The organism is Kutzneria sp. CA-103260, assembly GCF_018263855.1.
In the GTDB taxonomy this organism is placed as follows: Bacteria; Actinomycetota; Actinomycetes; order Mycobacteriales; family Pseudonocardiaceae; genus Kutzneria.
In genome coordinates this window covers 4,645,183-4,760,525 of record NZ_CP073318.1, presented here as the reverse complement: position 1 = coordinate 4,760,525, position 115,343 = coordinate 4,645,183, and the positions used below count along the sequence as shown (strand labels likewise).

At 70.6% G+C, this 115,343-nt stretch carries 89 protein-coding genes, 2 pseudogenes and 2 riboswitches (1 of these 93 running past the window's edge); of the genes and pseudogenes, 53 read left to right on the top strand and 38 right to left on the bottom strand.

Going from position 1 to position 115,343, the window contains the following annotated elements; translation table 11 throughout:
• Nucleotides 1–834 carry the 3' portion of a LuxR C-terminal-related transcriptional regulator gene (locus tag JJ691_RS20460; RefSeq protein WP_211770334.1) on the top strand. The gene continues 141 nt to the left of window position 1, outside the view, so 834 of the gene's 975 nt are visible here — the last part of the coding sequence; the start codon falls outside the window, past its left edge; the stop codon is at nt 832–834.
• An 85-nt stretch (nt 835–919) separates the two neighbouring features.
• Here the strand turns inward: JJ691_RS20460 and JJ691_RS20455 are convergent, their stop codons facing one another.
• Nucleotides 920–1,576: a class I SAM-dependent methyltransferase gene (locus tag JJ691_RS20455; RefSeq protein ID WP_249228068.1), complete on the bottom strand. Its 657-nt coding sequence runs from the start codon at nt 1,574–1,576 to the stop codon at nt 920–922.
• A 132-nt stretch (nt 1,577–1,708) separates the two neighbouring features.
• Between JJ691_RS20455 and JJ691_RS20450 the strand changes: the two genes are divergently transcribed.
• The 3 genes from JJ691_RS20450 (at nt 1,709) to JJ691_RS20440 (ending at nt 3,844) form a co-directional block, all read left to right on the top strand.
• Nucleotides 1,709–2,926: an ROK family transcriptional regulator gene (locus JJ691_RS20450; RefSeq protein WP_249228067.1), complete on the top strand. Its 1,218-nt coding sequence runs from the start codon at nt 1,709–1,711 to the stop codon at nt 2,924–2,926.
• Between the two features lie 16 nt (nt 2,927–2,942).
• Complete coding sequence (locus JJ691_RS20445) at nt 2,943–3,137, top strand: hypothetical protein (RefSeq protein ID WP_211770333.1); 195 nt, start codon at nt 2,943–2,945, stop codon at nt 3,135–3,137.
• Nucleotides 3,138–3,205: 68 nt separating this feature from the next.
• Nucleotides 3,206–3,844: a winged helix-turn-helix transcriptional regulator gene (locus JJ691_RS20440; protein ID WP_211770332.1), complete on the top strand. Its 639-nt coding sequence runs from the start codon at nt 3,206–3,208 to the stop codon at nt 3,842–3,844.
• Nucleotides 3,845–3,946: 102 nt separating this feature from the next.
• Here JJ691_RS20440 and JJ691_RS20435 read toward each other — a convergent pair whose 3' ends face one another.
• Complete coding sequence (locus tag JJ691_RS20435; protein WP_211770331.1) at nt 3,947–4,582, bottom strand: DUF4360 domain-containing protein; 636 nt, start codon at nt 4,580–4,582, stop codon at nt 3,947–3,949.
• 162 nt (nt 4,583–4,744) lie between these two features.
• Nucleotides 4,745–5,479 (bottom strand): SDR family oxidoreductase, encoded by a 735-nt coding sequence (locus JJ691_RS20430; RefSeq protein ID WP_211770330.1) that lies wholly within the window; start codon nt 5,477–5,479, stop codon nt 4,745–4,747.
• A 204-nt stretch (nt 5,480–5,683) separates the two neighbouring features.
• On the opposite strand from JJ691_RS20430, the gene JJ691_RS20425 reads away from it, so the two are divergent.
• A complete protein-coding gene (locus tag JJ691_RS20425; protein WP_249228066.1) occupies nt 5,684–7,207 on the top strand; it encodes a serine/threonine-protein kinase in 1,524 nt (507 codons plus the stop codon).
• A gap of 22 nt (nt 7,208–7,229) precedes the next feature.
• Here JJ691_RS20425 and JJ691_RS20420 read toward each other — a convergent pair whose 3' ends face one another.
• Nucleotides 7,230–8,801 (bottom strand): cellulose binding domain-containing protein, encoded by a 1,572-nt coding sequence (locus JJ691_RS20420; protein ID WP_211770329.1) that lies wholly within the window; start codon nt 8,799–8,801, stop codon nt 7,230–7,232.
• Between the two features lie 90 nt (nt 8,802–8,891).
• Between JJ691_RS20420 and JJ691_RS20415 the strand changes: the two genes are divergently transcribed.
• From JJ691_RS20415 to JJ691_RS20400, 4 genes are all read left to right on the top strand, one after another.
• Entirely contained in the window at nt 8,892–10,829 is a 1,938-nt protein-coding gene (locus tag JJ691_RS20415) for an ABC1 kinase family protein (RefSeq protein WP_249228065.1), read from the top strand.
• A 10-nt stretch (nt 10,830–10,839) separates the two neighbouring features.
• The gene (locus JJ691_RS20410) at nt 10,840–11,484 is read left to right on the top strand and encodes a 4'-phosphopantetheinyl transferase family protein (protein WP_211770328.1); all 645 of its coding nucleotides are present in this window, start codon (nt 10,840–10,842) and stop codon (nt 11,482–11,484) included.
• Nucleotides 11,485–11,529: 45 nt separating this feature from the next.
• On the top strand, nt 11,530–12,369 hold the full coding sequence (locus tag JJ691_RS20405) for an LLM class F420-dependent oxidoreductase (RefSeq protein ID WP_211770327.1): 840 nt from the start codon (nt 11,530–11,532) through the stop codon (nt 12,367–12,369).
• A 123-nt stretch (nt 12,370–12,492) separates the two neighbouring features.
• Nucleotides 12,493–13,284: a maleylpyruvate isomerase N-terminal domain-containing protein gene (locus tag JJ691_RS20400; protein ID WP_211770326.1), complete on the top strand. Its 792-nt coding sequence runs from the start codon at nt 12,493–12,495 to the stop codon at nt 13,282–13,284.
• A gap of 12 nt (nt 13,285–13,296) precedes the next feature.
• On the opposite strand, the gene JJ691_RS20395 is transcribed toward JJ691_RS20400, so the two are convergent.
• Nucleotides 13,297–13,884 (bottom strand): DUF1345 domain-containing protein, encoded by a 588-nt coding sequence (locus JJ691_RS20395; RefSeq protein ID WP_211771601.1) that lies wholly within the window; start codon nt 13,882–13,884, stop codon nt 13,297–13,299.
• Nucleotides 13,884–14,708, bottom strand: a complete 825-nt coding sequence (locus JJ691_RS20390; protein WP_211770325.1) for a LysR family transcriptional regulator — start codon at nt 14,706–14,708, stop codon at nt 13,884–13,886. Before JJ691_RS20390 ends, JJ691_RS20395 begins: the two co-directional genes overlap by 1 nt.
• Before the next feature lie 71 nt (nt 14,709–14,779).
• On the opposite strand from JJ691_RS20390, the gene JJ691_RS20385 reads away from it, so the two are divergent.
• Nucleotides 14,780–15,928 carry a pyridoxal phosphate-dependent aminotransferase gene (locus JJ691_RS20385; protein ID WP_211770324.1) on the top strand — a complete coding sequence of 383 codons (1,149 nt, stop codon included), beginning with the start codon at nt 14,780–14,782 and terminating at the stop codon, nt 15,926–15,928.
• A gap of 46 nt (nt 15,929–15,974) precedes the next feature.
• Here JJ691_RS20385 and JJ691_RS20380 read toward each other — a convergent pair whose 3' ends face one another.
• Nucleotides 15,975–16,481 (bottom strand): hypothetical protein, encoded by a 507-nt coding sequence (locus JJ691_RS20380; protein ID WP_211770323.1) that lies wholly within the window; start codon nt 16,479–16,481, stop codon nt 15,975–15,977.
• 173 nt (nt 16,482–16,654) lie between these two features.
• Here JJ691_RS20380 and JJ691_RS20375 point away from each other — a divergent pair, with 173 nt between their 5' ends.
• On the top strand, nt 16,655–17,974 hold the full coding sequence (locus tag JJ691_RS20375) for a lysine N(6)-hydroxylase/L-ornithine N(5)-oxygenase family protein (protein ID WP_211770322.1): 1,320 nt from the start codon (nt 16,655–16,657) through the stop codon (nt 17,972–17,974).
• Between the two features lie 99 nt (nt 17,975–18,073).
• On the opposite strand, the gene JJ691_RS20370 is transcribed toward JJ691_RS20375, so the two are convergent.
• Genes JJ691_RS20370 through JJ691_RS20360 form a run of 3 tightly spaced genes read right to left on the bottom strand, consistent with a single transcriptional unit; the run spans nt 18,074 to nt 21,006 of the window.
• The gene (locus JJ691_RS20370) at nt 18,074–18,901 is read right to left on the bottom strand and encodes an ABC transporter ATP-binding protein (RefSeq protein WP_211770321.1); all 828 of its coding nucleotides are present in this window, start codon (nt 18,899–18,901) and stop codon (nt 18,074–18,076) included.
• 3 nt (nt 18,902–18,904) lie between these two features.
• A complete protein-coding gene (locus JJ691_RS20365) occupies nt 18,905–19,963 on the bottom strand; it encodes a FecCD family ABC transporter permease (protein ID WP_211770320.1) in 1,059 nt (352 codons plus the stop codon).
• A 2-nt stretch (nt 19,964–19,965) separates the two neighbouring features.
• The gene (locus JJ691_RS20360) at nt 19,966–21,006 is read right to left on the bottom strand and encodes a FecCD family ABC transporter permease (RefSeq protein ID WP_211771600.1); all 1,041 of its coding nucleotides are present in this window, start codon (nt 21,004–21,006) and stop codon (nt 19,966–19,968) included.
• A gap of 136 nt (nt 21,007–21,142) precedes the next feature.
• Between JJ691_RS20360 and JJ691_RS20355 the strand changes: the two genes are divergently transcribed.
• The 4 genes from JJ691_RS20355 to JJ691_RS20340 are packed head-to-tail and all read left to right on the top strand — an operon-like array spanning nt 21,143 to nt 40,928.
• Entirely contained in the window at nt 21,143–39,214 is an 18,072-nt protein-coding gene (locus tag JJ691_RS20355; RefSeq protein ID WP_211770319.1) for a non-ribosomal peptide synthetase, read from the top strand.
• A gap of 6 nt (nt 39,215–39,220) precedes the next feature.
• Nucleotides 39,221–39,631 carry an aspartate 1-decarboxylase gene (gene panD / locus JJ691_RS20350; RefSeq protein WP_211770318.1) on the top strand — a complete coding sequence of 137 codons (411 nt, stop codon included), beginning with the start codon at nt 39,221–39,223 and terminating at the stop codon, nt 39,629–39,631.
• 50 nt (nt 39,632–39,681) lie between these two features.
• Nucleotides 39,682–40,707, top strand: a complete 1,026-nt coding sequence (locus tag JJ691_RS20345) for an ABC transporter substrate-binding protein (RefSeq protein ID WP_211770317.1) — start codon at nt 39,682–39,684, stop codon at nt 40,705–40,707.
• Between the two features lie 11 nt (nt 40,708–40,718).
• A complete protein-coding gene (locus JJ691_RS20340; RefSeq protein WP_211770316.1) occupies nt 40,719–40,928 on the top strand; it encodes an MbtH family protein in 210 nt (69 codons plus the stop codon).
• Nucleotides 40,929–41,286: 358 nt separating this feature from the next.
• Here JJ691_RS20340 and JJ691_RS20335 read toward each other — a convergent pair whose 3' ends face one another.
• The 3 genes from JJ691_RS20335 to JJ691_RS20325 form a co-directional block, all read right to left on the bottom strand.
• Nucleotides 41,287–43,038, bottom strand: coding sequence for an ABC transporter ATP-binding protein (locus JJ691_RS20335; protein WP_211770315.1), 1,752 nt, complete (start codon nt 43,036–43,038; stop codon nt 41,287–41,289).
• On the bottom strand, nt 43,035–44,705 hold the full coding sequence (locus JJ691_RS20330; RefSeq protein WP_211770314.1) for an ABC transporter ATP-binding protein: 1,671 nt from the start codon (nt 44,703–44,705) through the stop codon (nt 43,035–43,037). Before JJ691_RS20330 ends, JJ691_RS20335 begins: the two co-directional genes overlap by 4 nt.
• A 328-nt stretch (nt 44,706–45,033) precedes the next feature.
• Nucleotides 45,034–45,369 carry a histone-like nucleoid-structuring protein Lsr2 gene (locus JJ691_RS20325; protein WP_211770313.1) on the bottom strand — a complete coding sequence of 112 codons (336 nt, stop codon included), beginning with the start codon at nt 45,367–45,369 and terminating at the stop codon, nt 45,034–45,036.
• Between the two features lie 207 nt (nt 45,370–45,576).
• Between JJ691_RS20325 and JJ691_RS20320 the strand changes: the two genes are divergently transcribed.
• Nucleotides 45,577–46,491, top strand: coding sequence for a dihydrodipicolinate synthase family protein (locus tag JJ691_RS20320; protein ID WP_211770312.1), 915 nt, complete (start codon nt 45,577–45,579; stop codon nt 46,489–46,491).
• On the opposite strand, the gene JJ691_RS20315 is transcribed toward JJ691_RS20320, so the two are convergent.
• The 7 genes from JJ691_RS20315 to JJ691_RS20285 form a co-directional block, all read right to left on the bottom strand.
• Nucleotides 46,475–46,837 carry a hypothetical protein gene (locus tag JJ691_RS20315; RefSeq protein ID WP_211770311.1) on the bottom strand — a complete coding sequence of 121 codons (363 nt, stop codon included), beginning with the start codon at nt 46,835–46,837 and terminating at the stop codon, nt 46,475–46,477. The two genes, JJ691_RS20320 and JJ691_RS20315, sit on opposite strands and share 17 nt — an antisense overlap.
• A gap of 59 nt (nt 46,838–46,896) precedes the next feature.
• Entirely contained in the window at nt 46,897–47,631 is a 735-nt protein-coding gene (locus JJ691_RS20310) for a GntR family transcriptional regulator (protein ID WP_211770310.1), read from the bottom strand.
• A gap of 16 nt (nt 47,632–47,647) precedes the next feature.
• Nucleotides 47,648–48,397: a type 1 glutamine amidotransferase gene (locus JJ691_RS20305; RefSeq protein ID WP_211770309.1), complete on the bottom strand. Its 750-nt coding sequence runs from the start codon at nt 48,395–48,397 to the stop codon at nt 47,648–47,650.
• Entirely contained in the window at nt 48,387–49,664 is a 1,278-nt protein-coding gene (locus JJ691_RS20300; protein ID WP_211770308.1) for a DUF1727 domain-containing protein, read from the bottom strand. Before JJ691_RS20300 ends, JJ691_RS20305 begins: the two co-directional genes overlap by 11 nt.
• A 170-nt stretch (nt 49,665–49,834) precedes the next feature.
• Nucleotides 49,835–50,431 (bottom strand): GTP-binding protein, encoded by a 597-nt coding sequence (locus tag JJ691_RS20295; protein WP_184857611.1) that lies wholly within the window; start codon nt 50,429–50,431, stop codon nt 49,835–49,837.
• Between the two features lie 32 nt (nt 50,432–50,463).
• Complete coding sequence (locus tag JJ691_RS20290) at nt 50,464–50,892, bottom strand: roadblock/LC7 domain-containing protein (protein ID WP_211770307.1); 429 nt, start codon at nt 50,890–50,892, stop codon at nt 50,464–50,466.
• Nucleotides 50,889–53,777, bottom strand: coding sequence for a sensor histidine kinase (locus tag JJ691_RS20285; RefSeq protein ID WP_211770306.1), 2,889 nt, complete (start codon nt 53,775–53,777; stop codon nt 50,889–50,891). Before JJ691_RS20285 ends, JJ691_RS20290 begins: the two co-directional genes overlap by 4 nt.
• Before the next feature lie 416 nt (nt 53,778–54,193).
• Here JJ691_RS20285 and JJ691_RS20280 point away from each other — a divergent pair, with 416 nt between their 5' ends.
• The 4 genes from JJ691_RS20280 to JJ691_RS20265 are packed head-to-tail and all read left to right on the top strand — an operon-like array spanning nt 54,194 to nt 57,425.
• Nucleotides 54,194–55,174 carry an ABC transporter substrate-binding protein gene (locus JJ691_RS20280; RefSeq protein WP_211770305.1) on the top strand — a complete coding sequence of 327 codons (981 nt, stop codon included), beginning with the start codon at nt 54,194–54,196 and terminating at the stop codon, nt 55,172–55,174.
• A 6-nt stretch (nt 55,175–55,180) separates the two neighbouring features.
• Nucleotides 55,181–55,945, top strand: a complete 765-nt coding sequence (locus JJ691_RS20275) for an ABC transporter permease (protein ID WP_211770304.1) — start codon at nt 55,181–55,183, stop codon at nt 55,943–55,945.
• The gene (locus JJ691_RS20270; protein ID WP_249228063.1) at nt 55,942–56,679 is read left to right on the top strand and encodes an ABC transporter permease; all 738 of its coding nucleotides are present in this window, start codon (nt 55,942–55,944) and stop codon (nt 56,677–56,679) included. Before JJ691_RS20275 ends, JJ691_RS20270 begins: the two co-directional genes overlap by 4 nt.
• Nucleotides 56,680–56,681: 2 nt before the next feature.
• Nucleotides 56,682–57,425: an ABC transporter ATP-binding protein gene (locus JJ691_RS20265; RefSeq protein WP_211771599.1), complete on the top strand. Its 744-nt coding sequence runs from the start codon at nt 56,682–56,684 to the stop codon at nt 57,423–57,425.
• Between the two features lie 12 nt (nt 57,426–57,437).
• Here JJ691_RS20265 and JJ691_RS53070 read toward each other — a convergent pair whose 3' ends face one another.
• Together JJ691_RS53070 and JJ691_RS53405 are read right to left on the bottom strand one after the other, a co-directional pair.
• Complete coding sequence (locus JJ691_RS53070; protein ID WP_305875001.1) at nt 57,438–59,762, bottom strand: LuxR C-terminal-related transcriptional regulator; 2,325 nt, start codon at nt 59,760–59,762, stop codon at nt 57,438–57,440.
• A gap of 75 nt (nt 59,763–59,837) precedes the next feature.
• Nucleotides 59,838–60,287: pseudogene (locus JJ691_RS53405) on the bottom strand (ATP-binding protein); the annotation flags it as partial.
• A 265-nt stretch (nt 60,288–60,552) separates the two neighbouring features.
• On the opposite strand from JJ691_RS53405, the gene JJ691_RS20255 reads away from it, so the two are divergent.
• The 4 genes from JJ691_RS20255 (at nt 60,553) to JJ691_RS20240 (ending at nt 66,043) form a co-directional block, all read left to right on the top strand.
• Entirely contained in the window at nt 60,553–60,747 is a 195-nt protein-coding gene (locus JJ691_RS20255) for a hypothetical protein (RefSeq protein ID WP_211770301.1), read from the top strand.
• A 601-nt stretch (nt 60,748–61,348) separates the two neighbouring features.
• Entirely contained in the window at nt 61,349–62,116 is a 768-nt protein-coding gene (locus JJ691_RS20250) for a GntR family transcriptional regulator (RefSeq protein WP_249228251.1), read from the top strand.
• A 538-nt stretch (nt 62,117–62,654) separates the two neighbouring features.
• Nucleotides 62,655–65,516, top strand: a complete 2,862-nt coding sequence (locus tag JJ691_RS20245; RefSeq protein WP_211770300.1) for an L-tyrosine/L-tryptophan isonitrile synthase family protein — start codon at nt 62,655–62,657, stop codon at nt 65,514–65,516.
• Nucleotides 65,513–66,043, top strand: a complete 531-nt coding sequence (locus JJ691_RS20240) for a hypothetical protein (RefSeq protein ID WP_211770299.1) — start codon at nt 65,513–65,515, stop codon at nt 66,041–66,043. Before JJ691_RS20245 ends, JJ691_RS20240 begins: the two co-directional genes overlap by 4 nt.
• On the opposite strand, the gene JJ691_RS20235 is transcribed toward JJ691_RS20240, so the two are convergent.
• Nucleotides 66,040–67,404 carry a BTAD domain-containing putative transcriptional regulator gene (locus JJ691_RS20235; protein WP_211770298.1) on the bottom strand — a complete coding sequence of 455 codons (1,365 nt, stop codon included), beginning with the start codon at nt 67,402–67,404 and terminating at the stop codon, nt 66,040–66,042. The two genes, JJ691_RS20240 and JJ691_RS20235, sit on opposite strands and share 4 nt — an antisense overlap.
• Nucleotides 67,405–67,558: 154 nt before the next feature.
• On the opposite strand from JJ691_RS20235, the gene JJ691_RS20230 reads away from it, so the two are divergent.
• Nucleotides 67,559–68,044 (top strand): DUF4352 domain-containing protein, encoded by a 486-nt coding sequence (locus tag JJ691_RS20230; protein WP_249228250.1) that lies wholly within the window; start codon nt 67,559–67,561, stop codon nt 68,042–68,044.
• A 268-nt stretch (nt 68,045–68,312) separates the two neighbouring features.
• Here the strand turns inward: JJ691_RS20230 and JJ691_RS20225 are convergent, their stop codons facing one another.
• The gene (locus tag JJ691_RS20225) at nt 68,313–69,458 is read right to left on the bottom strand and encodes a DUF222 domain-containing protein (RefSeq protein WP_211770296.1); all 1,146 of its coding nucleotides are present in this window, start codon (nt 69,456–69,458) and stop codon (nt 68,313–68,315) included.
• A 384-nt stretch (nt 69,459–69,842) separates the two neighbouring features.
• On the opposite strand from JJ691_RS20225, the gene JJ691_RS20220 reads away from it, so the two are divergent.
• The gene (locus tag JJ691_RS20220) at nt 69,843–71,117 is read left to right on the top strand and encodes an ISL3 family transposase (RefSeq protein ID WP_211765917.1); all 1,275 of its coding nucleotides are present in this window, start codon (nt 69,843–69,845) and stop codon (nt 71,115–71,117) included.
• 65 nt (nt 71,118–71,182) lie between these two features.
• Here the strand turns inward: JJ691_RS20220 and JJ691_RS20215 are convergent, their stop codons facing one another.
• The 3 genes from JJ691_RS20215 to JJ691_RS20205 form a co-directional block, all read right to left on the bottom strand.
• Nucleotides 71,183–72,199, bottom strand: coding sequence for a hypothetical protein (locus JJ691_RS20215; protein WP_211770295.1), 1,017 nt, complete (start codon nt 72,197–72,199; stop codon nt 71,183–71,185).
• 70 nt (nt 72,200–72,269) lie between these two features.
• Entirely contained in the window at nt 72,270–73,133 is an 864-nt protein-coding gene (locus JJ691_RS20210; RefSeq protein ID WP_211770294.1) for a 3-hydroxybutyryl-CoA dehydrogenase, read from the bottom strand.
• Between the two features lie 75 nt (nt 73,134–73,208).
• On the bottom strand, nt 73,209–73,955 hold the full coding sequence (locus tag JJ691_RS20205; RefSeq protein WP_211770293.1) for an SDR family oxidoreductase: 747 nt from the start codon (nt 73,953–73,955) through the stop codon (nt 73,209–73,211).
• Nucleotides 73,956–74,002: 47 nt separating this feature from the next.
• On the opposite strand from JJ691_RS20205, the gene JJ691_RS20200 reads away from it, so the two are divergent.
• The 11 genes from JJ691_RS20200 to JJ691_RS20150 all read left to right on the top strand — a co-directional run bounded on the left by JJ691_RS20200 (nt 74,003) and on the right by JJ691_RS20150 (nt 85,514).
• Nucleotides 74,003–76,858, top strand: coding sequence for an AfsR/SARP family transcriptional regulator (locus JJ691_RS20200; RefSeq protein WP_211770292.1), 2,856 nt, complete (start codon nt 74,003–74,005; stop codon nt 76,856–76,858).
• A 280-nt stretch (nt 76,859–77,138) separates the two neighbouring features.
• Complete coding sequence (locus JJ691_RS20195) at nt 77,139–77,357, top strand: hypothetical protein (protein WP_211770291.1); 219 nt, start codon at nt 77,139–77,141, stop codon at nt 77,355–77,357.
• Between the two features lie 222 nt (nt 77,358–77,579).
• Entirely contained in the window at nt 77,580–78,170 is a 591-nt protein-coding gene (locus tag JJ691_RS20190; protein WP_211770290.1) for a CDP-alcohol phosphatidyltransferase family protein, read from the top strand.
• A gap of 16 nt (nt 78,171–78,186) precedes the next feature.
• Entirely contained in the window at nt 78,187–78,675 is a 489-nt protein-coding gene (locus JJ691_RS20185) for a GNAT family N-acetyltransferase (RefSeq protein WP_249228061.1), read from the top strand.
• Between the two features lie 53 nt (nt 78,676–78,728).
• On the top strand, nt 78,729–79,238 hold the full coding sequence (locus tag JJ691_RS20180) for a DUF4863 family protein (RefSeq protein ID WP_211770289.1): 510 nt from the start codon (nt 78,729–78,731) through the stop codon (nt 79,236–79,238).
• Nucleotides 79,239–79,245: 7 nt separating this feature from the next.
• Nucleotides 79,246–79,941: a nitroreductase gene (locus JJ691_RS20175; RefSeq protein ID WP_211770288.1), complete on the top strand. Its 696-nt coding sequence runs from the start codon at nt 79,246–79,248 to the stop codon at nt 79,939–79,941.
• A complete protein-coding gene (locus JJ691_RS20170) occupies nt 79,938–80,786 on the top strand; it encodes a helix-turn-helix domain-containing protein (protein WP_211770287.1) in 849 nt (282 codons plus the stop codon). Before JJ691_RS20175 ends, JJ691_RS20170 begins: the two co-directional genes overlap by 4 nt.
• 63 nt (nt 80,787–80,849) lie before the next feature.
• Complete coding sequence (locus JJ691_RS20165) at nt 80,850–81,338, top strand: (2Fe-2S)-binding protein (RefSeq protein WP_249228060.1); 489 nt, start codon at nt 80,850–80,852, stop codon at nt 81,336–81,338.
• Between the two features lie 3 nt (nt 81,339–81,341).
• On the top strand, nt 81,342–82,340 hold the full coding sequence (locus JJ691_RS20160; protein WP_211770285.1) for an FAD binding domain-containing protein: 999 nt from the start codon (nt 81,342–81,344) through the stop codon (nt 82,338–82,340).
• Nucleotides 82,337–84,490 (top strand): xanthine dehydrogenase family protein molybdopterin-binding subunit, encoded by a 2,154-nt coding sequence (locus JJ691_RS20155; RefSeq protein ID WP_211770284.1) that lies wholly within the window; start codon nt 82,337–82,339, stop codon nt 84,488–84,490. Before JJ691_RS20160 ends, JJ691_RS20155 begins: the two co-directional genes overlap by 4 nt.
• Entirely contained in the window at nt 84,474–85,514 is a 1,041-nt protein-coding gene (locus JJ691_RS20150; RefSeq protein ID WP_211770283.1) for a hypothetical protein, read from the top strand. Before JJ691_RS20155 ends, JJ691_RS20150 begins: the two co-directional genes overlap by 17 nt.
• Here JJ691_RS20150 and JJ691_RS20145 read toward each other — a convergent pair.
• Nucleotides 85,511–86,167, bottom strand: a complete 657-nt coding sequence (locus JJ691_RS20145; RefSeq protein WP_211770282.1) for a nitroreductase family protein — start codon at nt 86,165–86,167, stop codon at nt 85,511–85,513. The two genes, JJ691_RS20150 and JJ691_RS20145, sit on opposite strands and share 4 nt — an antisense overlap.
• Nucleotides 86,168–86,169: 2 nt before the next feature.
• Nucleotides 86,170–86,772, bottom strand: a complete 603-nt coding sequence (locus JJ691_RS20140) for a TetR/AcrR family transcriptional regulator (RefSeq protein ID WP_211770281.1) — start codon at nt 86,770–86,772, stop codon at nt 86,170–86,172.
• A 101-nt stretch (nt 86,773–86,873) separates the two neighbouring features.
• Here JJ691_RS20140 and JJ691_RS20135 point away from each other — a divergent pair, with 101 nt between their 5' ends.
• Nucleotides 86,874–87,389 (top strand): cupin domain-containing protein, encoded by a 516-nt coding sequence (locus JJ691_RS20135; RefSeq protein WP_211770280.1) that lies wholly within the window; start codon nt 86,874–86,876, stop codon nt 87,387–87,389.
• 3 nt (nt 87,390–87,392) lie between these two features.
• On the opposite strand, the gene JJ691_RS52415 is transcribed toward JJ691_RS20135, so the two are convergent.
• Nucleotides 87,393–89,549, bottom strand: coding sequence for a discoidin domain-containing protein (locus JJ691_RS52415; RefSeq protein ID WP_249228059.1), 2,157 nt, complete (start codon nt 89,547–89,549; stop codon nt 87,393–87,395).
• A 637-nt stretch (nt 89,550–90,186) separates the two neighbouring features.
• Between JJ691_RS52415 and gcvH the strand changes: the two genes are divergently transcribed.
• The 8 genes from gcvH to JJ691_RS20085 all read left to right on the top strand — a co-directional run bounded on the left by gcvH (nt 90,187) and on the right by JJ691_RS20085 (nt 98,020).
• The gene (gcvH, locus tag JJ691_RS20120) at nt 90,187–90,570 is read left to right on the top strand and encodes a glycine cleavage system protein GcvH (protein WP_211770279.1); all 384 of its coding nucleotides are present in this window, start codon (nt 90,187–90,189) and stop codon (nt 90,568–90,570) included.
• Between the two features lie 113 nt (nt 90,571–90,683).
• Nucleotides 90,684–91,148, top strand: coding sequence for a glycogen accumulation regulator GarA (garA, locus tag JJ691_RS20115; protein WP_211770278.1), 465 nt, complete (start codon nt 90,684–90,686; stop codon nt 91,146–91,148).
• Nucleotides 91,145–91,852, top strand: coding sequence for a transcriptional regulator FtsR (ftsR, locus tag JJ691_RS20110; protein WP_211770277.1), 708 nt, complete (start codon nt 91,145–91,147; stop codon nt 91,850–91,852). The genes garA and ftsR overlap by 4 nt, the downstream gene beginning before the upstream one ends.
• Before the next feature lie 123 nt (nt 91,853–91,975).
• On the top strand, nt 91,976–92,449 hold the full coding sequence (locus JJ691_RS20105) for a bifunctional nuclease family protein (protein WP_043715722.1): 474 nt from the start codon (nt 91,976–91,978) through the stop codon (nt 92,447–92,449).
• 213 nt (nt 92,450–92,662) lie between these two features.
• Complete coding sequence (locus JJ691_RS20100; RefSeq protein ID WP_211770276.1) at nt 92,663–93,370, top strand: peptidylprolyl isomerase; 708 nt, start codon at nt 92,663–92,665, stop codon at nt 93,368–93,370.
• Nucleotides 93,371–93,617: 247 nt separating this feature from the next.
• A complete protein-coding gene (locus tag JJ691_RS20095; protein ID WP_211770275.1) occupies nt 93,618–94,184 on the top strand; it encodes a MerR family transcriptional regulator in 567 nt (188 codons plus the stop codon).
• A gap of 118 nt (nt 94,185–94,302) precedes the next feature.
• Nucleotides 94,303–94,403, top strand: a riboswitch (glycine riboswitch).
• Nucleotides 94,404–94,517, top strand: a riboswitch (glycine riboswitch). It begins immediately after the preceding riboswitch.
• A gap of 45 nt (nt 94,518–94,562) precedes the next feature.
• The gene (gene gcvP, locus JJ691_RS20090; RefSeq protein ID WP_211770274.1) at nt 94,563–97,454 is read left to right on the top strand and encodes an aminomethyl-transferring glycine dehydrogenase; all 2,892 of its coding nucleotides are present in this window, start codon (nt 94,563–94,565) and stop codon (nt 97,452–97,454) included.
• Between the two features lie 83 nt (nt 97,455–97,537).
• Nucleotides 97,538–98,020 carry a cupin domain-containing protein gene (locus JJ691_RS20085; RefSeq protein ID WP_211770273.1) on the top strand — a complete coding sequence of 161 codons (483 nt, stop codon included), beginning with the start codon at nt 97,538–97,540 and terminating at the stop codon, nt 98,018–98,020.
• A gap of 42 nt (nt 98,021–98,062) precedes the next feature.
• Here the strand turns inward: JJ691_RS20085 and JJ691_RS20080 are convergent, their stop codons facing one another.
• The 6 genes from JJ691_RS20080 to JJ691_RS20055 form a co-directional block, all read right to left on the bottom strand.
• Complete coding sequence (locus tag JJ691_RS20080; protein WP_211770272.1) at nt 98,063–99,271, bottom strand: globin domain-containing protein; 1,209 nt, start codon at nt 99,269–99,271, stop codon at nt 98,063–98,065.
• Between the two features lie 10 nt (nt 99,272–99,281).
• Nucleotides 99,282–99,701 (bottom strand): RrF2 family transcriptional regulator, encoded by a 420-nt coding sequence (locus tag JJ691_RS20075; RefSeq protein WP_211770271.1) that lies wholly within the window; start codon nt 99,699–99,701, stop codon nt 99,282–99,284.
• Between the two features lie 9 nt (nt 99,702–99,710).
• Nucleotides 99,711–100,235, bottom strand: a complete 525-nt coding sequence (locus tag JJ691_RS20070) for a nitroreductase family deazaflavin-dependent oxidoreductase (RefSeq protein WP_249228058.1) — start codon at nt 100,233–100,235, stop codon at nt 99,711–99,713.
• Between the two features lie 118 nt (nt 100,236–100,353).
• Nucleotides 100,354–100,629, bottom strand: a complete 276-nt coding sequence (locus JJ691_RS20065; protein ID WP_211770270.1) for a DUF6295 family protein — start codon at nt 100,627–100,629, stop codon at nt 100,354–100,356.
• Between the two features lie 12 nt (nt 100,630–100,641).
• Nucleotides 100,642–101,388, bottom strand: coding sequence for a dienelactone hydrolase family protein (locus JJ691_RS20060; RefSeq protein ID WP_211770269.1), 747 nt, complete (start codon nt 101,386–101,388; stop codon nt 100,642–100,644).
• Nucleotides 101,389–101,448: 60 nt separating this feature from the next.
• Nucleotides 101,449–102,183 (bottom strand): 4'-phosphopantetheinyl transferase family protein, encoded by a 735-nt coding sequence (locus tag JJ691_RS20055; protein ID WP_211770268.1) that lies wholly within the window; start codon nt 102,181–102,183, stop codon nt 101,449–101,451.
• 120 nt (nt 102,184–102,303) lie between these two features.
• Here JJ691_RS20055 and JJ691_RS20050 point away from each other — a divergent pair, with 120 nt between their 5' ends.
• The 5 genes and pseudogenes from JJ691_RS20050 to JJ691_RS52410 all read left to right on the top strand — a co-directional run.
• Nucleotides 102,304–104,304 (top strand): ABC transporter ATP-binding protein, encoded by a 2,001-nt coding sequence (locus JJ691_RS20050; RefSeq protein WP_442912739.1) that lies wholly within the window; start codon nt 102,304–102,306, stop codon nt 104,302–104,304.
• Entirely contained in the window at nt 104,304–104,825 is a 522-nt protein-coding gene (locus JJ691_RS20045; RefSeq protein WP_211770266.1) for a PadR family transcriptional regulator, read from the top strand. The genes JJ691_RS20050 and JJ691_RS20045 overlap by 1 nt, the downstream gene beginning before the upstream one ends.
• A 163-nt stretch (nt 104,826–104,988) precedes the next feature.
• Nucleotides 104,989–105,411, top strand: coding sequence for a hypothetical protein (locus tag JJ691_RS20040; protein WP_211770265.1), 423 nt, complete (start codon nt 104,989–104,991; stop codon nt 105,409–105,411).
• Between the two features lie 168 nt (nt 105,412–105,579).
• A complete protein-coding gene (locus tag JJ691_RS20035; RefSeq protein WP_211770264.1) occupies nt 105,580–107,913 on the top strand; it encodes an ATP-binding protein in 2,334 nt (777 codons plus the stop codon).
• A 33-nt stretch (nt 107,914–107,946) separates the two neighbouring features.
• A pseudogene (locus JJ691_RS52410) lies at nt 107,947–108,927 on the top strand (acyltransferase); the annotation flags it as partial.
• Nucleotides 108,928–108,953: 26 nt separating this feature from the next.
• On the opposite strand, the gene JJ691_RS53185 reads toward JJ691_RS52410, so the two are convergent.
• Nucleotides 108,954–110,243, bottom strand: coding sequence for a glycosyltransferase 87 family protein (locus JJ691_RS53185; protein ID WP_211770263.1), 1,290 nt, complete (start codon nt 110,241–110,243; stop codon nt 108,954–108,956).
• 295 nt (nt 110,244–110,538) lie between these two features.
• Here JJ691_RS53185 and JJ691_RS20025 point away from each other — a divergent pair, with 295 nt between their 5' ends.
• Both JJ691_RS20025 and JJ691_RS20020 read left to right on the top strand, forming a co-directional pair.
• Nucleotides 110,539–111,630 carry an acyltransferase family protein gene (locus JJ691_RS20025; RefSeq protein WP_249228055.1) on the top strand — a complete coding sequence of 364 codons (1,092 nt, stop codon included), beginning with the start codon at nt 110,539–110,541 and terminating at the stop codon, nt 111,628–111,630.
• A 67-nt stretch (nt 111,631–111,697) separates the two neighbouring features.
• Complete coding sequence (locus JJ691_RS20020) at nt 111,698–114,949, top strand: GH92 family glycosyl hydrolase (RefSeq protein WP_211770262.1); 3,252 nt, start codon at nt 111,698–111,700, stop codon at nt 114,947–114,949.
• Nucleotides 114,950–115,041: 92 nt separating this feature from the next.
• Here the strand turns inward: JJ691_RS20020 and JJ691_RS20015 are convergent, their stop codons facing one another.
• Entirely contained in the window at nt 115,042–115,284 is a 243-nt protein-coding gene (locus tag JJ691_RS20015) for a DUF397 domain-containing protein (protein WP_211770261.1), read from the bottom strand.
• Nucleotides 115,285–115,343: the final 59 nt, after the last annotated feature.

Here is a 115,343-nt window from a genome sequence, read left to right as displayed (position 1 = left end):
CGTTGCAGCGTAGAGGAACTGCTCCAGGTGGGGCTGGCCGGGCGGTCCGGCTCCGACCTGGTCGCCATGCCGCCCGGCCCCGCGCTGGACCTGCTGGCCCGGCGCAGAGAGGCCGAGCTGGCGGCGGCGAGAGTGGCCGCCGCCGACACGTTTCGCCTGCTGCGCCAACGGGTCTCGGTCGGCGTGGACACTCTCCTGGAGATCATCGACGAGGCGGCCGTGCAGGACCGGATCCGGCAGCTGGAGCAGTCGGTCCGGGCCGAGGTGCGCGGCCTGGACTCGCCGCCGTACTACACCGGGGCCGACGTCAATCAGACCGAACTGGACAATCTCGGCACCGGCATCCGCTATCGCGCGGTGTACGCCAAGACGGCGCTGGATCGCTCGGAGTACTTGGCGGACAACGTGGTTCCCTGCGTGAAGGCCGGCGAGGAGGCCCGCACGCTGCCGGACGTGCCGGTGAAACTGTTGATATTCGACACGGACTGCGCGGTGGTGTCGCTGTCCAGCGCCGAGGCCGACAACGTGGGCGGCTCGGCGCTGCTGATCCGCCCGTCCAGCCTGCTGTCCGCGCTGATCGGGCTGTTTGAGATGTGCTGGCGGGCCGCGCTGCCGCTGGCTCTGGGCGACTCGGCCGGCGGCCCGTTCCTGCAGCCGAGTGAACGTCGCCTGCTGGGGCTGCTCGCCGCCGGCCTCGGCGACGAGCAGGTGGCCCGCACCCTGGGCATCAGCCGGCGGACCCTGTTCCGGCACCTGGAGAGCCTGATGTCGCGCACCGGCGCGGCCAACCGGTTCCAGCTGGCCCTGCACGCCAAGCGCAACGGCTGGATCTGACACCCCCGCGAGTCCCGCTCTCGGGCAACTGAATGTCGAGTTCCGGAACTCGACACACGGTTGTCTGAGAGCGGGACTCGCGGGGTCAGTGGCGGATGGCTACCAGGGACTTGGTGAGGCCGGCGGCCTTCTCGTGCCAGATGTCGGAGTCCGGGAACAGCAGGCGCATCTCGGTGAGCGACAACAGCTCCGTGGCCAGCACGGCGTCGGCCGAGGCGGCCCAGCCCTCGGCCTTGGCGTGTCCGAGCGGCCACACCCGGATCGCCGCGGCCCGCGCCGACACCGGCAGGAACTGCAGGCCCGGGAACGCCCAGTGCGGCTCGATCGGGAAGTACCGGTACGGGGTCTGCACCCAGTGCCGCTTGGCGTAGCTGTGGATTACGTCGGCCAGCTGCCGCCGCCGGGCGTAACCGCCGACATGCTCCAGCAGGCTGTTGGACACCACGAGGTCGAACTCCGTGCCGGCCAGGCCCGCCGGTTCACAGGCGTCGCCGACGATGTGGTTGAGCCACGGCTCGTCGGCGTCGGCCGAGGACAGGTTGACGGTGGTGACGTGGGCGGGCCGGACGGCCGACTTGCGCCAGAAGTCGGGCAGGCCGCCGAGGTCGAGCACCCGCATCTCGGCCAGCGACGGGAACCGCCGCATCAGCTCGTCCCAGCGCTTGGCCCGAGCCCGCGCGGACAGCGACCGCGGGTTGTTCGGGTTGGTCAGCTGCTGCTGAATCCGACGCGCCACGCTCATCCCAGGCTCCTAGTCCCTCGCCGCATACGGGACCCATCGCTTCGACCGCCGGGGGGATTACGGGCGGCCGCCAGATCCGGGCGATCGGGCCAGCGCCCTTCGGCCACCCGACCGACTACGTAGACTCGTCCGGTGAGCGAAACGGCCGGTGTCCCAGTCCGCCAACAGGGGATGCGCGACCACAACCTGGGCGTGGTGCTGCGCTGCGTCGCCGACGGCGAGGGTGTGTCCCGCGCCGAGGTGGCGGCCGCCACCGGGCTGACCAAGGCGACGGTGTCCAGCCTGGTGGACGAGTTGGCCCGGCATGAGCTGATCGTGGAGGCCGGCCTGGCCGGCAACAGCGTCGGCCGGCCCGGGCAGGCCCTGCGGCTCAACCCGGACGGCCCGGTCGGCGTCGGCGTCGAGATCAACGTGGACTACCTGGCCTGCTGCGTGCTGGACCTGTCCGGCCGGCCCCGGCACCAGGCGGTGTCCCTGGTGGACAATCGGGACCGCCCGGTGGCCGAGGTGCTGGCCGAGGCGGCGGGGCTGGTCGAGGCGGCGCTGGACGCCACCAGGGCGGCCGGTCTGCCGGCGGCCGGCGTCGTGGCGGCGGTGCCTGGACTGGTCCGCACGTCGCAAGGGTGGCTCGCGTCGGCTCCGAACCTGGGCTGGAACCGGGTGCCGGTGGCGGCCGAGCTGTCCCGGGACGGGTGGCCGCCGGTGAGCGTGGAGAACGAGGCGAACCTGGCCGCGCTGGGCGAGCTCTGGTTCGGCGAGCCGCCCAGGACCGACTTCATCCACGTCTCCGGGGAGATCGGCATCGGCGCCGGCGTGATCGTCGGCGGCGAGCTGTTCCGTGGCCGCAACGGCTTCGCCGGCGAGCTCGGCCATGTGACGGTCCGGCCGGAGGGGCCGGTCTGCGGCTGCGGCGCGCGGGGTTGTCTGGAGGCGATCGCCGGGCAGGAGGCGATCCTGCGCGCGGCCGGCCTGCCGCCGCGCACCGGCACGACCCTGGCCACGCCGGCCGGTCCGCTGGCGCGGCTGGTGGAACGGGCCGAGTCCGGCGACGAGCGGGCGGTCGACGCGGTTGAGGTGGCTGGCGAGGCCCTCGGTATGGCGTTGGCCAGCATGGTGAATCTGCTCGACTTGGACGCCGTGCTGCTGGGCGGCATGTTCGCGCTGCTGGCCCCGTGGCTGCGGGAACCGGTGCAGGCCGAGTTGTCGGCCCGCGTGCTCGGCGCTGAGTGGACGGAGCCGCAGGTGGTGGTGTCACGGCTGGGCTGGGAAGCAGCCGTGCGCGGCGCGGCCGGCTCGGTGATCAACCGGATCGTGCAGAATCCCGCTGATCACGTGCGCCGCACCGCCTGACGTCAGGGTCGTCGGCATGAGGCTGACGACCCTCGGCGGCGGATTCCGGGACCCGTTGGCGCACAAGGCCCTGTTGGCCGACAACACCGTCACTTCCCTGGTGCCGCACGACGTCGACGAGCGGATCGCCGTCGCGGAAGGCGTGGCCCTGCGCCTCTTCGACCGATACGTGGAAGAACACCTGGAGCTGGCTCACCTGCGCCGACCGTGACCGTTCCCGGCGATAAGGTTGTGCCCTCAAACTTTCGGCTACAGTGACATCCGGGGGAGGTGAGGATCTTGAACATCAAGCGTGCCTATCACCAGTACTGCGGCTTGGCGTCGGCGCTGGACGTGCTGGGGGAGCGGTGGACGCTGCTGATCGTCCGCGAGCTGTTGCTGGGGCCGCGCCGCTACAGCGACCTGCTGGCCGACCTGCCCGGACTGGGCACCAACCTGCTGGCCGACCGGCTGAAGTTCCTGGTCGACAAGGGGGTCATCCGGCAGTGCCTGAGCCGACCGGCCTACGAGCTGACCGAGGCCGGCGCCCTGCTGCGGCCGGTGGTGCTCGACCTCACCCGCTGGGGCTTCGGCTTCACCCCGGACAAGTCCACTGTGGACGCCGTCCGCCCGCGCTGGGGCTTCCTCGCCGCCGAGACCCGGCTGCGGGCCGAGTGGGCCGGGGATGTCGACGAGGACTACGAGTTCCACGTCGACGACGAGGTCTTCCGCTTCGAGGTCCGCGCCGGCCAGGTGCAGGCCGCTGCCGGCCGGGCCCCCGGCCAGGCCACCGTCGTGGCCACCGCTGACGCCGTGACCCTGGTGCGCCTGGGCTCCGGCCAGATGACCGCCGCCGACGCCCTGGCGGCGGGGGAGCTGACCATCAGCGGGCCGACCGACGCGGTGCAGCGCTGCCGCCGCCTGCTCGACCTCGCGTGACAATCGCGCCGCCGTTGTCAGCACGCACGTGAGTGGCTCACCTGGCCGGCGCGGCCAAGTGAGCCACTCATGTGAACGTGTGAACCGCGGGGATTACGACGGTTAGGGGCAGGTCTTCCACGCGAAGTGGTAAGTGGTGGTGATGCTGCCGTCCGTCGAGTCCATCGACAAGAAGCTGGTTGTCGTCTTCGTGTTAGACGTTCCGGCGGCAACCCGCAGTTCAGTGTTAATGTTGAAGTTGCGTTCCTGGCCGCAGGGCTCCCAGATCAGCGACGCGATGTCGGTCGTGTCGGTGAACTGCCAGTCGTCGTCGAAAGCGCCGTTCAGGTTGTGGGCAATGTACGCGGTCGGGGCGTTCCCCTGGAAGTAGTAGTTCGCCCGCTCCGTTCCGGAGGCACCCGCTTCCAGATGGCCGAAGCCGCGGTAATCGGCCTCGGCGATCGCGTAGGTGAATCCTGACGGCACGTGAACCCGCAGGTTCAGCTGGCAGTTCTTGCGCAGGTCGGTCGGCTGCGCGCCCACCCCGACCTGTGCGATGTAGTTGCTGTAGGTCACGGTGAACGCCGTGTTGTCCGGGGCGACGGCGACCGCGGCCGTGCCGGCCGGGCACCCGGAGCCGTTGACCGTCGCGACGTCGATGACAATCTTGTCGGGCGGCGGCGGGTTGGTCCACGCAAACGGTTGGGGAGTTTGCAACAGTGAGAAAAGCACACCGGTTGCGGCCAGCGCTTTCAGCATGGGTGTCCTTCCCAATACTCCACGACTGGGGGGCGGGTGCGACCCACGGTAGCCGCAAATGCGAAAAATGGGGCCCACTGAACGGAGTAACAAGTTGAGTCGTATTCAGCTTCGTCCGGACAGGGCACGATGGGATCGTCCCATGAGTGGTCGGCGATTGTGTCAGCCGCGTCCGATGAATGGCATCGACGTCGCCATCACCGTCATGAACTGCACATTGGCGCTCAAGGGTAGTCCGGCCATGTAGAGCACCGCGTCGGTCACCGCGGAGACGTCCATACGCGGTTCCGCGCGAATGGAGCCGTCGGCCTGCGGCACACCGTCGGCCATTCGGGCGGTCATCGCCGTCTCGGCGTTGCCGATGTCGATCTGGCCGCAGGCGATGTCGTACTGGCGGCCCTCCAGCGACAGCACCCGGGTCAGTCCGGTGATGGCGTGCTTGCTGGCGGTGTAGGCGGCCGAGTTGGGCCGCGGCACGTGCGCGGACAGCGAGCCGTTGTTGATGATCCGGCCGCCCTGCGGCCGCTGCCGCTTCATCACCCGGAAGGCGGCACGGGCGCACAGAAAGGAGCCGGTCAGATTGACGTCGATCACCTTCCGCCACATGTCGACCGGCATGTCCTCGATCGGCGCCGCCCGACCGTTCGTGCCGGCATTGTTGAACAGGAGGTCGAGCCGGCCCCAGGCGTCGTCGACGATGTCGTAGAGGTGGTCCACCTGCTCCTCGACGGCCACGTCGGTGGGCACGACCAGGGCGTTTGGCCGATCGCCGGCCGTCTCCCGCAGTGCCTGCTCGCGCCGTCCGACCAGGGCCACGTGGTAGCCGGCGTCCAGCAGGGCCACCGCCGCCGCGGCCCCGATGCCGGCGCCCGCGCCGGTCACGATTGCAGTCCTCATGCTGGTCAACGTACCGTCGGACGTCCATAGTGGACCGGCTACGGGTGTGGCCAACACCTACTGCCCGTAGTAATGCATGGTCGCTATTGTGTGACCCATCGAGGGTGTGCGGGTTCGGGTGTTCACGAGGAGTAATCGGTCATCGACACGGGGCAGCTGATCGCCGGGCACTACCGGCTGGTCGAACGGGTGGGCAGCGGCGCCATGGGCGTCGTCTGGCAGGCCAGGGACGAGCGGCTCGAGCGCATGGTCGCGATCAAGCAGCTCGTGCTCCAGCCGGGCCTGTCCGAGCAGGAGTGGGACGAGGCGCGCCGGCGCGCCATGCGCGAGGCCCGGATCGCCGCGCGGCTGCAGCACCCCAACGCGATCACCGTGTTCGACGTCGCCGAGAACGACGGCGAGCCGTGCCTGGTGATGGAGTTCCTGCCGTCCCGCAGCCTGTCCTCGGTGCTGGCCGAGCGGGGCACGCTCACGCCCGAGGAGGCGGCCCGGATCTGCGCCCAGGTGGCCTCAGCGCTGTCGGCCGCGCACGCCGCCGGCATCGTGCACCGGGACGTGAAGCCGGCCAACATCCTGCTCACCGAGAACGGCACCGCCAAGATCACCGACTTCGGCATCTCCCGCGCCGTCGGGGACGTCACCGTCACGCAGACCGGCATCTCCGCCGGCACGCCCGCGTACCTCGCGCCCGAGGTGGCCCGCGGGCACGACCCGAGCCCGGCCGCCGACGTCTTCTCGCTCGGGGCGACGCTGTACAACGCCGTCGAGGGCCGGCCGCCGTTCGGCACCAGCCAGAACCCCCTAGCACTGCTGCACGCCGTGGCCACTGGTGTGGTGCCACCGCCGAAGCAGGCCGGGCCGGCAACCACGCTGCTGATGGGCATGCTGGACGCCGAGCCGACGGCGCGGCCGACCATGCGCGAGGCCGCCGACGCGTTGACTGAGATCGGCGCCGGCCGGCCCGCCGGCTGGACGCCCACCGTCAAGACCACGGCGCTGGCGGCCGAGGGCGCCGATCCCGAGCCGCCGTCGCTGTTCCTGGCCACCGCAGTGATGTCCAGCGACCAGCCCACCGCTCAGGACGTGCAGCTGCCGCCGGAGGACAAGCCGGCCAACCGTCGCGCCGTCATCATCGGCGCGGTCGTCGTGGTGCTCGTGATCGCCGCGGGCCTGATCATCATCGCGCGGCTCAACAGCCACGACAACACGCCGCCGCCGGTGAACACGACCAACCCGCCGGCGACCAGCGCCGGCCAGGCCCCGCCGCCGGCGGGCACCACGTCGTCCTCGCACGCGCCGTCCACGTCGTCGAGCACGGCCAGCAGCACCACGACGACAACGACGACGACCACCACCACGACAACCACGCCGGGCAGCGTCACCAACGACCCCAGCGGCGGACCCATCGACTTCGGCCAGGCCGGCCAGCTGGTGATCAACTTCTTCGACCAGGGCAACGGCCCGACCGGCAACTGGGGCATGCTCTCGCCCAACGTGCAGGCCCTGTTCGGCAGCCAGGACGCCTTCAACCAGTACTGGGCGCAGTACAGCAACGTGGTCGGCAACAACGCCATGGGCGTCACCGCCAACCCGGACGGCTCGGACAACGTGCCGGTAGACGTGACTTACACCAAGAACGGGCAGCCGGGGGTCACCCAGCACAAGAACATCAAGGTGATTCGCTACAACGGCCAGATCCTGATCGACGGCGACCCCCGCCAGAGCTGAGCGGGGGCCGCCGCCGCGGGCGTCAGCCGGTGAAGCCCTCGAAGCGCTTGCTGAAGTCCCACGGCTGCTGCGTGACGTTGGTGCAGTCGGTCAGGCTGCCCTGGCACGCGTTGCGGTCCCGGGTGACCTCCCAGAACGCCAGCTCACCGAGGTGCTGGCCGTTGGCGTAGCTGACCAGCGACGAGGCGTCGGCCAGCGAGAACGTCGACGAGTCGTCGTTCACGCCGAGCATCGGCGTCACCCCGACCAGGCCCCACAGCTGGGAGTCGGTCTTCGCCGGGTAGATCGCCTTGAGCTGGTCGTGGGTGGCCTGCGCCGCCTGCTGCGCCTTGAGCCCCATGTCCACGCCGTCGTGCTGGCCGTAGTCCATGGCCATCACGTTGACCAGGCTGAGGTTTACACCGTGGTTCACCGCCGACTGCACGATGTAGGTGCCGTCGGAGGTCAGGCCGTAGGGCATCACCGGCAGCGTGTACGAGACCTGCAGCCCGGGGTTGGCCGCCTGGAGCTTGGCCAGCACGGCGTTGCGCCGGTCCACCGACGTGTGGTCGACGACCGCCGCGCCCTCGATGTCGAAGTCGATGCGGCTGGCCGAGTAGGCCGTCACGATCGCCTGGTACTGCTGCTGGATCGCGGCCTGGTCGGTGCAGGATCCGGCCAGCTCGGTGCCGGCCTCGCCGCCGAAGGAGATCGTCACGTCGCCGCCCTGGGCCCGCAGCGCGTCGATGTCGTCCCGGTCCCAGCCGGTGGTCGGGTCGTAGGCGTTGAACCAGGTCGCCTTACAGCCGTTGCCGGTGACGAAGGCCAGGGTGAAGTTCTGCAGCCCGGAGGCGTTGGCGGTGTCGGTCAGCACCGGCGTCGGCCAGGAGCCCATGTCCACGTACGGGGCGACCTTCAGCGGCCAGGTGCTGCCGCTGCCGGAGCCGGCCTGGGTGGTGACGGTGATGGCGTTAGATGCCGCCGACTGGTTGCCGGCGAGGTCGTGCGCCCTGACCGTGAACGTGTAGGAGGTGGACGGCGCCAGCCCGGTGACGGTCGCCGAGGTGCCGGCGATGGTCAGCGCCCTGGTCGAACCCTGGTAGACGTCGTAGCCGGTGACGCCGATGTTGTCGGTGGACGCGGACCATGACAGAGCGACGCCGGTGGTGGTGATGGTGCCGGCCTTCAGACCGCTGGGGGCCGACGGCGGGGTCGTGTCCACGACGCCGGCGCAGGTGGCGCCGTTGAGCAGACAGTTGCCCGGCAGCGCGGAACCGCTGGCCACGAAGCCGAAGGCGGCGGTGGCGCCGGCGGCGACGGTGCCGTTGTAGCTCTTGTTGGTGAACGTGTAGTGGTTGCCGCTGACCGTCTCGGTGGCGTCCCAGGACGAGGACACGGTGGTCCCGGCGGGCAGGTCGAACTCGACCTGCCAGCTGGTGATCCCGTGGTTGCTCTGGTTGGTGACGGTGTACTGGCCCTGGTATCCGCCGCCCCAGGTGGAGGTCTGGGTGAAGTCGGCGCTGACCGCGCCAGGTGTGGCGGCGGAGACGGGGACCGCGGCGATCGCCGCGATCGCCAGGGCGGCCGCCGCCGGCAGGGTGAGGCGTCTGAACATGTGGCTGCTCCATTGTGGTGGTGGCAGCCGTGCACATGGTGCGGGACCCTCCGGCCGCCGCGCTAGGGCCGTTCGCCGTAGCCTCCCCCCATGCAACCGGTGTTGACCTCCATCGCGTTCGTGGTGTTCACGGTGGCGACCTCACTGCTGTTCGCGGCCATGATGTCGCGGCTGCTGGGGATGGGCTTCGGGCTGGTGCGGCGGCTGATCGCCGGCGTGATCGCCATCGCGCTGTTCGACCCGGTGCTCAACGGGATGGGGTCGACCATCACCAACGCCGACGTGGCCACGAAGTTGTTCCTCGGCCTGCTCGGCTTCTGCGTCTGCGTGCTGGGCGCGATGATCTTCCTGGTGCTGGCCGAGGTGCTGGTGCCGACCGGCTCACTGCCGTACCCGGTGGACCTGGTCCGCGGGCTGCGCGGCCGGCTGGCCCGGGCCCGGCGGTACTCGAAGATCACCCGGATCGCCGTCCGGCACGGCCTCGGCCCCTACCTGTCCGGCCGCCGCCGAACCGACTTCGAGCTGCCCAGCGGCCGGTCCCGGATGGCCGCCGCGCTGGCCGTCGCCCTGGACGAGGCCGGCGTGACCTTCGTGAAGCTGGGCCAGATCCTGTCCACCCGCCGGGATCTGCTGCCGCCGGAGTTCGTGGCCGAGCTGAGCCGGCTGCGGGACCGGGTCACGCCGGCGCCGTGGGACCAGGTCGAGGCGGTGCTGGCCGAGGAGTTGGGCCGCCCGGTGGCGGAGGTGTTCGCCGAGTTCGACCGCGAGCCGCTGGCCGCCGCCTCCATCGCCCAGGTGCACGCCGCGACGCTGCGGTCGGGGGAGCGGGTGGTGGTCAAGGTGCAGCGGCCGGGCATCGGCTCGGTGGTGGAGCGTGACCTGGACATCGTGGCCCGGCTGGCGGCGACCCTGCACGCCCGGACCCGCTGGGGGCGCACGCTCGGCGTGCGGGAGCTGGCGACCGGCTTCGCCGACGCCATGCGGGAGGAGCTGGACTTCCGGGTGGAGACGGCGAACATGGTGGCCGTGGCCGCCGGGAGCCATACCGGGGTTCGGTATCCCGAGCCGCACGAGTCGTTGAGCGGCAAGCGGATCCTGGTCATGGAGCGGCTGGATGGCGTGTCGCTGAGCCAGGCCGGGCCGGACACGCCGGACCGCGAGGGCCTGGCCCGCACGCTGCTGGACACCATGCTCCGCCAGGTCATGATGGACGGCGTCTTCCACGCGGATCCCCATCCCGGCAACGTGTTGCTGCTCGCCGACGGCGGTCTCGGCATGATCGACTTCGGTTCGGTCGGCCGCTTGGACGGCGCGCTGCGGGAGGCGTTGCAACGGCTGCTGCTGGCCATGGACAAGGCCGACACGCTGGGCGTGACCGACGCGCTGCTGGAGGTGGTGCGCCGGCCCGACGAGATCGACCAGGTCGGCCTGGAGCGGGCGGTCGGCCAGTTCGTGGCCCGGCATCTCGGCGCCGGGTCGGCGGCCGGGGTGCGCATGTTCACCGACCTGTTCCGGATCGTGGCCGACTTCGGGCTGTCGGTGCCGCCCGAGGTGGCGGCGGTGTTCCGCGCGCTGGCCACCCTGGAGGGCGGGCTGACCCAGCTGTCGCCGGGCTTCGACATGGTAGCCGAGGCCCGTGGCGTGGCCACCGGCTACGTGAACCAGAGCATGGACGCGGACTCCCTGCGTCGGGCCGCGGTGGACGAGTTGGTGACCCTGGTGCCGATGCTGCGGCGGCTGCCGCGCCGGATCGAGCGGATCGCCGGCGCGCTGGAGAACGGGCGGCTGAGCCTGAACATCCGGCTGTTCGCCGACCAGCGCGACCGCGAGCACGTGACCGGGCTGCTGCACCAGGTGCTGCTGACCGCGCTGGGCGCGACCGCCGGCGTGATGGCCGTGATCCTGCTCACCGCCGACACCGGGACCTCGCAGCTCACGCTGCCGCGGCTGTGCGGCTACAGCTTGCTGATCATTAGCGCTGTGCTCGTCCTCCGAGTGCTGGCGCTCATCTTCCGGCAGGAACGGTAACGTCACGACCGTGATCGAGGACTTGCTGCCCGCCGAGGTGGTCTCCGCGGACGTGCTCGGCGACGACCCCGACGCCCGGCTGCTGCCCGAGGAGGAGCCCGAGGTCGCCAAGGCCGTCGAGAAGCGGGTGCGCGAGTACACCATCGCCCGCAGCTGCGCCCGCCGGGCGCTGGGCAAGCTCGGTCTGCCCGAGGTGGCGATCCTGCGCGGGGCCAAGCGGCAGCCGCTGTGGCCGGAGGGCATCGTCGGCAGCATCACGCACACCCGGGGCTACTACGCGGCGGCGGTGGCGCGGGCCGACGAGATGCTGACCGTCGGCATCGACGCCGAGACCCACGAGGTGCTGCCGGACGGCGTGCTGGGCATCGTCACGCTGCCCGAGGAGCGGGAGATGCTGGCCGGGCTGCCGGCCGGCACGCACTGGGACCGGATCCTGTTCAGCGCCAAGGAGAGCGTGTACAAGGCGTGGTTCCCGCTGACCCACAAGTGGCTGGGCTTCGACGACGCGCGGCTGACCTTCCATCTGGACGAGAACAAGTTCTCGGTCGAGCTGCTGGTTGAGCCACCGCTGGTGCGTGGCACGCCGCTGACCGGTTTTGACGGCCGGTACTTGATTCGCGACGGCTATGTGGTGACGGCGATCGCCGTCCGCTGATACCGTGGACTAGAACGCGTTCTAGTTTCTAGTCTGCGAGGTGCCATGAGGTTCGGGGTGGTGCTGTTCAGCAGCGACCGGGGCGTCCGGCCGGCCGTGTGCGCGAAGGCGGCCGAGGAGGCCGGCTTCCACTCCTTCTACGTGCCCGAGCACACGCATATCCCGGTGCGGCGGGACGCGGCCCATCCCCGCACCGGCGGCGCGGACCTGCCCGACGACCGCTACCTGCGGACCCTGGACCCGTGGGTCTGCCTCGGCGCCGCCGCCGCGGTCACCTCCACCATCCGGCTGGCCACGGCCGTCGCGCTGCCGGTGGAGTCCGACCCGATCACCCTGGCCAAGACCATCGCCACCCTGGACTTCCTGTCCGGCGGCCGGGTCACGCTCGGGGCCGGCTTCGGCTGGAACACCGACGAGCTGGCCGACCACGGCGTGCCCGGCAAGTTCCGCTACACCGCCCTGCGCGAGTACATGGAGGCGATGCGGGCGTTGTGGACCGAGGACATCGCGTCCTACCTTGGGAAGTTCGTGTCCTTCGGGGACAGCTGGGCCTACCCGAAGCCGGTCCAGGCCCACCTGCCGCTGCTGATCGGCGCGGGCGGCACCGAGCGGACCTTCGACTGGATCGCCGCCAACGCCGACGGCTGGATCACCACCCCGCAGGAGGGCGACGTCGACGGCAGCGTGCGGCTGCTGACCGAGCGCTGGGCCAAGGCCGGCCGTACCGGCAAGCCCTACATCGTCGCCCTGGACCGGGCCACCCCCGACCGCATCGAGCATCTCGCGGCCCTGGGCGTGGACGAGATCGTCATCGGTGTGCCCGACGCCGACGAGGCCACCGCCCTGGGCTTCCTGACCAAGATGGGCAACCGCCTGCACGCCTAGCAGCCGCGAGTCCCGCTCTCAGGCAACCACGTGTCGAGTTCCGGAACTCGACATTCGCTTGCCCCAGAGCGGGACTCGCGGGGGGTTGGGGCTAGCGTTGTCGCCGACTCATGGAGGTGGGAGATGACCAGTCGGGCCGCCCAGATCATCGCCGCGCTGCGCGGTGGGCACGACAGCCTCGCCGGCCGGTTGGCCGCGCTCGGAACGGACGACATCGTGCGCCCGTCGGGCTCGAAGGAGTGGACCGTGGCCCAGGTGGTCAGCCACCTCGGCAGCGGAGCCGTGATCAGCAGGACGACCCTGGGCGGCGCGCTCGCCGGCACCGGCCCCGGCGGCATGGAGGCCAACAAGGCGGTGTGGGCCCGCTGGGACGGCATGGCGCCGGCCGAGCAGGTGGCCGAGTTCCCGGGCGTGGACGAGGAACTGGTCGCGGCCCTGGAGGCGCTGGACGAGAAGGCGTTGCGGGAGCTGCGGATCGACGTCGGCTTCATGCCGCAGCCGCTGGACGTGGCCGGGTTCGCCAGCCTGCGCCTCACCGAGCTGGCGCTGCACTCCTGGGATGTGGCCGTGGCGTTCGACCCGGCCGCGACCATCGACGCGGACGCGGCGGCGCTGCTGGTGGACGCCATCGCCCCGCTGCTGCGCTTCGCCGGCAAGGCCGACCAGATCGACGGCTCGGTCACCATCGCCGTGCAGGCCCTCGACCCGAGCCGCTCGTTCGGGCTGACCATCGCCGACACGGTGAGCCTGACCGACGACGTGCCGGCCGGCGCCGACGCGGAGATCACCGCGCCGACCGAGTACCTGATCCGCCTGTTCGCCGGCCGGCACGACGCCGCCAACACGCCGGAATCCTTGCAGGTCAAGGGATCCGTCACGCTGGACGACCTGCGCCGGGTGTTCCCCGGCTTCTGAGCCGGGGGAACGCTAGTTGGCGGCGATCACGCCGATCGCGATGCTCACGGTGGCGGTGTTGTAGAGGAAGCTCAGCACGCTGTGCGACAGGACCCGGAACCGGGCGACGGGAGTGCGGGTCTCCACATCGGACACCGCGAACGTCGTGCCCACGGTGAAGGCGAAGTAGGCGAAGTCGGCGAAACTCGGCTTGTCGGTCTCCGGGAACTGGAACTGCTTGGTCGGCAGGGCCGCGTAGTACGCGGTGGCGTAGCGCTCGGCGTAGCCGAAGTGCAGGATGGCCCACGCCAGCAGCACGGCCGGCACGCCGATGAACTTGTCCTCCAGCGTGCCGTTGACGACGATGGCGATGGCCGCGCCGACGCCGACCAGGCTGGTGAAGATGGTGAACAGCAGCCCGAGCCGGGCGAACACCCCGCCGCTGACCGGCACGAGCTCGGTGCCACCGGCCGAGCGGGCCACCCGCCACGCGGACAGCACCACGTAGGCGATCGCGAGCAACACCCAGGTTGCCAGATAGGTCAGGTTCTCCGAGAAGAACACGAGCACACCGAACACGAACAGGGCCAGCTCGAACAGGCGCAGGGTCATCCGAGACATCACGGCGACGACCGTATACCAGCCAGCGCGGCCAGCACCGCGCCGATCGCGGGTCTGGTTCGGGACCCTGCCCGCACGACCGCGTCTATGCTGCGCGAGCGGTCGGTCGGAGTGGTCGGCACGTCCACGTGCTGGAGGGCGAGCCGCGGCAGCACGGCGGCGCCGACGCCCGCGGCCACCAGCCCGGCGATCGTGGACAGGCCCATGAACTCCCAGCGGGAGTCGGGTTCGACGCCGAGCTCGGCCATCACCTCCTCGGCGACCCGGCGGGACGGCTGGTCGTCCGGCGCGACCAGCCAGGTGGTGTGGTCGACGGGGCCGGCGATGACCACCGGGTCGACCAGCAGCCGGGTGCGGACCAGGTCGGGCTGCGGGGGAACGTCCCGCCAGCTGTCGATGATGGCGATGTCGACCTCGCGGGCCCGCAGCCGGTCCAGGGCCTGTGCGTCGTCGGTGTGCTGGCGGAGCACGACCCGAGGACCGCTCAGGTCGAGCAGACCGGGGGCGATGGACAGGGCCACGGTGGGAATGGTGCTGATGACGATCCGGCCGCTGGTGTCGTTGGCCGCGTGGGCCAGGTCGGACTCCGCGGCCTCCACGGCGTCGAGCACCGTGCCGGCGTGCACAGCCAGGCGGTGGCCGGCCTCGGTGAGGGTGGCGCTGCGGGCGGTGCGTTCCAGCAGGGCCACGCCGGCTTCCCGTTCCAGCACGGCGAGCTGCTGCGACACCGCTGAGGCCGAGTAGCCCGTGGCGGTGGCGACGGCGGCGATGCTGCCGAGGGCGGCGAACCGGTGCAGCAGGGAGAGACGGTGCAGATCGAGCATCGGTAGAGCTTATGCTCGGCGTCGACGATTCGCGCTGTACGTGATGCTCGTCCGGCGGCACGGTGGGGGCCATGGCCGTCTCCGCAACGCTCGCCGCCAACGACGTGATCGCCCGCCGCCGCACCGAGGGCCTGCCGGTAGTGCCGCTCGGCTTCGGCGAAGCCGGGTTGCCGGTGCACCCGATGCTCACCGCCGCGCTGGGCGAGGCCGCCGGCAGCGCCGGATACGGGCCGGTCGCCGGCATTCCCGAGCTTCGCGAGGCGGCCGCCGGCTACTGGAGCCGGCGCGGGCTGCCGACCTCGCCGGCCCAGGTCGTCGCCGCGCCGGGCAGCAAGCCGCTGCTGTGGGCGATCCTCGGCGCTCGGCGTGGCGGCGTCGCGCTGCCCAGGCCAAGCTGGGTCAGCTACGCGGCGCAGGCCGCCATGCACGGCCTCGACACCGTGCGGATCCGCAGCCTCGGCGGCGTGCCCGATCCGGCTGAACTTGACGCTGTGGCAGCGGCTCTGCGGCTGTCCACGGTGATCGTCACCCTGCCGGACAACCCGACCGGCCGGCTGGCTTCGCCGGCGGTGATCCGGGAGCTGTGCGAGGTCGCCGAGCGCCGTGACCTGCTCATCATCTCCGACGAGATCTACCGCGACCTCACCGACGCGGAATTCCTCAGTCCGGCCGAGCTCGTGCCGCATCGCACCGTCGTCACCTCCGGCCTCAGCAAGAGTCTGGCGCTGGGCGGCTGGCGTCTCGGCGTCGCCCGCTTCACCGACGACCACCTCCGCGACACGGTCGTCGACACCGCCAGCGAGGTCTGGTCCGCCCCGTCCCGCCCGGTTCAGCACGCCGCGGCGCTCGCCTTCACCGAACCGCCCGCGCTCGTGGAACGCGTTGCCCAGAGCCGAAAACTCCACCTGGCCGTGGCCGCCGCCGTCGCCCAGCTCTTCGACACCCCAACCCCCGACGGCGCCTTCTACCTCTACCCGCACGTCCCCGGCTTCCGCACCGACCGCGAGCTCGCCGACCACCTGTTGGCCCGCAACGGAATCGTCGTGCTGCCCGGCGCCGAGTTCGGCGACGACCCGTCGGCCGGCATGATCCGGGTCGCCACCAGCCAGCTCTACGGGGACACCGACGCCCAGAAGGAACAGGCCCTGCGCAGCGACAACCCCACCGCCCTGCCCTGGATCGCCGCCCACCTCGACCGCATCCGCGACGCCCTGCGCTGACCCCCGCGAGTCACGCTCTCCGGCACACCGAACTGACGAAACCGATTCACGTCCACTCCCAGCGGATGCCGTGCACCCCGGGCCGGGCGTCGAGGGTGACCGTGTGCGCTGAGAGGTCCCCGGTCAGCGCGATGGGCGTCTCCACCATCCGGGTGCCGATTCCCTGATACCCCAGGCATCGCGCGGGCGGGGCGGCCGGGTGGAAGCGGACCTGGATGACCAGGTCCCAGGCCGGCGTGGTGAGGACCTGCTCCCAGTGGTCGGCCGGCAGCCGGTTCTGCTCGTACTCGACGATGCACGTCTCGCCGGTCAGCAGCGGGTTGTCCAGCAGGAGAACGGATCCGGCGGCCCGGCAGTTGCGGGTGTCGATCACCCGCGCGCCCGGCTCGATGCCCGGCAGGAACCGGTCCACGCCGTCACGGCGGGCTCGCAGCACGGCCCGGGTGCGGGCGGTCTGGCGGGGCGCGTGGACGACGGTGTGCAGCGAGACGATGAAGGTGTCGGCGGCATCCGGTGGGTCGCAGGTGGTTCTGGGGGCGGGAATCGTCGGCACGGTACTCCCTGACGCGGCGGTCGTCCGCCGTTGATTCTCCGCCGCCGGACGCTGCGCCGGATGCCTTAACTCTTCACTGCCGGCGGGATGAACATCACCACGAGTGTTCTAGGATAGGCTCACCTAAGTTAGGTTAGGGTTCCCTGAACCGTGGGGACAGTCTAGGGAGCGACATGACTGCTGAGGCCGGCGAACAGGTCCCGATCTACGACGTTGTAGGGGTGGGGTTCGGGCCGTCGAACCTGGCGCTCGCGATCGCGCTCGCCGAGCACAACGCGAGCACGGCCGAGCCGGTGACGGCGCACTTCCTGGAACGCCAACCGCGGTTCGGGTGGCATCGCGGCATGCTGATCGACACCGCCACCATGCAGGTCTCCTTCCTCAAGGACCTGGTCACCATGCGCAACCCGACCAGCGAGTTCAGCTTCGTCAACTACCTGCACTCGGTGGGCCGGCTGGTCGACTTCATCAACCACAAGAACCTGTTCCCGCTGCGGGTCGAGTTCCACGACTACTTCGAGTGGGCCGCGGCCAAGGTCGACGACGTCGTCTCCTACGGCGTCGAGGTGGTGTCGGTGAAACCCGTGCGGGACGGCCGGGAAATCGCTTTCTTCGACGTGACCACGTCGGACGGCGGCACGCTGCGGGCCCGCAACCTGGTGATGGGCACCGGTCTTCGGCCGCAGCTGCCCGCCGGTGTCGAGGTCGGGCCGCGGATCTGGCACAACAGCGAGCTGCTGCACCGCGTGGAACGCCTGCGCGGCGCCGATCCCCGGCGTTTCGTCGTGGTGGGGGCCGGGCAGAGCGCGGCCGAGGTGGCCGCCCTGCTGCACGACGAGTTCCCGCGAGCCGAGGTGTGCGCGGTGTTCGCCCGCTACGGCTACAGCCCGGCCGACGACAGCTCGTTCGCGAACCGGATCTTCGACCCGGAGGCGGTGGACCACTTCTACCGGGCCGGTGAGCCGGTCAAGGACCGCCTGATGCGCTACCACGGCTCCACCAACTACTCCGCCGTGGACGTGGACCTGATCGACGAGCTCTACCGCCGGATGTACCGGGAGCGGGTGCTCGGCGTGCAGCGGCTGCGGCTGCTCAACGTGTCCCGGCCGGTCGAGGTCGTCGACACCGGCTCGACCGTCACCGCCGCCGTCGAGTCGCTGACCACCGGCGAGCGGACCGTGCTCGACGCCGACGCCGTCATCTACGCCACCGGCTACCGTCCGGCCGATCCCACGCCGCTGCTCGGCGAGCTCGGCCCGCAGTGCGTTCGCGACGCCGAGGGCCGGCTGTGCGTGGAGCGGGACTACCGCATCACCACCGAGCCCGAGGTGCGCGGCGGCATCTACCTCCAGGGCGGCACTGAGCACACCCACGGCATCACGTCGTCGCTGCTGTCCAACACCGCCGTCCGCGTCGGCGAGATCCTGGCATCCATTGTGGACCGCCGCACCGTCCAGACCCCATCAGCGGAGTACGCCATCAGCGCCCACTAGTCCCATCCCGCCCACCTGTCAACCCTTTGTTGTTTGGAAAGGACCATTCCTCTCGTTGGATGAGAGGAATGGTCCTTTCACGACGTTGGGGGAGGGGCGTCAGGCTGGGGTGCGGTGGTGGCGGCTGATGGGGATCACCATGGGGGTGCCGCTGACCGGGTCCGGGGTGATCTGGCAGCGGACGCCGAAGACCGCGTCCACCAGCTCCTCGGTGATGACCTCCGACGGTCGGCCGGCGGCGGCGATCCGCCCGTCCTTCATGGCGATCACATGGTCGGCGTAGCGGCAGGCCTGCGGCAGGTCGTGCAGCACCATCACCACCGTCCGGCCCTCGTCCCGGTTGAGGTCCACGACCAGGTCCAGCACGTCGATCTGATGCGCCAGGTCCAGATACGTCGTCGGCTCATCCAGCAGGAGCACGGGAGTGCCCTGCGCGACGGCCATGGCGATCCAGGCCCGCTGCCGTTGCCCGCCGGACAGCTCGTCGACCCGGCGGTCAGCCAGATTGGTCATCTCCGTTGCCGCCAAGGCGGCCTTCACGGCCCCCTCGTCCGAAGTGGACCATTGCCGCCACCAGTTCTGGTGCGGGGCCCGGCCGCGGCTGACGAGATCGGAGACGGTCATGCCCTCGGGCGCGATGGGGGACTGCGGCAGGATGCCGAGCCGCTGCGCGACCTGGCGGGTGGGCAGCGAGTGGATCGACTTGCCGTCCAGGTAGACCCCGCCGGCACGCGGCGTGAGCAGGCGGGCCAGGGTGCGCAGCAGCGTGGACTTGCCGCACGCGTTCGCGCCGACGATGACGGTGATCTGCCCAGGCGGGATCTCCAGGTCCAGCCCGTCGATGACAACCCGGTCGTCGTAGGCGACCCGCAGCCCCTGCACCCGCAGCGATGGCGTGTCCGCCGGGGATGTGTTGGGAGATGTCATGTGTCAGCCTCCGGAGCCGGATCGGTTGGCCCTGACCAGAAGCCAGAGCAGGACCGGTGCGCCGAGCACCCCGGTCACGATGCCGACCGGCACCCCGGACGGCGTGATCACGCGGGCGATGACGTCGCTGCCCAGCACCAGGACCGCGCCGCCCAGGGCGGAGGCGGTGACCGGCGGCGCGGGCAGCCGGGCCAGCCGCTGGGCGATCTGCGGCGCGGTCAGCGCGACGAAGGCGATGGGACCGGCCGACGCCGTGGCGAAGGCGACCAGTCCGGCGCCGGCCAGCATCAGGCCCAGCCGCACCGGCTGCACCGGCGTGCCCAGGCCGGCGGCGACCTCGTCGCCGAGCTGGAGCGTGCCCATCAGGCGGGACAGGCCCAGCGCTAACGGGAACAGCACCGCGAACGCGACCAGCAGCGGCACCACGTTCTCCCAGCCGCGATTGGCCAGGTTGCCCACCAGCCAGCCGACCGACGCCTGCGCGTCGGTGATGTTGGCCCGGCTGAGCAGGTAGTCGGTCAGGCTGGTGGCCATGGCGTAGACACCGATGCCCACCAACAGGATGCGGTATCCGGTGGTGCCGCGCCGCCAGGCCAGCACGTACACCAGCAGTCCGGTGAGCAGGCCGCCGGCCAGGCCGAGCGTGGTGGTGCCGAGGCCGTCGCCGAAGCCGAACCCGATGCCGGCCACCACCGCGGTCGCCGCGCCGGCGTTGATGCCGATCATGTCCGGGCTGGCCAGCGGATTGCGGGTGATGGTCTGGAACACCGCGCCGGACGCGCCGAAGGCCAGTCCGGCCAGCAGTCCGGTCAGGGCCCGGGGCATCCGCAGGTCCTGCACGATGTACGTGGTGCCGGCGTCACCGGCCCCGAACACCGCGGACAGCACGTCGGACAGGCCCAGCGGCACGTCGCCGATGGTCATTCCCAGGCAGCCCAACAGGAACACCAGCACGGCCAGGATCAGGCAGACGAGCACCAGGCGCGGCCGGATCCGGGCGGACACCGGCGGCTTGGCCAGGCGGACGGTGACGCGGTCGCGCCGCAGCAGGGGCAGGCTCATGGTCAGGACTCCAGCTGCTTGCGCCGGCGGACCAGGTAGATGAAGAACGGCGCGCCGAGGAACGCGACGATCACGCCGGCCCGGATCTCACTGGGGCGGGCCAGGATCCGGCCCAGGATGTCGGCGGCCAGCAGCAGGCACGGCGCGAGCACCGCGGAGTACGGCAGCAGCCAGCGGTGGTCGGGGCCGATCGCGAACCGCACCGCGTGCGGGATCAGCAGGCCCAGGAACACGATCGGCCCGGCGACGGCGACCGCGGCCCCGGTCAGCAGGGTGATCGCCAGCGCCCCGCGCAGCCGCAGCGGGCCGAGCCGCCGGCCGAGCGCGACCGCGACGTCGTCGCCGAGGGCGAGGCTGTTGAGCGCCGGGCCGCTGGCGATCGCCAGCACCATGCCGATCAGCATGAACGGCAGCACCTGGAGCAGCGCCCCGGCGTCCACACCGGTCAGCGAGCCGGCCGACCAGAACCGGAAGCGGTTGAGCGCCACCGGATCGGTCAGCACCATCGCGCTGGTGAACGAGCCCAGCAGCGCGGTCACGGCGGCGCCGGCCAGGGTCAGCTTGACCGGGCTGGACCCGGCCTGGCCGCGGGTACCGAGGAAGTAGACGACGGCGGTGGCGGCCAGCGCGCCGGCGAAGGCGAACCAGATGTAGCCGTACAGCGAGCTCACGCCGAGCGCGGTGATCGAGAACACGATGGCGAACGCGGCCCCGGCGCTGACGCCCAACAGGCCGGGATCGGCCAGCGGGTTGCGGGTGATCGCCTGCATGACCGTGCCGGCCAGGCCCAGGGCCGCGCCGACGAGCACCGCGAGCGCGGTCCGCGGCATCCGGACACTGTGGATGATCACGGCGTCGGCCGAGCCGTCGTCGTGCAGCAGCACCCGCCAGACCTCGCCGAACGAGATCTCCTTGCTGCCCAGCCAGATGCTCAGCAGGCACAGGAAGATCAGCACGCCGACGGCGGCCACCAGGCCGACCGCCCGGGCCGCCTGCTGTGGCGGACGTCGCGCCAGCTCGACGCCTTCGGGGTCTGGCCGCACCACGCCTCCGATTGGTACGAAATTTAGGTAAGGCTAACCGATGGTACAGGAGTGCATCCTTACCTTCCTTTTGTTAGGGTCGCCTAAGTTTGTGCCCGGTCGCGGGCACCGCGAGCAGCGAGAGGCTGGTCTACCGGTGAGCAACGGTGACGCTGTGCAACAGGTCGCGGACCTTGGGTTCTGGCTTGACCGCCTTGCCACCGCGCCGAAGGAGCTGCTGCTCCCGGTGGACCGGCCGCACCCGGCGGCGCCGACCCCGCCGCGGGCTCGGCGCACCTGGGAGCTGGCGTCGGCCGACCATCCGCAGGCGACGTTGATGACCGCCTTCGCGGTGTTGCTGCACCGCTACACCGGCACCGCAGACATCGTCTTCGGCACCGGCTCGCTGGTGCCGGTCCGGGTGGATCTCGGCGGCTCGCCGGGCTTCGCCGACGTCGTGGCACGGGTGCGAGCCGCCCATTCGGAGGCGGTCCAGCACCAGGTTCCGTTCGACGACCTGGTCGGCGAGCTCCAGCCCGAGCGTGGTCGGGGCGGCTCGGTGCTGGTGAACGTCGGCTTCGCCGCCGAGACCGACCTGCCGCTGGATCTCGTGCTGTCGGTGGACGGCGCGGTGCTGACCGCCCGATACCGCGAGGACGTGCTGGACGCGTCCACTGTGGACCAGATGCTGCGGCATTTCGAGCAGTTGCTCACGGATGCCCTCGACCGCCCCCAGTGTCCGATCGGGCAGCTGAACCTGTTGTCGGAGCCGGAACTCCGGCAGCTGCTGGTCGAGTGGAACGACACCGACCTGAGCACGCCGCTGGCGACGCTGCCGGAGCTGTTCGCGGCCCGGGTCGCCGAGGCGCCGGACGCGGTGGCGCTGGTGTTCGGGGACCGGCAGCTGACCTACGGCGAGCTGGACGCCTGGGCCAATCGCTTGGCTCACGTGCTGATCGGCCACGGGGCCGGCCCGGAGCGCGTCGTCGCCCTGGCGGTGCCGCGGTCGATGGAGATGATCGTCGCCGAACTGGCCGTGTTGAAGGCCGGGGCCGCGTATCTGCCGCTGGACCAGGACTATCCGGCCGAGCGGATCGCGTTCATGGTGTCCGACGCCGGCCCGGTGTGCGTGGTGACCACGCGTGAGCTGGCCGACCGCTTCGACGGCGACGTCGTGCTGCTGGACGAGGTCGACCTGGCCGCCGCCCCGGCCAGCGACCCCGCGCCGGCGATCGTGCCGGCTAACGCCGCGTACGTTATCTACACCTCCGGCTCCACCGGCCGCCCCAAGGGTGTTGTGGTGTCCCACGCCGGCGTGGCCAAGCTGGTGGCGACGCAGGTGGAGCGGTTCGGGGTTGGCCCGCGGAGCCGGGTGTTGCAGTTCGCGTCGCCGAGTTTCGACGTGGCGTTCTGGGACTTGTGCCTGGGTTTGCTGTCCGGTGGGCGGCTTGTCGTTGTGCCGTCGGAACTTCGGTTCCCCGGGGCCGGGCTCGTGGAGTACGCCTACGCCCACGAGGTGAACTTCATGATCCTGCCGCCGGCCTTGCTGGCGGAGATCCCCGAGGACCTGGATCTGCCCCGGGACAGCGTGTTGCTGGCCGGCACCGAACGGGTGTCCCCGGAACTGGTGCGCCGTTGGGCGCCCGGCCGGCGGATGTTCAACGCTTACGGTCCGACCGAGGCGACGACGAACTCCACGCTGGGCTTGTGTGATCCGGCCAGTTCGATCGTGCCCATCGGCATTCCCGATCCGGGTACGCGGGCTTACGTGCTGGACGCTTCGTTGCGCCCGGTTCCGCCCGGTGTGGTGGGCGAGCTCTACCTGTCCGGTTCCGGTCTGGCGCGGGGATACCTGGGCCGGGCCGCGCTGACGTCCGAGCGGTTCGTGGCTTCTCCCTTCGGTTCCGGTGAGCGCTTGTACCGCACTGGTGACCTGGTCCGGTGGCTGGCCGACGGTCGGCTGGTGTTCCTGGGGCGGGCCGATGACCAGGTGAAGATCCGGGGCTATCGGATCGAGCTGGGCGAGATCGAGTCGGTGGTGGTGGAGCACCCGCAGGTGGCCCAGTCGGTGGTGATCGCCCAGGACGGCCGGCTGATCGCCTACGCCGTGCCGGTCACCGGTCGCGACGAGGAAGCCGAGCGGTTACACCTCGATGAGTGGCGCGTCGTACACGAGGAGATGCACGGCCTCGCCGACGACAGCTTCATCGGCTGGAACTCCAGCTACGACGGCACCGCGATTCCGTTGGCGCACATGCGGGAATGGCACGTGGCGACGGTCGAGCGGATCGCCGCGCTGCGGCCGCGGCGGGTGCTGGAGATCGGTGTCGGCACCGGGCTGGTGCTGTCCCGGATCGCACCCGAGACCGAACTCTATTGGGGCGTCGACGTTTCCGAGCGGGCGATCGCCAAGCTGCGCCGGGATCAGCCCGAGCACGTGCACCTGGCGGTGCGGCCGGCCCACGACCTCGGCGAGCTGCCCGACGAGCTCGACACCGTGATCATCAACTCGGTCGCCCAGTACTTCCCGAGCGCCGACTATCTGGCCCAGGTGGTGCGGACCGTCGCCGACCGGCTCACCCCGGGCGGCGTGATCTTCCTCGGCGACATCCGCAACCTCCGCTCCCTCAAGGCTTTCCGCACCGCGACCGAGCTGCGGCACGGCCGTCGCACACTCGCGGCGGTGGAGCAGGCGATCGCCCGCGAGGGCGAGCTCGTGCTTGACCCCGACTTCTTCACCGGCTTCGACGGGCTCGACGACGTCGAGATCCTGGTCAAGCGCGGCGAGGCGCACAACGAGCTGACCCGGCACCGCTACGACGTGGTGCTGCGCAAGGCCGCAACGCCGGCCATCGACGAGCGGATCATCGCCTGTACCGACCTGGCGGCGGTGGAACAGGCCCTGTCCGACCCGACCCGTCTGCGGGTGACCGGGATTTCCGACGCGCGGCTGTCCGGCGAGCTCGCCGCCGTCCGCGCGCTGGGCGACGACGATCTGGCGACGGCGCTGACCGCGCTCGACAGCCGGGATGGGATCGACCCGGAAGACCTCCACAAGCTGGGGGAGCGTCACGGCTTCGGGGTTGCCGTGACGCTGGGGGCGCAGGCCGGTGAGCTGGAGGCCGTCTTCACGAAGGGGGAAGGCGGCCTCGCTTACCGGCCGGCGAATGCCACTGCGCTGGCCAACAACCCGGCGGCGCGCCGGCGTACCGGTGGCCTGGTGTCGGCGCTGCGGGCGCATGTGCGGGACCGGTTGCCGCAGTACATGGTTCCGTCGGCGTTTGTGGTGCTGGACCACGTGCCGGTGCTGGCGTCGGGCAAGCTGGACCGCAACGCCCTGCCCAAGCCGGAGCGGGCCGCCGCTGGCCCCGGGCGGGCCGCGCGCAACCCCGTCGAGCAGTTGCTGTGCGAGCTGTTCGCGGACGTGCTCGACGTGCCGAGGGTCGGTCCGGATGACGATTTCTTCGACCTGGGCGGACATTCGCTCACCGCGACCCGGCTGATCCAGCGCATCCGCTCGGCCGTCGGGGCCGAAGTGCCGGTGCGCGTGGTCTTCGACGCGCCGACCGCCGCCGCGCTGGCCGACCGGTTGGCCGGGGCCGTGTCCGACACCGCCCGGCAGTCGCTGGCCTGCGTCGCCGAGCGGCCGGCCCAGTGCCCATTGTCCTTTGCCCAGCAGCGGTTGTGGTTCCTGCACGGGCTCGAAGGCGGATCCGCCACCTACAACATCCCGTTCGTCCTGCGCCTGTCGGGCGAGCTGAACGTCGACGCGCTGCGGGCGGCGCTGGCCGACGTGCTCGACCGGCACGAGGCGCTGCGTACGGTCTTCCCCACTGCGGATGGCGTTCCGTACCAACACGTTCTGGCTGAGGCCTCGGTCGAGTTGACCATCCGCCCGGTGACGGAGTCCGAAGTGGACGTCACGGTCGACGAGCTGGTGCGCACCGTGTTCGACCTGGCGGCCGGCCCAGTGGTCCGGGCCGAGCTGCTGCGGATCGACCAGCATCGGCACGTGTTCGTGCTGGTGGTGCACCACATCGCCGCCGACGGCTGGTCGATCGCCCCGCTGTGGCGTGACATCGCCAAGGCCTACACCGCCCGCCGGACCGGCAACGATCCACAGTGGACTCCGCTACCAGTTCAGTATGCGGACTACACACTCTGGCAGCGGGACATCCTGGCCGCCGAGGAAGCTGACCAGCTCGCATACTGGCGCAAGGCCCTCGCCGGCCTGCCCGAGCGCATCGCGTTGCCGGTGGATCGGCCGCACCCGTCCGTGTCCTCTTTCCGTGGCGAGCACTTCACCTTCGTCTGGGACCACGGTCTCCAAACCGCCCTGGCCGATCTGGCCCGTGCCTGCGGGGCCAGCGTGTTCATGGTCGTGCACGCCGGTCTGACGGCCCTGCTGTCGAGGTTGGGCGGCGGCACCGACATTCCCATCGGCACGCCGATCGCCGGCCGGACCGACCAGGCGCTGGATGATCTGGTCGGGTTCTTCGTGAACACGTTGGTGCTGCGGGTGAACACCGAGGGCGACCCGTCGTTCCGGGATCTCGTGGCCCGGGTCCGCGAGCGCAGCCTGGACGCCTACGCGCACCAGGACGTGCCGTTCGAGCGACTGGTCGAGGCGCTGAACCCGACCCGATCGCTGGCCTACCACCCGTTGTTCCAGACCATGCTGGCCTGGCAGAACACCCCGGCCTCGGACGTCGACCTGCCCGGCCTGAGCGTCACCGAGCAACCGATCGGCACCGGCACGGCCAAGTTCGACCTGTGGATCTCGCTCACCGAGCGGGCCGACGGCATCCACGGCCAGACCGAGTTCAACGCCGAGGTGTTCGACCGGGCCACGGTGAACGCCGTCCTGGCCCGGCTGGTGGTGTTGCTGCGCCAGGTTGTCGCCGACCCCGACCGCAAGCTCAGCGGCCTGGACGTGCTCACCGCGACCGAGCGAGACCAGCTGGAAACTGTGTGGTCCGGCGATGTCGAGGACGTCCCGGCGGTCACGGTGCCGGAGCTGTTCGCCGCGCAGGTCAATCGGACTCCGGACCACCCAGCCCTGTACTTCGAGGGGGAACAGCTCAGCTACGCCGAGCTCGACGCCGCCTCCGACCGGCTGGCCCACGCCCTCATCGCGCGCGGCGCCGGCCCGGAACGAGTGGTCGCCCTGGCGCTGCCGCGCTCGGTGCACCTCGTCGTGTCGATCCTCGCCGTGCTCAAGTCAGGGGCCGCGTACCTGCCGCTCGACCCGGGTTATCCGGCTGACCGCATCGAATTCATGCTCGGCGACGCCAATCCCACACTGGTGCTGGCGGTTGAGGCGACCAGTGTGCCCGGTGCGCTCCTGCTCGACGACCCGGCGACCATCGACGAACTCGCCGGCCTGCCGGCGACCCCGCCGGAGAACGCTGTGGTGCGCCTGGAGAACCCGGCGTACGTGATCTACACCTCCGGCTCCACCGGCCGGCCCAAGGGCGTGGTCGTGCCGCACGCCGGCATCGTCAACCGTCTACTGTGGATGCAGAACGAATACGGCCTCGGCCCCGATGACAAGGTTCTGCAGAAGACGCCGTCCAGCTTCGACGTCTCGGTCTGGGAATTTCTCTGGCCGCTGCTGACCGGGGCCACCGAGGTGGTCGCCCGGCCGGACGGCCACAAGGATCCGGCCTACCTGGCCCGGCTGATCCGCGACCAGCGGGTCACGACCGTCCACTTCGTCCCGTCGATGCTCCAGGTCTTCCTCCAGGAGCCGGCCGCGGCCGAGTGCACCAGCCTGCGCCGGGTCGTGTGCAGCGGCGAGGCGCTACCGCCCGAGGCGGTCGCCCTGTTCCACCGGACGCTGAAGGCCGAGCTGCACAACCTCTACGGCCCCACCGAAGCCTCGGTCGACGTCACGGCTTGGCGCACATCCACTGTGGACGTCAGTGTGCCGATCGGCCGGCCGGTGTGGAACACCCGCACCTATGTGCTCGACGCCGCCCTGTGCCCGGTTCCGCCGGGTACCCCGGGCGAGCTGTACCTGGCCGGCGTCCAGTTGGCCCGGGGCTACCTCGGCCGGTCCGCGCTGACCTCGGAGCGGTTCGTCGCCGACCCGTACGGTGAACGGGGTTCTCGGATGTACCGCACCGGCGACCTGGCCCGGTTCCGTCGGGACGGCGTGCTGGAGTTCCTGGGCCGCGGCGACGAGCAGGTCAAGATCCGCGGCTTCCGCATCGAACCGGGGGAGATCGCCGCCACCCTCGCCGCCCACGACAGCGTCGCCCACGCAGTGGTGGTACCCCGCGAGGAGCGGCCCGGCGATGTCCGGCTCGTCGGCTATGTCGTGCCCGCCGCCGAGGACGCCGAGCCGGCGGAGCAGACCGAGCAGATCGGCGAGTGGCGCGAGCTGTACGACTCCATGTACGCCGCGCCCGGACAGGAAGGCGACGACTTCACCGGCTGGAACTCCAGCTACACCGGTGAACCCATTCCCCTGGCCGAGATGCGCGAGTGGCGGGACGCGGTGGTGGACCGCATCCGCGAGCTGCGGCCCCGCCGGGTGCTGGAGCTCGGCGTCGGCACCGGCCTGCTGCTGACCGAACTCGCGCCCGAGTGTGAAAGTTACTGGGGCACGGACTTCTCGGCCGAGGTCATCGCCTCCCTTGGCCGCAGGGTCGCCGTCGAGCCGAAGCTGGCTGGGCGGGTCGAGTTGCGGACCGCAGACGCCGCAGACCTTTCCGAGCTGCCGACCGGGTTCTTCGACGTCGTCGTGCTGAACTCCGTCGTCCAGTACTTCCCGAGCGGCACCTACTTGCTCGATGTGCTGCGTGGCGCGTTGAACCTCGTCGCCCCTGGCGGCGCAGTGGTCATCGGCGACGTCCGCGACCTGCGCCAGGTCCGGGCTTTCCACACCGCCGTCGCCCGGGCCCGCGGCGAGGAGGACCGCGTCGAGCAGCGTCTGCTGCGGGAAAAGGAACTTCTGGTGGCGCCGGAGTTCTTCGCCGGCATCGACGGGATCGCCGGGGCCGACGTCCGGGTCAAGCGCGGGCGGGCGGTCAACGAGCTCACCCAGTACCGCTACGACGTCGTCCTGCACACCGACCCGGCCCGCGTATGCGCGGTACCGGCAGCCGCCCTGGCCTGGGGTGTCGACTTGTCCACAGTGGACGAGATGGCGGCGCTGCTCCAGGACGGCACCGAACTTCGGATCAACGGCGTGCCCAACGGCCGCACCGACGAGAGCGGCGTCGACCCGGAGACCTGGTACCAGCTCGGCGCGGTCGTGACCTGGTCCGTCGCTGGTGACGGCTCTGTCGATGTCGTGTTCGCTGCGGACGACCGGTTCCCGGTCGGAGCGTTCCGGCCCGGTGTCGAACAGCTGCTGTCCTACACCGGAAACCCGGGCCGGTTCCGCCGGATCACCGCGTTGTCCACGGAGCTGCGGGCGCTGGCCCAGGACCGGCTGCCGGAACACATGGTGCCGTCGGCGATCGTCGTGCTGGACGCGCTGCCGGTGACGGCCAACGGCAAGCTCGACCGCCGGGCGCTGCCGTCGCCGGACCCGGTGACCCCGACCTCGGACCGTGAGCCGGCGACGCCGGCCGAGCGGCAGCTGTGCGAGCTGTTCGCCGAGGTCCTGGGCCTGCCCAGGGTCGGCCCCGACGACAGTTTCTTCGAGCTGGGCGGGCATTCGCTGCTGGCCACCCGGCTCATCGCCCGAATCAGGAGCGCCTTCGACGTCCAGTTGGAAGTGCGGTCGGTGTTCGAGACACCGACCGCCGCCGGTTTGGCCGGTCTGCTCGGCGGGGCCGGCTCAGCTGCGCGGCCGGCGCTGACCCGGCAGGAACGCCGTCCGGCGCTGGTGCCGCTGTCCGGCGCTCAGCGGCGACTGTGGTTCCTGCACAACTTGGAAGGCCCGTCCGCGACCTACAACGTGCCGCTGATCATGCGGCTCGAAGGTGACGTGGACGTCGATGCGCTGGACGCCGCACTGTCCGATGTGGTCGTTCGGCACGAAGCGCTGCGGACTCGGTTCCCGCAGCAGGACGGTGTGCCGTACCAGGACATTCTGGACGACGCTGGAGTGGGCCTGCACGTCCGAGAGGTCGCGCCGAGCGATTTCGACGAGGTCCTTACCGGGCTGGTGCGCGGGCCGTTCGACCTGGAGCGGCACGTGCCGATGCGGGCCGAGCTGCTGCGGCTGGGTGCACGGGAACACGTGCTGGCCCTGGTGTTCCACCACATCGCCTCCGACGGCTGGTCGATGGCCCCGCTGTGGCGGGACATCGCCACCGCCTACACCGCCCGCCGCACCGGTGAGCCTCCACGGTGGACGCCGCTGCCGGTGCAGTACGCGGACTACACGCTGTGGCAGGAAGAACTGCTCGGCGGCGAGGATGATCCGGACAGCACGCTGTCCGCGCAGCTGGACTACTGGCGGGGCATACTGGAGGGTCTGCCCGACCGGATCGAGTTGCCGCTGGATCGGCCGCACCCGGCGACCGCGACGTTCAAGGGTGAGCTGCACGCCTTCGACTGGGGTGCCGACCTGCACGCTGGTCTGTCCACATTGGCCCGTGAGTGCGGGGCCAGTGTGTTCATGGTCGTGCACGCCGCGCTGGCCGCGTTGCTGACGCGTCTGGGCGCCGGCACCGACGTGCCGATCGGCTCGCCCATCGCCGGCCGCACCGACGAGGCGCTGGACGATCTGGTCGGGTTCTTCGTGAACACGTTGGTGCTGCGTGTGGACACCTCCGGCGCACCGTCGTTCCGCGAGCTGGTGGGGCGGGTCCGCGAGCGCAACCTGGACGCCTACGCCCACCAGGACGTGCCGTTCGAGCGGCTGGTCGAAGTGCTCAACCCCGCTCGCTCGCTGTCGTACCACCCGCTGTTCCAGGTGATGATCGCCGGGCAGAACAACGCCCGGGCCGAGGTGGTGCTGCCCGGCCTGACCGTCACCGAGGTCCCGGTGACCACCGGCACGTCCAAGTTCGACCTGTCGATCTCACTGACCGAGCGGGACGCGGGCATCGCCGGCGTGCTGGAGTTCAACAACGACGTGTTCGACCACGCCGGGGCCGACGCGATCCTGCGCCGCCTGGAGGTGTTGCTGCGGGCAGCGTTGGCCGCGCCGGACCGCCCGGTCGGGGCGTTGGACCTGCTGGCCGGTGACGAGCGCGAGCGGGTGCTGACCCAGTGGGCCGGTAGCCTGGAGCCGGCCGGCACGGAGACCTTCCCGGGCCTGTTCGCCGCCCAGGTCCTGGCCCGGCCGGACGAGGTGGCGCTGGTGTTCGAGGACCGGCAGCTCACTTACGCCGAGCTCAACGCCGAGGCGAACCGGTTGGCGCACTTGCTGATCGCCCAGGGTGCGGGCCCGGAGCGGGTGGTCGGGCTGGCGGTGCCGCGATCGTTGGAGATGATCGTCGCCGAGCTGGCCGTGCTGAAGGCGGGGGCAGCCTATCTGCCGCTGGACGCCGACTACCCGGCCGACCGCATCGCCTTCATGGTCGAGGACTCGGCCCCGGTGTGCATCGTCACCACACCTGAGGTGGCAGCCAAGCTCCCGGCCGACGTGTCGACGGTGTTCACCGACGATCCGATGCTGCCGGACATGTCCACTGTGGATCCCAATGTCGCGGTGCGGCCGGAGCACGCCGCCTACGTGATCTACACTTCGGGATCGTCGGGCCGGCCCAAGGGGGTTGTGCTCCAACACTCCGGCGTGGCCAAGCTGGTGGCGACGCAGGTGGAACGATTCGGGGTTGGCCCGCGGAGCCGGGTGTTGCAGTTCGCGTCGCCGAGTTTCGACGTGGCGTTCTGGGACCTGTGCCTGGGACTGCTGTCCGGTGGCCGGCTCGTGGTCGTGCCGTCGGAGCTGCGGTTCCCGGGTGCGCCGCTGGTCGACTACGCGTTCGCCAACGACGTCAACTTCATGATCCTCCCGCCGGCTCTGTTGGCCGAGATGCCCGAGGACCTGGATCTGCCCCGGGACAGCGTGTTGCTGGCCGGCACCGAGCGGGTGTCCCCGGAGCTGGTGCGCCGCTGGGCCCAGGGCCGGCGGATGTTCAACGCTTACGGTCCGACCGAGGCGACGACGAACTCCACACTGGGCTTGTGTGATCCGGCCAGTTCGATTGTGCCGATCGGCATTCCGGACCCGGGCACGAAGGCGTACGTGCTGGACGCCGGTCTGCGCCCGGTGCCGCCGGGCGTGGTGGGGGAGTTGTACCTGGCCGGATCCGGGTTGGCCCGGGGCTATCTCGGTCGCGCCGCCCTGACCGCGGAACGTTTTGTCGCGGACCCGTTCGGCAGCGGTGGTCGGCTGTATCGGACCGGTGACCTGGTCCGGTGGCTACCCGACGGTCGGCTGGTGTTCCTGGGGCGGGCCGACGACCAGGTGAAGATCCGGGGCTACCGGATCGAGCTGGGCGAGATCGAGTCGGTGATCGTCGAGCACGAGCGGATCGGGCAGTCGGTGGTGATCGCCCAGGACGGCCGGCTGATCGCCTACGCGGTGCCGGCGGCCGGCCGGGACGAGGAGTCCGAGCGGGACCACGTCGGCGAATGGCACGAGCTGCACGAGAACGTGTTCGCCGACGCCGCGGCCGGCGGCATGGAGGAGAACTTCGCCGGCTGGAACTCCAGCTACGACGGCACCGCGATTCCCCTCGACGAGATGCGGGAATGGCACGCGGCGACCATCGACCGGATCTCCTCGCTGCACCCCAGGCGGGTGCTGGAGATCGGCGTGGGCAGCGGCCTGATCCTGTCCCGGATCGCGCCGGCGGCCGACGAGTACTGGGGTGTCGACCTGTCCGAGAAGGCGATCGCCAACCTGCGCCGGGAGATGCCGCCGGAGCTGGCCGCCAAGGTGCACCTGGCCGCGCGGCCGGCGCACGACCTCGGCGAGCTGCCGGACGAGCCGTTCGACACGGTGATCATCAACTCCGTCGCGCAGTACTTCCCGAGCGTCGACTACCTGGCCGAAGTGATTCGCACGGCGGCCGCGCGGGTGCGCCCGGGCGGCGTGATCTTCATGGGCGACATCCGGAACCTCCGCTCGCTGCGGGCCTTCCGCACCGCCACCGAGTTGCGGCACGGTCGTCGCACGGTGGCCGCGGTCGACCAGGCGATCGCCCGTGAGGGCGAGCTCGTGCTCGATCCCGACTTCTTCGCCGGCTTCGAGGGCTTCGACGATGTCGACGTCTGGGTGAAGCGTGGCCACGCGCACAACGAGCTCACCCGACACCGGTTCGACGTTGTTCTGCGGAAGGCTCCCCGGCCGGCCCCGGTTGAGGAACAGGTCGTCGCGTTCGAGTCGATCGAGGACGCCAAACGTTTGCTGCTGGCCAAGCCGGCCCGGCTGCGGCTGACCGGCGTACCCAACGCCCGGCTCTCCGTCGAGCTCGACGCCATCGCCGTGCTGGCCACCGGCGACGGTGACGGTGCACTGTCTGCTTTGGACGGACAGTCGTCCGGAGTGGATCCGGAGACCCTGCAAGCGCTTGCGGCCGAACAGGGCTACCGGATGTACGCGACGGTGACGGCCGACGTCGGCACCCTGGAGGTCGTGTTCACCACCGGCGAGCCGACCAGGATCTACCGTTCCCGTGCGGCTCGGACCGCGCTGGGCAACAACCCGGCGGGGCAGCGGGACACCAGCGCGCTGGCGTCGTCGCTGCGGGCCTATGTTCGGGACCGGCTGCCGCAGTACATGGTTCCGTCGGCTTTTGTGGTGCTGGACCGGCTGCCGCTGCTGGCCTCCGGCAAGCTCGACCGGCGTGCCCTGCCGAGCCCGGACCAGCAGGTCGTCACCGCCGGCCGCGCGCCGCGCACCCCAGTGGAAGAAGTGCTCTGCGGCCTGTTCGCGGAGGTCCTGGACGCCGTGTCGATCGGCATCGACGACGACTTCTTCGCCCTGGGCGGACATTCGCTGATGGCGACCCGCCTGGTCGCTCGGCTGCGGTCGGTGTTCGGCGTCGAGTTGCAGGTGCGGTCGGTGTTCGAGACACCGACGGTCGCCAGCCTGGCCGTGCTACTGTCCACTGCGGACTCATCGACGACCCGCCCGGCGCTGGCGCGGATCGAGCCTCGGCCCGAGGTGTTGCCGCTGTCGTTCGCACAGCAGCGGCTGTGGTTCCTGCACCGGCTCGAAGGGCCGTCGCCGACGTACAACATGCCGACCGCGGTCCGGCTCACCGGCGTTCTCGACGTCGAGGCGCTGCACTTCGCGCTGACCGACGTGATCACCCGGCACGAGTCGCTGCGCACCGTGTTCCCGGAGATCGACGGCGAGGCCCGGCAACTCGTTCTCGACGACGTGACCGTTCCGTTGCAGGTCAACCGGGTCACTGAGGCGACGCTGGCCGCTGCCGTGGCCGAGGCGGCGAACACGGTGTTCCAGTTGGAGTCGGAGATCCCGCTCCGCGCCACGCTGTTCAGCCTGGGGGAGCGTGAGCACGTCCTGGTGCTGGTGTTCCACCACATCGCCTCCGACGGCTGGTCCACTGCCCCGCTGTGGCGGGACCTGGCCACCGCCTACACCGCCCGCCGCTCCGGCGAGCCTCCACAGTGGACGCCGATGCCGGTGCAGTACGCGGACTACACGCTGTGGCAGCGGGAAGCCCTGGGCGAGCCGGTGATCGAGCCGCAGCTGGCCTACTGGCGGCAGGCCCTCGCGGATCTGCCGGAGCGGATCGAGCTGCCGACGACCCGGCCACACCCGGCCGAGGCGTCCTATCGGGGCGAGCAGTTCGGCTTCGCCTGGGACGCCGAGCTCCACAGTGGCATCGTCGACCTGGCCCGTGCCTGCGGTGCCAGCGTGTTCATGGTCGTGCACGCCGGTCTGACGGCCCTGCTGTCGAGGTTGGGCGGCGGCACCGACATCCCGATCGGCACCTCCATCGCCGGCCGGACCGACCAGGCGCTGGACGATCTGGTCGGGTTCTTCGTGAACACGTTGGTGCTGCGGGTGAACACCGGCGGCGACCCGTCGTTCCGGGACCTGGTCGCCCGGGTCCGCGACCGCAGCCTGGACGCCTACGCCCACCAGGACGTGCCGTTCGAGCGGCTGGTGGAAGCGGTGAACCCGGCGCGGTCGCTGGCCTACCACCCGCTGTTCCAGACCATGCTGGCCTGGCAGAACAACGCCGTCGCCGACATCACGCTGCCCGGCCTGACCGTCGCCGAGGAACCGGTCGGCACCGGCACCTCCCGGGCCGACCTGGTGTTCTTCGTCGGCGATCAGGGCGGCATCCGCGGCACCGCCGAGTACAACAGCGACGTCTTCGACCGGGCCGACGTGGAGACGATCCTGGCCCGGCTGCGCGACTTGCTGCGTGCCGCCGTCGCCGACCCGGACGTCCGGATCGGCGAGATCGATCTGCTCACCGAGGCCGAGCGGGCCCTGCTCGTCGACGACACCGTGACGGCGCTGCCGGCGGAATCGGCGGCCGAGCTGTTCGCGGCCCAGGTTGCGCGGACCCCGGACGCCGCTGCGCTGGTGATCGGCACCGTGCGGTTGACCTACGCCGAACTCGACGCCAAGGCCACGGCTTTGGCCCAGGGGCTGCTGGCGCGGGGCGCCGGTCCGGAGCGGGTGGTGGCGATCGCGCTGCCGCGCTCGGTCGAGCTGGTCACGGCGATCCTGGCCGTGCTCAAGACCGGCGCGGCCTACCTGCCGCTGGACTTGAACCACCCGGCCGAGCGGATCGAGCTCATGCTCACCGATGCCGCCCCGCACCTGGTCATCGCCGCCGACGGCTTCGGCGATCGGCTCGTCCGCCCGGACGCGACCGGGCCGGAACCCGCTCAGTGGCCGGTGATCCACCCAGACAGCCCGTCCTACGTGATCTTCACGTCCGGTTCGACCGGCCGGCCGAAGGCAGTCGCCGGCACGCAGCGGGCTTTGGCGAATCGCCTGCACTGGGGCCGCGATCGGCTCGCCGGCGTGCGGATCGCCAAGAGCGCCTTGACGTTCATCGACGGGTCCACCGAACTGCTCGGCGGACTCGTGGCCGGCGACCCGGTGATCCTGGCCGACGACACCACCGCCACCGATCCGCTGGGTCTGGCCGACCTGGTCCGCCGCAGCGGGGCCCAGGTGCTCACCGTGGTGCCCAGCCTGCTGGCCAGCTTCGTCGAGGACGCGCCCGCTGGGGCGTTCGAGTCCGTGACGACGTGGATCACCAGTGGTGAGGCGCTGTCCTCGACCCTGGCCGAGCGGGTGACCGCGCGGTGGCCCCAGGCCCGACTGGTCAACCTGTACGGCTGCTCCGAGGCGGCCGGCGACAGCCTCATGCACGTGTGTGCCGACGAGGACGGACTGGTGCCGATCGGCCGGCCCATCGCCAACACCCGGGCCTATGTCCTCGACGATCGGCTCAATCCGGTGCCGCCGGGCGTTCGGGGCGAGCTCTACCTGGCCGGCGCTGGTCTCGCTCGCGGCTACCTCGGCCGCCCGGCCCTGACCGCCGAGCGGTTCCTGGCCGATCCCTTCGGCGTTGCGGGTTCTCGCATGTACCGCACCGGTGATCTCGTACGCCGCCGGGCCGACGGCTCGCTCGACTTCCTCGGCCGTGCCGACCAGCAGATCAAGATCCGCGGCTTCCGCGTCGAACCCGGTGAAGTGGAAGCGGTCCTGTTGACGGACCCGTCGGTGGCCAAGGCCGTGGTGATCGCCCGCGAGGACCGGCCGGGCGATGTGCGCCTGGTCGCCTACGTGGAACCCGCCGGCGACCCGGCCGCGCTGCGCAAGCTGCTCGCCGACCGACTGCCCGAGCATCTGGTGCCCACGGCCGTCGTCGTCCTGCCGCAGTTCCTCCTCAACGCCAACGGGAAACTCGACCGACGAGCCCTGCCTGCGCCGGAGGTGCAGGCCTCCGAGCGCGCTGCCCGAACCCCGGTCGAGCAGGCGCTGTGCGAGCTGTTCGCCGACGTGCTGGGCGTGTCGACGGTCGGCCTGGATGACGGGTTCTTCGCGCTGGGTGGGCATTCGCTGCTGGCGACCCGACTGGTCAGCCGGATCCGGGCCATGCTGGGCGTGGAGGCGCCGATCCGGGCGGTGTTCGACGCACCGACACCGGCCCGGCTGGCCGAGCTGCTGGACCCGGGTCGAGGCCGCCGGCCGGCGCTGACGCGGGCGGTGCGGCCCGAGGTTCTGCCGCTTTCCTATGCGCAGCAACGACTGTGGTTCCTCGACCGGCTGGACGGCCGCACGCCGACGTACAACATCCCGTGGGCGTGGGAGTTGACCGGCCGGGTCGACGTCGGCGCGCTGGCCCTGGCGCTGGCCGATGTCGTGGCCCGGCACGAGATCCTGCGCACGGTGATCGTCGAGACGGACGGCACACCGAGCCAGGTCGTGCTGCCGGAAGCCCGGCCGGTGCTGGAGACCGTGACGGTCACCGAAACCGAGCTCGCCGACCGGGTCGCCGAGGCGGCCGGGCACTGCTTCGCGCTGGACGCGGAGATCCCAGTGCGGGCCACGCTGGTGTCGACCGGGCCTGAGCAGCACGTGTTCGTGCTGCTGGTGCACCACATCGCCGGCGACGGTTGGTCGCTGCCGGCGCTCAAGCGGGATCTCGACACCGCGTACACCGCCCGTCGTCGCGGCGATGCTCCACAGTGGACTCCGTTGCCGGTGCAGTACGTCGACTACACGTTGTGGCAGCGGGAGGTCTTCGGTCGCGCCGACGACCCGGACAGCCTGCTCGGTCAGCAGGCGGAGTTCTGGCGGGACACCCTCGCCGGCATCCCGGACGAGCTGACCCTGCCGGTCGACCGGCAGCGGCCGCCGCGAGCGACCAACCGTGGCGGCGCAGTGCCGTTCACTGTGCCGGCCGCCGTGCACCGTGGGCTGCGTGATCTCGCGAACGGCAGCGACACCAGCACGTTCATGGTGTTGCAGGCGGCGCTGGCCGCGCTGCTGACCCGGCTCGGCGCGGGCGTCGACATCCCGCTCGGCACGCCGGTGGCCGGCCGCTCCGACCACGCGCTGGAAGACCTCGCCGGATTCTTCGTCAACACTCTGGTGTTGCGCACCGACACCGCCGGCGATCCCACGTTCCGTCAGCTGCTGGCCCGGGTCCGTGAGGCCGACCTGGCCGCCTACGCCCACCAGGACCTGCCGTTCGAGCACCTGGTCGAACTGCTCAACCCGCCCCGCTCGCTGGCCCGGCATCCGCTGTTCCAGGTGATGCTCGCGGTCTACCATTCGACCGCCGGCCAGGAGAAACTGCTCGGGCTGCCATCGTCCTATCGGGACACCGGGCTCCGGCAGGCCAAGTTCGACCTGTCCTTCGACCTGGTCGAGACGGCCGGCGCGGACGGCATCGACGGCGAGCTGGAGTTCAGTCTCGACCTGTTCGATGAGACCACCGCCCGCACCCTCACCGAGCGGCTGGTGCGGCTGGTGACCGCTGTCGTCGCTGACCCGGACCGGCCGCTGAGCCGGATCGACGTCCTGGAACCGGTTGAGCGGGAATGGATCCTGCACGAGTGGGGCGACGGGCAACCGCTCACCATGACCGCGCCCACAGTCGTGGACCGGCTGGCCGCACAGGCGGCGGCGACGCCCAACGCGACCGCGCTGAGCGACGCCCACGGCAGCGTCACCTTCGCCGAGTTCGCCGCTCGCACCGACCGGCTGGCCCGCTGGCTGGCCTCGCACGGCGCCGCCCCGGAATCCGTGGTGGCACTGGTGTTGCCGCGATCGGCGGCAGTCGTCGAAGCGATCTTCGGTGTGTTCAAGTCGGGCGCGGCCTACCTGCCCGTCGACCCGGACCAGCCGGCCGAACGTGTCGCGGCCGTGATCGAGGACTCCGGCGCGGCCCTGGTGTTGACGACCAAGGCCCAGGCGCTGTCCGGCGAGCGGGTGCTGTTCATCGAGGACATTGTGGACAGTGATGCGGCGATCACCCCGCCGGCTCCGGCGAATCCGGCGTACGTGCTGTACACGTCCGGCTCGACCGGCAAGCCCAAGGGTGTGGTCATCCCGCACTCCGGCCTGATCAACCTGTTCCACAGTCACCGGGAAGCGCTCTACCGGCCGGCGGTCGCCGCTGCTGGCGGGCGGCAGCTGCGGGTCGGCCACGCGTGGGCGTTCGCCTTCGACGCCTCGTGGCAGCCGCAGCTGTGGATGCTGGATGGGCACGAGGTGCACGTCGTCGACGACGACACCCGCCGCGACCCGAATCGCCTTGCTGCCGTGGTGATTGAGCGGGGCATCGACTTCATCGAGCTCACGCCGTCGCACTTCGCCCAGCTGGCCGCGGCCGGCGTGATCAAGGACGGCAAGTGCTCGCTCGGCGTGGTCGGTGTCGGCGGCGAGGCCATTCCCCAGCCGCTGTGGGAAACCCTCCGCGAACTTCCCGGCACCGAGGCCTACAACCTCTACGGCCCAACGGAAGCCACCGTCGACGCCCTCGTCGGCCGGGTCCGGGACGCCGACCGTCCGGTGGTCGGCCGGCCGGTCGCCAATGCCCGGGCGTACGTCCTCGATGACTATCTCAACCCGGTGCCGGCCGGCGTCCGCGGCGAGCTCTACATCGCCGGCGCAGGCCTGGCTCGCGGCTACCTCGGCCGGCCGGAGCTGACGGCGGAACGGTTCGTGGCCGATCCGTTCGGGCCGGCGGGGGAGCGGATGTACCGCACCGGCGACCTGGCCCGCTGGCGATCCGACGGACAGCTGGAATACCTCGGCCGTGGCGACGACCAGGTCAAGATCCGGGGTTTCCGGATCGAGCCCGGCGAGATCGAGACCGTCCTTTCACGACACTCCGATGTGGACCAGGCGCTGGTGGTTGTGCGCGAGGACCGGCCAGGCGACAAGCGGCTCGTCGCGTACACGACGCCGGAAACCGCCGACCCGCGGCAGCTCCGGGACCACGTCGCCCGTTCGCTGCCGGAGTACATGGTGCCGGCGGCCGTCGTGCCGCTCGCCACGTTCCCGGTGACTCGCAACGGAAAGCTCGACAAGGCCGCGCTGCCCGTGCCCGATCTCGGGGCCCGCGGCCGGGCGCCCGAGACGCCGTTGGAGAAGTCCCTCTGCGAGGTGTTCGCCGAGGTGCTGGGCGTCGACTCCGTCGGCGCCGACGACGATCTGTTCAGCCTCGGCGGTCACTCCATGCTGCTGGTGGTCCTGCGCAACCGGATCACCGCGCGGCTGGGGACCGAGATCCCGATCGCCGAGTTCTTCCGCACGCCCACCGCCGCCGGCCTCGCCGCGCTGCTGACCCGAGACCCGAGGTAGTAGTCGATGCACCGCACCCTGATGAACGGCAAGATCCACCGGGCCACCGTGACCCAGGCCGATCTGCACTACGTCGGTTCGCTCACCATCGACGCCGACCTGATGGCCGCCGCCGACATCGTGGAGGGCGAGCGGGTCCAGATCGTCGACATCACCAACGGCGCCCGGCTGGAGACCTACGCCATCACCGGTGAGGCCGGCTCCGGCGTGATCGGTGTCAACGGCGCGGCCGCGCACCTCGTGCACCCCGGCGACCTGGTGATCATCATCACCTACGCCCAGGTCGACGAGGCGGAGCGGGCCGACCACCGGCCGAACGTGGTGCACGTGGACGCCGACAACCGGCAGGTCCACTTCGGTCACGACCCGGCCGAACCGGTGCCGGGGGCGCGGGCCCAGATTTCCGGCCGGCGTTGACCGATCGTGAGTTAAGGTATGCCTACCCTAAGAACTGGCGAGAGGTAACCATGTCCGTGTTTCAAGGTGCCGCCGGGCTGAGCAGGCGCGGATTCCTGGTCGGGGCGGGCGGCGTCGCGGCCGCAATGGCTCTCGCCGCGTGCGGCACTGGCGACAAGTCCACCACCGCCGCGTCCAGCGGCCCGTGGACGTTCACCGACGACCGGGGCCAGAAGGTCTCCCGCGACCAGCGGCCGACCCGGGTCGTGGCCTACGCGAGCTCCGCCGCCGCGCTGTGGGACTACGGCGTGCACCCGGTGGGCGTGTTCGGGCCGCAGAAGACCGCCGACGGCAAGAAGGAGGTTCAGGTCGGCAACGTCGACCTGAACGCCGAGACGTCCATCGGCAACGCCTGGGACGACTTCAGCATGGAGAAGTTCGCCGCGCTCAAGGCCGATCTCGTGGTCACCGGCCTCACCGGCGCCAAGCCCACCGACCTGTGGGTGCTCAAGGACGACCTCGGCGCCAAGGTGCAGGCGATCGCCCCGATCGTCGCGCTGTCCGAGTACAAGGTCACCTGGCCCAAGGTCATGCAGCGGTACGAGGATCTGGCCGTTGCCCTCGGCGGCGACGCCAACTCGGCGGCGATCACCAAGGCCAAGGCCGACTTCCAGCAGGCGTCGGACGATCTGAAGGCCGCCATCAAGGCCAAGCCCGGCCTCAAGGTCCTGGTCGTGTCCAGCGACAAGGACAACCTGTACGTCTGCAAGCCCGAGTTCTTCGCCGACCTGTCGTACTACCGCGATCTGGGCATGGACCTCGTCAACGGCGGCGGCAGCGACGACTACTTCGAGACGCTGAGCTGGGAGCAGGCCGGCAAGTACCCCGCCGACCTGATCCTCACCGACAGCCGCACCTTCGCGTTGTCACGTCAACAGCTCGCGGCCATCCCCACCTGGGCCCAGCTGCCGGCCGTCAAGGCCAACCAGCTCGCGGACTGGTCCACCGAGCCCCGCTTCAACCCGGTGCTCGCCGCACCGGTCATCCAGAAGATGGTCGAGGTCGTCAAGAACGCCCGCACCGACATCGTCGCCTGAGGAGGCCCGCCGTGACCAACCCGTTCGAGGACCAGGACGGCACCTACCTGGTGCTGGTCAACAGCGAGAACCAGCACAGCCTCTGGCCCGTCGCCGTCGACGTGCCCGCCGGCTGGACCACCGTCTTCGGCCCGGACGCCCGCCAGGCCTGCCTGGACTATGTCGAGGCCAACTGGACCGACATGCGGCCCAAGTCCCTCGCCGACGTCATGGATTCCTGACTGTGTTTTTGGCGCCGCCTTCGGCGTCGCGGCTCGGCCCCTCGTGACCGGTGCCTTCCTTAGCCGGATTTCGCCCGCCGCATCGGCTTGGGTGGTGGGTTGCGTCGGGTGGCGGCGGCCGAAATCCGGCGACAGTCCAGGCACCGGCGGGGCCTCGCACTCTCCGGACTAGCACCGCATGACAACGGCCCGCCGAGGGTTCTTCTCGGCGGGCCGTCGCGTTCCGGAGCCGTCCCTCAAGATCATGGGACCCATCCTGGCGTTCAACGTCATGAAGGACCCCTTCATGACGCCGCCGCGAAGATCGAGGGACGAATCCTCTCGTTGAACGTCAGGATGGGGCCCTTCATGACATGAATTAGGGCCGCTGGCCGGACCAAGCGGCCCAGAGTGTGGCGTACCGGCCGTTGGCGGCGACCAATTCCTCGTGGGTGCCGGTCTCTACGACAGAACCGGCGTCCAGGACCACGATGCGGTCGGAGGCGGAGGCCTGGGTCAACCGGTGGGCGACAACCAACGCGGTGCGGCCCTCCAGCGCTGCTGCGGCGGAGGATTCCAGCACTCGGGCGCCGGCGCTGCCGGCGTCGGCGGTGGCCTCGTCGAGGATGGCGATGGGGGGATCGGCCAACACGAGGCGGACCAGGGCCAGCTGCTGGGCCTGGGTGACGGTGAGCTGGTGGCCGCCCTCGCCCACGACGGTGGCCAGGCCGTCGGGCAGACTGTCCACCCAGGACAGTGCGCCGACCTTCTCCAGCGCGGCAAGGAGTTCCGCGTCGGTGGCGGCAGGGTGGGCCAGGCGCAGGTCGTCGGCCAGCGGACCGGCGAAGACGTGCACCTCCTGGCTGATCAACGCCACCATCTGACGAACACCGGTGGGACCGAGCTCGTCCAGGCCGACACCGCCGAGGGTGATGGAGCCGGCGGACGGCCGGTGGATGCCGGCGATCAGCTTGGCCAGGGTGGTCTTGCCGGCCCCGGAAGCGCCGACCAGGGCCACCCGCTCGCCGGGGGCGACGGCCAGGTCGACGTCCCGCAGCACAGGATGTCCGTCCACATAGGAGAAACCGGTGCCGGCGGTCTTCACCGAGGCGTCGACCGGTCGGGCCGGCTGCGAGGGCTCGGCGACCGGGGGCAGATCGGCGACGCCGATGAGCCGGGCCAGGCTGGCGGTGGCGGCCTGGGCGTCGTCGACGAGGGCCAAGGCGGTGGTGATCGGACCGAACAGGCTGTGGAAGTACAGCGCCGCGGCGGTGGCGACGCCGACAGTGACGGCGTTCGCGCCGACGAGCAGGAAACCCATGGCCAGAATGGCCGACAGCCCGACGAACTCGGCGAGGTTGAGCCGGGCGTAGAACCGGGTCACCAGGCGAACCCCTTGCAGGGCAAGGTCGACGGCGCTGCTGGAGCGCTGCCGCACCCGGTCCAGATGGGTGTCGGTGAGCCGGAAGGCCCGCACGGTGGCCGCGCCGCCGATGGTGTCCAGCAGCTGTTGTTGTTGCGTGCCAACGGCTTCACGCTGGCTGGCGTACAGTGGCTTGGCCCGCGGCACATACCAGCGCACGGTCCAGACCTGGATCGGCACAGCCACCAGCGCGGCCAGCAGGAACCGCCAGTCCAGCAGGGCCAGCGCGCCGAGCGTGAGCACGACGGTCAGCACCGACTGTCCCAGCTCGGGCAGCGCCTCGCGGACGGCGTCGGCGACCACCGAGACGTCGTTGGTGACGCGGCTGGTGAGGTCACCGGAGCCGGCCCGTTCGAGCTGGTCGAGCGGCAGACCCAGGGCCCGTTCGACGAAGCGTTCGCGCAGCGTGGCCAGGATGGTCTCGCCCAGTCGGGCGACCAGCGACACGCCGATGGCGGTGGCGATGGCCTGGCCCACGGCGACGAGCACCAGCTCCACCACGGGAGTCACCAGCTCGACAGCCGGCCGGTGCTCGGTGACCAGGTCGACGACCCGGCCCAGCAGGGGAGCGGTGAACCGCCCGATGGCGGTGGCGATCACCAGCATGGCGAACGCCGCCGCGGTCTGGCCCTTGGCCTGGCCCAGCAGTTCGCCGACGACCGCGCGGACGCGGCGCCCGTCGGCGACGGGCAGGAGTTCGCGGGTCATGCCAGCACCGCCGCCTGGTAGTCGGCCCGCACGGCCAGTTCGGCGTGGCTGCCCTGCTCAACGATCCGGCCGCCGTCGAGCAACACGACCCGATCGGTGGCGGACAGCAGGGCTGGACTGGTGGTGACGAGAATTGTTGTGCGCCCACGCCGTAATTGGGCCAGCCCGGCGGCGATTCTGGCCTCGGTGACGGTGTCGACGGCGGTGGTCGGATCGTGCAGCACGAGCACCGGCGCGTCCACGGCGAGGGCTCGGGCCAGCGCGACTCGCTGGCGCTGTCCGCCGGACAGCGACCGTCCCCGCTCGGTGACGGAAGTGCTTACGCCGTCGGGAAGTGCGCTGGCCACCTCGTCCACGGCGGCAGCGGTCAGCGCCTCGTCGGCGAACGGCCCGTTGCCGACGTTCTCGACGATCGTGCCGGCGAACAGGTCGGCGTCGTGCGCGGCCACCAGGACCACCTCCCGGACCCGGCTCGGATCCACAGTGGACAGGTCGACCGAGTCGACAAAAACCTTGCCGTCAGCGGGATCGGCGGCGCGGCCCAGGCAGTCCAGCAGGTCGGTCGCGGCGGCGGCGTCGGTGGCGACCACGCCCAGCAGCTCACCGGGCCGGGCCTCGAACTCGACGTCCCGCAGCGCGCCCCGGCTCAGCCTGTCGACCCGGACGTGACCGGAGGCGGGCACCGGCAGTTCGGCCTCGCCGGCCCCGACCGAGGACGGCGCGTTGAGCACGTCGGCGATGCGCCCGGCCGACGCCCGGCCCTGGGCGAGCTCGCCGTTGACCCACGAGAAGATGGAGAACGGCGTGATCAGGTACTGGGCGAGGCCGACCGCGGCCACCAGGTCGCCGACGCTGATCTGCCCGGCCGCGGCCAGATTGCCGCCGACCAGCGCCACCACCGCGATGAAGATCCCGGTCAGCGCCAGCAGCGCCCCGTTGTGCCAGGCCTGGGCCCGCGCCGCCCGCAGGGTCGCGCGCAGCGAGTCCTGGCTGGTCCGCCGGTAGCGGTCGATCGCCGCCCGCTCGGCCCCGATGCCCTTGAGCACCCGCAGCCCGGCGACCAGATCGGTGGCTACGCCGGAGGCGAAGGCCGACCGTTCCTGTTCGGCCTCGCTACGCCGCTCCAGCGGCTTGCCGATCAGGTGGGCCAGATAGAGCATCGGCGGCGTGCCGAGCAGGACCAGCAGGCCGAGCGGCAGCGACCGGGTGAGCAGGGCGATCGCCGTGACCAGCAGGCCGGCCAGCGCGGCCGCGCCGAACGGCAGCACCTGGTTGACCTGGCCGACCCGCTTGGCGTCCGAGGTGCCGATGCTGACCAGTTCGCCCGCGAGGTTGCCGGCCTCCGCGCCGCCACCGGGGTGCAGCACCCGGCGGGCGATGTCCAGGCGCAGTTCGTGCCCGGCCCTTTCACCCGCCCGCTCGGCGAACCGCGCGCCGTGCCGGTAGCTGGTCGACAGCGCGGCGAACAGCACCCCCAGCACCGCCAGCCACAGCACCAGTGTCAGCACCGAGGCGCCGGCGACGGCCTGGTCGATGATCACGCCGATCACCACCGGCACCAGTGCCTCGCCGCCCTGGTGGCCCGCTGTCAGCAGCGATGCCAACGTCACCGATCGTCGTTGCCCGGCGATCGAACGGCGGAGGACTTCCCGTCCGGTCGTGCTCACCCGCGCCTCCCTGTCCCTGTCGTGGGTAAGGTAAGGCTAGACTAAGTGAGCAGCCCGCGAACATGGCCAGCTGGCGACTCTGGGTGAGCGTGCCGCATTCGCCGCGCCGTGTTGGGGGGTGCAGGGGGGCGAAGCCCGCCCTGCCTGGGGGTGTGGGGCGCGAGCCCCACAAAACACGGCAAGCGAGGTGGCGGGCGCGTCAGCGTTCCCGCACACCTCGCCCACTCGCTTGTGGGGCGCGAGCCCCACAAAATACAGCGAGCGAGGTGGCGGGCGCGTCAGCGTTCCCGCACACCTCGCCCACTTGCCAGGGCACACCTCACCCCATTCAGCCGTTAGCTGCTTGGAAACGGGTCACCAGTTCGGCGGGGATGCGGCCGCGGTCGGAGATCTTCTCGCCCTGGCTGCGCGCCCATTCCCGGATGGCCTGGTTCTGCGCCTTGTCGCCGGTTCGGCCGGTGGGCCGACCGATCGCGCGCTGCTTGCGGCCACCCACCCTGCGTGCGCTGTCCACATAGGTCGACAGCGTTTCTCGCAGTCGTTTCGCGTTCTCCGTGGACAGATCGATGCTGTACTCGATGCCGTCGAGGCCGAATGCGACGCTCTCGGAGGCAACACCGCCGTCCAGATCGTCGACGAGTTCGACGATCGTCTTCTGTGCCATCGTTGCTCCACCTGACGTATGCCAATATTCCAAGCTCGATTCCCACGGTATCGCACGGCCGGCGGTTTCGGGGCGGACTCGCCGACTGAATACCACGGATAGGTGCATGCGTTGGTCTGACAGCAATGCGCCATTCGACGTCCATATTGCCGCCGCCGGGCAGGTCGTCTATGTTGGTATACCAGATACCAACGAGAAGGGGCGGTCATGCTGGAGGACGTCAAGAGGGCGCTGCGCGCCGTGGTGATGATCACCGTCACCCCGTTCGACGGCGCCGGGCAGATCGACGGCCCCGGCTACCGGTCGGTGCTGCGGCGGACCCTGGACGCGGGGATCGACGTGGTCACCCCGAACGGCAACACCAGCGAGTTCTACTCGCTCACCGCCGTCGAGCGGGACCAGGCGCTGGCGTTGACCGTCCAGGAGGCCACGGGCCGGGCACTGGTGGTCGCCGGCGTCGGCTACGACGTGCGGACCGCCGTGGACTCGGCGGTCTCCGCGCGCGCCGCCGGCGCCGGCGCGGTGATGGTGCACCAGCCGGTGCACCCGTATCTGTCGGCCGCCGGCTGGGTCGACTACCACCGGGCCGTCGCCGAGGCGGTGCCGGAGCTCGGTCTCGTCTGCTATCTGCGCAGCCCGCACATCCCGGCCGGCGCGCTGGCCGAGCTGGCCCGGGTCGCCCCCAACTTCGTCGGCGTCAAGTACGCCGTGCCCGACCCGGTCGCCTTCGGCCAGGCCGTCACGGTGGTCGAGGACGCCGCCGGCGCCGACCGGCTGGCCTGGATCTGCGGCCTGGCCGAGACCTGGGCCCCGTTCTTCTGGCCGGTCGGCGCCGAGGGATTCACCTCCGGCCTGGCCAACGTGACCCCGGAGTTGTCGCTGCGGCTGCTCGCAGCGCTGCGCACCGACCACAACGCCGCCCGCGACCTGTGGCGGTTGCTCAAGCCGTTCGAGGACCTGCGCGCGGCCAACGGCAGCGCCGACAACGTCACCGTGGTCAAGGAGGCGCTGGCCCAGCTCGACCTGTGCGGCCGGACCGTGCGCCCGCCGATCAGCGAGCTGCCGGCCGCCGGTCAGGCCGAGGTGGCCGCCTGGCTCAAGGCGGTCAGCTCGGGAAGTTGATGTGGCCGACGATGGAGTCGGCCTGGACGAGGTGCCCGGTGATATCGCCGATGACGACGTTGCCGCCACGGTTCGCCCGGGGCCCGAACAACACCTCGGGCCACAGCGTGTCGAGCAGGATCGCGAATGCGCCGCCCTGGTCGTAAACGGCCTTCAGGCCGTCGGCCAGGGCCTCGGCCAGCGGAATCCGGTCGTCGTCGCCGGCGGCGCGGGCCGCGTCCAGGGCGTCGCCGAGATTGGGCGCGGAACGGGCCGCCTTCTCCAGCGCGGCCAGGGCCGGCGAATCGGCGTCTTGGACGTGCTCGATGAGCGCCGCCGCGACGGACAGCATCCACATGTCGGCCATCGGTGTCCCCCCGAAAAGCGCCGCTCGGACGGGGAAGATTAACACGGAAGAATTGCCGGTCAACGCCCTGAGTCGAACGGACCAGCGAGCTGGGCCGTCGAGGCCGCGACTTCCACCGCGCGCTGTCCGGACAGTTCTATGTGCCGGCGGGTCAGCCGCTGCGCGGATTCGGCGTCGCCGGCCGCCACGGCCTCCAGGATCCGTTCGTGTTCGACGTGTTCCTCACGCCAGGTCGGCCAGTGCGGCCACAACAGGCTCACCGCCGCCAACGCGGCCAGATCCCTTACGCCGTCCAGACTGCCCACCACGAATTCGTTGCCGCAACCGGCGTAGAGGGCCCGGTGGAAGTCCCGGTTGGCCACGCTGAGCTCGCCGTGGTCCACGGTGTCCAGGCTGCCCGCCGACCGGGCCAGCGCCGCCCGCGCCTGAACCACCGCGTCGTCGTTGCCCAGCCGGGTCGTCGCGGCCACGGCCCAGGGCTCCAGCAGCAGCCGGACCTCCTGGATCTTGCGCAGGTCGTCGGCGTCCAGCAGCCGCACCGAGGTGCCGCGGGTCGGGGTCAGCACAACCAGGCCGCTGGCCGCCAGCATGATCAGCGCTTCCCGCACCGGCGTCTTGGACACGCCCAGCTCGGCCGCCAGCCGGCGCTCGACCAGCGTGTCCCCGGGCCGGATCCGGCCGGCCAGGATGGCCGACCGGATGGCCTCGGCCACCAGATCGGCCCGGCTGGACACCGGGCTGAGCGGGCTCAACCCCAGTGACGGCAGCGCCGGCCGGACCCCCTCCAACGACATCAGGACTCCAGCGAGATCAGAACTTGAGCAGCCGCTTGCGCCGGGCGGCCATCGCCTGCACGGCCCGCCGTCGCTCGTCGCGCAGCTTCTCGATCACCGGGATGTCCAGCGGGGCCAGCGGCTCGCCGACCGCCCAGCTCAGCAGCAGATCCGCGAACGCCGGGTTGCGGGCCAGCACCGGGCCGTGCATGTAGGTGCCGACCACGTGCCCGGCGTACGCCCCGTCGGCCCCGTCGCCGTTGCCCGTGCCGTAGACGACCTTGGACAGCGGCCGCGATCCCGGGCCGACCTGGGTGTGCCCCTGGTGGTTCTCGAAGCCGGTCATGGACGCCTGCAGCAGCGCCGGGTCCGGCGTGGTCAGCAGCTCGCCGACGGCCCGGGCCCCGGTGCCGGGCGTGGTCCGCACGTCCAGCATGCTGAGGCCGCGGTGGGTGACGCCGTCGGTGCCGGTGAAGTCGTGGCCCAGGATCTGCAGGCCGGCGCAGATGGCCAGCACGACCGCGCCGCGGGAGGCCGCCTCCTGCATGCCCGGGTTGGCGGTCAGGTGCGAGACGGCCAGCGTCTGCGCCCGGTCCTCGCCGCCGCCCAGCAGGTAGAAGTCCAGGGAGTTGGGCACGGTCTCGCCGACCGCGAGGTCCACGATCTCGGCCTTGTAGCCGCGCCACTGCAACCGCTTCTCCAGCACGGTGGCGTTGCCGGAGTCGCCGTAGGTGCCCAGCACGTCCGGCAGCACCAGGCCGATGCGCACGACAGAGTCACGAACCATTGCTCAACCCCGTCTTCAGGTCCCGGAACGCGGTGTAGTTGGCCACCAGCTCGATGGGGCCGGGCGGCATCGAGTCGATCGCCTGGTAGGGATCGGGGAGGTAGGTGTGGGCCACGTCGGCGTAGGTCAGCCGCACGGCCAGGTCGGCCGACCGCTCGCCGGTGGCGATGACGGTCCGGCCCCGCAGCCGCTCGAACGGCACGTCCCACAGCCACGACTTGTCCCGGCCGTCGGCCTCCCGGCCGTTGATCGCGATGATGATCGGGTGGTCCGGGCTCTTGGCCAGCAGCGGCAGCGTCTCGGCCCAGCCGGCCGGGTTCTTGGCCAGCAGCAGCCGCACCACCCGCTCGTTGCGGGTCAGCGTGGTGTAGCGGCCGCCGACGCCGGTGATGGTGCGGATCCGCTCCAGCGCCGGCCGCAGCGGCACGCCCAGGTGGGTCGAGGCGGCCAGGGCCAGGGTGGCGTCGGCCTCGTTGGCGCTGCCCGGCAGCCGCAGGTTCAGCTCGAACGACTCGCCGTCCGGGCTGGTCATCTTGCCGTCCACCACCGACCAGGTCGGGGTGGGGCGGGCGAAGCCGCAGTCGCAGTACCAGTCGGTGGCGCCGCCGTGCACCCGCATGCCGCAGCGCGGGCACGAGGTCGAGTCGCCGCGCCAGTTGCCGCCGGCGCTGACCCAGATCACGCTGGGGGAGTCGATGGCGGCCGAGGTGACCAGCACGTCGTCGCAGTTGGCGACCACGGTGGTGGTGCGCAGCCGGGAGATGGCGGTGCGCAGGTTGCGCTCGGTGTGCCGGACCTCGCCGACCCGGTCCATCTGGTCCCGGCTCAGGTTCAGCAGCACGATCACCGCCGGCTGCACCGCGTCGGCGATCTTCGGCAGGTAGTTCTCGTCGATCTCCAGCACGCCGACCGGCGCGGTCTGGTCGGTGGACAGCGCCGCGACCAGACCGTCGGGCATGTTGGCGCCGGTGTGGTTGGTGGCCACCGGGGCGATCACGCTCATCGCCTTGGCCAGCATCATGGTCGTGGTGGTCTTGCCGTTGGTGCCGGTGACCAGCGCGACCGTGCGCCCCTGGGACAGCGTGCCCAGGGCGTTGGGGTCCAGTGCCAGCGTCACGCGGCCGCCGATGATGCCGCCGGCGCGGCCGGCCGCCTTGGACAGCCGGGAGGCCAGGTTGCCGGCCTTCACCGCCGCCGCCGTTCTGGTCGGCAGGTCGCCACCCAGGTGGCTGGACGACACGTCCAGTCCGCTGCTCCTCGGATCCATCGGCCACCCATCAGTCGACAGCAAGATCTTAAGTAGTTCTCAGACTACGTGTTTCAGGGCGTGCTACCGGCACCGGGGTTCCCCGGACACACCACGGGGCCCGCACAGCACCATGGTGCCACGCGAGCCCCGAGAAGCCCTGCTCCAACCCGCCGGAATCAGCTGACGGGTCAGGCCCGCACGGTCATCCACTTGCGCATGGAGTGCTCGACCAGCGTGATCAGCGTCTGCTTGGTCGACTCCCGGTTACGGGCGTCACACGTCACGATCGGCACCGACTGGTCGATGGTCAACGCCTCGCGCACATCGTCGATCCGGTGGTGCAACATGCCGTCGAAGCAGTTCACCGCCACCACGTACGGCAGCTGCCGGTCGTCGAAGAAGTCGATCGACGCGAACGCGTCGGCCAACCGCCGGGTGTCCACCAGCACCACCGCGCCGATCGCACCCCGCACCAGGTCGTCCCACATGAACCAGAACCGGTGCTGACCGGGCGTGCCGAACAGGTACAGAATCAGGTCGCTGTCCAAGGACACGCGACCGAAGTCCATCGCCACCGTGGTGGTGACCTTGTTCGGCGTGGCCGAGAGATCGTCCACGCCCAGACTGGCCTCGGTCATCACCGCCTCGGTCGTCAACGGCACGATCTCGGACACCGACCCCACGAACGTCGTCTTGCCGACACCGAAACCGCCGGCCACCACGATCTTCGCCGACGTCGTCGCCTGCCGGGCGACCTGCGCGCCCCGGCCCTGTCCAGATTCCACTCGGCTCCAGCCCTCTAGAACCGCCGCGTCGCTCACCTGCGCGCCGCGGCCAACTGCAACTGCTCCCGCAGCTCGGGGGTGAGCTGCTGGCCGACCCGTTCCACCAGCCTGGCCATGGCGTACCCGACCAGTCCGATCTCGCAGCCGGGCGCCGCGAGCACCGCGAGGCACGACCCGTCGCTGATGGACATCAGGAAAAGATACCCGCGCTCCATTTCGACGACCGTTTGGTTCACACTTCCGGCCTCGAAGCAGCGTGCGGCGCCGGCCGTGAGGCTGATCAGACCAGAGGAAACGGCGGCCAGCTGCTCCGCCCGGTCGCGCGGCAGACCCTCCGTCGAGCACAGCACCAGGCCGTCCGCGGAGACCACGACGGCGTGCGCCACGCCGGCCACCCGGTCGACGAAGTCGTCGATGAGCCAACTGAAGTCGGCGATCTGCTGGTCGGACGCGGTGCTCACGACTGCTCCTTGCCTTGCTCAGACTGCTTGTCGTCCCTGGGCGGCACCTGGTAGCCGGCGTCGATGGCCTCGTCGGGGGCGGCCGAAGGGGCGGAGTGCCGGCCGAGGCTGACACCGTGCTGGTACGTGGACATCCGGTTGCGCAGGGCGTCGGGCGAGCGGCGGGGCATCGCCGGCGCGGTGCCCCGGGCCGGTTGGGCCTGCGGCCGGGGCGTGGCCGAGCCCGGCACCAGCTGCGACTTCGGCACCCGCTTGGGCAGGCCGGCCTCGGTGACCGTCTCCGGCTCGCGGGCCAGCAGCGTGTTGGCGGCGGCCCAGCCCTCGTCGCCGGCCGAGCGCCAGCCGTTGCCGGTGGCGGTCGCCGCGGGCTCGGCCGGGGCCGGCTTGTTCGGTTTCAGGGCCTCCGTGGCCGGCTCGGCGTCCTCCTCGCGGGGCGCCGGCACTGCGGTCTCGGACTCCTCGACCGGTGCCTTGTCGACCGCGGCGTCGTCGGCGGGGGAGCTCTCGACCGGGGTGTCCTTGGCCTGTGTGTCCTTGGCCGGGGTGCTCTTGGTCGGGGTGCTCTTGGTCGCCGCGGCCTCGTCGGAGGCCGACGAGAACCACTGCGACAGGACTTCCTGGTAGATCGGCAGCCGCTCGGTGGGCGGGTCGTCGTAGTCGAAGCGCCGCTGCGGCGTCGGCCACGGCTCCACGCTGGTCGCCGGCGTCACCTCCGGCTCGGCCGGGGCGGTCTTGCGGCGCGGCGCGAACAGGTCGACCGACTCGGTCACCTCGGGCTCGACCGGGCGGTGCGTGACGATCGGCGGCAGCTGGCCCGGGGCCCACTTGGGCAGGCCGACGATGTCCTGCGGCAGGTCCGGCTCGGGCAGGGGAGTGCGCTGGGTGGCGGCGGCGGCCACGGTCGGCGGGGCCGCGGGCGGCGGCGGCACGGCCTCGGCCACGTCCACCAGCGTCGCCGGCACGATCACCTGCGCGGTGACGCCGCCGTCGATGTCGGCGTTGTCCCGCAGCCGGACCTTGATGTCGTGCCGCTTGGCCAGCTGCGCCACCACGAACAGGCCCATCTGCCGGGCCGCCGTGACGTCCACCTCGCCTGGCTCGGCCAGCCGCTCGTTGGCCGCCGTCAGATCGGCCTCGGGCATGCCGACGCCGCGGTCGTGGATCTCGATGGCCAGCTCGCCGCGGCGCATCCGGGCCGACCGCACCGTGACCTTGCTGGACGGCGGGGAGAAGGCGGTGGCGTTGTCCAGCAGCTCGGCGATCAGGTGGGTGATGTCGTTGACGGCGCGGCTCTGGATGGTCAGGTCCGGCGCCGGCGCCACCTGCACCCGGGCGTACTTCTCCACCTCGGACACGGCCCCGCCGAGCACCTCGGAGACCGGCACCGGCTTGGTCACCCGGCGGGTCAGCGTGGTTCCGGCCAGCACCAGCAGGTTCTCGCTGTTGCGGCGCATCTGGGTGGCCAGGTGGTCCAGCTCGAACAGGCTGGCCAGCTGGTCCGGATCCTGCTCCTCCTGCTCCAGCCGGTCGATCACGCTGATCTGCCGCTCCACCAACGCCTGGCTGCGCCGCGACAGGTTGACGAACATCGCGTTCACGTTGCCGCGCAGGGCCGCCTGCTCGGTGGCCAGCCGCACGGCCTCCCGCTGCACGGCGTCGAAGGCGCGGGCGACCTGGCCGACTTCTTCGGTGGTGTGCACCGGAACCGGCTCCACGGCCTCGCCTTCGGCCTCGCGGTCGCGCAGGATGCGCTCGATCGCCGCCGGCAGCTTGACGCGGGCCACTTCCAGCGCGCTGCGACGCAGCACCCGCAACGGAATCACCATCGAACGGGCGACGATCACCGTGAGCGCCAACGCGATCAGCAGCGCCACGATCACCAGCGCGCCGTCCCGGAACGCGGCGCCGCGGGCCCCTCGGATCAGGCCGGTGATGGCATCGTTGGCCTGCTGCTGGATCTGCCCGATCACCTTGCTGAACAGGGAAGCGGTCGTGGTGGTCAGCGTCTGCACGTCGGGAGCCCGCACGGAGACCGCGCCGCCGCCCTCGCCGGACTGCACGAGAGCCAGCTGCACCACGCGGTTGCGCTCGTCGACGTCCGGACCGCTGACGGTGTCCTGCAGCAGCTGGCGGTTGTCGGCGCTGGCGGCGTTGGTGAAGTCCTCGAGGTCGGCGCCGTAGCGGGCCTGCGCGGCCCGCAGCTGGTCGACCAGATCCGGCGCGAACTCCTTGTGCAGCGCGGCGGAGACCACGATGCTGCTCTGCAGCCGCAGCTGCTCCTTGGCGTCGGTCAGGGCCTGCACCGAAGTGTCCAAAGGGGACAGTCGAGGGTGACTCACGTTGGTGGCCGTGACCCGGACGATCTGCAGCAGCGAGTCGATGATCTCGGTGTACGAGGTGAGCGCGGCGGTGTCCGGCAGCCGGGTGGTCAGCGAGCTGTTGCGCAGCGCGGAAAGCCCGTCCAGCTCCTCCAGCGCCTTGTCGACCGCGTCGTGCACCGCACCGGTCACGCTGACCTGGTTGTCGTCGTTGCGCAGCGTGTCGATGGCCGCGTCCACCGGCCCGAACTTCGGCGACTGGTCGGCCCGGCCGCCGGCGATGTAGGCCACGATGCCGTCGCGCTCGGCCTGCAGCAGGTCGACCACCTGGGCCGCGTGGCCGGCCACCGCCAGTTGCTGGCGCTCGTCGCCGTACTGGCGGGCGTCGTCGAGCTGGCTGGACAGCCGCAGCCCGGCCAGGGTCAGCGTGCTCAGCGCCGGCACCAGCAGGATGACCACCAGCTTGCGGCCCAGCTTCCAGTTGCGCAGCCGCCACCCGGCGCTCGAACCGTTCCGCCCGCGCTGGTCGGACACAGCCTCCCCGGCCGCACCACGCACGGTCAGCACTCCCCCACGGTTCGTCCACTCCATCGCCGAAGGTGGATCTTGGAGTGCTTCAGGATCATTCCGTACCGCCGATCGGAGTACTGGAGAGGACGGTCACGCGCATGGTGGTGCCTTCGGGCCAATGTGATCAAGCATTTGGGGGTCTGGACGGCGGCGGTCGCCGGTCGGGATGATCCTGCACCGTGAAGGGGCGGTGACGTCCGGTAGTGGTGCCGGGGCCGGGGGGAAGGAAATTGGCATCTACCGCAAATCCTCACTCCTCCCGGTGTCATCCGCGTCCATGATTGAATCACGCAGGGTGTTCGATCGGCTACGGTGGTCGCCGTTCCGGGTCAGGTCTGCCCGTGAATGGGTCATTCCCTTCACAACCGCACCCCGAGCTCCACTCAAAACTGTTGATTAAAGGAGAGTCCTCGATGGCTACCCGCGCCACTCGCTGGGCCGCCGTGTTCGCCGTGACCGTTCTCGCCACTTCCGGCTGCAGCCTGCTCAACGGCGGGTCGGCCGACACCGGCGCGCCGGCCGCGGGCCACACCAAGATCAACGTGGGCATCATCGCCACGGTCGATGACGCGCCGGTCAAGCTGGCCCAGGCCAAGGGCTACTTCGGCGAGGAGGGGCTGGACGCCACCGTCAAGGTCTATCCCTCCGTGACCCAGACCATGCCGGCGCTGCAGTCCGGCGAGATCGACGTCACGCTGATGAACTACGTCTCGTTCTTCCAGGCCGAGGCGGCCAAGACGCTGGACGGCAAGGTCGTCTCCGACGCCTACCAGGGCACCCCCGACTCCCTGGTGCTGCTGGCCAAGCCCGACTCCGGCATCCGCACGCCCAAGGACCTGGCCGGCAAGAAGGTCTCCGTGCACTCCAAGGGCAACATCGTGGAGCTGCTGATCAAGGCCGTGCTGCAGGACAACGGCGTGGACCCGAACTCGGTGAGCTACCTGGAGGTGAAGTTCCCGCAGATCCCGGCCGCGCTGGCCAACGGCCAGATCGACGCCGGCGGCGACCTGGAGCCGTACATCACGCAGGGTGAGCAGCAGTTCGGCGTGCAGCCCACGTTCAAGATCGTGACCGGCGCCACCGACAACATCCCGCTGTCCGGCTACGTGGCCACCAACAAGTGGATCAACGCCCACCCCGACAGCGTGGCGGCTTTCCAGCGGGCCATGGTGAAAGCCCAGAAGGCGGCGGCCGACCGCAGCGCCATCAGCTCCGTGCTGCCCGACCTGACCGGCGTGGACAAGCAGACCTCGACGCTGCTCAAGCTGGGCATCTTCCCGACCTCGGTGGACGCCACCCGGTTGCAGCGCGTGGTCACCCTGATGAAGACCTACGGCTATCTGCAGCAGTCGATGGACGTGAGCGGTCTCGTCGTGCCGACACCGAACAGCTGATCCGCCGTGCCCCCGTTCGTCCGCAAATTCGCCGGTCTGGTCGGCTTCCTGGTGTTGTGGGAGGCCGCCAGCCGGTTGGGGCTGGTCGACGCCCGTGTGCTGCCGCCGCCCTCGCAGGTGCTGCTGCGGTTCGCGTTGCTGTTCACCGACCAGCACTTCGTCGCCGACGTCGTCTCCACCGTGTTGTCGTGGCTGATCGCCCTGCTGTGCGCGACGGTCATCGGCGTCGGGCTCGGCATACTGTTCGGCTCGGTGCCGGCATTGCGGTTGATCAGCATGCCGGTGGTGGAGTTCCTGCGGCCGCTGCCCGCGGTGGCGCTGATCCCGCTGGCCATCGCCCTGCTCGGCACCCAGGCCCAGACCAAGATCGTGCTGGCCGCTTTCGCCGCCACCTGGCCGATCCTGCTCAACACCAGCTACGCGCTCGGCGAGGTCGACCCGCGGCTGGTGGAGACCGCGCGGTGCTTCCGGGTCAGCCGGTGGCGGCTGCTGACCGGCGTGACCCTGCCCAGCATCGGGCCGTTCGTGCTGACCGGCGTGCGGATCTCCGCCTCCATCACGCTGATCGCCGTGGTGGGCACCGAGTTTCTCGCCGGCGGCAGCATCGGGTTGGGGCAATACGCGTTCATCCAGGGCACCAGCGGCGGCCGAATGGACGTGGTGCTGGCCGCCACCGTGTTCGCCGGCCTGTTCGGTTGTCTGGTGAACGCCGGATTCCTGGCCGCGCAACGACGTTGGGTGTCGTGGGGCAGTGGGGAGGTGGCGGCGTGAAAACCTGGCTGCGCGTTGTTGTCCTTCTCGGCGCCCTTGTCGTGTGGCAATTGGTGACACTCGCCGTCGGCAATCCTTACTTTCCGCCCCCGTCGCGAATCGCCGAGGCGGCCGTTCGGCTGTGGCCGTCCGACCATTTCCTGGACGATGTGCTGCCCAGTCTGCTGCGGGTGCTCGGCGGGTGGGCCGCCGCTTGCGTGCTCGGCATTGTCGCCGGCGTGGCGCTGGGCCGTTCCCGGACCGCCGCCGACTACTTCGAGTACGTGTTCACCTTCCTGCGCACGCTGCCGCCGCCGCTGCTGGTGCCGGTGTTCATGCTGATCTTCGGCATCAGCACCGAGATGGAGGTGGCCACCATCGTGTTCGGGGCGGTGTGGCCGGTGCTGCTCAACGCCGTCGACGGCGCCCGCTCGGTCGACCCCGTCATGGCCGACACCGCCCGCGTGTTCCGCTTTTCCCGTTTCCGCTGGATTTCCGGCGTCGTGCTGCCCGCCGCCGGACCGAAGATCTTCGCCGGGCTGCGGGTGAGCCTGTCCATCGCGCTGATCCTGATGGTGATCTCCGAGGCGGTCGGGGCCACCAGCGGCATCGGATACCAGTTGGGCACCGCCCAGGGCGCGGCCGACCTGCCCGGGATGTGGTCGTGGATCGCCTTGATCAGCCTGCTCGGATACCTACTCAACAGGGGGTTGCTCGCCGTGGAGCACGGGGCGCTGGCCTGGAGCCGGCCGTGAGCATGCTGGAAGTGGCCGGGCTGGGCCACACCTACGGTTCCCATGACGCTCTGCGGGACGTCTCCTTCGCCGTCGAGCCGGGGGAACTCGTCTGCATCGTCGGGCCTTCCGGCTGCGGCAAGTCCACCCTGCTGCGCTGCGTCTCCGGGCTGCTGCCGCCCTCCCAGGGCATCGTCACCCTGCACGGCGACCAGGTTTCCGGCGTGCCGTCCGATCTCGCCGTCGTCTTCCAGGACTACAGCCGTTCCCTGCTGCCGTGGAAAACCGTCGCCGCCAACGTCGAGTTCCCGCTGCGGGACCGCGGTCTGTCCACTGTGGAACGCCGCTCCCGGGTCTCGGAGGCCCTCGAGTGGGTGGGTCTGTCTGCCGCCGCCGGGAAGCATCCCTTTGAGCTGTCCGGCGGAATGCAGCAGCGGGTCTCCATCGCCCGGGCGCTGGCCTACCGTCCGGCTTTGATGCTCATGGACGAGCCCTTCGCCTCTGTCGACGCCCAGACCCGGGCCGACCTGGAGGACCTCGTGCTCAAGGTCCGCGCCTCCGCCGGCATGACCGTCCTGCTCGTCACCCACGACATCGACGAGAGCGTCTACCTCGCCGACCGGGTCCTCGTCCTGTCACCCTCACCGGCCACCGTCGTGGAGACCCTGAAGGTCGACCTCCCCGCACCCCGCGACCAGATCACCACCCGCGGCAGCGAGTCCTTCGTCCACCTCCGCACCGAAATCGCCCGCCTGATCCGCCACTGACACCTCCGCGGGTCAGTCCACTGTGGAGACGGGGTGGTGGGCGGCTTCGCGGGCGATCTCGCTGCGGGAGTGGGCGGCGAGTTTGACGAGGATGTGCGAGACGTGGGTCTGCACGGTCCGGCGGGACAGGAACAGGGCGGCGGCGATGTCGGGGTTGGAGCGGCCCTGGGCGACGAGGTGGGCGACGCGGAGCTCGGTGGGGGTGAGGCTCTCCCAGCCGGTGGTGGGACGGGCTCGCCGACCCCGTTGGCCCCGGCGAACGCCGTAGGGGCGGGTGCGGGCGTCGGCGCGGCGGATGTCCCAGTCGGCGCGGAGCTCGGTGTAGACCTCGATTGCCTCGGCCAGGGCGGCGCGGGCCCGTACGAGGTCGTTGGCCTCGCCGAACAGGACGGAGGCGTCCTCCAGGGCGTTGGCCAGCTCCAGGCGCCGGCCGGCGGAGCGGAAGTGCTCGGCGGCGGTGACCAGGCGCTGCGGGTCCCGTTCCAGCAGGCCCTGGCAGCGAGCGGCGGCGGCCTCCTTGACGGGCATGGGGGCTTCGTCGGCCTCGGCCAGGCACTGCTGGGCGGCGGACAGGGCGGTCTCCCGGTCACCGGCGGCCAGGGCCAGGCGGGTCAGCTCGGGCAGGCACAGATAGCGGACGTTCATCTCCAGCCCGGTCTGCGGACTGAGCAGCACGGGAGACAGCTCGACGACGGCCTGCGCGGGTAGGCCGTCCCGTTCACAGGCCAACGCCCGGGCCAGCAGCACGTACCCGGCGTTGCGGCGGTCGTCGGCGATGGCCAGCGGCTCGGTCTGCACGGCCTTGAGGTGCACGGCGGCGGTGGTGCGGTCGTCCCGGTGCCCGGCGATCAGCGCCAGCATGCCGTGCAGGTTGAGGAAGGAGTACCGGCCCTCGCTGAGCTCGGGGATCGACTCCAGCTCGCTGAGCGCGTCGTCCCACTGCCCGAGCTGGAAGTAGTGCGCGGCCATCATCACGTGCACCTGGGTGAACCGGGCGGCGCCGGCCTGCTCGGCCAGAGCCCGGACGCTGGTGATCCGCTCGGCGATGCCGGTGGTCTCGTCCAGGTTGAGGTCGGCCACGATCCGGTTGCACAACAGCAGCAGCCGCAGGTCCAGGTGCTCGCGGTCGTCGCCGAGCACGGTCAGGGCCTGGTCGATGAGCTCCCGGTTGCCGCGCTCGTCGCCGACGAAGCTGCGGTCCAGGGACATCACGTGCAGGCCCATGCCCACGGCGAAGCGGTCCGGCGCGGACCGCCCGGCCTCGATGGCCAGCCCGGCGGTGGCCAGGGCGGCGGTGGTGTCGAGGTCCACGGCCTGCACGAGCGCGGTGAGCGACAGCAGCCGAGCCCGCCAACCGGAGACCAGCGGGGTGGCGAGGCCTTGGGCCAGCGCCTCCAGAGCCTCGGCCGAACGGCCGGTGCGCAGCGACGTGTAGGCCAGCACCCAGCTCATCTCGGCGACCCGGTCGGGGTCGATGGTGCGGCTCAGCACCTGCCGGGCCTGCTGCGCGGCGTCGGCGTTGCGGCCCATGCCGGCCAGCGAGGTGGCCAGCCAGCTGGCGAACACGTCTCGCCGCGGGTCGTCGGAGCCGACCTGGTCGATGGCCCGCCGCAGCAGCTCGATCGCGGTCTGGGGAGCACGGTGGGTCAGGATCGGGGCGGCGCCGGCCAGCCAGTCCAGGAACCACTCGTCCTCGCTGCCGGCGGCCGGCAGCAGCTGCTGGGCGACCTGCGAGGTCGGGGCGCCGGCCTCGGCCAACGCCTTCGCCGCCTCCCGGTGCAGGGCGGTGCGCACGGCCACCGGGGTGCCGTCGTAGAGGGCCTGCCGGATCAGCGGGTACCGGAACGCCAGGTGACTGCCGGCCTCGGTGATCACGCCCGCGCCCACGGCCTCGGCCAGCAGCAGGGCCAGCTCGGAGGCCGGCATCCGGGCGACCACGGCGAGGTCGTGCACGGCGAACTCGGCGCCGAGCAGCGAAGCGACCCGCAGCGCCTCGGTGGTCTCGTCGGACAGGAAGCCCAGCCGGTCGGCGATGGCGGCGGCGAGCGAGGCCGGCGCGCTCCAGCCGACGGCCCGGCCGGCCAGTTCGGCGACGCGGCTGATGACCCGGACGGCGTTCTCCCGCAGCAGGGCGTCGACCAGCTCGGTGAGGTAGCCGGGGTTGCCGGCGGCCCGCTCGGCCAGCCGGGTCAGCTCCGGCCCGACCTCCCGGCCACCGGTCCGCACGGCGATCAGCTCGGCCACCTCGTCGGCGGCCAGCGGCCGCAGCGACAGCTGCACGCCGCCGCGGGTGGCGGCGCTGCGGCGCAGCTGGTCCAGCTCGGTGCGCCGCGGCACCGGCCGGTAGGCGCCGACAAGAAGTAAAGGAAGCTGCTCGGTGGCCCGGGTCAGCCGGTGCCAGACCAGCAGACTGGCCGGGTCGGCCCACTGGAGGTCGTCCAGCACCATCAGCACCGGCTTGGCCTCGCAGGCCCGGTCGACCAGTGCCAGCAGCTGCTCGGCCGCGCCGAGCACGGCGTCCCCGGTGCCGGTGACGCCGGGGGAGTGCTCCTGGCGCAGCAGCCGGAGGATGTCGGCGCGCCACGGGTCCTCGGCCCGGCCGACCACTTCAAGGCAGTCGAGCACGGCGCGCAGCGGGAAGGGCTGTCCGAGTTCGTCGGCGGCCGTCCAGAACACCTCGCAGCCCAGCTCACGGGCGGCGCGCAGGCCGGCGGCCAGCAGCGCGGACTTGCCGATGCCGGGGTCGCCTTCGACCATCACGGACTGGCCACGGCCGGCCACGACCTCACGCAGCAGCCGGCCGAGCAGGGCAACGTCCGCGTGCCGCCCCACGAAGGTCTCGGTCGCCGCGGTAGGCCCCATGGTGCGAGGGTAGACGGATCTTGAGCCGTGTCGCTCGACCACCACCCGGACGGAGCGCTCACCGGTCCGTGTGCGGAGCGTGGTGGTGTGGACCAATTCACCGGGACTTGGCGACTCTGCGTCACCACCGGTTGGGGTGACGGTCACAATTCTCCGCCGGATGGCGGATGTCCTTGACGGCGCATGCGCGGATGGTAATCGTTGTGGCGGCTGCCACACCTCAACAGAGTAGTTGAGGGGCGAACTCGGAAGGCGGTGAGCACGGATGGTGCTCTCGGTACAGCACCCCGATGCCACTCCCAGCGGCGCGCGCGGGCTCGAGGACCTGCTCGACTCGTACCACCACATCGCCGCGGACGTGCTCAACGCGCACGTCCGGACCGGTGAGCACTGCCAGGACTGCGGTCAGGTCTGGCCCTGCGCCCCGGTGAACTCGGCGGCATTCGCCCTCGACCTCTAGGCCGCCACCGGCCACAGGGGGATGCCGGGCCCGGCACTGGGAGGGTCGGCCTGGCGGGTTGCGCCGTCCGGCGCAGCCCTGGGGGACATATCGGCGGAACACGGCCGCGTCGGTGAACCGGCGCGGCCTCCTTGTGCGTGCCGATGGAGAAGCGCGTCACACCTGTCTGGTCTATTCGTGCACACTTTGGGTGCCGGGTGGCCAAGCGCACGCAGCCAACCAGTGGGAACATTGGTCCGGCGCTACCGCTGTGGCCTGGCCGGGCCGTAGCGTCGTTGCCGTGGGAACGGGCATTGCGCTGCATCCGATCTGGTGGGTCGAACAGAACGAGACGGAGCTGGCGATCCAGGTGACGCATCCGGAGGGTGCGCGCTTCGCCGACCGCGCGGTGAGCGAGGCCGGGGCCGAGGTCAAGGTGGAGCTGGCCACGCTGGCCGGCGCCGAGACCCCCGTCGAGACCGATCGGCTGACCGGGGCGCTGTCGACGCTGCGGGTGCGGCTGCGCGAGCCGATGGCCGACCGCCGCCTGGTGATGCTGGTGGACGGCGAGCCGATCACCGCCGCCCGGGTCAACCCGACCATCCAGAACCTGACCACCGACCTGGCCGATCCGGCCCGGCACCGGGCCGGCGAGCCGGTCCGCGCCGGCATCCCCGAGGACGGCCGGGTGCCGCGCTACTACGCGGTCAAGACCCAGCTGCTGGAGCTGACCGGCAAGCTCGGCGAGGGGGCGGCCCTGCCGTCGGAGCGGGAGCTGGCCGAGCGCTTCGGCGTGGCCCGCATGACGCTGCGCCAGGCCGTCTCCGAGCTGGTGCTGGAGGGCAAGCTGCAGCGCCGGCACGGCAGCGGCACCTACGTGATGCCGCCCAAGCTGGTGCAGCCGCTGTCGCTGGCCAGCCTGTCGGAGGGCCTGCGCCGCCAGGGTGCGACGCCCGGCCGCAAGCTGGTCACCCTGGAGCACCTGCCGGCCGACCCGACGCTGGCCGCCGACCTGCACATCGCCCCTGGCGACCTGGTGTTGCACATCGAGCGCACCGTCGAGGCCACCGGCCAGAACGTCGGGCTGGAGTCCACCTACCTGGCGGCGGCCCGCTTCCCGTCGCTGCTGGACGTGTTCGACCCGGCGACCTCGCTGTACAACTGCCTGGCCAACCGCCTCGGCGTGGTGTTCGCCGAGGCCGAGGAGCGGGTGGAGACGGTGCTGGCCACGCCGCGTGAGGCCAAGCTGATCGGCACCAACCCGGCGCTGCCCATGCTGTTGCTGCACCGCAGGTCGCTGGACCCGGACGGGGTGCCGATCGAGCGGGTGCGGTCGCTGTTCCGCGGCGACCGGTTCAGCTTCAGCACCCGCTTGCGGCCGGAGCACTGATTCACGTCACCGGCATTTCACCCTGTCGGACGTCTCAATTCGGCATGACTGGATGACGATGTTTACCGATCGAGGCCACGGGGTAACGCCTCGCCCGTGCCCTTTACGGTGGTCGGTTCACGCCCGGTTCGTCCCGACGGCGGTTTCCCGGCCCAGCCAGGACCCGATCGGGTAATTCCCTGGCCGGTCGACGGCACCGGCTTGCCCGGGCGGCCTCGTCCGTATCATCGTGACCGTGGCCGGGGCGGCAGACCCGGGCATTGTAGAAACCGGCGGTGAATGCCGGGTGAAAGCCGGGGGAGGGACCTTGTGCTCGCCCGGTGAACGTATCCGGTGAAGCCGCGACCGCACATGGTGCGGCCTTCCTGGGAACATGTCAAGCTCGCTTACAAGGCGAGTGATGTAGATCACGTAACACCCGAAAGAGGCGCTCCACGCTGACCGGTCCTCGATATACTCGGGGACAGTGCCGCGAATTCCGGGGACCAAGAACCGCGGCTGAATATGTGGAGAGCCACGTGTTCGTTAGGGCCCTGGTATGAGCATGTTGGACGGAGCCGCCCCGAGGGCGGTGTCGCGCCCGGTCAGTGACGGCTGCGCCGAGCACTTGGTGGCGGCCGCCGGCTGGCGGCGACTGGCCGATCTGGTGCAGCGCGATCCCGAACTGCGACTGCATCTCGCGCTGCGTCCCCCGCGCGACCTGTCCGCCGATCTCGGCGACGGTCCGCAGCCGACGCACCCGCGCGCGTCCGACCGAGTCCACATCGCGCCGCTGGCCGCGCTGCTGGGGCGGCGCGCCGCCGACGAGCGCAGCTTGCTCGAACAGGTCATCGCCAACCAGCACGAGCCGGTGGACGCGCTGGACTTCCTGGTCGAGCACTTCGTCCGGCCGGTGGTCACGGTGTGGCGCGCGCTGCTGGACCGGCACGGCCTGGTGCTGCTGGACCTGGACGCTGACAACCTCACGTTCGAGCTGACGCCCGGCGTGCGCGCCACCGGCCGGCTCGTCGTGACGTCGGTGGCCGGGCTGCGGGATACCGCCGAAGCCGACCCCCTGGACGTGGACCGGGCCGCCCGCGCCCTGCATGGGGCGCTGATCGGGTTGGCCGCCGGTTTCCAGCGGGCCAGTTTCGACGGCCGCCGCTACCGGGGCCGGGCCGTGCGCGCGGCCGTGGAGTCGGTGCTGTCGGCGGAGTTGCGCTACCTCGCGCCGGAGACCGCCGCCCTGCTGCACGGCGACCACCCGCTGGACCGGCACGTGCACTCGGTGCCCGAGGAGCAGGACCGGCTGCTGCGGGAGGTGCTGCGCCGGGTCGAGGAGAGTTCGGCCGCCCGGCGGCGGGACCCGGCGCTGCCGGTGCCGGCCGTCGTCATCGACCTGGATCTGTGCGGGCTGGTGCCCAAGGCCCGCACCCTGCACGCCGCCCGCACGCTGGCCGGGCCACGCGAGGGCGCCCCACGGGGCATCCCGGAGCTGGCCCGGCCGGACACGCTGGCCGCGCTGCCGTCGTACTCCAAGCCGGCCTGGGACCGGTTCCTGGAAGTGTCCGGCGTGGCCGGGCGCTACCCGGACGTGGAGTGGGACGACGTGCACGCCGAGTTCTGCCCGGCGTTCTACCGGCCGTGGGAGCGGCTGCGCTCCGACTCGCTGGCCCCCGGCCTGGTCCGGTTCGTGCGGGACGTGGAGGACGCCGGCGGCGAGGTCGTGTTCAACACCGGCCGGCGCGACCGGGTCCGCGAGCACACCACCGCCGTGCTGGCCCGCGGCGGGCTGACCCACGTCCGCCTGCTCACCCTGCCCGACGACCGGGTGCGGCCGATCGCCGAACTGAAGGTGGAGAACCTGCGCCGGCTGGCCGGGCTGGACGTGGTCGCCGTGTTCGACGACCTGACCGAGAACCGCCAGGTGCTGCGCGACTCGTTCCCGGCCGCGATGGTGATCGCCGTGGAGGCCCCCGGCTTCGCCAGCGACCGGGCCCCCGGCTGCCCACCGCCGGACGGCGCGCCACTGGTCGCCACCTTCGAGCGACTACCCAGGCAGGCCGGGGCCGCCACGCCCGTCCTGTCCCACACCCATTCCATCGCCGAGTTGCAGGTCGGCGAGCTGTCGGTCGGCCTGCCGGCCCGCGGCCACGCCGTGAACCTGTCCGTCGCGCAGACGCTGTCCCTGATCGACCGGCTCGTGGCCGACGCCGACGCCTCGGCCCAGCGCACCGCGGCCGCCGCGCCCGGGCACCTGCGGGCCGCGCTGTCCACCGTGACCGATCCGCTCGACGAGACCGTGTTGCTGCTGCATCACGTCTTCATGCGCAAGCAGTTCCACCGCGGGTCGCGGGCCACCTACACGCCCGAGATGGCCGCCATCGACCTGCTGCCGTTCCTGCGCCGGCGGGAGCCGATCCAGGTGGTGGTGCCCGGCTTCCCGGTCAAGCAGAGCCAGAGCGGGCTGAAGGCCTCCGGCGTGCTGCCCGACCTGGCCGAGCTCGGCGTGCTGGTCCGGCTGCGGGAGCTCCAGCAGGCCGTGAAGTGCGTCTACGCGCCGGGCCTGAAGATCACCGTGCTCACCGACGGGCACCACTTCCGGCCGCGACCCACCGTGATCGTCGAGTCGTACCTGCGCAAGCTCAACCAGTACCTGCGGCTGGTGGGCGGCCAGGACTTCCTGGAGTTCGCCGACATCGACGACGTCGCGCGCACTCGCATCGGGTCCTGCCTGGACAGTGAGCGGATCGTGCTCATCGAGTACTACCAGAACATCTTCCGCAAGGCGTTCCGGGAACTCGACATCACCTCCGACCCCACCGCCGTGCTGTCCCGGGTGTCCGATGTGGACCCGATGGGCGATTACAGTGGCGGGCAGTCGTTCCGGGACATGTTCCGGTCCATCCTGCACTCCGTGGCGCTGGACGTGCCGGCCGGCCGGGACCGCATGTCCTGGGCCCGCGCGGTCTACACCGACCCGTACCAGCTGGCCGATCCGGCCACCCCGGCCGAGATCGTGCGGGCCCGCAAGCAGGTATTGCGGCAGGCCTGGAGCGACACCGTGCGCTACCTGTCGGCCGTGCTCACCGACCGGGAACTGGGCTACGACAACCTGTTCGAGCACCGCGTCCGGCTCACCGTCAGCATGCCGTCGCCCGGTCGGGTCGGCTTCGCCGCGCTCGGCGGCTCCGCCCTGCTGCCGTGGCACGGCACCGCCGCTGTCGACGAGAAGGGCACGCTGTCCACCGACTTCGCGATCTGGCTCTACGACCAGGGTTTCGTGCCGGTGTACTCGCCGGTCCTGGGCTACCGCCAGCCGTGGTTGATGGCCCCGGTCACCTCCACCGCCGTCGACAGCACCCGGGGCGCCCAGCTGGTTCCGGAGCTGCTGGAAGGCATCCACCTGAGGCGGAAGTGACCGAACACGGCGTGCTCCGGCGGGGACGTCGACGCGACGGCTTCGTCGCGTTGACGTTCGGCGTGCTGGTGATCTTCGCCGGGCTCTCGTTCCGCATCGGGCCGGCTTGGGCCGTGCTGTGCGCTCTTGCCCTGCCGGCCATCACTTTCGGGGCGACCGAGCTCGTGCTGCGCAGGGTCGCCGGCGACGGCTGGGCTGCGTCGCTGCCGTTGGTTTTCGCGCACCGCCTGGGTTTGCCTGGTGCCGGTCGGCACGGGCGGTGGTCGGACAAGCAGCGTTACGACCGGCAGGAACTGCTCGGGCGTCTCGTCATCGACGGCGACATCCTGCGCTGGGAACCTCGTGAAGCCGACTGCCGGCGCGGCGTGCCACCCATCGAGTGGCAGCGCCCGTGGGGCGGTGAGCTGGTTCGGCTCTGGGGCCCGGATTGGTTGCGCTGCCTGACTCTTCCCGGCCCTGACGGCGAGCTCATGGATCTCTGGATCCGTGATCCCCGTGGCACCGCTGGCCGCCTCATCCAGGACTAGCGGATGAACACGAGCCGGTCCCGCAGGGCACCGGCGGCCAGGGACGTCAGCAGGCCTCGGGCGACGAGATCGTCGACAGAAGTGAAGCCACCGACCAGATCCCGATCGGTGACAACCCGGACCGCCAGCTCCGGCGGGAAGCCGTCAAGCGAGCTGAGCACGTGCTCCGGCACCGAGTTCACGTCGACCAGGCCGCCATCGTCGTAGCGGCGGGGGAGGTCGGGCCGGCCGATGCACAGTTCCCGGGCCAGCGCCGGATCGGTCGCCAGCAGCCGGCGGGCCTCGGCGCGGCGGGACCGGGCGGCCATCGCCTCCGCCACAGCGGGATCCCGGCGCCGGTTCAGCCGCGGCCGCAACAGGAGGGCGTGGGTGGTGCCGCCGATCCACGGCACCACGAACGCGGCGCAGACGAGCGCGCCGTAGCCGGTGGTCGACAGCCACAGCTGCCAGCCCTGCAGCTTCGTCGCCGTGGCCAGAAACGCCGCCCACGTCAGGAATCCGGCGCTCAGCAGCGGCACCGCGACCAGCCACCAACCGGCCAGGTTCACCGACCGCTTCGGGCGTTGCTTCACCGGGTGTTCCGGCGGTGCCACCGGCTGCGTCAGCAGCAGCGCCGGATCGCCGACCAGCATCCGGTCGTGAAGAGTCTGCAGCTCGTCGCCGGGCTCGATCCCCAGCTCCTCGGACAACTGCCGCCGGGTGTCACGAAACGCCGCCAGCGCCTCAGCCTGTCGGCCGGACCGATAGAGGGCCAGCATCAGCAGCCCGCGGAGACGTTCGCGGTAGGGGTAGTGGACGGTGAGCTGGCGGAGCTCGCCTATCGCCTGGTAGTGCTGGCCGAGTCGCAATTCGAGGTCGATGCGGTCCTCAAGGGCATTGGCGCGGCTCTCTTCCAGCCGGGTCCGCTCGACGTCGAAAGCAGGTCCGTCCAGGCCGGCCAGCGCCGGGCCCCGCCACGTCGCGAGGGCGTCCCGAAGCGCCTCGGCCGCCGGACCGACCGGCAGCGTTCGCGCGTGGCTGATCCTCGCTTGAAAGTCCTCGGCGTCCAGGCCGCCCGGCTCGACGTGCAGGGTGTAGCCGGCGTCGGTCAAGGTGATCAGCTGCCCCGGCGCGCGAGGCGTGCGCTCCGGTTCCAACACCTTGCGCAGCCCGGCGACGTGCTTCTGGACGACGTTCGGGCCGTTGGCCGGCGGATCGTCCGGCCACACCGCGTCGATGATCGCCGCGGTCGACGCCGGACGGTTGGCGTGCAACAACAGCGCCGCCAACACCGCTCGCTGCTTGCCCGGCCCGAGAGCGAGTTCCTGGCCCGCCTGTAACACCCGCACCGGCCCGAGCACCTCGAAGCGCAGCTCGGCCACGTCTTCCCTCCCCTGTCCGACGCTGGCAGCAAGGTAGCAGTCGCACGGCAGTCCGACGGCAGTTGACCTGTCCAGGCTGGTGGCGGAAACAACCAGGCACAGAGGGGCACGGACGACAATGCGTAAGGGAACAGCCGGATTGGCGTTGGCGCTGGTGCTGGTCGGGGCCACGGCCTGTGGGCCGCTGCCGGACCAGGGGAGCGCGCCGAGTTCTGCGTCGGGTTCGGGGGCGGTGACGGCGGCGAAGGTCGGGCAGGCGGTCAAGGTCACCGGCGACGACGGGGCCACCGCTGAGGCGACGGTGCTGTCGGTGAACGCTTCGTCGAAGGGCCAGGGTGATCTGGCGCAGGCGCCGGCGAACGGGCAGTACTCGGTGATCGACGTGGAGATCAAGGTCACCGGCGGCACGTTCCAGGTGAACCCGCTGTACGTGCGCTACCAGGCGGCGGATGGCAAGACCTACGACCAGAACACCGGCAACAGCATGACTGCCGGCTTCAGCCCCGAGTTGACGGTTGGCGGTGTGCCGAGCGGGCAGTCGACGCGGGGAGTGGTGGCTATCGATACGCCGGCGGGGCAGCCCAAGGCGATTCAGTTGACGAATGTGCTTGGAGATGTGATTGGGGCTTGGCAGCCGTAGGGGGTTGGGGTGCTAGTGGTGGGTTGCGGGCCTGCGTGGACGGTTGGCCAGTTCGCTTGGGTCAGGTGGGTGGTTGGGGTGGGTGGTTTGCTGGCGGTTGGGTAGGGGGTCGTTTTTAGGGCGGCTTTGGACGGGAGGGAGGGTTGGGGGCGGCTTGGGGGTGATGGGTGATGTGGTTGGGGTGGGGGTTAGGGTTCAGGTTTTTTTGGGGGGCGGGCCTTGGTTTCCCTTGGTTCGTTTCGCTGTGGAGTTGTCAAAGAACCGGTGCTCAGTACTGGTGTGGCGTGGTTGTGTAGTGGCGGCCTAGTGGGGTGACCCAGTGGAGGGTGTTGTCGGAATCCAGGGTGACTGTGTGGTTGCCGTGTTTGAGGTGGTGGTGATGGGCGCAGTAGCCCTTGAGCTGAGTGGCAGCGGTCTTTCCTGTGGGCCAGGGGATGGTGTGGTCGAGTTCTTGGATGGGGGTGGTGCAGCCGGGGGCGGAGCAGGTGCCGCCGGCGTTGAGTTCGGCGAATTCCTTTATGCGGGTGGTGGGGCGGTAGGTGTCGGTGCCGAGTTCGGAGGCGCGGCGGTACTGGTCGAGGAGCAGGCCGCGCCAGGGGGCGTGCATGGCCAGCTCGCGAGCGGAGTCGGCGGCGATCGGCCCGTAGCCGTCGAGCAGACCGGGGTCTTCGGTCAACCCCATCAGGGTCTCCAGCGAGATGGTGACGTGGACCTTGACCTTGCGGTCCACCCCGTACCCCAGGAACCGGTCCAGGAAGGCATCGGCTCGTTTCTGGTCAGTGGTCCGCTCGTCTTTGACCAGGGCCCGGGCGTCCTGGGTGAGGATGTCGTAGCAGGCGCGGGCGTCGAGTGCGGTGAGGGTGATCCGCAGTTGCGCCATGCCGTCCGGGAGTGGTGTGAACTCGACCCGACGCTCCTGCTTGGCCTTCAGGCGGCGCTGGTCGTAGCCGGTGGGGTCGACCTTCGCTACCTGCGCGGTGGTGCGCCGCGCGAGCTGGGTGCGGGTCAGCCCGGGAGCCACCTCAACCAGTTCGTCTTCGACTTCGGCGACCATGGCGGGATTGGGCAGGTTGACGATCCGTTCGTCCACGGTCTCCAGCCGCCGCAGGTCCAACTCTCCTCGCCGCAGCAGCTCCGACAGCCGGGGCAACCGGTCCAACACCTCGCTGCACCGCTTCTGCCGGACTACCGACTGCTCCGGCTCATGCACCGCCATCGCCATCTCAGCGGTGTCCTCGACATCCCGCAGAATCGACAACTGCACATGATCGGCGAATGCTTTAATTTTCCGCGCCAGAATGAATGCCGTGACCTGTTGATCGGCGGTCAGGGTGGCGAGATCCATGCCCATGAGCAGATCCAGCAGAGCCCCTGACGGTTCCCTGCTCTCCAACTCCCGGGCGAGTTCTTCCATGCCTCCAGAATACGCCTATCAAAGATCGAACTCGAATCACTAACGGGTGAATCCGAGTTTCATGCATAATCGCAACCCCGACCCCGCAAACCCAACCACCGCCCCCTCTCACTTCGGAGGGTGGATTTTGCGTGGAGGGGGGCGATGGCGTACGCTCGTCCGCGAATCGAGGCAGGCGCAGCCTGTCCGATGATTGCCTCGATTGCCATCGCCCAGAGGATCCACGCAAAATCCACCCGGAGCCAACCCAACATCCACCCCCTAAAAAATGGCTCTTCGTACTGATGTGTGGGTGGGTATGCCCAGGTAGCAGAAGGGCACGCCGGTGCAGCGTCTAGGTTTCTGAGCTGTCGAGGAACAGAAACTGCATAGACGGAGAACGACGTGCCCTCTACCAGGGTATGGGGTCGGCTGCTGGGCTTGCCCACCGCGGTCGTGGAGACAGTCGCGTTCGACGAGCACGAGCAGGTGTTCGTCGCTTCGGTCCGAGCCCGCAGGCGTGATCGTGGCCGATGCGGGATCTGCCAGCGCCGCTGCCCCGGGTACGACACCGGGCAGGGACGACGCCGATGGCGGGCGCTGGACCTGGGGACCGTGCGCGCGGTCGTGGAAGCCGACGCGCCCCGGGTGGCCTGTGCCGAGCATGGCGTCGTGGTCGCCGCGGTGCCCTGGGCCCGTCACGGCGCCGGACACACCCGGGCCTTCGACGACACCGTGGCCTGGCTGGCCACCACCTGCTCGAAGACCACGGTGCGGCAGCTGATGCGGATCGCCTGGCCCACCGTCGGCTCGATCATCACCCGGGTCCGGGCCGACATCGACGCCGAGGTGGACCGGCTGGCGGGGTTGCGTCGGATCGGGATCGACGAGATCAGTTACAAGAAAGGCCACAAGTACCTCACCATCGTTGTCGATCACGACACCGGGCGGCTGGTCTGGGCCGCGCCCGGCAACGACAAACAGACATTGACCCAGTTCTTCACGCTGCTGGGGCCCGCGCGCTGCGCGCAGATCACCCATGTGTCCGCGGACGCCGCGGCCTGGATCGCCCGCGTGGTCGAACAGCGCTGCCCGACCGCGATCCGCTGCGCCGACCCGTTCCACGTGGTCAAGTGGGCCACTGACGCGTTGGACGCGGTGCGGCGCCAAGCGTGGAACGCCCTGCGTCGCAGTCCGGGTGGCAGTGGTCGGGATCGCCGGGGCCGCGCCGCGTCGGCCGGGGCGGCGCGAGGGCTCAAACGAGCACGGTGGGCGCTGTGGAAGAACCCGGAGAACCTCACCGACAAGCAGCAGGTCACGCTGGACTGGATCGCCAAGGCCGACCCCCGGCTCTATCGGGCCTACCTGCTCAAGGAAGGACTCCGGTACGTCTTCGCCGTCGGCGGCCAGGACGGCAAGCACGCCTTGACGCGGTGGCTGTCCTGGGCCGCGCGGTGCCGGATACCGGAGTTCGTCAAGCTCGGACGCACGATCCGGACCGAACTCGCCGCCATCCACGCCAGCCTCGATCACGGACTGTCCAACGCCCTGATCGAGTCCACCAACACCAAGATCCGGCTGCTCACCCGGATGGCCTTCGGCTTCAAACGCCCCGAAGCTCTGATCTCGCTGGCACTGCTCGCTCTGGGTGGTTACCGACCGACCCTGCCAGGCCGGTAACCACCCACACATCCCTACCAAGAGCCTAAAAAATCCACCCCCAAACCACCCCCGCAGAACTCCCCCTAATCCGCCACCAGCTTCAGCATCGCCTGAACCGCCCGCTCCGCCTCCTCCGCAGACCGACGCCCAAGCCCACAATTCGTAGCGATATCCACCGACCTCCCAACAGCCTGCTCAACAAGCTCCCGAACCCGCAACTGATCACCCGAATCCTGGAGCTCATGCGCGATGCCAGCGATCAACGGCATCTCCCGCAGCCGCCGCAGCGGGGCATAGAACTCCCCATCCGTGGACGGCGGCTCGTCACCACCCGACATCGGCAGGTGCACGTACTCCAACACCCGCCCATCGGGCCAGCGGCGCACGATCGCGTTGGCCAGCAACACAAGCGGGCCGGCATCCGGCAGCTGTCGCAACGCCCGATGCCCAAGATCACCAAGGCACAGGTGCACGCCGAAACGCGACCCCTCAGGCGCGCGGGCGACTTGCCGTGTCACCAGGTACGCCATGAAGTTCGCCATGGCCGGCCGCAGGAACGCGGGCGCGGAGGCGACGGCGATCAGGGCGGCCGGAACCTCCAGTTGGAACACGACGTCCGGCGCCGCGATGTCGGCGATCTGCTCGGCCACGGCCAGCAGGAACCGGCGGCTGTGCCGGATCGCCCCGAGCGGTCCGAAGGTGAACAGGGCCATGTCGAGGTAGCCGGGAATGCCGACCTGCAACGGAAGTCCGGGATCACCATCCACAACGGACGCCAGGGCGGCCCGGTCCTCGGCCGCGTACTGGGCCAGGCGAAGCGGGATGTGCAGTCGCTGTCCATGTCGGACGGTCAGCAGATCCGTGTCCTCGTAGGAGGTCCAGTCGCCGTCGCGCACGGCCCGGATCTCCGGGCGGGCCTTGAGTTCCTTGACCAGCGGCACGAACCACATCAGCCGTGGCCCGGTCTCGCCGCCGGACAGCCGGCGCAGCTGGCCCCGGACCTCCTCGCCCAGCTGCCACGAGAACGCGGCGCGGGCGTCGGGAAACTGCGGCATGGTGCCGAGAAAGTGCAATCGCCTGCGGGCCATGCCCTTCAGCATTGGCCACGCAGGCGGCTAGGTGGATCTCCGGCGGGCACACGTCATCTGATCGGTTCCCGTCCGGACAGGTTCAGGCCGAGTAGTCGTAGAAGCCGCGGCCCGACTTCTTGCCCAGCAGGCCGGCGTCCACCATGCGCAGCAGCAGCGGCGGCGGGGAGTACAGCGGTTCCTTGAACTCCTCGTACATCGACTCGGCGATCGCCTTGGTGGTGTCCAGGCCGATCAGGTCGGTCAGCTGCAGCGGCCCCATCGGGTGCGCGCAGCCCAGCACCATGCCCTGGTCGATGTCGCCGGCGCTGGCGTAGCCCGACTCCATCATCCGGATCGCCGAGAGCAGGTACGGGATCAGCAGCGAGTTCACCACGAAGCCGGCCCGGTCCTGGGCGGTGATGACCTCCTTGCGCAGCTGCCCGGCGGCGAAGCCGCGGGCCCGCAGCGCCGTCTCCGGGCTGGTCAGCAGCGACGGCACCAGCTCGACCAGCTTCAGCACCGGCACCGGGTTGAAGAAGTGGATGCCGATGACGTTGGCCGGCCGCTGGGTGGCCATGCCCAGCTTCATGATCGGGATCGACGAGGTGTTGGACGCGAAGATCGCGTCCGGGTCGGTGACCACCTTGTCCAGGGTGGTGAACACCTCGGTCTTGACCTGCTCGTTCTCGGCGACGGCCTCGACCACGAGCTCGCGGTCGGCGAAGTCGCCCAGGTCGGTGGTGAACCGCAGCCGGCCGAGCGCCGCGTCCCGGTCGGCCTCCGACAGCTTGCCGCTGCGCACGCCGCGGCCCAGCGACTTGGCGATCCGCTCGCGGCCCGCCTCCATCGCGGTCGGGCTCGCCTCGCTGACCACCACGTCCAGTCCGGCCCGCGCGCACACCTCCGCGATGCCCGAGCCCATCAGTCCGGCGCCCACGACGCCCACCCGGCGGATCTCAGCCACAGGGATCCTTCCTCCTTGCTCGTTCCACGTCGCCGGGCGGGATCGCCGACCGGCGGGTCCAACTGTATCGGCCGGTCACAGCCCGCCGGCGATGCGGAAGACTGCCCCGGTGGCGTAGGAGGCCTGCTCCGACATCAGCCACGAGACGGCGTTGGCGATCTCGGCCGGGTCGCCGGGCCGGGCCATGGGAATCCGGCCGGCCACGTTCCAGGCCCGCTCCGGGTCGCCGGAGACGACGTGGATCTCGGTGTCCACCATGCCCGGGGCCACCGTGTTGACCCGGATGCCCTCCTTGGCGACCTCCTTGGCCAGGCCCACGGTCAGCACGTCGACCGCGCCCTTGGACGCCGCGTAGTGCACGTACTCGCCGGGCCCGCCGTGGATCGGCGCCGACGAGGAGATGAACACGATGGAGCCGCCGTTGCCGCCGCGGGCGGTGGACATCGACTGCACGGCGCGGCGGGCTGACAAGAGCGCGCCGAGCACGTTCACCTCGATCACGTGCCGCAGCTGGCTCACCGGCTGGTCGGCCAGCGGCATCATCGGGCTGGTCACGCCGGCGTTGGCCACCAGGCCGGTGATCTGTCCGAGTTCTTCGCGGGCGGTCCGGAACAGCACCTCGGTGTCGTCCTCGCGGGACACGTCGGCGCGCACCGCGACGCACCGGCCGCCGGCGTCCACCACTTCGCGGACCACTTTCTCCGCGGCGTCGGAGTTCTCCCGGAACGACAGGCACACCGCGTGCCCGTCGGCGGCCAGCCGGCGCACCGCCGCCGCGCCGATGCCGCGACTGCCGCCGGTGACGATCGTGACTGGAGACAACTCGTTTCCCCCTACTCGCACTTGTCAGTACCGGCATCATCTCAAGCGTGGGGGTGCGCTACCGGGTCCTCGGACCCCTCGAGGTGACGATCGACAACAAGCCGACAGCGTTGCCGGCCGCCAAACAGCGGATCGTGCTGGCCGCGCTGCTGCTCAGCGCCAACCGGCCGGTGTCGGTGGACGAGCTGGCCGAGCGGCTGTGGGGGGAGCGGCCGCCGGCCAGCGCGAAGGCGACGTTGCAGGGCTACGTGCTGAGGCTGCGTCGCACGCTGACCGCGTCCGGGGTGGATCCGGTGCGCACCCGGCCGCCCGGCTACCTGATCGAGGTCGAGCCGGAACAACTCGACCTGGACCGATTCAGGGCGCTGGTCGCCGAGGCCGAGGCGGCGCCGGCGACGGTCGCCGCCGGCCTGCTGCGGGAGGCGCTGGACCTGTGGCGCGGGCCGGCGCTGGCCGACGTGCCCTCGCCGTCCCTGCACGCGGTCGCCGGAGTCTGGCTGGCCGAGCTGCGAATCAACGCCCTGGAGCGGCGCATCGACGCCGACCTGCGGCTGGGCCGGCACGCCGACCTGCTGGGCGAACTAGCCGGCCTGGTCGCGGATTCGCCGCTGCACGAGCCGTTCCGAGCTCAGCTCATGCTGGCCCTGCACCGCGCCGGCCGGACCGCCGACGCGCTGGAGACGTATCGGGACGCCCGGGCGGTGATCATCGACGAGCTGGGCATCGAGCCGGGGGAGCGGCTGCGCCAGCTGGAACGCGGCGTGCTGGTCGGGGATCCGGCCCTGGACTGGCGGCCTGAGGTGCCGGACAGAGCTGTCGTCAGGCCGCAGGCGTTGCCGCCGGACGTGCCGCTGGTCGGCCGAGCGTCGCTCGCGGACGAGCTGACCCGGCGGCTGGCCGAGCCGTCCCCGCACAGCGGCATGCCGGTGGTGCAGGTGATCGCCGGCATGTCGGGCGTCGGCAAGTCCGCCCTTGCTGTCCACATAGGCCACCAATTGCGGGATTGCTTCCCCGACGGCCGCCTGCACGCCACGTTGAGCGACGCCACCGGTCCGGTGCACCCGGCCGAGGTGCTGGGCCGGCTGCTGCGGCTGCTCGGCGTGCTCGGCACCCACCTCCCGGACAGTGTGGAGGGCCGTTCTACGTTGCTGCGTGACCGCCTGGCCGGCCGGCGGGTGCTGCTCGTGCTGGACGATGCCGCCGACGAGGCGCAGGTCCGGCCGCTGATCCCGGGCGACGAGTGCTCGGCCGTGCTGGTCACCAGTCGTAACCGGCTGACCGGGCTGGCCGGGGCCCGCACCGTCGACCTGACTGTGCTCGACGACGAGGAGTCGCTGCGGCTGCTGGAGACCGTGCTCGGCGCACAGCGCGTAGCCGCCGAGGTCGAGGCAGCCCGTGACCTGGTCCGGCACTGCGGTGGACTGCCGCTGGCCCTGCGTGTCGCCGCGGCCCGGCTGGCGGCCCGCACGTCGCGGCCGCTGAGCTGGCTGGTGGCTCAGCTGGCCGACGAGCAGCGGCGGCTGGACGGTCTTGAGGCCGGCGACATGCAGGTGCGGGCCAGCCTGGGCGCCGGTTACCGAGCGTTGGACGACGAACGGCGGCGGGCCCTGCGGCTGCTGGGCGCGCTCGACACCATCGACTACTCGCCGCGACTGGCCGCCGCTGTGCTCGACCGGCCGCCGCACCGGGCGGAGCGGCTGGTCGAGGACCTGGTGGACGCTCAGTTGCTGGAACTGACCGGGGTCGCCGACCGCTACCGGATGCACGGCCTGGTCCGCATCTATGCCCGGGAACAGGCCGACGGCGAACGGGATCTGGCGGTGTCCCGGGCGCTGACGGCGTGGCTGGCCGCCGCCGAGGAGGCGGAGACGTCGCTGCCCAACGCCGGGTGGCTGCCGCACCTGCCCGGCCGCGGCACCATGGCCACCGGCGATCCGATGGCCTGGTTCGAGCTGGAACGCCAGGAACTGGCCGTGGCCATCGAGCAGGCGGCCGCTGAAGGGCATGCGCGCCACGCCTGGCGGTTGGCTGCGGCCTGTGAGGGCTTCCTGGAGCTGCGGGGGCACTGGGACGACTGGCGGCGGTGCCAGGAGCGGGCCCTGGTCGCGGCCGTGACTGCCGGTGATCGCTGGGGCGAGGCCCGGATGCGGTACGGGTTGGGACGGCTGTGCTTCGCCCAGGAACGTCACGTGCTGGCCGAGCGGCTGCTGACCCAGGCGTTGGAGTTGTGGCGGGACGACGAGTTGTCGCATGCGCACGCGTTGATGGCGCTCGGCGACGTGCACCATCACAACGGCCGGCTGGACCTGGCCCGGCGCTGCTTCGACGAGGCCGCTGTCGGTTACGCCTCGGCGCACCACGAGCGCGGCGTTGTCAACGTCGGCTTCTGCCTGGGACTGGTGGCACGGGACCTGGGCGACGCCGACGCGGCCAGGACCGCCATGGCGGCGGCGCTGTCGGCGTTTCGCGGCCTCGGCGACTCGTACGGACAGGCCCAGGTGCTGCTGTTCTTGGGCGCCTCGCACTGCAAGTGGGGCGACCAGGACGCCGCCGAGCGCTGCCTGGTGGAGGCCACCGCGCTGTATCGGGGCTTCGGGGACCGGCTCGGGGAGCTGCGCTGCGTGCGGCAGCTCGGGCACGTGCTCGTCACCCGTGGCGAGACCACCCGCGCCGAACGGGTGCTGACCGGCTGCCAGCGGGCGTTCGCCGAGATCGGCGACCTGTTCGGGGAGGGCACCAGCTGCTGGAGCCTGGCCGAACTGGCCTTGCGGGACGGCGACGAGCGGCTCGGCCGCCGGCGGCTGGCCGACGCCCTCGATCTGTTCACCCGGGCCGGGCTCGGGCCGTGGCAGCGGCGCATGCGCGACCGCTTGGCGGAACTGCCCAGGTCAACACCGGTGTGATCGGCCCGGTGACCAGTGCGGCCGATCGGCGGTACCTGTTACGGCCGCCGTTGGTCGGTCGCACAGCTGCGCCGAACGGCATCCGGAGTGACCCCTGCCGCAAGTCGATCACGTGACGCGGATCGCAGCTTGGCGCTGTATCCGCCCCGGCGGGCGCGGGCGGCCGGGATTTCGGTTTCAGGCGGCGGAAACGGGTCCAGAATCGTCCGCATCGGGGTAGCGCACAGCGACCGGGTGACGATTTCCCGGACGGTACCCCTCACGGAGGATTCAGCCAGTCATGAGCGTCACTGCCGAGGCAACCAGCCAGTTCGAGGCGACCCGCAACTCCCGTCCGCTGCCGACCGCGCCGTGCAGCGTCGTGTGGAGCGGTGGGCACGCGTACGTCCTGGAGGGATCGCACGGCCGGGCCCGCTGGGTCGGCGTCGACGACCGCGGCCGCCCGCGCTTCTACACCGGCGACGAACTCCAGCTCCGCGGCTGGTCCCGCTCGCGCTGATTTGCCGCGCGTTCCGCGCGGGGCGAGGTCGCTCGAACCCGGCCTCTTCGCCTAGTCCGGGAAAATCGCTGAACAGACGCGATTTTCCCGGCCCGCGGCTCCAGAGACCGGCGCGACCTCGCGATGTTGCCGGCGACCGAATTCCTGGCTGGCCGGATCCGGCCAGCGGCGCGACGCGCACTCCCGCCGGGCGGGTTCCACGCCGTCGCATAGGCTTGTGGTGTGGTCCAAGGCAACGCGAACGTCCGGTCCGACCGGGTGTTCACCATTCCCAACCTGCTGAGCGTGCTGCGCCTGGCCGGTGTGCCGCTGTTCCTGTGGCTGCTGCTCGGCCCGCACGAGGACGTGTGGGCCATCGTCGTGCTGGCGCTGGCCGCCATCTCCGACTGGTTGGACGGCAAGCTCGCCCGCTGGCTCAACCAGATGAGCCGCCTGGGCACGCTGCTCGACCCGGCCGCCGACCGGCTGTACATCCTGGCCACCGCGTTCGCCTTCGTGGTGCGGGGCATCCTGCCCTGGTGGTTCTTCGCCCTCATCCTGCTGCGTGACGCCGCCGTCTCGCTCTGCCTGCCGCTGCTGCGCCGCGCCGGCTACGACACTCCCGAGGTCATCTACCTCGGCAAGGCCGCCACGTTCTGCCTGCTCTACGCGCTGCCCATCCTGCTGCTGGCCCAGATCGGCCCGACCACGGCCATGATCGCCGGCCCCATCGGCTACGGCTTCGCCTTCTGGGGCCTGGGCATGCACGTCTGGTCCGGCGCCCTCTACGTCGTGCAGAGCCTGAACGCGGTCCGCCACCCCAACCGCTCCTAGGGCACGCTGGCTGGCCGTGACCATCGAGGCCATCGCCACCCCGAGACTGACCCTGCTGCCGCTTCGCGTCGAGCACGCCGAGGAGATGGCCGCCGTGCTGGCGGATCCGGCGCTGCACACGCACATCGGCGGTGTGCCGCTGACCGTCGACGAACTCCGTCGCCGCTACCAACGCCTGACCGCGGGCTCGCCCGATCCGGCAGTCGCCTGGCTCAACTGGGTCATCGACTTCGCCGGCGACCTGGCGGGCACCGTGCAGGCGACCGTCGGTCCCGGACCGACCGCCGAGATCGCCTGGGTCGTCGGCACGTCCTGGCAGCGTCGGGGCATCGCCAAAGAGGCCGCGAAGGGCCTGGTCGACTGGCTCGGGCGGCAGTCGATCCGCACCGTTGTCGCGCACGTCCACCCCGCCAACCACGCCTCCGCGGCTGTTGCGGTCGCGGCCGGCCTGCGTGCCACCGACGAGTGGCAGGACGGTGAGCGCCGGTTTCGTTACAGCTGTTGACTGTAACCCAACCTTGGTCCTACCTTGGGTTCACCGGCAGCGAGGAGGCAGACGTGAGCACCGCGCAGGAGTTGATCGACCGCAGCATCCCGTTCCTCGACGAAGTCAAGAACCGGACCGCGGGCGGCAAGCTGGAGACCTGGCTGAACGAGACGTACGGCCCCGGCACGGCGTTGTACGACGACCTGGCCCGCATGATCAGCGACGGCGTGCGCGAGGGTTGGGCGGCCAACATCGAGGTGGACGGCCCGCACTATCGGCGTAGCCGCATCGCCGATCCGGCCGACGCGCTGAACTACTTCAGCATCACGGCGGTCTACATGGACAGCGTGGAGCCGTTTCGCGGCCAGTACCACCAGCATCCGTACGGCGAGCTGAACCTGGTGGTGCCGCTGACGCCCGGCGCGGAGCTGATGGGCCCGCGTGGCTGGCAGGGCCCCGGGTGGACCGCGCCCGGCCCGGGCAGCCACCACTACCCGGAGGTTCGTGGCGGGGCGCTGATCGCGCTGTTCTACCTGCCCGCTGGCCGGATCTCCTACGACATCACGCCGCCCGCCGCGTAAGTCCACAATGGACCTAACGCAGACCTTGTCGGGCCGGCGGAGCTGCCGCGCCTACCTGTCCACTCCGGTGCCCCGTGAGAAGCTGGAACAGGTGCTGGCGCTGGCCTCCCGCTCGGCCAGCAACTCGAATTCCCAGCCGTGGCAGGTGCATGTGGTGACCGGCCCGGCTCTGCGCCGCCTGACCGAGGACTTGCTCAAGGCCTACGACGCAGGCGATGGCGGCGCCGACTACGACCACCAGCCGCCGGCCGGGAGCTGGCCGGAGCCGTTCCTCGGCCGCCGCCACGAACTCGGCCACCGCCTGTATTCCGAGGCGATGGGCATCGCGCGTGATGACATGGCGGGGCGGATGGCCCACCACCGCCGCAACTACGAGTTCTTCGGCGCGCCGGTCGGTATGGTCCTCACGGTCAGCCGTAGTCGGCGGCAGGGGGCGTTGGTCGACGCCGGCCTGTTCCTCCAGGCGCTGATGCTCGCCGCGCGGGCGGCGGGCCTGGACACCTGCGCGCAGGCGGCGCTGAGCGACTTCGCCCCGGTGCTGCGGCGGAATCTGGACATCCCGGACGACGAACTGGTGGTGTGCGGGCTGTCGCTCGGCTACGGCGATCCCGACCATTCGTCCACTCGTTGCCGTACGTCCCGAGTACCGGTCGCCCGGTTCACGACGTTCCACGAGGACGGCGGGGCATACTCCCGAGAATGAGCGAAGCGCGGCGAAGACGGGACGACTGGCCGGAGGTCGGCTGGACATCGTTGCGGCTGCGGCAGTTCGACAACGCCGAGCAGGCGGAGCTGCACCTGCCGCCGACTGACGACCAGTGCATCGTGCTGGTCGACTCCGGGGTGACGACCATCGAGTCGCGGCACGGAACTTCCTGGCACGGCGCGGCTTACGGCCCCGGACTCATCGGCCTGACCGCGCCGGGGCAGTCCACCGACATCCGCTGGCGCGGCACGGAACGGACTTTCACCACGCATGTCGAGCTTCCCGGCGCGCTGATCGACCGCATCTGCGTGGAGCTGTGGGGCCGGGACGCGACCCGGCTCGGCCGGCCGGACGCGTTGGCCGTGCAGGATCCCGTGCTCTCGTCGGTGATCGGCGCGCTGTGCACGGCCGCCCGCGGCGGGGTGGACGAGTTCTACGCCGAGTCGGCGGCCACGTTCCTGGCCGCGCACCTGCTCACCGTGCACGCGGCCGCGCCACCGCCGCGCGAGCCGGGTCGGGAGGACCGGCGGGTGCGGCGGGCGGCGCGGTTCATCCGCGACAACCACCAACTTCCGTTGACCCTGGCCGAGATGGCGGCCGTGGCCGACCTGAGCCCGTTCCACTTCCTCCGCGTTTTCAAGGCGCACACCGGCGAGACGCCGTACCGGTACCTGACCAAGGTGCGGGTCGACCGCGCCCGCCGGCACCTGGCCCGGCCCGGCCTGTCGGTCACGGAGATCGCCCACCTGTGCGGTTTCGCCTCGCCGTCCCGGCTGGCCGCCGCCTTCCGCAGCGAGACCGGCCAGTCACCGTCCGCGTACCGGGCGGCCGCACCGCAATAATCGGGTGTTGACAACGCAATCCGTGGAATGCGCCGGCGTGGTCGGTTACCTACGGTTCTCGGCGTGTCCACGAACGACTCGGTCGAGGTGACCTGCACGGTCAACGGCGAACCCGTCCAGCTCCGGCTGGATCCGCGGGAGTCGCTGCTGGACGTGCTCCGCGAACGGCTTGTCCTGACCGGCACCAAGAAAGGCTGCGACCACGGCCACTGCGGCGCGTGCACGGTGCACCTGGCCGGCCGCCGCGTGGTGTCCTGTCTGACCCCGGCCGTGCAGGTCGACGGCCAGGACGTGCGGACCATCGAGGGTGTCGCCGGCCCGGACGGCGAGCTGCATCCGTTGCAACAGGCCTTCGTCGACAACGACGCGCTCCAGTGCGGCTACTGCACGCCCGGCCAGATCATGTCCGGGCTGGCCTGCATCGCCGAGGGGCATACGGTCGACGATGACCAGATCCGCGAGTACCTCAGTGGAAACGTCTGCCGCTGCGGCGCTTACGTCGGCATCGTCGCGGCCGTGCGGCAGGCCGCCGGCGCGGCGCGGGAGGGCTGACCCGTGCGACCGTTCGCCTACGCCGCGCCGGGCAGCCTTCCGGCAGTGCTCGACGCGTTGCGGGATGCCCGGCCGGGAACCAAGATCCTGGCCGGTGGCACCACCTTGTACGACTTGATGAAGCTCGGCGTCGAGGCGCCGCCGGCGGTGATCGACGTGCACCGGCTGCCGGAGCTGACCGGCATCTCGGTCACCGAGACCGAGTTGGTCTTCGGGGCCGGCGTGCGGATGGCCGACGTGTCCGACCATCCGGTGGTGAGTGCCGACTATCCGGCGCTGGCTGAGTCGATCTGGCGGGCAGCCTCCCAGCAGCTGCGCAACATGGCCACGCTGGGCGGGAACTTGTTGCAGCGCACCAGGTGCAGCTACTTCCGGGACACGGACTTCGCCTGCAACAAGCGCAAGCCGGGCAGCGGGTGCGACGCGATGGAGGGCCTGGACCGGCACAACGCGTTGCTGGGAGCCAGTTCCTCGTGCAGCGCGACCTATGCCGGCGACTTCGCCATCGCGCTGGTGGCCTTCGACGCCGTCGTGGACGTGGCCGGGCCCTTGGGGGAGCGTTCGCTGGCGCTGGCCGATCTGCACGTCGAGCCGGGTGAGAACCCGGACCGGGAACATGTTCTGGCGGCCGACGAACTGATCGTGCGCATCCGGGTGCCGCTCACCGCCGTCGGTCGGGGCTCCACCTATCTGAAGATTCGGGACCGCGAGTCCTACGCGTTCGCTCTGGCCTCGGCGGCGATCGGGCTGGTGCTCGACGACGGCGGCGTGGTCACCGAGAGCCGGATCGCGCTGGGCGGGGTGGCCACTCGGCCGTGGCGGGCGGTCGAGGCGGAGCGGTCCCTGTTGGGCAGCGTGCTCACCGAGGAGTCGGCGCGGCGGGCCGGGGAGATCGCCTTCGCGGCTGCACGGCCCGGCCACACCAATGGATTCCGAGTCGAGCTGGGCATTCGCACGGTCGCCGAGGCCGTGCGGATCGCCGGGAAGCGGGCCGTCCGATGAGGGTCGACGCGTACGACAAGGTCGCCGGGAAGGCGCTCTACGGCGCCGACCGCGTGCGGCCCGGGATGGCGTTCGCCGCCCTGGCCCTGGCCAAGGTCGGCCGAGGTCGACTGTCCAGTGTGGACACCAGTGCGGCGCTGGCCGTGCCGGGGGTGCTGCTGGTGGAGACCCGGTTCGACGGTGAGCTGGCCGGTCCTGGGTTCGTGATGGCCGGCGGCTTCGGTTTCCAGAGCCTGCAACCGATGACCGGCGATCACATCGCCTACCGCGGCCAGCCCATCGCGATTGTGGTGGCCGAGACCCCGGTTGCCGCGACCGAGGCCGCCGAGGCGATCACCGCCGAGTACGAGCCGGAGCCGTTCGCTCTGCACCTGGACTCCGAGGGCGCCACCACACTGGTCCAGGAGGAGGCGATCCCGCTGCCGTTCCTGGCCGACATCAAGGTCGGCGACCCGGACGCGGTGATCGCCGGCAGCCCGGTCCAGATCGACAACGTGTACGAGCATCCGCCGCAGCACGCCGTGCCGATGGAGCTCAACGGCGGCGTCGTGGAGTGGCAGGGCGACACGCTGATCGTGCATGAGGGCACCCAGAACGCCAACGCCGTGCGCTACGGCCTCGCGCAGCAGCTCGGCATCGACGCCGGGAACATCGAGGTGCGGTCGCCCTATCTCGGCGGCGGCTTCGGCCAGAAGAACTCGTTGTTGCTCCACTTGGGACCGATGGCTGTCCTGTCCCGGCGGCTGGGCCGTCCGGTGAAGCTGGTGCTGGCCCGCCCGCAAACGTTTCAGAACGGCAGTTTCCGGCCGGCCAGCAAGCACCGGATCCGGCTCGGCGCTGACGAGTCCGGCCGGATCCTGGCCGCCATCCACGAGGTTGACCAGCAGACCTCCCGGCACGATCTGTTTCCCGCCATGCATACCGAGGTCACCGGCCGGCTGTACGGGTTCTCCGCCTTCCGTGGGCGGCAGCGGCTGGTGCAGACCGACGTGCAGACCCCCGGCTACATGCGGGCCCCGTTTGAGAGCCCGTCGATGTTCGCCTTCGAACAGGCCGTGGACGAGCTCGCGCTGGCCGTCGGCCGGGATCCGGTGGAACTTCGGCTGGCCAACGACACCGACACCGATCCGATCACTGGACTGCCGTTCTCCAGCCGTCACGTCGGCGACTGCCTGCGGCGCGGCGCCGAACTCTTCGGCTGGTCCGGTCGAAATCCCGAGCCCCGGTCGATGCGGGCCGAGGACGGTTCGCTCGTCGGCTGGGGTGTGGCCATCGGCAACTATCCCGGCAACGTCGCCGCCGCCATGGCCACTCTCACCGCCGACGCTGACGGTCGGGTCACGGTCAGTGTCGACGGACACGAGATGGGGCAAGGGATCCGTTCCTCCATCGCCCTGCATGTGGCCCAGGATTTAGGCATTCCCGCCACCGATGTGGTCGTCCAGGTCGGGGACACCACTGTCGGCACCCAGCACCTCACCGCGGGCTCGTGGGGCACCGCCACCGCGCTACCGGCCGTCCACTCCGGACTGCGTGAGCTTCGCAAGCTGTTGAACGTCGCCGACACCGGTGACGTCGATGTCGCCGCGGCCGTCGCCATCGCCGGCCATCCGGTCCGGGTCACGGTCGATTCCCTTGGCCCCGGCCAATCTCGGGACGTTCTGGCCCAGTTGCGGTCCGGTCACCTGGCGATCGCCGGCCCGGTGTTCCCGGGCTTCGTCACCTTCAGCTGGATCGCGCACTTCGTCGAGGTCCGGGTCGAGCTCGGCACCTGCCGCATCCGCGTGCCCCGAGTCGTGAGCGTCGCAGACTGCGGCCGGGTCGCCAGCCCGGTCACCGCCACCAGCCAGGTCCGCGGCGGCGTCATCTGGGGCATCGGCGCCGCGCTGCGCGAGGAAACCCTGACCGACGACCGGTTCGGCTTCCTCAACACCACGCTTGAGGAGTACCCGGTCATGGTCAACGCCGACGTCCACCGCATCGACGTCGACTTCATCGACAAGCCCGACTACCAGTTCAACCCCGTCGGTGTGAAAGGCCTGGGCGAGGTCTCCATGGTCGGCGCGGCCGCCGCCGTGGCCAACGCCGTCCACCACGCCACCGGTCGACGCCACCACAGACTGCCGATCCGCCTTGAGCACGTCCTCTGACCGGCCATCGGTCAGCGCCCCGGACGCGTTGAGCCCGGAGGCGCTGGCCGATGCCCGGCAGGGGCAGCCGCGACGCGGACTGCTGGGGCTGCTGTTCGTGGTGCCGGCGGCGGTGCTGCTCGCCGTTGGCTGGGGCGGCCCGGTGCACACGTTCGAGGTGCTCGGGCCGCTGCTGACGTTCGCGTTGCCGATCGTCGCGGTGATCGCCTTCTGGTGGCAGGACTGGCCGGGCTCGCTGCTCAGTGGCGGGTGGTCGGGTCTCGGTGACACGGCGATCGTCGCAGCCGGGGGAGTGGTGCTGACGCTCCTGGGCCAAGGCCTGCTCGAAGGTATTGACCTGCAAGGGGTTTTCGCTCGCGGGGCGTCGGTGGAGGTGCCGCTCGCGGTGGCCATCTTCGGCGTCATCCTGCAACTCACCCTGGTCGGTGAGTGCTGGCCGCTGCGTGGCCTGTCCCGGATCTGGTCGGGCCTGGCCGCGCTGGTGCTGTGCTGGCTCGTCGGCCTGTCCGTCTACAGTGGACTCGTTGGAACTGGCTCGGTCACCGGTGAAGTCTTCGCCAGCTGGTTTGCGGCCCTCGGCGTCTGGCAGATGGTCTGGTACGTGGCGTTGCGGGGCTGGCCGTTCGCCCGGATCCGGCGTCGCGCGGTCCGGCTGGTCACGGCCCACCTCTCCGTCCTCGCCTGCGGCTGGATCAGTTACCTTGTCGCGGAACGGGTTCTGGGCTGGGAGCCCGGCCGGATCGCCGAGGTCTCCGGCTCGGCCATCGCCGCCATTCTCGTGATCGCCATGCTGTTCGAGGCCTGGCCGACGATCCGGCTCACGGTGGTGCCCGGCCGCAGCATCATGCTGGTGCTGATGGCGGTTCTCACCGCGATCCTGGCCGTGTTGTTGCCGCTGGTCGCAGCCGGCCTCGGCCTGTCCGACCGGCAGTCGCTGAGCTGGTCCACCCATGCCACCCTGAATGCCCTGAGCCTCGCCGTGATCCTGCACGTGGCCGTCTGGCGGCGTTGGCTCGCGGACTAGGGCTGCCACAATGGCTGGGGGATTTCCGGGGTATACGGGCGACCCCACCGATTGCGGCTGCTGACCTCGTGCACCGGCCGGCGGTTGGCGGCGACGCCCCAGCGACCGAGCGGGTAGCCCAGGGCCAGCATGGCTGTCATCTGCCACCCCTCGTGGGTGGGCACGCCGAGCAGCTTGTGCACCTCGTCAGCCTTGTACCGCAACATGGTGGTGATCGTGCCGCCGACGCCCTCGGCGCGGGCCGCAAGCAGGGCGCTCCAGATGGCGGGGTAGATGTTCGCGCCGCCGTGGTCGTCGATGGCGAACACGAACAGCAGCAGCGGGATCTCCTCGAAGTGCTCGGTCAGGTAATCGCCGGACTTCTTGATCCGGCCCATGGTCTCGGCGTGCGCGGCGGGATCGTGCACGGTCCGGGCGAGCGTGCCGGCGGTGAACTCGGCGTACTCGATCTCGCGGGCGGCGCGGTAGAGCGCGGCGAGCTCGGCCTTGAGCGTCGGGTCGTCCACGGCGAGGAAGTGCCAGCGCTGGGCGTTGCCGCCATTGGGGGCCCGAATCGCCGCGTCCAGGATCCGGCCCTGCACCTCGACGGGCACCGCATCCGGGCGCATCCGGCGCATCATCCTGGTGGTGTACAACGCTTCGCGCACGTCCATGGTCACTCCTTGCCGACGGCCGGCCACAGCACGGCCACCACCCGCTCGGCGAGGTCCTTGGTCGGCTCGCCGCGGTAGAAGGCGGCGAAGTAGCTGCCGAAGCACATGATCGCGATGGTGTGCGGGTCGATGCCCTCGCGGACGGCGCCGCGGTCCCGCAGGCACGTGAGGAGGTCCTCGACCAGCGACACCCGGGGCTCGACGGCGTGCGTGCGCAGCAGGTCCAGCAGCTCCGGGGTGCGGATGGCCTCGCCGGCGAAGTTGCCCATCAGCACCATGGCGTCCGGGTTGAAGTAGGCCGGGTCGAGCCGTCGCACCGCCTCGGTCAGCGCCTCCCGCGGCGACAGGTCGGACAGGTCGATCGTGTACATGTCGCGCTGCCGCCGGAAGCCGTAGTCCAGCGCGTCCACCACGAGGTCGAACTTGGTGGCCCAGCGGCGGTACAGCGTCGGCCGGGTGACGCCCGCGTCGGCGGCGATGTCGCCGATCGTCATCCGCGAGTACCCGTCCCGCACCAGCCGCTCCCGGGTGGCCAGGATGATCGCCTCGTCGATGGCCGCGTCCCGGGGCCGTCCGCCGAGGTTGCGCTCGCTGTCGTGGGCCATGCCCTCACCGTACCGGATAAGTTACAGCCCTTGGTTGTAACCTCGACACGGTTAGGTTACGGTCATACCTTGTAACGAAACCTGAGTTTGGGGGACACCTGATGGACATCGCCCGCGCGCTCCGGCCCGGCGACGGGGACTCGGTGGCGATCCCCGGCTTCGGGGCCACGTTCAAGCTGGAGAGCCGGGACAGCGGCACCGTCGCCATCGTCGAGCACCCCTTCGCCGTCGGCACGATCACCGCCCCGCACCGGCACACCCGCGAGGACGAGCACTCCTTCGTGCTGGCCGGCCAGATCGGCTTCCGCTCCGACGACACGGAGGTCGTGCTCGGCCCCGGCGGCTTCATCACCAAGCCCCGCGGCCAGATGCACGCGATGTGGAACGCCGGCGACCAACCCGGCCGCATCCTGGAAGTCATTGCCCCCGGCGGCTTCGAGACCTACTTCCGCGAGCTGGCCGAGCTGCTGGTCTCGGTCACCCCGCCGCCCGGCACGTCACTGCACGAGACCGTCGAGTTCGCCGGCCTCGCCGCCCGATACGGCCTGACCTACGGCAACCCTGAGTGGCTGGACGACGTCGTCGCCCGCTACGGCTTGACGCCGCCCAGCCACTAGTCGTCACGGATAGCTCGTCACCGTGGAGGGAACGGTCGCGGTGCCGACAGTCGGCGGGCCGACGTCGTTGATCACGTGGTTGTACTCGCCGTCGCCGGCCAGGGAAACCACCGTGAGGTCGTGCATGCGGACGCCGGCGGTGACCGGGACCTCGAAGCCGTGGTCCTGGCGGATCGTCTTGTCGGCGGTGTAGTTGCAGTAGCTGCCCAGGCCCCAGGCTTCGTGGCTGGTGACCGAGTTCTCCACCTTGTACGCGGCGAAGCCCAGGGTCGGGCCGTTCTGCACGGCGGCCTGGTTGGGGGCGTCGTAGGCCTTCTCGTTCTGGAAGAAGAGGGTGCGGCCGCCGTTGCCGAACCAGTCGACGTCGTACTTCCTGAAGTGCTCGCTGAACAGGCCGGTGGCGAGAACGTTGTTGCCCCGCACCACAAGGCCGTAGTCGGCGGGGTTGTCGTTCCAGCCGACGCCGTCGCCGTGGTCGGCCCGCCACAGCCAGGTGTGGTCGACGACGGTGTCGTTGCTGTCGATCTCCATCGCCGTGCCGGCGGCAGCCTTGCCCGCGCCGCCCACGCGCACATAGACGTCCTGGATGACAGTGGGATCGTTGCCGTGACTGATGGTTGAGCCGGGAGCGCCGACCTGGATCATCTGCGGCGACGACACGGGCCCGGCGTCGAGCAGCAGCCCGGCGACGCGGACGCCGTCGACATCGCCGACCCGCAGCGGCACAACGCCGTTGTCAGGAACGATGGTCGCCTCGCCGAGACCGAGCACCACGGTGTCCGGCCGCGTGACGGCGATGGTCTGGTCGACGTGGTAGATGCCCGGCGTGAACAGGAGATTCAGGCCCTGCGCCAGCGCCGCGTTGATCGTCGCGGCGGTTGCGCCCGCCTTGACCACGTAGAACCGGCTCAGCGGCAGGGAAGTGCCGGGCGTGTGGCCGTTGGCCCAGGACACGCCGCGCGCGTTGGTCCGCTTCGACGGCACGAAAACGGCGTAGTTGCCGGTGTTGTCGAGGTAGAGGTACGGCTTCTCGACGGACACCGGCGTGGTGTCGAGGGTCGTGTAGGTCGGGTTCGGGAAACCCTGCGCGGGAGCGCCCTGCACGCCGGAGAACACCTGGTTCCACACGCCGTTGCTCCAGCCGCCGACGGAGCTGTCCCGCGTGTAGTACTGCTGCTGCGCGTAGTTGCCGACCTGTCCCGAGATCCGGCTGTCGGCGATGTAGCCGCCGCTGGCCCAGCCGTAGCTGGCGGAGTCCAGGTTCAGCCCGCCGTGCACGTCCATCCGCCGGAACGGGGCGGCCTGCGCGACCGCCCAGCGGTCGGTGCCGCTGACCGGGTTCAGCGCCATGTTCTCCGCTGAGCGCCAGAAGTTGAGCGTCGCGTTGCCGGCGTTCCAACCCGCGTCGACCGTGATGTCGCCGTTGACGGTGACGTCGTCCGGGTCCTGGCCGAGGCCGGAGATTGAGGTGTAGAAACCGATCTGCGCATTGATGTTGTTGTAGGCGCCCGGCTTGAGCAGGATCTGGTACCGGCCCGTGCCGAACTGGGCCGACTCCTGCCGCTGGAACACGGCGTCCAGCTGGCCCTGGATGTTCGGCGTCGACGGGTCGAAGACCAGCACGTTCGGGCCGAGGTCGCCGCCGCCCTGAACCGGCCCGGTGGAGCCGCCGCCGGTCGTGTGGACCTGGAATTCGTACACCGAGTAGCCGTAGCCGGTGGCGCGCTGGGTTCCGTAGAGCCGGACGTACCGCGCGTTTCCGGTCACCGTCAGGGTTTCCGTGCCGCCTGCGCCGGTGGTTGTGGAGTAGGCGGTGGTCCAGTTGCTGCCGTCCGTGGAGAGCTGGATCTGGTACGCCTTCGCGTACGCCGCCTCCCACTGGACGACCACCTGGCCGACGGCGTCCACCGCGCCCAGGTCGACCTGGAGCCACTGGGGATCCGCGGCCGCGCTGGACCATCGGGTGGTGGCGTCGCCGTCGACCGCCGCCGACGCTGGCGTGCCGCCGTTTTCCTGGCTGGAGGCAGTGGCCGTCTTGCCCTGGGACAGCGGCGTTCCAGCCGCGTGCGCCGGGCCCGCCGACACCGCCACCGTCAGGCCGACCAGCACCGACAGCAGTACACCTAGGGCACGCGGTCCCGACCGCGCTGACACATGCATGGGGACGCTCCTGGGAGTGGGGAACAGGGAACGGAGCCGGAGCGCCCGGCGGGTTCCAGGTTCGGAGAGCGCTCTCCCGAAGCATGTTCCACGGACGTTTCGACGGTGTCAATGGTGTGGTCGACGGTGGGGCAGACGGGATGAAACAGCCATAACGGCCAATTGAGAGAGCGCTCTCCGGGGGCTGGATAAGGGGGTGGAGAAGGACGAGGGGGAGCGGAGAGGGGATGGGAGACAGGAAAGCGAAGGGAGGGAGGTAAGTGGAAGGAGGGGAGATGGGGCGGAGGAGAGGAAGCGGCGGACGGGAGCGTGCGGAGGAAAGAGAGAGGAGAAGTCGCTCGGCTGTCGGTCGGGGAGGCCGCCGTGGCCAAGCACGTCGGCAACATCTTCGGGAAGCTGGGCCTGACCGCGGCCGACGGGCGCCGCCGGGTGCTGGCCGTGCTGGCCTACCTGGGCGGCCCGTGACCACTGCTCCACCCGGGCGATGACGAGAACACTCTCTGTGTCTTTCATTCGCCTCCGTTTGATCACGATCCAGGTACGGTGGGCACTCCCGGCAGCGGTTCGGCGGCGGCGGGTGACATCCTCGTCGGTGCGGCCGACGCGGCGATGACCAGGAAGAAGGAAGGCTCGTTAGGTGGTTCCACAGGACCTCAGGTACACCCGTGAGCACGAGTGGGTGCAGGTGACGGCGCCGGGCACGGTGCGCATCGGCATCACCGGCTACGCCCAGCAGCAGCTCGGCGACGTGGTGTTCGTCCAACTGCCCGATCTCGGCGCGCGGGTCGCCGCCGGTCAGACGCTGGGCGAGGTGGAGTCCACCAAGAGCGTGTCCGACCTCTACGCGCCGGTCGACGGCGAGGTCAGCGCCCGCAACGACGAGCTGGACGGGACCCCGGAGCTGATCAACTCCGACCCCTACGGCGAGGGCTGGCTGGTCGAGTTGGCGGTGGCCGACGCGACCGCCGTCGAGGCGCTGCTGACGCCGGCCGACTACACGGAACTCACGGAGCAGGGCTGATGTCGATCTTCCAGAAGCTCTTCGGCTGGTTGGGGAGCCGCCAGGGGCGCGATCAGTCCAGCACGGTAGGTTTGAGCGGTCCCGAAGGATCCACCAGCAGGAGGCGAGCTCAGGTGAGCACGAACGACGGGCCCGGTGTTCCGCCGGAGCAGTCCCCGGAGCGGACCACTGTCTTCCGGGCAGACTTCCTCACCGACGCCGAGGGTGTCGAGGCCCCTGTCCAGGAGCCGGCGGTCGCCGGTGTCGACGCACTGCCGGCCGGGTCGGCCCTGCTGGTGGTCAAGCGCGGTCCCAACGCCGGTTCGCGCTTCCTGCTCGACCAGGACACCACGAGCGCGGGTCGGCACCCCGACAGCGACATCTTCCTCGACGACGTCACGGTCTCCCGCCGGCACGCCGAGTTCCGGCGTGAGGGCGGCGAGTTCGTGGTGATCGACGTGGGCAGCCTGAACGGCACCTACGTCAACCGCGAGCCGGTCGACCAGGCCGTGCTGGCCAACGGCGACGAGGTGCAGATCGGCAAGTTCCGCCTGGTGTTCCTCACCGGCCCGGGAGCCGGGGGTCAGGGGGGCCAGTGACGGCGGCCGGGCGGCCACAGCGCGACGGGCTGAGCATCGGGGCGGTGCTGGCGCAGCTGCGCCCCGAGTTCCCGGACGTGACCATCTCCAAGATCCGGTTCCTCGAGTCGGAGGGGCTGCTGCGCCCGGCGCGTTCGCCGTCGGGCTACCGGCAGTTCACCGAGACGGACGTGGACCGGCTCCGCTATGTGCTGGCCGCCCAGCGCGATCACTACCTGCCGCTGAAGGTGATCAAGCAGCAGCTCGACGCGGCATCCGACCCCGACCAGCCGGCTCGCGCCCTGGTCGGGGTCGATCGCTTACCCACGCCAGAGGACTTCGCCGCCGGCCACGAGGTGCGGATGACCCGTGAGGAACTCTTCGACGAGACCGGCATCGATCAGCGGCTGCTGACCGAGTTGGAGAACTACGGCCTGGTCCGGTCCGGCGCGGCCGGCTTCTACGACTCCGACGCCATGCTGGTCGCCCGCATCGTGGTGGCCATGGGGGAGTTCGGCATCGAGCCCCGCCACCTGCGCACCTTCAAGGTGTCGGCGGACCGCGAGGTGGGGCTGCTGCACCAGATCGTCGGCCCGATGTACCGGCACCGCGACCCGGACGCGCGGGAGCGGGCGGACGAGATCGTCCGCGAGCTGGCGTCGCTCTCGGTTGCGCTCCATACACTTCTGGTCAAGACCGGCCTGCGCGGCGTGGCCGGCGGGTGATCTTGGCTACGGTCCGCCCGCAAGCGTCGTGCCCGCATGGCGGGTAGCGTTGAAACAGTCCGTGGGGGATCCTCGTAGGTGCGGGGACGCCGAGGTTCAGCCCGCTGAGGGAGGCGATACCCGATGAGCGAGATGCGCGTCGTCGGAGTTCGGGTCGAGCTGCCCGCGAACAGCCCGATCCTGTTGCTGCGCGAGACCGATGGGGACCGCTACCTCCCGATCTGGATCGGGAACGCGGAAGCCACCGCCATCGCCATCGAGCAGCAGGGTGTGCGGCCGGCCCGGCCGCTGACCCATGACCTGCTCAAAGAGGTGATCGCCGCGCTCGGCCGGGAGCTGACCCAGGTCCGCATCACCGACCTGCAGGAAGGCACCTACTTCGCCGAGCTGGTGTTCGACGGCGGAATCAAGGTCTCCGCCCGACCAAGTGACTCGGTGGCGCTCGCGCTGCGCGCGGGTGTGCCCATCCACGCCGAGGAGTCCGTGCTGGCCGAGGCCGGCCTCGTCATCCCGGACGAGCAGGAGGACGAGGTCGAGAAGTTCCGCGAGTTCCTGGACTCGGTCTCACCCGAGGATTTCCGCGGAGCCGAGCAGTAGGCGCGGAGCAGTAGGCAACGTCAGCTTTTCGCACCTGAGTAGCTCACTTGGCCCCTGAAGCCAAGTGAGCTACTCAGGTGCGTGTTGGGGGTTGGCGCGTGAGTCAAGTGAGCCACTCAGGTGCGGCGCTGGGGTCACTTGGGCCACTCAGGTGCGGGACAAGCCCGACTTTCGGGGGCGGCGGGGTCACGGGGCAGGCTCTAGGGTGTCCCGATGATCTCCAGTCGGGTTCTCGCGATCGCCGCCGCCGCTGCCGTGCTGTGCCTGTCCGGGGTCGTCTCGGCCAGCGCCGCGCCCACCGTGAACACGCTTGACGTGCCCGTGAAGCCCAAGGCCGCGCCGACCGCGCCGGCGGCCAACCCGGCCTGTGTCTACACCAAGGCGGTGCCGGCCGACAGATTCAAGGGCCTGCCCAGCTTCGACCCGGTCAAGGCGGCCAAGCCATACACCGCCCGCCTCATCACCGACCAGGGCCTGATCACCTTCCAGGCGTTGACCGACAAGGCGCCGTGCACCACCAACTCGTTCCGTTTCCTGGCCGAGCACAACTACTATGATCTCACGCACTGTCACCGCCTGGTCACCCAGCGGATCTTCGTGTTGCAGTGCGGCGACCCCACCGGCACCGGCAGCGGCGGCCCCGGCTACTCGTTCCCGGACGAGAACCTGACCGGCGCCACCTACCCGGCCGGCACGGTGGCGATGGCGAACGCCGGCCCGAGCACCAACGGCTCCCAGTTCTTCTTCTGCACCGAGGACACCAAGCTGTCCCCGAACTACACCCCGTTCGGACGAGTCACCGGCGGCCAGGACGTGCTGCGCAAGATCGCGGCCGGCGGCGAGGACGACCAGAACAGCACCGGCGACGGCTTTCCCAACCTGCCCGTCGACATCCTGCACGTGCAGATCTCGGGCCGCTGACCACCTACTGTCAACTTTGTTCTCGGTTCAGTGACACGCAGTCGTCACCGTGACGACCGACTCCACATGACGGTTCCGCCACTCCGCGCGTCGCGTTGACCCGTCCCATGGGCGGACTTACCGTCAGAGGGGAGTCGGTCGTGGCGGTGTGAACCCCCATCGTTGCGGCCTTGTGACCGACGGTTCCCCGTAAGGAGGACCGTCGGTTCCGGTCGCCGGTCGTCAGGCCGGTCGAGGGGAGGCTGTCGTGGTGGAGGGTGCGCCCGCGCACGCCGGCGCCGGTGAACAGGGCGCCCTGTTCCCGGACGCGTCGGTGCCCGACGAGCTCGTCGGCTATCGGGGGCCCGCCGCGTGCCAGATCGCCGGGATCACCTACCGGCAGCTGGACTACTGGGCGCGCACCGACCTGGTCGCGCCGACGATCCGCAGCGCGCACGGCTCGGGCAGCCAGCGGCTGTACTCGTTCAAGGACCTGCTGGTGCTCAAGGTGGTCAAACGGCTGCTGGACACCGGCGTCTCGCTGCAGAACATCCGGGTCGCGGTGGACCACCTGCGCCGCCGCGGCGTCGCCGACCTGGCCCGGATCACGCTGTTCAGCGACGGCACGACCGTATACGAGTGCACCTCGCCGGAGGAGGTCGTCGACCTGCTGCAGGGCGGCCAGGGCGTGTTCGGCATCGCGGTCAGCGGGGCCATGCGGGAGATCAGCGGCACCATCCACGAGTTCCAGGCCGAGCGGGCCGACGGCGTCGAGCTGGAGCCGCAGGGCGAGGACGAGCTCACGCACCGTCGCCGGACCCGTCGGACCGGTTGAGGGGCGCACGACCCCGAGCGGACCTGAGAGCCTGGTCCGGGACGTGATCGAGATGACACGCGGCGACCGAACTCTGGGACTGGTAACTCGGCCGGGGTAAACTCGCCGGCGTAGTCGTTCATCCCGTGCGGGAGAGTCCGGGCCGGTGACCAGCCGGTTCGGCGCCGAAGGAGCAAATCCTCCCCGGAACCTCTCAGGCCCCAGGACCGCACGGGACAGACGCCTCTGGAAAGAGGGCGCGGGGTGACAGCCGCCGCCCCGCCGACGGTGCAAGCCCACGTGTGTGGGTGAAGCTCTCAGGTGCCCGTCACGGGCGGGGACAGAGGGGGAGGGCAAACGGCCCGCGCCCGTATGCCCGACGCCCCGGAGGCCCGACGCATGACGACTGACCGCATTCCCCTTGCCGCGCTCGAGCACGGCACGCCCTTCGCGGACCGCCACGTCGGTCCCCGTGCCGCGGAGCTCGGCAAGATCCTGGACGTGATCGGCGTCGGCTCGCTGGAGGAGCTGGCCCAGCGCGCGGTGCCGTCGGCCATCCGCAGTGACGCGCTCACGCTGAGCCTGCCGGCCCCGGCCACCGAGACCGGGGCGCTGGCCGAGCTGCGGGCCCTGGCCGACCAGAACCGGCCGATGACCCAGATGATCGGCCTCGGCTACTACGGCACGATCACCCCGGGTGTCATCCTGCGCAACGTGCTGGAGAGCCCGGCCTGGTACACCGCCTACACGCCGTACCAGCCGGAGATCTCCCAGGGCCGGCTGGAGGCGTTGCTCAACTTCCAGACCATGGTCGGCGACCTGACCGGGCTGCCGGTGGCCAACGCCTCGATGCTGGACGAGTCGACCGCCGCCGCCGAGGCGATGACCCTGGTCCGCCGGGCCGGCAAGGCCAAGTCGAACAAGTTCGTGGTCGACGCGGACACGCTGCCGCAGACCATCGCCGTGATCGAGACCCGGGCCGAGCCGCTGGGCATCGAGGTCGTGGTGGCCGACCTGTCGCAGGGCATCGAGGGTCTGGGCCTGGGCGGCGACTTCTTCGGCGCGCTGCTGTCCTACCCGGGCGCCTCGGGCGTCATCCGCGACCACGAGTCGGTGATCGCCGAGATCCACGCCGCCGGCGCGGCCGCGGTCGTCGCGGCCGACCTGCTGGCCCTGACCCTGCTGCGCGCCCCCGGCGAGATCGGCGCGGACGTCGCCGTCGGCACCACGCAGCGGTTCGGCGTGCCGATGGGCTTCGGTGGCCCGCACGCCGGCTACATGGCCGTGCGCAAGGGTTTCGAGCGGCAGCTGCCGGGCCGGCTGGTGGGCGTGAGCGAGGACGCCGACGGCAACCGGGCCTACCGGTTGGCGCTGCAGACCCGTGAGCAGCACATCCGCCGCGAGAAGGCGACCAGCAACATCTGCACCGCGCAGGTGCTGCTGGCCGTGATCGCCTCCATGTACGCCGTCTACCACGGCCCCGAGGGTCTGCGGGCGATCGCCACCCGGGCCCACCGGATGGCCACCGTGCTGGCCGCCGGCCTGTGCGAGGGCGGCGTGAACGTCGTGCACGGCGAGCTGTTCGACACCGTGCTGGCCGAGGTGCCGGGGCAGGCCGCCGAGATCGTGGCCAAGGCCCGGGAACTGGGCGTGAACCTGCGCCTGGTCGACGGCGACCACGTCGGCGTGGCCTGCGACGAGACCACCACCCGTCAGCACCTTTCCCTGGTGTGGCAGGCCTTCAGCGTTACGGTGTCCGATGTGGACGGTCTGGACGCGGACACCGCCGACGGCATCCCGCCGGCCCTACGCCGCACCTCCGAGTTCCTCACGCACCCGGTGTTCCATCAGCACCGCTCCGAGACCTCGCTGCTGCGCTACCTGCGTTCCCTGTCGGACAAGGACGTCGCGCTGGACCGGAGCATGATCCCGCTGGGCTCGTGCACCATGAAGCTCAACGCCACCACCGAGATGGAGGCCGTCACCTGGCCCGAGTTCTCGCAGCTGCACCCGTTCGCGCCGGCCGAGGACGCGGCCGGGCTGCTGACCGTGGTCAAGGACCTGGAGCAGTGGCTGGCCGAGATCACCGGCTACGACGCGGTCTCCTTGCAGCCCAACGCCGGCAGCCAGGGCGAGTTCGCCGGCCTGCTGGCCATCCGGGCCTACCACCGGTCGCAGGGCCACGGTGAGCGGGACGTCTGCCTGATCCCGGCCAGCGCGCACGGCACCAACGCCGCCAGCGCGGTGATGGCCGGCATGCGCGTCGTGGTGGTGAAGTGCGACGAGCAGGGCAACATCGACCTGGACCACCTGCGGTCCACCGTCGCCGAGCACCGCGCCGACCTGGCCGCGATCATGATCACGTACCCGTCCACGCACGGCGTGTACGAGGACACCGTGCGCGAGGTCTGCGGCCTGGTGCACGACGCCGGCGGCCAGGTGTACGTGGACGGGGCCAACCTGAACGCGCTGATCGGCCTGGCCCAGTACGGGAAGTTCGGCTCCGACGTCTCGCACCTGAACCTGCACAAGACGTTCTGCATCCCGCACGGCGGCGGCGGCCCCGGCGTCGGCCCGATCGGCGTGCGGGCGCACCTGGCGCCGTTCCTGCCCAACCACCCGCTGCAGCCGGAGGCCGGCCCGGCCACCGGTGTCGGCCCGATCAGCGCCGCCCCGTGGGGCAGCGCCTCGATCCTGCCGATCTCGTGGGCGTACGTGCGGATGATGGGGGCCGACGGCCTGCGCCGGGCCACCCTGACCGCCGTCGCGGCGGCCAACTACGTGGCTCGCCGGCTCGACGAGTACTTCCCGGTGCTCTACGTCGGCGAGGGCGGTTTCGTGGCCCACGAGTGCATTCTCGACCTGCGCGGCATCACCAAGGCCACCGGCGTGACCGTGGACGACGTGGCCAAGCGGCTGGCCGACTACGGCCTGCACGCGCCGACCATGTCCTTCCCGGTGGCCGGCACGCTGATGGTGGAGCCGACCGAGAGCGAGGACCTGGCCGAGCTGGACCGCTTCTGCGACGCCATGATCGCCATCCGGCGGGAGATCGACCGGGTCGGCTCGGGCGAGTGGCCGGTGGAGGACAACCCGCTGCGCAACGCCCCGCACACCGCCGCCTGCCTGACCGAGCAGGAGTGGAAGCACCCGTACACCCGGCACGAGGCCGTCTTCCCGGCCGGTGTCGGCGCGCCCAAGGTCTGGCCGCCGGTGCGGCGCATCGACGGCGCCAAGGGCGACCGCAACCTGGTCTGCTCCTGCCCGCCGCTGGAGGCGTACCAGAACTGAGAGGTCACGCTGGGAAGGCGGCTTTCCCCGCGTTCAACGCGGGGAAAGCCCCCTTTCCAGCAGCAGACACCGAGGGGGGAACGATGTCCTATCCAGAGATCCGGTATGACGGCGAGGGTGGCGAGGCGAGCGCCTGGATCCGCCCCGCCGCCACCCCGGCCGACCTGACCGGCAACTCCGGCACCAGCTTCAGCTACCTGGCCACCGGGGCGCAGACCGGCGGCGACTTCGGGCTGTACCGGCTGGACATGCCGCCGCGGACCCGGGGCGCGGGGGACCACTTCCACCGCACCATCACCGAGTCCTTCTTCGTGCTCTCGGGCACGGTGAAGCTGTTCAACGGCGAGAAGTGGGTGGACGGGCGGGAAGGCGACTTCCTGCACGTCCCGCCGGGCGGCCGGCACGGCTTCCACAACGAGTCCGACGACCCGGTGTCGATGCTGCTGCTGTTCACCCCGGGCGCGCCGCGCGAGGCGTACTTCGAAGGCCTGAAGACGGTGGGGGAGTTGCCGGAGCACGAGCGGCTGGAATTCTTCCTCAAGCACGACAACAACTTCACGAGCTGACGCGACGCCAGGCGGGCACCCACGCCTGGCGTCACTCTCGGCTCAGCCGACCGGCGTCTGGTCGCCGCTGGGCAGCAGGTCGGCGTCGGTGGACCACAGATCGGCGCCGAACACCTCGAAGTTGATCCGCTCGGCCGGCATTCCCCTACGCAGCAACGAAGCGCGGACATCACGCATGAACGGCAACGGGCCGCACAGGTAGGCGGACGCGCCGGCGGGGAGCGGGATCTCGTCCGGACGCACCCGACCCGGGCGTGCGGTCGGGCCGGCCTCGTACTCGTAGTACCTGATGTGCTCGAAGCAATGCAGCCGCGCGCCGTACCGCAGCATGTGCCCGAGCAGCGCGTGCCGACCGGGTTCGCGCTCGGCGTGCACGGCCACCACCGAGCGAAGCGGCTGCTGCTCGGCGATGTGCTCGATCATCGCCGCCATCGGCGTGATGCCGATGCCGGCGCTGACCAGGAGCACCGGGGTCATGTCCTCGTCGAGTGTGAGGTCGCCGAACGGCCGGCTCACGGCGACCGTGTCGCCCGCGTCCAGCCGATCCGCGATGTGACACGACACGAGTCCGTCGGGAGTGCCGCGGACCGGGCGAACCGTGACACGCAGCGCGGAATGCCCGGTGGCGTGGGAAATCGTGTACTGACGGGCCTGCCGCCCGGCACCGGGCAGGTCGACCGCGACACTGACGTACTGCCCGGGCCGGTGCTCCGGCACGCGGCCGGATTCCGGGGCCAGCAACAGGGAGACGGCGTCGTGCGCCTCGATGTGCTTGCCGACCACCCGCCACGGCTCGTGCGGCTGCGCCGGGTCGACGCCCTGCTGTTGGTACAGACGGGTTTCCGCCGCGATGAGCCGGACGGCGAACAGCCAGAAGACCTCGTCCCAGGCGGTTTCCACCGCCGGCGTCACCGCCGGTCCCAAGACCTGCGCCACTGCCGCCATCAGGTGCCGGCTGACGATCGTGTACTGCTCGGGCCGGATGCTCAGCGAGGCGTGCTTGTGCGCGATGCGCCGCACCACCTGGTCGACATCCGTGCCGCCGATCAGACTGTGCGCGTAGGCGATCACCGCGCCGGCCAAGGCCCGCTGCTGGTCGCCGTTGGCCTGGTTGCCCCGGTTGAACAGGTCCAGCAGCGCCGGGTGCTCGGCGAACATGCTGGCGTAGAAGGTGGTGCTGATGTCGACCGCCGCCGCGCGGACGGCCGGCAGCGTCGCGGCCACGATCGTGGCCGATGACGAGGACAGCATCGTCGTACCCCTAAGTGAGAGTCAGAAGAACGGTGCCCGTTGGCTGCGCGATCAGGTCCTGCAGGACCACGTCGTCGAGTGAGGCGAAGAATGCCTCCTGCGCCGTGCGTAGCGCGCCGCGCAGTCGGCAGGCCGCGCGCAGCGGGCACGGCGGCGTCTCGCAGTCGACGACCTCGGCGGTTCCCTCGAAGTCGCGCACGATCCGACCGACGGTGGTCCGCAGGGTGGCGTCAGGCAGCGAGATGCCGCCGCCGCGACCGCGCGTCGTGGTCAGCCAGCCGGGGCGCTGCAGTCGCTGGACGATCTTGGCGACGTGGTTGCGCGGCACGCTGAGGGCGTCCGCGAGCTCGTCGATCGTCAACTGCCGGCGCTGGGCGGCCGCCAACATCAGGATCCGGAGGGCGATGTCGGTGGCTCGGCTGAGGTGCACGGGTCGACGCTAGCTAAAAGGGGTATCGGCCGTACCTGTTCTGTGGCCGCGATCACCGGCCGGTTGTCCGGGCTCCAGCAGGAAAACCCGGATCTCGCGCTGCCCGGCGCGGGACGCGTAGGTGTTGTAGGCCGGCCAGTAGGCCACGATGTCCAGCCAGGCCCGGGCCCGCTCGTCGCCGTCGAGCAGCCGTCCGCGCACCGGGACGGTCCGGCCGTCCACGGCCGCCGTCGCGTCCGGGGTAGCCAACAGGTTGCCGGTCCAGGCGGGGTGGCGTTCGCCGCCCCAGTTCGAGCCCACGACCAGAAGTCCGTTGCCGTGTCGGACGAAGACCAGTGGAACCTGCCTGGCCTCGCCGCTGTGCCGGCCGACCGTGGTCAGCAGCAGCGTGCGCACGCCGACCGCGGTGCCCACGCCGATCTTGCCCCTGGTGGCCCGCATGAGCGCGCGATCCATCGGCGCCAGCGCCCGGCCGAGGGCGGCGTAGGCCTTGGTCTTGCCAATGCCCTGGAACAGGCGTCGAAATTCGATCACCGCCGAAACGTAGCAGCGCCGCCACCCACCCCGACATCGCGAGTCCCGCTCTCGGGCAGCTGAATGTGGATAGGCCGGATATCCGCATTCGGTGTACTGAGAGCGGGACTCGCGGGGGTCAGGGCTGGTTCTCGGAGGCGATGCCGGCGGGGGCGTGGTCCAGCGCGGCGGTGATCGCGGCGGCCAGCGCGCGGGCCGCCTCCTCGGTCAGCTCCACGGCCACCCGGGCGCCCGGGCCGTCGGCCGGGTTCAGGAAGTCGATGTTCAGCGTGTGGGTGTAGCGGGCGTGGGTGGGGTGGTCCACGTAGACCGAGCCGTCGGTCAGCCTGAACCAGCCGCTCGCGCCCTTGCCCGCGCCGTCCAGGGCGACCTTCTCGGTCAGATAGGTGCACATTGGACAGTCCTTTCAGGACGCGAGGTGGCGGCCGTAGAAGGCGAACACCTTCTGCCAGCCGTCGGCGGCGGCCTCGGAGCGGTAGCTGGGCCGCTCCACCGAGAAGAACGCGTGGCCGGCGCCCTCGTAGGTGTGGAACTCGGTGCTCTTGCCGTGCTTGCGGAGTTCGGCCTCCAGTTCGGCGGTCTCGTCCGGGGTCGGGAACTTGTCGTCGGCGCCGAACAGGCCGAGCAGCGGGCTGGACAGGTTGGGCGCGATGTCCATCAGCGGCTTCATCGAGGTCATGCCCATGGCCGGGTCGGGCAGCCGGGTGACGAACGCGCCGTAGCAGTCGACGGCCGCCTCCACCTGAAGCGAGCAGGCCACCAGGAAGGTGTGCCGGCCGCCGGAGCAGTAGCCGATCACGCCGACCTTGCCGTTGCTGGACTCCAGCGACCGCAGGTGCCGGATCGCGCCGTCGGAGTCGCCGACCACCTGTGAGTCGGGCACGCCGCCCTGGGCTCGGGCCGCCGCCGCGGCGTCGTCGGGGCTGGCTCCCGGGGCCACCCGGAAGAACAGGTTGGGGGCGATGGCGTTGTAGCCGTTCACCGCGAACCTGCGCACGATCTCCTTGGTGCCCTCGTCGTAACCGGGCATGTGGTGGATCACCAGCACGCCGCCGCGCGGCGTGGTGTCGAGCGGCCTCGCCAGATACGCCTCGATCTCGTCACCGTTGTCGCCGGTGATGGTGATGGTCTCGGCCAGCATCGCGTCGGACACGTCAGTCGTCCCTCCGTCGTTCGTGGACGGGACCAACCCTACTCGGAATCTAAGTTCCGTTTAGTCCGGCTCCGGCCAGAGCAGGAGTTCCGCGTCCAGCTCGTGGACGACCATCGGCTGGCCGGTGAGCACGGCGACGGCGGCGTGGTGGCGGGGGCCGGGGTCGAGCGTGGCCAGTCGGACCTGGTCGACGGGGATGTCCAGGGGCCAGGCGAGCAGGGCGGGCGGGTCGGTGGCGGGGGAGACCTCGATGCGGCTCATGGGTATGCGCAGACCGTGGCCGGTGGCCTTGAGCAGCGCCTCCTTGCGCACCCACAGCTGGCGGAAGTCCATGCCGGGATTATCTGATCTGTCGACAATAGACAGTTCTTGTGGGCTGAGGGCGTTCTCGGCGAGCTCGTGGTCGAAGTGGTTGGCCAGCGGGGCGAACTCGACGTCGATGCCGACCTCGCCGAGGCGGGTGAGGGCCACGGCGACGCGTTCGCCGGCATGGGAGACGGAGACCTCGATGCCGACGGCGGCGGGCAGGCGGGGGCGGCCGTGCTGCTGGCCGCAGTCGGCGCAGGTCCGGTCGACCAGCACGTCGGACGGGCGCTCGCCGGTCAGGGCGGCGACGGCGGTGCGCAGCAGCCAGGCGCCGGTGAGGGATCGGAGCCGGTCCAGCCGCTGCCGGTAGCGGGCGGCCCGGCGCTGCTCGGCCTCGGGCACGACGGCCAGCAGCAGGTCGTCGGGCGCCTGGTCGGGCCGGGCCCACCAGACTCGGCACTCGCCGTCGAGCAGAGGATCAGCAGCCACGTCTGCCACGGTAGGGCCGGGGCAACGGGCTATTCCGGTGACTTCGGCGTCCGATCCGGTGTACTGTACTCACCTATCGAGTTCGACCTATCGAGGTCGATCTGTTTGGGGGGAAGCATGATGCCAGGCGGCGGTCGGCCCGGTGGCGGTCGGCGGGGCCGGACGACGACGGTGCCGGACAGCGGGCTCACCGGCTCGGTGGACATCCCGGATCCGGAGCCGTCGGACGAGCCCAAGGACCTCCGGTCCCGGCTGGCCCGGCTGCGCCGCTCGGTGGGCGGCCTGCTCAAGGGCCTGCCCCGGGTGGTCAAGCTGGCCTGGGACGCGGGCCGCTGGCCCACGCTGTGGCTGGTGTTCGCCACCCTGGTCGGCGGCCTCACCCCGACGGCGACGGCGTACATCTCCAAGCTGCTGATCGACTCGGTGACCGGGGCGATCCGGGTGCACGCCGAGCACCTGCCGGACGCGGTGCGGCTGGGCCCGGTCACGCTGACCACGGTGCAGGCGATCATCGCGGTGGCCGCCCTGCAACTGCTGGTGTATGTGCTGAACGCGCTGATGACGGCGGCCTCCACGATCAGCCAGCAGGTGCTGTCCGACCGGGTGTCGCAGACCATCCGGCTGCGGGTGATGGCCCACGCCAGCCGTCTGGACCTGGCCTTCTTCGAGGGATCGTCGTCCTACGACCTGATCCGGCAGGCCCAGGACGAGGCCCCGTCCCGGCCGGTGGCCATGCTGACCTCGGTGTTCGGGCTGATCCGCACCGGCATCACGTTCGCCAGCATGATCGCGCTGCTGCTGTCGATCAGCCCACTGCTGGCGCTGGTCGCGGTGCTCTCGCCGATCCCGGCGTTCATCGCCGATTCCCGTTACGGGGCCCGCAGTTACGTCTTCGCGGTGTGGACCTCGCCGATCCGCCGCCGGATGGACTACCTGTCCTCCCTGGTCACCACCGACACGTACGCCAAGGAGGTCAAGCTCTTCGGCCTCGGCGACTACCTGGTGGACCGGTTCCGCCGGATCAGCGCCGTCTACTTCACCCGCAACCGCAAGCTGGTCACCGAGCGGAACCTGCGCGGCACCGGCTGGGGCCTGATCACCACCATCACCGGATCCCTGACGTACCTGTACATCGCGCTGCAGGCGGTCGCCGGCCGGCTCACCGTCGGCGACCTGCTGCTGTTCACCCAGGCCTCGAACTCGGTGCAGCAGTCGGTCTCCCAGCTGTTCAGCGGTTTCACCGGGATGTACGAGAACAACCTGTATCTGGACAACCTGTACAAGCTGCTGGCCACGGAGCCGGCGGTGGTCGCGCCGGCGCGCCCGCGCCCGCTGCCCGAGCGGATCCGCGGGCACGTGGTGTTCGAGGACGTCACGTTCGCCTATCCGGGCACGGATTCGGTGGCCCTCAACGGGGTCAGCTTCGAGATCCGCCCCGGCCAGACCACCGCCGTGGTCGGCCGCAACGGCGCCGGCAAGTCGACGCTGTTCAAGCTGCTGTGCCGGCTCTACGACCCGACCAGCGGCCGGATCCTGTTGGACGGCGTGGACATCCGCGAGTACGACCCGGACGCGCTGCGCCGCCAGATCAGCGCCATGTTCCAGGACTACGTGACCTACCAGGCCAGCGCCTCGGAGAACATCGGCCTCGGCGACATCGAGCACGTCACCGACCGGGCGCTGATCGAGAAGTCGGCCGTCGCCGGCGGCGCCGACGAGCTGATCGCCGGCATGCGGATGGGCCTGGACACGCCGCTGGGCCGCTGGTTCAACGAGGGCGCCAACCTGTCCGGCGGCGAGTGGCAGAAGATCGTGCTGAGCCGGGCGTTCATGCGGGACGCGCCGCTGCTGATCCTGGACGAGCCGACCTCGGCGCTGGACGCCCAGGCCGAGCACGACCTGTTCGCCCGGCTGCGCAACCTGTCCGAGGGGCGCACCACGCTCTACATCTCGCACCGGTTCTCCACCGTGCGTCAGGCCGACCGGATCCTGTTGCTGGAGAACGGAAAGCTCGCCGAGTACGGCACGCACGCCGAGCTGATGGCCGCCGACCAGGAGTACGCGCACCTGTTCACGCTCCAGGCCGCGGCCTACCTGGACGCCCCCGAGCGGAGCTCCTGATGTCGTTGCGGCACGCGCTGTTGGGGCTGCTCAACCTCGGCCCCAACAGCGGCTACGCGCTGGCCAAGCTGTTCGAGGACCCGCTGCGGCAGATATGGAACGCCCGCAACCACCAGCTCTACCCCGAACTGGCACGGTTGTCGGCCGACGGGCACGTGGAGATCGTCGAGGAGGGCAATCGCGGCAAGCGGATCTACGCCATCACCGCCGACGGCCGGGCCGAGTTGCGGCACTGGCTGGTTGACGTGGAGCCGGACCGCACCATGCGTAGCGAGGTGTATCTGCGGGCCTGGCTGCTGTCCACCGTCCTGACCCGCGTGGAAGCCCTGCACGTGCTGGCCCGCGACATCGAGGCGTTGCGGGAACGCCGAAAGGGCCTGCTCACCATGATGGAGCGCAGCGCCGCCATCTCCCCGCCGCACGGCCCGCACAACCTGTCCATGGACCTGTCGCTACGCCTGAACGAGGCCATGCTCGGCTGGTCGGAGGAAGCCGCCCGCCGCATCGCCGAACGCCCCTGACGGCCTTCGGTCACGGTGCGAACGACAGGCGAACGACAAGCCGCCGTCATGGAGATCCTCATCCGCGGCGGAGAGGATGTTGGGCAACGGCAGGGGCGGGAAAACGGGGGACCGTCGCCTCTTGCCGGCATGGGGTACAGCCTCGATTGGGGAGAAAAGGCTTATGTACATCGGAAAGAAGCTGGCCGCGACCGCGGCGCTCATCGGCGCTGCGGTAGTGGGTGGAGTGGTGGCCGCCGGACCGGCGACCGCGGCCCCGCTGGATGTGCAGGGAATCCACCTGACCGCCGGGCACAACGTGGGGTTGTACAACGACTACAACAAGGTTGACAACCAGGACAAGGCTCCTGTCCCGGACCTCCTGTACAGCAACAATCCGAACGTCCCCACGGACGGGATCGGCGCCGACTGCTGGAGCGACCGGGGGCAGGCTGTGATCCCCGGACAGCCCTACTGGTACCACGTGGTATACGAGTACTACAACCACAACGGTGTGAAGTTGCAGAGGTACGCGTGGGCCTACGCGCCCTACGTGGACAACGCTTACGCCAAGAGCATCAACCTCGTGCCTTACTGCAACTACTAGCACGAAGAGGTTCTGAGCGGGTCGGGGACCGGCGTGGCGCCGCGCCGGTCCCCTCCGCTTCGCCGCGCCAGGCCGAACAAGCGACCTTTGCCGCATAACCGGCTCCCGCCGCCCTGCTCTCTCCCCCGGACAGCCCGAAGTCGAACCCGCACGGCCCGTCGACCAGGTATGGTCCGACAGGGTTGTGCGGGATCAGCGGCTGACCGTTTCCAGGGGGAGGAAATGGGCGGTAGTGCGTTTGGGGGGCTTCTGCGCGAATGTCGGCTTTCGGTCGGCTGGACGCAGGACGAACTGGCGGACCGGTCCGGCGTGTCGGTCCACTCGATCAGTGTGTTGGAGGCGGGGCGAAGACAGCCGCGGCTGTCGTCGGTGAGCCGGCTCGCCGACGCTCTCGCGCTCGATCCGCGCCGCCGCGAACAGTTGCTCGCGGCGGCGCGCGACAATGCCACCCTGGTCGCGGCCACCACGGTCGCGCCGCCGGCCGGGTCGAGTGGCCCGGTGCCCCGGCAGCTGCCGTGCGCGGTGGCGGGTTTCACCGGTCGGGCGTCCCAGCTCAAAGAGCTCACCGGCTTGCTGGACCGCACCGGCACCGTGGTGATCTCGACGATCAACGGCACCGCCGGGGTCGGCAAGACGGCGTTGGCCGTGCACTGGTCGCATCAGGTCGCGGACCGGTTTCCTGACGGGCAGCTCTACGTGAACCTCCGGGGTTTCGACCCCGGCGGTCAGCCGGTCCAGCCGGCCGAGGCGATCAGGGGGTTCCTCGACGCGCTGGGCGTGCCGGCCCAGCGGATACCGGCCGGCCTGGCCGAGCAGGCGGCGCTGTACCGGTCGCAGCTGGCCGACCGGCGCGTGCTGGTGGTGCTGGACAACGCCCGCGACACCGGGCAGGTCCGGCCGCTGCTGCCGGGCTCGGCCCAGTGCCTGACCGTGGTCACGAGCCGTGATCACCTCGGCGGGCTGATCGTCAGCGAGGGGGCGCGCCCGATCCCGCTGGACCTGATGACCACCGCCGAGGCCTACGACCTGCTGGCGGGCCGGCTGGGCCCGGAACGGCTGGCCGCCGAACCGCAGGCCGTCGACGACCTGATCGAGTTGTCCGTGCACCTGCCGCTGGCGCTGAGCATCGTCGCCGCCCGAGCCACCCTCACGCCCACCCTGTCGCTGACCGAGCTGGCCCGGCAGCTGCGTGACGTCCGCGATCGCCTGCACGCCTTGGACATCGGTGACACCAGCGTCGACCTCGGCGCGGTGTTCTCCTGGTCGTACCGAACGTTGAGCGCTGCGGCGGCACGGATGTTCCGGTTGCTGAGCCTGCATCCGGGCCCGGTCATCTCGGTGGCCGCCGCGGCAAGCCTCGTCGGCACGGACCGTGACGAGGCCCGGGCGGCCCTGTCCGAGCTGACCAGGGCGCAGCTGCTCACCGAACCCAGCGCCGGTCGGTTCGCCTACCACGACCTGTTGCGGGCCTACTCGGCCACCAAGGCGCGCCAGGACGAGAACGAGCAGTCGCGCCGGGCCGCCCTGCACCGCATGCTCGATCACTACCTGCACACCGCGCACGCCGCGATGGTGCTGCTCAATCCACCCAACGACCGGCTGCCCCTGAACGACCCCCAACCGGGGGCCGTCGTGGAGGAACTCGCCGACGACGAGCAGGCGTGGCAGTGGTTCAGGGCCGAGAACCCGGTGTTCCCGGCCGCTGTCGAGCGGGCCGCCGGCGCCGGCTTCGACACTCATGCCTGGCGAATCGCCTGGAGCGTGGCCAACTTCTGCATCCGTGCCGGGCATTGGGCGCAGATGGTCGACACCCAGCTCGTGGCGATCGACGCGGCCGAACGCGCGGGTGAGCCACACGGGCAGGCCCGGTCGCTGCGTGAACTGGCCCGCGCCCACATCCGGCTTGGCCGTCATGCGGAGGCGCAAGACGTCCTGCACCGGGCGATCGAGCTTGACGAGCCGCTCGGCGATCTGGTCGGACAGGCCCGAAGCTACAACAATCTCGGCATCGTGTCGTACGCGCTGGGCGACAATCCGGAGGCGCTGGCGCACGGCGAGGCGGCCTACGCGCTGTTCCGCGCGGCCGGGCACCAGGCGGGGCAGGCGGAGGCGCTGAACGCGGTCGGCTGGATGCAGACCGAGTTGGGCCGGCACGGGGAAGCGCTGCGATCCTGCACCCACGCCCTCGAACTGCACCGGGCCGTCGGCAGCAAGCATGGCGAGGCCGATACCTGGGACAGCCTCGGCCTCGCCCACCACAACCTCGGCGAGCACCGGCGGGCCGTCGACTGCTACCGCAACGCGCTGGACCTGTACGAGAAGTTGGGCAGTCGCCACCCACAGGCCGACACACTCATCCGCCTCGGCGACACCCACCAGGACGCCGGCGACTCCCACGCCGCACACCAGGCATGGCGGCGGGCGCTGCCCATCCTGGACGACCTGCACCACCCCGACGCCGACGCCCTGCGCGCCCGACTGGCCGGATCCGTGGGTTCTTAAACGTCCCTCAGGTCGGCAGGGCAAGCTGACCACGTGGCAGGCAGCAGGGGTCATCTCAGGCAGGTGGATCTGGTCCGGGTGGTGACGTTCGCGGCGGTGATCGCGGTGCACACCATCAGCCAGACCAGCGATCCCGGCAACGTGGCCGCCAACGCCCTGCTCACGCCGCTGCACTTCACCCGGTCGATGTTCTTCTTCCTCACCGGGTTCGTGCTGGTCTACACGTACCGGGGCCGAACGCTGGAGCCGGGGAGGTTCCTGCTGCGGCGGCTGACGCTGGTGGGAGTGCCGTATCTGGTGTGGACGGTGCTGTACTTCGGGCTGCAGCAGGTGGACGCGCCGCCGCTGACCCTGCCGGACGCGGTCAAGACGTTGTGGGACGACCTCTACCGCGGCATCGGCTGGTACCAGCTGTACTTCCTGTTGGTGTCGATGCAGTTCTACGTCTTGTTCCCGTTGGTGATGCGGCTGTTGCACCTGGCCCGCCGGCACCACGCGGCGGTTCTGGGTGTGAGCCTGGCGGTGCAGCTGATGGTGACGGCGACGCTGACCTACGCGCCGGCGCCGACGGCCGACTCGTGGCTGGGCGACCTGTGGGCCAACCAGGGCACGCTGGTCATCAGCTACCAGTTCTACCTGGTGGCCGGATGCCTTGCGGCGTACCACTTCGAGGCGTTCCAGGCCTGGATCGACGAGCACCGCGGCCTGGTCGTCACCACAGTTCTGGCCACATTGGCGTTTTCTGAGGCCTGGTACTTCACGGAGATCGAGCGCGGCGTGCCGCCGTGGCAGGCGACCAGCGTGCTCGGCCCGGAGATGGTGCCGTGGTTCGGCGCGGTGGTGCTGGGCCTGTACCTGCTGGGCTCGTGGTGGTCGCGGCGGACGCCGGCCGGGTCGGCGGGCGACCGCCTGGTGGCGGCCGCCTCGACCCGGTCGTTCGGGGTCTTCCTGGTGCACCCCGCGTTCATCTGGCTGTTCAACTGGATCGACGACGGCTGGCTGCCGGCCCACCTGTGGCCGTTCGCCGCGACCCTGGCCGCCTACGCCTTCGCGGTCGGCGGCTCGCTGCTGTTCGTGGAGGTCGTGATCCGCAGCCCGCTGTCCAAGGTGCTGATCGGCCGGGAGCGGCTGGCCCTGAAGGCCAGCACGGTGAGCATCCCGATCGCCAGCCAGACGTAGGCGTCGCCGGGAATGTGCTGCCACAGCGTCCAGTTCAGCTCGCGGTCGTCGCTGGAGGGCATCCACTTGAACGGCGCGACGCAGAACACCGCCAGCGCGCCCAGCAGCACCGGAGTCCAACGCCAGGCCCGGGCCCGCCACAGCTGCCAGCCCAGCGCCAGGAACGCCGGCGCGGCCCAGACCCAGTGGTGCGACCAGGAAACCGGCGAGGCCAGCAGCCCGGCCACGGCGATGGCGGTCAGCGCGACCACGTCGTTGGCGGCGCGGCGGGCGGCCCGCCAGGCCAGGGCCAGCACCATGATCGTCAGCACCGCCCACAGCAGCGTCTCGACCACCGGCAGCGGGTGCAGCCGGTGCAACACGCCGCGGATGGACTGGTTGTTCATGTAGGCCAGGCCACCGATGCGGCTGGGGTCGAACACCGTGCTGAACCAGTACTCGCGGGAATCGACCGGGTCGAACAGGAAGCCGACCAGTCCGAAGCCGACGAAGGACGCGATCGACGTCGCGGCGGCCTTCCAGTCCCGCTTGACCAGGAAGTACAGCACGAACACGGCCGGCGTCAGCTTGATCGCCGCCGCCAGCCCGACCAGCACGCCGCGAAAACGCCTCACCGCCAGGCAGTCCACCGCGACCAGCGCCATCAGCGCCAGGTTGACCTGGCCGAAGCTGAACGTCGAGTTGACCGGCTCCAGGCCGAACGCGGCCACCGCGGCCACCGGCCCGAGTGTCCACTTCAGACGGTGGTCCAGCCGCCCGGCCACGACCACCGTCGCCGCCGACAGCGCGAGGAAGCTCACCATCGTGACGAGCCCTCGGGTCAGCCAGTACGGCGTCCAGGCGAACAGGCTGAACAGCACCGCCGACAGCGGGGGATAGGTGAACGGCAGCCGCGGCCCGGGCAGGGTCCCCGGGAAGCCGTCGTAAAGCGAGATCCCGTTCAGCCAGGCCAATCCGCCGTTGCGGTACACCTCCAGGTCCAGCATGCCGTTGTCCTGCCAGCCGACCAGGATCAGCGGCAGCCCGACGAACGTCACCGCCCACACGGTCATGCTGAGGCGGCGGGCGATCCGCAGCCCCCGCTCGGAGGTGACCGACGCCAGGAGTCTGGCGCCCCCGTTCGCCGCCAGCACGTCTTCGTTGGCTCGCATTTCGCTCCCGATTCGAAGAGGGCACGGCGCACCGGTCCTCAAATGTGAACCCCTGAATGGTGTGGAGGGCGGCCGTCAGGCGGCCACCGTCACATGACCAAATGCCTGGTCGCGGGGTGACCGGGCAGATTCCGCCACATCAGTCATTCGACTGCGCGCACCGGTGTTGACCAGGGAAGTCATGTCCACGGGAGGTTATTGACCGTAACCCTCGAACGCGTTCCCGTTATCTCGATCGGGTAACGGTGATCGGTGTGGCGGGAACGCCAAAGGGGGTGGCGGTGAATATGGGTTCGTGCGAGCGCCTTTCGAACATGGGGAATTTCTCGGCCTGAAGCGCTTCCCGGCGCTGGACGGGTTGCGCGCGGTCGCCGCGCTGATGGTGGTGTTGTTCCACAGCCAGGGGCCGGACTGGCTCCAGGGCTGGCTGGGTGTGCAGGTCTTCTTCGTGCTGTCCGGCTTCCTCATCACCACGCTGCTGCTGCGCGAGGAGGGCCGCAAGGGCCGGATCAGCCTGGCCGACTTCTACCGGCGGCGGGCCTTCCGCATCCTGCCGGTGTACTTCCTGGTGCTGCTGCTGACCGCGGTCGGCCTGCTGGTCGCCGGGGAGTTCTTCCGCGACCCGCTCGGCCACGACTTCCCGCTGTACCTGGTGTTCTTCAACGAGTTCGGGCACGGCGGCCCGTACGGCCAGTCGTGGTCGCTGGGCATCGAGCAGAAGTTCTACCTGCTGTGGCCGTTGCTGGCGTTCGTAGTGGGCCGCAGCCGCCGGCTCAGCGTCACGCTGGGGCTGATGGCCGTCGCGCTGGCGGTCGCGCCGTTCACGGTGTCGGCCGACCCCCGGGGCTGGCCGGTGCACTACTTCTCCGTGCTGGTCGGCTGTCTGCTGGCGATCACCATGCACAGCCCACGCGGCTACCGGCTGATCCGCCCGCTGACCCGGCCCTGGGTGACCGTGGTGGCGGCCGTGCTGTTCGTCGGCGCGCACCTGTCGGTCACGGCCGTGTCCAACGCCATCGACAAGAGTTGGCTGCTGTCCACGATTCCCGGCTTCGTGTCGGTGGTGCCGCTCTACGCCGTCGCGGTCGCGTTGATGTTGCCGGCGCTGCTCGTGCCGGGACCGCCGCAGTGGCTGTTGTCCCGACGCCCCATGGTGTTCCTGGGTGAACGCTCGTACTCGATCTACCTGTGGCAGTCCATCGCACAGGGCGTGGTGATCGCGATCCTGCCGGCCTCGGCCGGCATCGGGCGCTGGCTGCCGACGGCGATCGTCGCCGTCGTGCTGGCCGACCTGTGCTACCGCTGGCTGGAGCGGCCGATGATCCGCCGTGGTCGACAGGTGACACAACGCCGACGAACGGCCCTTGACGCGACCAGCGGCCACTGATTGTCTCCAACCCGTCACCGAGCGGGTCTTGGTGACAACGTTGTCATCGAGAAGGGAGCGCTGTTCGATGCGTCGATCCCTGGGGTTGGTCCTCCCGCTCGCGTTGGCGGCCGGCGTGCTCGCGGCCGTGCCCGCCAGCGCGGACTCCGATCATGGAACCGACCTGGCCGCCTATGTGAACCCGTTCGTCGGCGCGGCCGCCGGCCAGGACCCGGAGAGCAACGGCTACGCCGGCGACACGTTCCCGGGCGCGGACGTCCCGTTCGGCATGGTGCAGTGGAGTCCGGACAACCCGCTCGAACCCAAGGCCCCGGACGGGGCCGGCCGGTACTACGTGCGCGATCGCGACAGCGGCTACGCGTGGGAGGAGAACCGGCTCAGAGGCTTCAGCCTGACCCACTTCAACGGGGCGGGCTGCGGCGGCGCGGCCGGCGACCTGCCGTTCATCCCGTACGCGGGCGCGGTGACCGTCTCGCCGGCCGCCGACCAGGCCCACTACTACTCGACCTTCTCGCACAGCAACGAATCGGCGTCGCCGGGCTACTACAAGGTCACCACCGACGCCGGCATCACCACCGAGCTGACCGCCACCCTGCACTCCGGCATGGGCCGATTCACCTTCCCGGCCAACAGTCCGGCCACGCTGCTGGTCGACACCGCGGACTCGGCCATGGGCAGCGACGACGCCTCGGTGACCGTGGACGCGGCCAAACACACCATCTCCGGCTGGGTGTCGAGCGGCCACTTCTGCGCCGGCCCCAACAAGTACAAGGTCTACTTCACCGCCACCTTCGACCAGGCCTTCGCCAGCGTCGGCACCTGGCAGAACGGCACGGTCACGCCCGGCGGCACGCAGGCCCACGGCGGCAACCTGAGCAACACCACCTGGGACAAGCAGGTCGTCACCGCTGACGGCGGCTCCGGCGCGTTCGTGACGTTCAAGCCGGGCAGCACCGTTCAAGCCCGGGTTGGTCTGTCCTATGTGGACCCGAACGGCGCCGTGAACAACCTGCGGTCCGAACAGGGCGGCTTCGACCAACTGGTCCGCCAGGCCCGGCAGGCCTGGAACGACCGGCTCACACAGGTGCGGATCGGTGGCGGCACCAAGGACCAGCTGACCACCTTCTACACCGCGCTGTACCACTGCCTGTTGCAGCCCAACGTGTTCTCCGACGTGGACGGCCGCTACATCGGCTTCGACAACAAGATCCACAAACAGCCGCGCGGGCACGCCCAGTACGCCAACTTCTCCGGCTGGGACGTCTACCGCGACGAGATCCAGCTGCTGGCCCTGCTGGCCCCGCACGAGACCTCGGACATCGCGCAGTCCCTGTACAACCAGGCCACGCAGGCCGGCGGCATCTGGGACCGCTGGTCGCAGAACAACGACTTCATGGGCGTGATGGCCGGCGACCCGTACCACTCGATGATCGCCAGCGCCTACGCCTTCGGGGCCAGGGACTTCGACGTGCGCGGCGCGCTCGCGTCCATGGTCAAGGGGGCCACCCGGATCCAGCAGCCGGGGGAGCGGGCGCTGGAGCGGCCGGGCCTGTGGGACTACGAGACGCTCGGCTACCACCCCGACAACGTCTCCGACATGCTGGAGGAGACCACCGCCGACTTCGGCATCGCGCAGCTGGCCGGGCGGCTCGGGCAGCGCGACGTGCAGCAGCAGTTCATGACCCGCGCCCAGTACTGGGAGAACGTCTACAACCCGGACACCGGCTACCTCCAGACCCGCGACCGCACCGGCCAGTTCGCCACGCCCTTCGACCCGGCGGTGCACCAGGAGTTCCAGTACCAGGAAGGCAATGCCGCCCAGTACACGTGGATGGTGCCGTACGACGTGTCCGGCCTGGTGACCGCGATGGGCGGGCCAGCGGCCACGACCAAGCGGCTGGACTACTTCTTCACCAAGCTGAACAGCTCCCAGGACGAGCCGTTCGCGCTGATGTCCAACGAGCCGTCGTTCGAGGTGCCGTGGGAGTACTCCTACGCCGGCGCCCCGGCCAAGACGGCCGACGTGGTGCGGCGCAGCGCCGAGCAGCTGTTCAAACCGACCGCTGACGGCCTGCCCGGCAACGACGACCTCGGCGCCACCTCGTCCTGGTACGTGTGGGCGGCGCTGGGCATGTACCCGGAGGCTCCGGGCCGGGCCGAGATGGTGCTGGCCAGCCCGCTGTTCCCGAAGATCACTGTCACCCGCGAGGGCGGCCAGCGCATCGAGATCACCGCGCCCGGCGCGTCCTCGACCAACAAGTACGTGCAGTCCTTGCGGCTCAACGGAAAGCCCAGCGCCAAGGCGTGGCTGCCGGAGTCGCTGGCGGTCGACGGCGGCCGGCTCGACTACACGCTCGCCAGCTCGCCCAGCCCGACCTGGGGCACCGACCCGAAGGACGCGCCGCCCTCGTTCCACGACGGCGAAGTCCCGGTGCGGGGCGCGGTGTCCGGCGCGGTCCAGGTGACGCCCGGCGGGTCGGCGACCGCGACCGTGCGGGCAGAGGGCATCACCGGCTCGGGAACCGTGACGTGGCAGGCGAATCCGCCGGCCGGCATCACCGTCACGCCGTCCAGCGGCACGTTGACCGTCGGACCGAACGGCAAGTCCACACAGGACGTGAAGGTCACCGTGTCCGGGGCGACCTACACCACAGTTCCGTTCGCCTTCAAGGGATCCGGGGCGCAGCAGCTGCCGGCGCAGCTGACCGTGGACGCGGCCGAGCCGGGCAGTTTCGCCGCTGCGGCCAACAACATGGGCGTCAGCGACGACAACACCGTGTGGCTGGGCAAGTTCGGCGACACCAGCCTGTATCCGGGCAACTTCGCCTACTCCAAGCAGCAGCTGGCGGCCAATGGCATCACGCCCGGCGGTCAGGTGGACGGCTTCACCTGGCCGGCTACCGCCGGCACCGGCCGGCCGGACAACATCGTCGCGAACGGACAGACGGTTCAGCTGAACGCGCCCGCCACCGCGACCAGGCTGGCGTTCTTGGGCGCGGCGACGGGCGGCGACGCCACCGGCAAGGTCACCATCACCTATACCGACGGCAGCACACAGGCGGCCGATCTCGGGCTGTCCGAATGGCTGCTGCAGGGCGGCCAGGAAAAGCCGCAGTTCGGCAACACGGTGGTGACGAGCACGCCGTACATCAACTCGGCGTTCCCGCGCTACGGGTTCCGCTACCACCGGCCTTACACGTCCTACCTGTTCGCCACCGCGCCGATCGCGCTGGCGGCGGGCAAGCAGGTCCGCAGCGTCACGCTGCCGGCGGGAACGGCCGGCGGCGCGGCGCACGTGTTCGCGGTCTCCGTGAGCTAGGCTCGGTTGCGGCTCAGATGCCCCGGGTCCTCGGGTGGGCCTTCGGTGGCCTCCTGTTCACGCAGGAGGCCACCCACCCCCGACGGGCTTGGTCAGGCCAGGTCGTCGAACTCGCCGTCCTTGACGCCGCCGACGAACGCGGTGATCTCGGCCTGCGTATACACCAGGGCCGGACCGTTCGGGTAGCGCGAGTTTCGGACTGCGATGTCGCCGTTGGCCAGCCGGGCCACCTCGACACAGTTGCCGACCGCGCCGCTGCGCCTGCTCTTGCGCCAGGCGACGCCGGACAGGTCGGTCGCGGACATGCCGTTGTGGATCTCGATCTGGTCTGCCATGACCCCTCCCGGATCACTAGCCGTTCCAGTGCACATGCACGTGCAGGGGCTCGTGCACA

What these genes read in the sequence shown, in the direction of transcription:
- JJ691_RS20455 (WP_249228068.1), bottom strand. Translation starts at nt 1,576, where the DNA reads ATGAGCGTGGCGCGTCGGATTCAGCAGCAGCTGACCAACCCGAACAAC.
- JJ691_RS20445 (WP_211770333.1), top strand. Translation starts at nt 2,943, where the DNA reads ATGAGGCTGACGACCCTCGGCGGCGGATTCCGGGACCCGTTGGCGCAC.
- JJ691_RS20435 (WP_211770331.1), bottom strand. Translation starts at nt 4,582, where the DNA reads ATGCTGAAAGCGCTGGCCGCAACCGGTGTGCTTTTCTCACTGTTGCAA.
- JJ691_RS20430 (WP_211770330.1), bottom strand. Translation starts at nt 5,479, where the DNA reads ATGAGGACTGCAATCGTGACCGGCGCGGGCGCCGGCATCGGGGCCGCG.
- JJ691_RS20425 (WP_249228066.1), top strand. Translation starts at nt 5,684, where the DNA reads ATGGGCGTCGTCTGGCAGGCCAGGGACGAGCGGCTCGAGCGCATGGTC.
- JJ691_RS20420 (WP_211770329.1), bottom strand. Translation starts at nt 8,801, where the DNA reads ATGTTCAGACGCCTCACCCTGCCGGCGGCGGCCGCCCTGGCGATCGCG.
- JJ691_RS20415 (WP_249228065.1), top strand. Translation starts at nt 8,892, where the DNA reads ATGCAACCGGTGTTGACCTCCATCGCGTTCGTGGTGTTCACGGTGGCG.
- JJ691_RS20405 (WP_211770327.1), top strand. Translation starts at nt 11,530, where the DNA reads ATGAGGTTCGGGGTGGTGCTGTTCAGCAGCGACCGGGGCGTCCGGCCG.
- JJ691_RS20400 (WP_211770326.1), top strand. Translation starts at nt 12,493, where the DNA reads ATGACCAGTCGGGCCGCCCAGATCATCGCCGCGCTGCGCGGTGGGCAC.
- JJ691_RS20395 (WP_211771601.1), bottom strand. Translation starts at nt 13,884, where the DNA reads ATGTCTCGGATGACCCTGCGCCTGTTCGAGCTGGCCCTGTTCGTGTTC.
- JJ691_RS20390 (WP_211770325.1), bottom strand. Translation starts at nt 14,708, where the DNA reads ATGCTCGATCTGCACCGTCTCTCCCTGCTGCACCGGTTCGCCGCCCTC.
- JJ691_RS20385 (WP_211770324.1), top strand. Translation starts at nt 14,780, where the DNA reads ATGGCCGTCTCCGCAACGCTCGCCGCCAACGACGTGATCGCCCGCCGC.
- JJ691_RS20375 (WP_211770322.1), top strand. Translation starts at nt 16,655, where the DNA reads ATGACTGCTGAGGCCGGCGAACAGGTCCCGATCTACGACGTTGTAGGG.
- JJ691_RS20370 (WP_211770321.1), bottom strand. Translation starts at nt 18,901, where the DNA reads ATGACATCTCCCAACACATCCCCGGCGGACACGCCATCGCTGCGGGTG.
- JJ691_RS20365 (WP_211770320.1), bottom strand. Translation starts at nt 19,963, where the DNA reads ATGAGCCTGCCCCTGCTGCGGCGCGACCGCGTCACCGTCCGCCTGGCC.
- panD (WP_211770318.1), top strand. Translation starts at nt 39,221, where the DNA reads ATGCACCGCACCCTGATGAACGGCAAGATCCACCGGGCCACCGTGACC.
- JJ691_RS20345 (WP_211770317.1), top strand. Translation starts at nt 39,682, where the DNA reads ATGTCCGTGTTTCAAGGTGCCGCCGGGCTGAGCAGGCGCGGATTCCTG.
- JJ691_RS20335 (WP_211770315.1), bottom strand. Translation starts at nt 43,038, where the DNA reads ATGACCCGCGAACTCCTGCCCGTCGCCGACGGGCGCCGCGTCCGCGCG.
- JJ691_RS20325 (WP_211770313.1), bottom strand. Translation starts at nt 45,369, where the DNA reads ATGGCACAGAAGACGATCGTCGAACTCGTCGACGATCTGGACGGCGGT.
- JJ691_RS20320 (WP_211770312.1), top strand. Translation starts at nt 45,577, where the DNA reads ATGCTGGAGGACGTCAAGAGGGCGCTGCGCGCCGTGGTGATGATCACC.
- JJ691_RS20315 (WP_211770311.1), bottom strand. Translation starts at nt 46,837, where the DNA reads ATGGCCGACATGTGGATGCTGTCCGTCGCGGCGGCGCTCATCGAGCAC.
- JJ691_RS20310 (WP_211770310.1), bottom strand. Translation starts at nt 47,631, where the DNA reads ATGTCGTTGGAGGGGGTCCGGCCGGCGCTGCCGTCACTGGGGTTGAGC.
- JJ691_RS20305 (WP_211770309.1), bottom strand. Translation starts at nt 48,397, where the DNA reads ATGGTTCGTGACTCTGTCGTGCGCATCGGCCTGGTGCTGCCGGACGTG.
- JJ691_RS20300 (WP_211770308.1), bottom strand. Translation starts at nt 49,664, where the DNA reads ATGGATCCGAGGAGCAGCGGACTGGACGTGTCGTCCAGCCACCTGGGT.
- JJ691_RS20280 (WP_211770305.1), top strand. Translation starts at nt 54,194, where the DNA reads ATGGCTACCCGCGCCACTCGCTGGGCCGCCGTGTTCGCCGTGACCGTT.
- JJ691_RS20265 (WP_211771599.1), top strand. Translation starts at nt 56,682, where the DNA reads ATGCTGGAAGTGGCCGGGCTGGGCCACACCTACGGTTCCCATGACGCT.
- JJ691_RS20255 (WP_211770301.1), top strand. Translation starts at nt 60,553, where the DNA reads ATGGTGCTCTCGGTACAGCACCCCGATGCCACTCCCAGCGGCGCGCGC.
- JJ691_RS20245 (WP_211770300.1), top strand. Translation starts at nt 62,655, where the DNA reads ATGAGCATGTTGGACGGAGCCGCCCCGAGGGCGGTGTCGCGCCCGGTC.
- JJ691_RS20225 (WP_211770296.1), bottom strand. Translation starts at nt 69,458, where the DNA reads ATGGAAGAACTCGCCCGGGAGTTGGAGAGCAGGGAACCGTCAGGGGCT.
- JJ691_RS20215 (WP_211770295.1), bottom strand. Translation starts at nt 72,199, where the DNA reads ATGCTGAAGGGCATGGCCCGCAGGCGATTGCACTTTCTCGGCACCATG.
- JJ691_RS20195 (WP_211770291.1), top strand. Translation starts at nt 77,139, where the DNA reads ATGAGCGTCACTGCCGAGGCAACCAGCCAGTTCGAGGCGACCCGCAAC.
- JJ691_RS20175 (WP_211770288.1), top strand. Translation starts at nt 79,246, where the DNA reads ATGGACCTAACGCAGACCTTGTCGGGCCGGCGGAGCTGCCGCGCCTAC.
- JJ691_RS20170 (WP_211770287.1), top strand. Translation starts at nt 79,938, where the DNA reads ATGAGCGAAGCGCGGCGAAGACGGGACGACTGGCCGGAGGTCGGCTGG.
- JJ691_RS20155 (WP_211770284.1), top strand. Translation starts at nt 82,337, where the DNA reads ATGAGGGTCGACGCGTACGACAAGGTCGCCGGGAAGGCGCTCTACGGC.
- JJ691_RS20145 (WP_211770282.1), bottom strand. Translation starts at nt 86,167, where the DNA reads ATGGACGTGCGCGAAGCGTTGTACACCACCAGGATGATGCGCCGGATG.
- JJ691_RS20140 (WP_211770281.1), bottom strand. Translation starts at nt 86,772, where the DNA reads ATGGCCCACGACAGCGAGCGCAACCTCGGCGGACGGCCCCGGGACGCG.
- JJ691_RS20135 (WP_211770280.1), top strand. Translation starts at nt 86,874, where the DNA reads ATGGACATCGCCCGCGCGCTCCGGCCCGGCGACGGGGACTCGGTGGCG.
- JJ691_RS52415 (WP_249228059.1), bottom strand. Translation starts at nt 89,549, where the DNA reads ATGCATGTGTCAGCGCGGTCGGGACCGCGTGCCCTAGGTGTACTGCTG.
- JJ691_RS20105 (WP_043715722.1), top strand. Translation starts at nt 91,976, where the DNA reads ATGAGCGAGATGCGCGTCGTCGGAGTTCGGGTCGAGCTGCCCGCGAAC.
- JJ691_RS20100 (WP_211770276.1), top strand. Translation starts at nt 92,663, where the DNA reads ATGATCTCCAGTCGGGTTCTCGCGATCGCCGCCGCCGCTGCCGTGCTG.
- gcvP (WP_211770274.1), top strand. Translation starts at nt 94,563, where the DNA reads ATGACGACTGACCGCATTCCCCTTGCCGCGCTCGAGCACGGCACGCCC.
- JJ691_RS20085 (WP_211770273.1), top strand. Translation starts at nt 97,538, where the DNA reads ATGTCCTATCCAGAGATCCGGTATGACGGCGAGGGTGGCGAGGCGAGC.
- JJ691_RS20080 (WP_211770272.1), bottom strand. Translation starts at nt 99,271, where the DNA reads ATGCTGTCCTCGTCATCGGCCACGATCGTGGCCGCGACGCTGCCGGCC.
- JJ691_RS20065 (WP_211770270.1), bottom strand. Translation starts at nt 100,629, where the DNA reads ATGTGCACCTATCTGACCGAGAAGGTCGCCCTGGACGGCGCGGGCAAG.
- JJ691_RS20050 (WP_442912739.1), top strand. Translation starts at nt 102,304, where the DNA reads ATGCCAGGCGGCGGTCGGCCCGGTGGCGGTCGGCGGGGCCGGACGACG.
- JJ691_RS20045 (WP_211770266.1), top strand. Translation starts at nt 104,304, where the DNA reads ATGTCGTTGCGGCACGCGCTGTTGGGGCTGCTCAACCTCGGCCCCAAC.
- JJ691_RS20040 (WP_211770265.1), top strand. Translation starts at nt 104,989, where the DNA reads ATGTACATCGGAAAGAAGCTGGCCGCGACCGCGGCGCTCATCGGCGCT.
- JJ691_RS20035 (WP_211770264.1), top strand. Translation starts at nt 105,580, where the DNA reads ATGGTCCGACAGGGTTGTGCGGGATCAGCGGCTGACCGTTTCCAGGGG.
- JJ691_RS53185 (WP_211770263.1), bottom strand. Translation starts at nt 110,243, where the DNA reads ATGCGAGCCAACGAAGACGTGCTGGCGGCGAACGGGGGCGCCAGACTC.
- JJ691_RS20020 (WP_211770262.1), top strand. Translation starts at nt 111,698, where the DNA reads ATGCGTCGATCCCTGGGGTTGGTCCTCCCGCTCGCGTTGGCGGCCGGC.
- JJ691_RS20015 (WP_211770261.1), bottom strand. Translation starts at nt 115,284, where the DNA reads ATGGCAGACCAGATCGAGATCCACAACGGCATGTCCGCGACCGACCTG.